The following is a 112449-nucleotide window of genomic DNA, read 5'->3' as shown; positions in this document are numbered from 1 at the left end:
GAGTCCGGGGAGGCCGCACCCGACACCGTGCCGTCGGGCGAGGTCCCCACGCCCTCGAGCATCGCGGAGGATCTGCTCGCGAGCATCGATCCGACCACCGCGGTGGCCGTCGGCTCCGACGTCGAGGTCGCCGGCCGCGACGCGTACGAGCTCGTCCTCACTCCGCGCGAGGGCTCGACGCTCGTCGGCTCGGTCACCGTCTCGATCGACGGAGAGACCGGCCTCCCGCTCGGAGTCGCCGTGACCGCGCGCGGCGGCACCGCACCCGCGTTCAGCGTCGCCTACTCCAGCATCGACTTCGACGCCCCGGATGCCGCCATGTTCGCCTTCACCGCGCCCGAGGGAGCCGAGGTCGTCGAGAAGGCGGCCCCGGAGCACGACTCCGCGATCGAGCCCGGCGCGGAGTCGTCCGATGCAGAGTCCTTCGAGGCAGAGTCCTCCTCTGCGCAGTCGTCCGATGTCGTGACCACCGGCACCGGCTGGGCCACGGTCGTCGAGCTGCCCGCGGGCGACTCCGAGGCACTCGCCTCCCTCGACGCCGTCACCACCCGCGTCGACGGCGGTCGCGCCCTCGAATCCGCGCTGGTGTCGGTGCTCCTCACCGACGACGGCCGCGTCCTCGCCGGCTCCGTGCCGGTCGACGTCCTGGTCGACGCGGCCGGTCGGTGACCGCGACCGCCCTCGCGGTCGAGACGCGCGGCCTCACCAAGCGCTTCGGGCGCCAGGAGGCCGTCTCGGGGCTCGACCTCGCCGTCCCGCGCGGGGCGGTCTTCGGGTTCCTCGGACCCAACGGTTCGGGCAAGACGACGACCATCCGGATGCTGCTCGCCCTCGCCGCGCCCACGGAGGGCAGCATCACGGTGCTCGGTGAGAGCATGCCCCGCCGCTCGGCCGAGGTCCTCCCGCGCGTGGGCGCCCTGGTCGAGGGCCCGGGCTTCTACCCGTTCCTCTCGGGGGCCGCGAACCTCCGCCGGTTCGACGCCGCCGAGGCCGGCACGTCCTCCCGCACCCGGCGGCTCCGCGTCGAGGAGGCGCTCGCCCGGGTCGGCCTCAGCGCCGCCGCTCGCAAGAAGGTCGGCTCCTACTCGCTCGGGATGAAGCAGCGACTGGGCATCGCCGTCGCCCTGCTCTCGCCGCGCGACCTGATCGTCCTCGACGAGCCGACGAACGGACTCGATCCCCAGGGCACCCGCGAGGTCCGCTCGCTCGTGCGGAGTCTCAACGCCGACGGCACGACCGTCCTCGTCTCCAGCCACCTCCTGGCCGAGATCGAGCAGCTCTGCACCCACGCCGCCGTCATGCGCACGGGACGCCTGGTCGCGCAGGGCGGTCTGGACGAGCTCCGCGGCGACGCGGCCACCCTCGAGCTCGTCACCCCCGATCCGGAGCGCGCCCAGCGCAGCCTCGTCGAGCAGGGGCTCGCCCCCCGCGTCGCCCCCGCCGACCACCCGAGCGATCCGCCGCTCGTCGTCGCCGCGATGCCTCCCGCGGTCGCCGCGGAGTCGGTCGTCGCCGGACTGGTCCGAGCCGAGGTCCGCGTGCGCGGGTTCGCCGTGCGCCGGCCGTCGCTCGAGGAGCGCTTCGTCGAGCTGACGGGGGAGGGCTTCGATGTCGAGCGCTGAGACGATCGCCGCGGAGGCGTCCCGCACCCGCGGGGGAGTGGGAGCCCTCCTGCTCTCGGAGCTCGCGCTGCTCTTCCGCCGTCGCCGCACCTGGGCGCTGCTGGCCGCACTGGCCGCGATCCCCGTCCTGCTGGCCGTCGCCGTCCGCCTCTCCGGCGAGGGCGGCGGTCCGTCCTTCGTGGGCGCGATCGGCGGCAACGGCCTCTTCACCGGCTTCGCCGCGATCACGGTGGCGGTGCCGCTGTTCCTCCCCTTGACCATCGGAGTGGTCGCCGGAGACGCGATCGCGGGCGAGGCGTCGCTCGGCACCCTCCGCTACCTGCTCGTCACTCCCGTCGGCCGGCTGCGGCTCCTCGCCGTGAAGTTCGCGGCCGCGCTCGCGTTCTGCCTCGCCGCGGCCCTCACGGTGATGGTGGTGGGCATCCTCATCGGCTTCGCGCTCTTCCCGGTCGGACCGGTCACCCTGCTGTCGGGCAGCACCGTGCCGCTGGTCGATGCGATCGGCCGCGCCCTGGCGATCGCGGTCTACGTGGCACTCTCGCTCGTCGGGCTCGCCGCGATCGGACTCTTCATCTCGACGCTGACCGACGTCCCCGTCGGAGCGATGGCCGCGACCGTGGTCGTATCGATCGCGGCGCAGATCGTCGGATCGCTCTCGCAGCTCGACGCGCTGCACCCGTTCCTGTTCACGGATCGCTGGTTCGACTTCGCGGATCTGCTGCGCGACCCCGTCGCGTGGAGCTCCTTCGGCGAGAACGCGCTGCTGCAGCTCGCCTACGTCGCGGTGTTCGGCGCGCTGGCCGCCGGCCGGTTCACGACGCGCGACATCCTGTCCTGACACCGCCCGCCCGATCGGGCTCCGGATCGACGAGAGGCCGCCTCCCGCGAGCGGGGAGGCGGCCTCTCGGACGTCCTGGCGTGACCGCCGTCGGAGCAGGTCAGCCCTGGGCGGCGAGCCCGAAGCTGACGGTGCCGCTCTCGTCGACCTGCGCGTCGAGCACCTTGTCGCCGAGGGCGACGGAGGCGGCGACGTCGAGGAACACGCGCGCCCCGTCCTGCTCGACGACGGCATCGGTCGTCTCGGGTGCCGGCGCGACGGCGACGGCGAAGTTCTGGGCGTCGAGGTCGGTCCCGCTGATGCGCAGGCCACCCTCGACGGGGGTCTCGGTCTGTCCCGTGATGGTCTTGACGACAGTGCTGGCGTTGTCGGTGAGCGTGAGCATCGGTCGTTCCTTTCCGTCCGTGGTCGATGAGACGGCCACGCTTCCGAGATCCGCAGCCGGTCTCAAGTCGCGCGGGCGGACGTGGAGGGAATGCACACCTCCCGAGTCGGCGGGCGCGCCACCTGCGACACTGTCCGGATGCACCCCGCCGACGCCTGCCCGTGCGGAAGCCGCCGCCACTACGCCGACTGCTGCCGCCCCGCCCATCTCGGCGAGACCCCGTCGCCCACCGCCGAGCGGTTGATGCGCAGCCGCTACAGCGCCAACGTGCTCGGGAGCGCCCCGTACCTGCTCGCCAGCTGGCACCCCTCGACGCGGCCGCCGCGCGTCGACCTCGATGACGACGTCCGCTGGCGGCGCCTCCAGATCGTCGACACGGCCCGCGGAGGGGAGGACGACGTCGACGGACTCGTCGAGTTCCGCGCCTCGTACCGATCATCGGAGGGCGTCGGCCTCGTGCACGAGCGCAGCCGCTTCGTCCGGGAGGACGGCCGCTGGTTCTACGTCGACGGTGATCTGCTCGGCGACGAGTCCTGACGTTCCGGTTCTCGGCATCCGTCCCGTGGCGCCCGCCTCCGTCCTACGCTGAAGGCATGGCCCAGGACTTCCGGCGCGCGGACGACGCGTCTCGCTACGAGCTGCATCAGGACGGCGCGCTGGTCGGCGTCCTCGACTACCGCGAGAACGACGAGGCGGTCTCGCTCGTGCGCTCCTTCACTTCTCCGCCGTTCCGCGGCCGCGGCCTCGCCGGCGAGCTGGTGGCGTTCGCGGTCGACGACATCGAGACCTCGAGCGCTCGGCGCATCGTGCCGCTCTGCTGGTACGTCGGCCAGTGGTTCGAGGAGCACCCCGAGAAGTCGCACCTCCTCACCCGCTGACGGAGCCGGAACCCGCTGCCCGCACCCGCGTCACTCCTGCCCGCGCCCGCGTCACTCCCGGACGAGCGGTTCGACCCCGACCAGGTCCGGCCCGAGTCCGATGTCCACGAGCCGGATCCGCCCCACGTACGCGTCACCGGGCGGCAGGAGCAGCCCGGCCTTGATCGCCCCGAACGTGACGGTCACATCCGCGTGCAGCACGGTCGGATCGGCGACGCTGCCGTCGTCGGGCCCGATGCCGCTGGGCAGGTCGACCGCGACGACCACCGGACGCTCCTCGCGGTCGGCCAGAGCGTCGATCACCGTCTCGACGATCGAGCGCGGCCGTCCTGAGAGGGCCGGATGCCGCGTGCCGATCCCGAGGATCCCGTCGACCACGACGTCCGCGCGCGCGATCGCGGCGAGCAGCGCCCGCACGTCGTCCGCCGGGACACGGTCGCAGCCCTCGTCGAGCGCCACGGCCAGCCCCCGCTGATGCCAGCGGTCAGCGGTCAGCACGAGCAGGACGTCGACACCGGAGGAGGCGACCTCGGCCGCCGCGTACAGGGCGTCGCCGCCGTTGTTCCCCGGCCCGACCAGCACCAGCACGGTCCCCGGTCCGCGTCGGTCGCGCCGCCCGGCCAGGAGTGCGCGGATCTCGCGGGCGAGACCGTCCGCCGCCCTCTGCATGAGCGGTTCGCGCCGCGCCAGGTGCGGCGCTTCCGCGGCCCGCACCTGCGCGGAGGAGTAGCCCTCGACCATGCCTCCACTGTGCGCTCCGCCACGCTCCACGGCAACCCCGGAGGCGGCGTGCGGAACCAGCGCCGCCCGTCGGGCGCTCTCGTCGACTCCTCCTCCGTCATGCCGTGCCTGTCGCCTCGACCAGCGGAGCCGGCCGGCGTCGCGGCGGGTCCGGAAGGAGGTCGCCCGGTCGTGTGGTGATGCGGCGCCCGGTGGGGGTGGTCCAGTCGGCGGTGCCGTCGGGGTGGAGGACGTAGGTCCAGCGGTCGCCGTGGCGGACGTGGTGGTGGGCGGTGCAGAGGGAGGCGAGGTTCTCGAGGCTCGTCTCCCCGCCGTGACGCCATTCGACGGAGTGATCCGCTTCGGCGCGGGATGCAGGGCGGGTGCAGCCGGGGAAGCGGCACGTCCGGTCGCGCAGCTGGAGCGCGAGCCGCATCCGCGGTGGCGGAAGACGGTGTGTGCGGCCCACCGAGAGGACCGTGCCGGTGTCGGGGTCGGTGAGGACGCGGGTGATCGTCGTGGCGGCTCCGGCGAGTTCGCGGGCGACGTGGGCGGGGATGAGTCCGTAGCCGTCGAGGTCGGCGGGGGCGTCGTCGTGGCCGGTTGCGGTGCTCGCGGTGAGGGTCAACCGGACTTCGGCCCGTACGCCGGGCACGAACGTCGCAGGGGCGGCCGCACTGTCGGACGCCTCGCCGTCGCCGGGCGGGGTCGTCCCGAACACATCGCCGTCGCAGAGCAGATCCGCGAGCGCATCGGCGCGCAACTGCGCGAGCGTGCGCTGCTCGCCGCAGGCCTCGGTCGCTGCGCTCACCTCGTCCGCCGGGCCGATCCTCCCGTCGTCGTCCCTTCCGTCGCCGTCTGCGCTGTCGCGCAGGCAGCGCGCGATGCGGTCCAGCCGCGCGTACGCCCCGACGGCGACCGGGGCGGGCAGCAGTGCGCACAGCAGCGCCATGCCGTCCGCGTCCGGGACCAGCCAGACCGCGCGATCCTCCCGAGCCCGCGCATGCCGATCGGCGAGCGGCTCGACGTGCAGCTCATCGCGCAGTCGCGCCACCCGGCGCCGCAGCTGCGTGGGCGTCAGTACGAGCGCCAGCTCGCACGCCCGCTCGTCGAACACCGCCCGCGACTCCGGCGGCAGGCTGCCGGCGGTCGCGCAGATGATCCGGCCCGCCTCCCACCGCAGCCTCGCCCCAGCGAGCGCCTCCCGCGTGCGCGGGAGATCCTCGATCAGCAGCCGCGCGTCCTCCAGATCGCGGGACACCACCCGCTCCGACACCCCGCACCCCACCGCGAGCTCCGCCCGGACCGAGCGCTCCACCAGATCCGCCGACCCGCCCCGCGGCAGACCCCGCGCGAACGCCTCCGGACACGACACCGCCGCTCGGTACGCCGCATGCAGCTCGACCGCCGCCGCCAGCAGCACCGGCGACGCCGACCGCGCCAACTCACCCGCCCGATCCCCGCGCTCCCGCACGACCTCGAGCACCTCCACCACTTCTGATCCCGTCATACGAGCACAGAACCAGCGACTACTGACATCCCCTCACGTTCGCCCGATGCGACGAGCGCTTCACGCCAGCGGATGCGCCAAGCGCCGGTTCCGCTCCAACGCCGGCGCCCGGGACCCCCTCAGGACTCCTGCACGGCCCTGTCCGACTCCTCCACGATCGAGCGCATCGCCGCCTCCGCCGCCGCTCCGTCCCCCTCCGCCACCGCCACCGCGACCGCCCGGTGCAGCCGCAGCGCCTCGCTGTCGGCCTCCCGCGGCATCAGCGCGTTCCGCGTGCGCCCCGCCAGCACCTCCGCGACCAGGTCGGCGAGCTGCGCGAGCATCGGATTGCCCGATGCCGACAGCAGGGTGCGGTGGAACGTCGTGTCGGCCGCCAGGTACGCGCCCTGGTCGGCCGATCCCGCGTGCGTCGACATCACGCGCACGGCGTCCGTCAGCGCCTCGCGCTGCTCCGCCGTCGCGTTCGCCACGGCCAGCCGAGCGGCCAGCGGCTCGACGCCCAGGCGCAGCTCGCTGAGCTGGTGGAGCTGCCGCTGGCGGTCCGGCCCGTCCAGGCTCCACGCGACGACGCGCGGATCGAGGGCGTTCCACGACTCCGGCGGCTGCACCCGGGTCCCCGCCCGGCGGCGCGAGGTGACCAGGCCGAGCGACTCGAGGACCCGCACCGCCTCGCGCATCACCGAACGGGACACCCCGCGTCGCTCGGCCCGCTCGTCGGCGCTGAACGCGGTCCCCGGGGCGAGCTCCCCGCGCACGATCTGCGAGCCGAGCTCGTCGAGCACCGAGTGGTGCAGGGAGGGCGGCGGCGTCGCAGTCATGCGCCCATCCTCCCAAGCTGACTCTCGACTCCGCGCCATTCATCGGACATACTCGTCGAGAACACCGGTTATGTCGGACATATCCCGCCCTTGCGGGACGTCCGCCAGCCGTCGGACCGATCAAGGATGCTCATGACACCGACCCTCCCCTCCCTCCTCCGCGCCGCGGGGGAGGAGGTCGCCACCACCGCCCCGCAGGGGCAGCTGATCCTCGCCGCGATCCTCGGCATCGCCGTGATCGTCGTCCTGATCACCTGGCTGAAGCTGCACCCCTTCGTCTCGCTGCTCATCGGCGCGCTGACCACGGGCCTCGTCGCCGCGATGGCGCCCGCGGACGCCGTCGCCAGCTTCGCGCTCGGCTTCGGCAACACGATGGGAGGCGTCGGCATCCTGATCGGACTCGGCGCCATGTACGGCAAGCTCCTCGCCGACTCCGGCGGAGCCGACCGCATCGTCGACACCCTCATCGCCCGCTCGAGCACCCGCGCGCTGCCCTGGATGATGGGCTTCGTCGGAGCGCTGATCGGCCTGCCCATGTTCTTCGAGGTCGGCCTCGTCCTCCTCATCCCCGTCGTGATCCTGGTCGCGCGCCGGAGCGGACTGCCGCTCATGACGATCGCGATCCCCACCCTCGCGGGTCTCTCGGTCATGCACGGCCTGGTGCCGCCGCACCCCGGTCCGCTGGTCGCGATCGACGCGCTCGGCGCGAACCTCGGAGTCACGCTCGCGTTCGGCGTGCTCGTCGCGATCCCGACCGTGGTCGTCGCCGGTCCGCTCTTCGGCCGCCTGGCCGCGAAGTGGGCGCCCGTCGAGACTCCGCCGCTCTTCGGCGAGGGCGCCGGCGACGCCCGCGAGCACCGCCCCGGCTTCGTCGCCGCGGTCGCGAGCATCCTGCTCCCCGTCGTGCTCATGCTCGGCAAGGCCGTCGCCGACATCGCCGCTCCCGAGTCCGACGCGGCGTGGAAGGCGGTCCTCGACTTCCTGGGCACCCCGACCATCGCCCTCGGCATCGCCCTGCTCGTCGGTCTCGTGCTGCTGGGCCGCGGCGGCCGGATGAACCGCTCCGAGCTCCAGGACTCGCTCTCCAGCTCCCTCCCGCCCATCGCGGGCATCCTCCTGATCGTCGGCGCGGGCGGCGGATTCAAGCAGGTCCTCGTCGACACCGGCATCGGCAGCGTCGTGGCCCAGCTGGCGGAGGGCAGCGGAGCGTCCGCGCTCCTCCTCGCCTGGCTCGTCGCGGTGGTGATCCGCATCGCCACCGGCTCCGCGACCGTCGCGACGGTGACGGCCGCAGGAATCCTCCAGCCGCTGACCGAGACGATGGACGGACCGATGGTCGCCCTCATGGTGCTCGCGATCGGGGCAGGCTCGGTGTTCCTCTCGCATGTGAACGACGCCGGGTTCTGGCTCGTCAAGGAGTACCTCGGGCTCAGCATCGGCCAGACACTGAAGACGTGGACGGTGATGGAGTGCCTGGTCTCGGTGACCGGGCTCGCCGGCGTCCTCGTGATCGGCCTGTTCGTAGGAGGACTCTGATGCAGCACCCGACCACCGCCCCCGTCCGCGCGATTGTCGTCATGGGCGTCTCCGGCAGCGGGAAGTCGACCGTCGCCGCCCTGCTCGCCGGCTTCCTGCACTGGAGCTTCCTCGAGGGCGACGATCTGCACCCGCGCGCGAACGTCGAGAAGATGGCGGCGGGCATCCCGCTCGACGACTCCGACCGCGCTCCCTGGCTCGCCGAGATCGCCCGGGTGGTCGACGAGCGGATCACGAGCGGCCGCCCCGTCGTCGTGACCTGCTCGGCACTGCGTCGCGCCTACCGCGACATCCTGCGGCGCGACGACCTGGTCTTCGTGCACCTCGCCGGGTCGAAGGAGGTCGTCGCCGGGCGCCTCGCCTCCCGGCTCGACCACTTCATGCCGACGACGCTGCTGGACTCGCAGTTCGGTCTGCTGGAGCCGCTGGGCGACGACGAGCGGCACATCACGGTCGACGTCGGGAACGCTCCGGAGGAGGAGATCGCCGAGATCGTGGAGCGCCTCGGTCTGAGCTGACGCCGCTCCCGGCACGCCCGTCGAGCTCGGCCCGGCCGCGGAACGAGGGCGGACTTGCACGGGGGCCTGCAACACGGAACTGTCGTCCAAGGGGTTGAAGAGATCACGGGAGATCCATGGACGACGAGAACCTGCTCGCGGCGCTGCACCGAGGACGTCCGGCCACGATCATCGAGGCGGCCGAGCTCACCCAGCTCGCTCCCGATCTCGTGCGCTCGAGCGTCCATCGGCTGCGCGAGCGCGGCCTGCTCGGGGGGCAGGACGATCTCCTCGCGTACGTCCCTCCCGCGGAGTGGGCGGCCGCGAGCATCGCTCGGCACACCGACGCCGTCCGCCGCGCCACGGAGGAGTCGGTCGAGGGCATCGAGCGCGTCATGGCCGGTCTGCCGGGGCTGATGGGCGCCTGGTCGGTCGGCGAGGCGTCGGCCGATCTCGTGCCCACCCTGCTCCGGCACGGCCGGCACGCGTCCGAGGACCTCTGGTTCGACCTCGTCCGTCGCGACTCCGGCACGCTGATCGCCGTCCTGCCCGACGTCGAGCGCTTCCTCGATCCGCCCACCGAGCGCGCGATCCGCTTCGGGCAGGCCCTGGCGGCGAAGGACCGCGTCAGGGTCATCATGCCGGCCTCCTGCGTGAGCGACCCGCGCGTCCTCGCCCGCATCGAGGCCTACGAGAAGGCAGGAGTCGAGTACCGACTGCTCGAGAACCCGCCGAGCTGGTTCTGGGTCGACGGCGAGCACCTGGCGGTGCCGTTCGAGTGGGGCGAGACGCGGCCGACCAGCGTCGTGGGTGTGCGGCACGCCGCCCTCGCGGGTCTGGTCAGCGCGTACTTCGAGGAGCTGTGGCGGCAGGCCGTCCCGGTCGCGGCCGTCGAGGAGTCGTGGACCTCGCTGCTGCGCCTCATGCGGACCGGGATCACCCTCGAGACCGCGTCCCACCGGCTGGGCATCAATCCCCGCACCGGGCGTCGCCGCGTCGCCGCGGCCATGGAGCACCACGGAGTCTCGACCCTGTTCGCGCTCGGGACGGCGTGGACCGCGGACAGCGGTGCCGCGCCCGCGAGCGAGTAGCCGTCACTGCCGGCCACCCGCGGAGCACTGCGCGAGTGACCGGCCTTCGCCGACCGGGGTGCCCCCAGTGTCGTGATCGTTGTCCGCCGCCCGCAAGAACCTCTAGAGGACACGTCCGGAAGAGGACACGACCGCTCCGCGGCTCAGCGGCGATCCCGTCGCAGCGCGAGGAGGAGCGCTGCGGCGCCGAGGCCGAGGCAGAGCAGTGTGAGCACCGCGGTTCCCGGAGGCACGAGGTCGACCCCGTCCGTGCAGAGGATCGCGGTCGGCAGGGAGCGCTGCTCCGCCAGTCCGCCGTGGCCGCCCACCGCGCACTCCTCGTCCGGATCCCAGACCATGCCCGCCGCGACGTTCGAGACCGTGCCGACGACGAGGAGGAGGATGCCGAGCACGATCCACGCGGACCGGTTCCCGGGTCCGCCGGCCGCCCCGTGACGCGTCCTCGCGTCGGCGGGCCGGTCCTCGTCGCCGCCGCAGAGGAGAGGTGTCCCGTTCACGCGCGGATCACCGGCTCAGTGCGCACCGTCGTTCCCCATCGCGTGCACGACGGCGCCGTGGCAGCCCGCCCGTGTCCAGTCGTAGGGCCCGTCGGCGTCGTCGCCGTAGAGCGCGATCCACGCGGCACCGCCCGCCTCGGGCAGCCCGGAGCCGTGGCTCTCGGGCGATCGCTCCCACGGGAGCTGGAAGGTGTAGTCGTGTCCCGACTCCGTCATGCACTCCGCGACGAGGAACTGCATGTCGACCCAGGAGCGCATGTTCTCGAGCTCGTCGCCCGTGAGCGCCGCGGGGTACTCGATGACCGCGGCCGAGTCCGCATCGCCGTACAGGCGCACGCCCCACTGGTCGTAGCGTGCTCCGTCGGGCGCGGCGGTCGGAGTCGGCTGCTCCGCGGGCTCGCGCGGCTCGCGGGGGAGCGACTCGTCGGACCGGACGTCGCCGGGAACGGCCGCGAGTGCCTCGTACTGCCGCACCGACGCGCTCGCCCCGACGATCAGCGCGGTCCCGATCCCGACGGTCAGGAGCACCCCGGCCACGGTGAGAGCGACGGCCGCACGGAACCGGGTCCCGCCCTGCTGCCGGCTCACGCCGCCACCGCCCCTTCGGGGCGATGACGCTCGATCGACCAGCAGAGGACGGCGGCGAGAAGGATCAGCCCCTGCGCGTTGCCGAGCAGGAGCAGGCCGAGATCGAGCGCGGGGACGGTGGACACGAGCACCGGCACCGTCGCGCTGACGTACCAGAGCGCGTCGACAGCGACCGTGGGCAGCACGCTGACGCCCACCGCGCCCAGGAGCGCCCCCGCGATCCTCGTCCTCCTGCCCGCGAGCAGGAGGAGCCCGACCGCCGCGATCAGCGTCGCGACGGGAACGGGCAGCAGGGTCGGGAGCGGCACCGTGCTCTCGGTCGTCACCCGGATGCTCGCCCACCCGCCGACGAGGACGGACGCGAGCACGAGCAGCAGTGCGACCGCCTGCAGTCCCGCCGAGAGCGAGCCGACGCGCGCGTCGAACAGGGCCTCCGCACTGCCCTCGCGGAGCCGCGCGCGCCGCCAGAGCAGATCGGCGCCCGCTCCCCGCAGGACCCGGGAACGGATCGCACGAGCGGTCCGCGCGGGGCTCTCCCCGCGCTCCTGCGCCCACAGGGCGTGCTCGTGCAGATCGGAGGCGATCTCGTCGGCCCGATCCGACGCGGCCAGGATGTCGAGTCCGCGGGTGTAGAAGCGGCACCACCGCAGAGCCGAGAGCGTCGACCGGCGGACGGCCGCGGAACGGCGGGTCACGCCGTCCCTCCCGCGAGGAGGTGCGACGACGACGCGGCTCGGGACGCCGCCGCGGCGTGCGCGACTGCCCGCCCCTCGCCGGTCACCTCATAGCAGCGCCGGGGCGGCCGCCCCTGCGCGGTCGCCTCGGCCTTGTCCTCCCACGACGACGTCACCAGGCCGCGCTCCTGCATCCGCCCGAGGGCCTTGTACAGCGTGCCGTGGGCGGTCAGCGCCCCACCGTCCCGCTCGGCGATCGAGGCCGCGAGAGCGAAGCCGTGCACGGGCTCGGCGGCGGCGAGGAGCGCCTCGAGGAGGTCGAGCTCGAGGGGGAGGAGCGTCCCCGGTCTGCGTCTGGGCATGCTCCGAAGAATAGGAAGATAGGGGTCGAGCGTCAAGACGCGCGGCTACGCTCGCTGCATGGGGGCACGGGCGATCGACGTCGAGACGGTCATCGACGCCGATCCAGGGGTGCGCAACAGCGTGTTCGGCGTGCTCTTCGGCTACTCCGGGAGCTTCCGGTGCGAGTGGGTCCCCGCGACCGACGCGCCCGAACGGCTGAAGCCCGTGCGGACGGAGGCGCGCACGTGAGCACTCCCCGGTCGGGCCGAGCCCAGGCGTCCCTGCAGGAGCACCCGTGGGCGCTGGCGCTCGTCAGCGGCCTCTTCGTCGCGGGGATCGTCCTGCTCGCCTCCGACGTCGGCTGGGACCTCACCGCCGACATCGGCGGCAGCCGTCGGCACGCTCCGCTGTGGTTCGTGCTCCTGCTCGGCGTGCCGTTGTTCGGCGCCGGAGTCGTCCTGGGCGTCGTCCAGCAGATCCGGCTGCTGATCCGCCCGCCGGCCCCGCCGCCGTCCGCACCGGATCCCGACGGCCCGGGATGGCTGAGCCGGGGGAGCGGCGAGGACGACCCGCGTGCGTAGGGCGGCCCGCGCCACTCCGGCCGCCGTGGCCGTGGCGCGCCTGCTCGTGTCGGTGGTCGTGCTCGCGGTGCTCGGCTACGCCTACGGCTTGAGAGTGGCGGCGGGCGAGGCGAGTCCCGTCGACTACTTCGGCTACTTCACGAACCAGACCAGCCTGATCCTGAGCGTCGTGCTGCTCGTCTCGGGGGCTGCGGCGCTGGTCGGGCGCACGCCCTCGGAGTCGTCGAGCCTCGTCCGGGGGATCGCCACCGCCTACCTCGTCGTCGTCGGAGTCGTCTACAACACGCTCGTGCCGGGCACGGGATCCGCGCCGCCGTGGGTCAGCGCGCTGCTGCACGTCGTCCTGCCCGTGCTCGCCGTCCTCGACTGGGCCCTCGTCGCCGATAGGCGGCCTCTGCCGTGGCGCAGGCTCCCGCTGGTCCTGCCCTACCCGCTGGTCTGGCTGGTCGTGGTGCTCGTCCGCGGCCGGACGGACGGCTGGGTCCCCTACGGCTTCCTGCTGCCAGCGAACGGTCTGCCGTCCCTGATCGCGCACGTCCTCGGTCTGATCGCCGCGGTGCTCGCGGCGGGCGCGCTCATCTGGGTCCTCAGTCGGCGCTCCGGCCGCCGAGCAGGTCCTCGATCCGCGTGACCGGCAGGTCGAACGCCTCCGCGACCGCCGCGTTCACGACCCGCCCGCCGTGGGTGCTGAGTCCCCGCGCGAGGGCGGGGTCTCTCCGCAGCGCCGCCTCCCAGCCCTGGTCCGCGAGCGCGACGACGTAGGGCAGCGTCGCGTTGGTCAGCGCCCGCGTCGAGGTCTCGGGCACCGCGCCGGGCATGTTGGCGACGCAGTAGTAGACGCTGTCGTGCACGGCGAACACCGGGTCGTCGTGGGTGGTCGGCCGCGAGCCCTCGAAGCAGCCGCCCTGGTCGATGGCGATGTCCACGAGCACCGAGCCCGCCTTCATCGTCGCCACCATCTCGTCGGTGACGAGCTTCGGCGCCCGAGCGCCGGGGATCAGCACCGATCCGACCACCAGGTCGGCGTCGGCGACCTGCGCCGCGATCTCGTACGTCGACGACGCCCGCGTCTGGATCGCTCCGCCGAACCGGTTCTCGAGCTCGCGCAGCCGGGGGAGCGAGAGGTCGACGATCGTCACGTCCGCCCCCATCCCGAGTGCGTTCGCCGCCGCGTGCTCGCCGGCGACTCCTCCGCCGATCACGACGACCTTCGCCTTCGGCGTGCCGGGAACGCCGCCCAGCAGGGTGCCGCGCCCGCCCGCCGCACTCATCAGGTGGTACGCGCCGACGGTGATCGACAGGCGTCCCGCGACCTCGCTCATCGGCGAGAGCAGCGGCAGCTGACGGTTCGGCAGCTGCACCGTCTCGTAGGCGATCGCCGTGGTCCCGGAGGCGAGCAGCGCGTCGGTGCACGGGCGGGACGCGGCGAGGTGGAGGTAGGTGAAGAGCACCTGGCCCGCGCGCATCCGCGGGTACTCCGCCTCGATCGGCTCCTTCACCTTCAGGACGAGGTCGGCCTCGCCCCAGACCTCGTCGGCGTCCGCGGCGAGCCGTGCTCCGGCCGCGGCGAAGTCCTCGTCCAAGAGGCGGGAGCCCAGGCCCGCGCCCGACTGCACGAGCACGTCGTGCCCGCGCCGGACGAGCTCGTGGACGCCGGCGGGCGTCGCGGCGACGCGGCTCTCGTTGTTCTTGATCTCGCTGGGGATCCCGATGCGCATGGCGGCTCCTCGATTCGCGGGCGCCCGAGGTGCAGCGCCCGACGCTGGGCGGTGGACGCCGATCCTGCGCCGACGTCGCTCCTATCGTGCGAAGATCGTGTTTCCGACGGGTGACGTTCCGCAGGATCGTCGAAGAATGCGCGCAGTTCCGCACGATCGGCGGTCCGAGAAGGGCAGGCGGCGATGAGACCGAAGGATCTGCACGACCTCGGCGACCTCGATCCGGTCGATCGCGCACTGGTGCGCCTCCTGCGAGCGGATGCGCGGACGCCGAACAGCCGCCTCGCCGAGCAGGCGGGCATCGCGCCGTCCACCTGCGTCTCGCGCGTGCGCTCGCTCGTCGAGCGCGGCATCATCACGGGCTTCACAGCCGAGCTCGACCCGGCCGCCCTCGGACTCACGCTGCAGGCTCTGATCAGCGTGAGCATCCGGGTCGGTCAGCGACAGGCGATCACCCGGTTCGCCGACGAGATCCGGGCGCTGCCCGAGGTCGTGCAGCTCTTCTTCCTCGGCGGCTCCGAGGACTTCATCATCCACGTCGCCGTCCGCGACTCGAACGACGTGCGCGACTTCGTGGTCTCGAACCTGTCGGCTCACCCCGCGGTCGCGTCGACCCGCACCAGCATCGTGTTCGACCACCACCGCAAGGGCCCGGCGGTCCCGGAGTAGGTCAGTGCGCTCCGGGGTTCATCTCGCCGTTGCTGCGATCGGTCAGCCCGGGGATCCGCTTCGCGAGCCCGGGGATGCTCTCCTCCGACAGCTCGATACGGGTGTCGCGCAGGCGCTGGCGCAGCAGCGCCTCCGGGTCCTCGTCGGGCCGCAGCTGCAGATCGCCGGCGACCTGCAGCAGGATCCCCCGCAGCTTCTCGTCGAGCACCGCGTCGTCGCTGCCGTGCTGGATCGGGTGGTCCTGGGATGCGTTCGTCATGGCTCCATGCTTCCACCCCCGTCGGGCGTCGGCGACTCCTTGCGGCGGGGCGTCCGGGGGAGGATGGAGTCGTGCCCTTCACCCGCGCCCAGCTCGCGTCCTTCCGCGACCGCACGGTCGAGGATCTGCTGGGCCCCGACGTCCGCCTGCTCTTCGTCGGCATCAACCCCGGCCTCTGGACGGCGGCGACGGGCGCGCACTTCGCGCACCCCGGCAACCGCTTCTACCCGGCCCTGCTCGCGGCGGGGATCCTCGAGCGGCCGATGCGCGTGTCGGAGGGGATGAGCGACGAGGACCGCCGCCTGCTGATCGATCGCGGGATCGGCATCACGAACCTCGCAGCGCGGGCCACCTCGCGCGCCGACGAGCTGAGCGGCGAGGAGCTGCGCGCCGGGGCGCGACGGCTGGTCGCCACCGTCGAGCGGGTGCGTCCCTCCGCCGTCGCGATGGTCGGCATCACCGCGTACCGCGCGGCGTTCGGTCGGCGCTCGGCGAAGCAGGGGCGTCAGGAGGAGGGGATCGCGGGCGTCCCGCTGTGGGTCCTGCCCAATCCGAGCGGTCTGAACGCGCACGACACCACGGAGTCCCTCGGCCGCGCCTATCGCGAGCCCGCCGTCGCGGCCGGGATCGTCCCGGATCCGCCGCAGGAATAGCCCACGACCTCGGGAGGTTGCAGAAGTCCATGAGTATGCATGAAGTGAAGTTCGGCGTCGACACGTTCGGCGACGTCACCCGCGGCGCCGACGGCGCCCTGCTCCCGCACGGCCAGGTCCTGCGCGACGTCGTCGAGGAGGGCGTGCTCGCCGACGCGGTCGGCATCGACTTCTTCGGAGTGGGCGAGCACCACCGCGCCGACTTCGCGGTGAGCGCTCCCGACGTGGTCCTGGCCGCGATCGCGGGCCGGACCGAGCGCATCCACCTCGGATCCGCCGTCACCGTCCTCTCCTCCGACGACCCCGTCCGCGTCTTCCAGCGCTTCGCGACCCTCGACGGAGTCTCGAACGGGCGCGCGGAGGTCATCCTCGGCCGCGGCTCCTTCACCGAGTCCTTCCCCCTCTTCGGCCTCGACCTCTCGCAGTACGAGCTCCTCTTCGAGGAGAAGCTGGAGCTCTTCCACGCCCTCCTCGAGGGCGGACCGGTGACCTGGGAGGGCCGCACCCGCGCCGCGCTCACCGAGCAGAGCGTGTTCCCCTCCGTCGAGAACGGGCGCCTGCGCACCTGGATCGGCGTCGGCGGCAGCCCGGAGTCGGTCGTCCGCGCCGCCCGGTTCGGCTTCCCGCTGGTGCTGGCGATCATCGGCGGCTCGCCGGCCCGCTTCCGCCCCTACGTCGACCTCTTCGGCCGTGCCCTCGACCAGCTCGAGCAGCCGCGCCTCCCGGTCGCCGTGCACTCGCCCGGCTTCGTCGCCGACACCGACGAGGAGGCGCGCGAGCTCTACTTCCCGCATTACAAGGGCATGGCCGACGCCATCGGCCGCGAGCGCGGCTGGTCCCCGCTCACTCCCGAGCGCTTCGCGGAGGAGGCCGGCCCCGACGGCGCGCTGCACGTCGGCTCGCCCGAGACCGTGGCCCGCAAGATCGCCAGCACCGTCGGCGCCCTGGGCATCGACCGCTTCGACCTCAAGTACAGCGCCGGCACCCTGCCGCACGCGGCGATCATGCACAACCTCGAGCTGTACGGCACCCGCGTGATCCCGCTGGTGCGCGAGATGCTCGCCGAGGGCTGAGCCGGTCGGGAGCGCCTGCAGGGGCGCTCTCGACCCCCGGCCGCTTCCGAGCGCACGCCCTGCGCGCTCCCATCGGCCGCCCGGCCGCCGCCGATATGCTCGAGGGCTCGCACCGCTCCTCGACCCCTCCGGAAGACCATGCCCGACAGCCACGCCGCCCGCACGCCCTACGAGGTCCTCGGCGTCCCCGCCACCGCGTCCGACGACGAGCTGCGGAAGGCCTACCGCCGACTGCTCCGCGAGACCCACCCCGACACCGGAGGCGACGCCGCCTCGTTCCACGCGGTCCAGCTCGCCTGGGAGCGGATCGGCAGCGCCTCCGCCCGCACCGACTACGACCGCGGCGCTCCGGCCCCGGGCGCGCAGTCCCCGCAGTCGCCCTACACCGGGTCGCCCCGGCCGCAGACCGCCTCCGCCGTCCGCGCCCGCTCGTACGGCCACCCGGGCGGAGCCGCCCGCGAGTACTACCTGCGCCTCGTGCGGGAGTGGCTCGGCCGCGGCGTCGACATCGACGACCCGTTCGATCCGGCGATCGTCCGCTCCGCGCCGCGCGAAGTGCGGCGCTGGCTCGCGAAGGCGCAGGCCGAGGAGGCCACCGCCTCGCTCGTCGCCTCGCTGGGCATCGCCTACACGATCTGGAACGACGTGGCCGTCGGCGACGGCGGGCTCAAGATCGACCACGTCGTCCTCGGCCCGTCCGGGCTGCTCGCCCTGACCTCGGCCGACTGGGGCGACCAGGTGCGCCTGCGCAAGGGCGAGGTCGAGGGCGCCGGAGTCGCCGACGACGAGAAGCCGATCGCGTCGCTCTCGAAGGCGGCGAGGCGCCTGGGCCGCGAGCTCGGCGTGCGGTTCTCGGCAAGCGTCGTCGTCGTGCCCGACGACGGCCTCGAGCAGCCCTACGAGCAGGTCGAGCGCGGCCGGCACCAGGGCGCGGTACTGATCCGGCGCTCGCTCCTCCCGCAGCTGCTGCGCTCGGGCACCGACGACCGCCTCGGCGGCTACGGCGAGTCCTTCGAGGTCCGCACCCGCGTGCAGAACCGCGTCCGCTTCGTCTGACCGCTCCCGCTAGCCGCCGCGCGTCGCCCGTGCAAGGGGTTAGCAGCCGCCCCGGCCGCCGCGCACCATGGGACCGTGCCCCGGGGCACGCGACGTCGAGCGGAACGAGGAGCGACCATGGTGCGATTCGGATACACCCTGATGACCGAGCAGAGCGGACCCAAGCAACTGGTCGGCTACGCCGTCGACGCCGAGAGGCACGGCTTCGAGTTCGCCGTCTCGAGCGACCACTACTCGCCCTGGCTGACCGAGCAGGGGCACGCCTCCTACGCCTGGACCCTCCTGGGCGCGGTCGCGCAGGCGACGTCCACGATCGACCTCACCACCTACGTCACGGCTCCCACGATCCGGTACCACCCGGCCGTCGTCGCCCAGAAGGCCGCGACTCTCGCGATCCTCTCGGACGACCGCTTCACCCTCGGTCTGGGATCGGGGGAGAACCTGAACGAGCACGTCGTCGGCGAGGGCTGGCCGGCCGTCTCGGTCCGCCAGGACATGCTCGAGGAGGCGGTGCACATCATCCGCGCGCTGCACACCGGCGAGCTGGTGACGTGGGAGGGCGAGTACTTCCGCGTCGACTCCGCGCGCATCTGGGACCTGCCGGACAAGCCCGTCGAGATCGGCCTCGCCGTCTCGGGCGAGAAGTCGATCGAGCGCTTCGCGCCGCTCGGCGACCACCTGATCACCACCGAGCCCGACGCCGAGCTGATCTCGCAGTGGACGGCCGTCCGCGGTGCCGACGCCGCGCCGTCGCGCACGATCGGGCAGATCCCGATCTGCTGGGCCCCGGACAAGGAGCAGGGCATCGCGCTCGCGCACGAGCAGTTCCGCTGGTTCGCCGGCGGCTGGGCCGTGAACGCCGACCTGCCGACCCCGGCCGGCTTCTCCGGAGCGTCGAAGTTCGTGCGCCCCGAGGACGTGGCCGAGCAGATCGCCTGCGGACCCGACCTCGACGAGCTCGCCGAGAGCTTCGTGCCCTACATCGAGGCCGGGTTCACGGACATCGCGCTGGTCCAGGTCGGCGACGAGCTGCAGCAGCGCTTCCTCGACGAGGCGGCCGACGGCCTCCTCGAGCGCCTGCGCGCCCTCGCGCCGTGAGCGATCCCGTGATGCTCAGAAGCCGCGCAGCCGCTCGATCTCGCGGCGGTCGCGCTTGGTCGGCCGTCCGGCTCCCCGGTCGCGCTCGATGATCGCGGGCGCCGATTCGCGCGGCGGGGGCGGCGGAGTGAGATCCTCCGCGCACTCCGCCGCGATCGGCGCGCCGACCCGCTTCACGATCAGCCCGCGCACGACGAGGCGACGGTCGAATCCGGCGATGCGGGCGCGGACCTCGTCGCCGACCTTCACGGTCTGCGCTGCCTTCGCCCGCTCGCCGTTGACGCGGATGTGGCCCGCGCGGGCCGCCGAGGTCGCGGCCGACCGCGTCTTGTACACGCGGACCGCCCACAGCCAGGCGTCCACGCGCACGGCGCCGGTGACCGGGATCTGCATCCGTCCAGTCTACGAACCCGGGAGCCGGGTGGTCCCTCCGGGCCGCTCGGCGGACCCGCACACCCCGCGGTCCCCAGGACCGCCCGACAAAGGAGGTCTCCTCATGAGCACCGACCACGGCAACACCGGCTCGAACCCCAACGGCAGCACCTACACCGGACAGGAGGACGCTTCTGTCGCCGAGGCGACCGCCACGAGCACGGCCGCCGGCACCCCGGGCGATGTCGGCATGAGCGCGACGAGCGCGCGCTCCTCCGACGGTGGCACCGGCGTCCCGACCCGCGGCGCGCCCCCGCACAGCGGACTGCCGTCGGAGCTGCGCGACACCGCGTTCGAGCACGCGGGCGCCGAGTACGCGCTCGTCCCGTCCGGCCACGAGGAGTGGCAGGTCCGCCACCCCGACGGCCGCGCCGTCGGGAAGCTCGCCGTGATCTCGCACGCGGGCGAGGAGGCGGAGGCCGTCTTCGTCTCGAGCCGCCTCGGCTCCGAGGACGCCGTCGCCGAGGGCACCGACTGGCGCGGACTGGTGTCGGCCGTCATCAACGACGAGGCCGCCGACCAGCGCGAGGGCGTCGACCTCGACCCCGCCGCCGTCCGCGTGCGGGGCGGGCTGATCAGCCGCGAGGCGACGGACGTGACCGACCTCTCCTAGGACGAGGCGCTTCCGGGCGCCGCGTCAGCGCGCGAGCAGCGCCGCGTTGATCCGAGCCGAGAGCTCGGCGTCGACGCGGCGCTCGCTCCCGTCCACGGCGCGAATCGGAGCGGCGTTCCGCGCGCTCGAGACCAGCCAGGCGGCGTCCGCGGCGTCCAGGTCCTCGCGGCGGAGGGCCCGGAAGGCGGTCCGCAGACCGAGTCCGTCCGCCAGCGCGAACAGGTCGGCCTGCGTCGTCCCGGGCAGGAGCCCCAGGCTCGGCGGCGGGGTGAGCAGCGTGCCGCCCGTGAGCAGCACGAGGTTCGAGGTCGGGCCCTCCAGCAGGAACCCGTCGCTCGAGACGAAGAGCGCGTCGTCCGCCCCGCGCCGCACCGCCTCGCGCGACGCCGCGCGGTTGACCGCGTATGAGAGCGTCTTCGCCCCCGCGAGCAGCCAGGGCGAGGTCTCCCGCACGTCCGAGCGCAGCCCCCGGTCCAGCAGCACGATCCGCACTCCGTCCCGCCGCGCGGGGCCGAAGTCCGGACTCGTCTGGACGAACACCACGCCCGTCGGCCGTCCGTCGCCCTCGAGCCCGCGCGTCAGGATCGTCTTCACCATCGCCTCCGGCACCCGCGGATGCGAGGCGACCGCCGTGTCGATCGCGTGCCGCCATGCGGCGCCGTCGGGCTCCGGCAGCTCCAGCATCCGGGCCGAGGCCGCGAAGCGGTCGAGGTGTGCGTCGAGCGCCTGCAGCCGCCCGTCGACGAGATTGATCGTCTCGAAGACGCCGTCGCCCCGGGTGAAGCCGAGATCGGTGACGTCGATCCCGCCGACGCCGGTCGGATCGACGACCGCCGCCGCGGCGAGGCCGTGGCCCGGTGACGCCTCGGAGGGGCGGTCGAGCAGGACGAGGGTGTCAGCGGGCATGGGCGGTGCGGTCCTTCCGGAGGGAGCGGCGAGCGGAGGAGCGGAGCAGCGCGATCGTCAGCAGCGCGCCCAGGAGCGATCCGAGTCCGTTCGAGACGAGGTCGCGGACGTCCGAGACGCGCGACGGCAGCCAGAGCAGCTGGATCGTCTCGACGAGCATCGAGACGCCGAGCCCGATCAGGGCGGCGAGCAGACGGCGGCGCGGAGGCAGCTGCGCGGCCAGCAGCGCCCCGAGCGGCACGAGCATGAGCACGTTCGCGGTGAACTCGGCGACGTCGTAGTCGAACCACGAGGTCAGCGGAGTCGAGCCGAGGAAGGCGATGATCGAGCGGACGAGCGTCGACGGCTCCCCGGCCGGGTACGGTGCAGGAGTCAGCGTGATCAGCGCGATGACCGCGAGCCAGAGCACCGTCGCGAGACCGAGGACTCCTGAGCGGCGCATCGTCCGATTCTGCCAGCCGCGGGGAGTCGCACCGTCCGGTCGTCCCGGCGCGGTGTGTCAGGCTGGAGGGCATGACGGGCAGCGACAGCGGCGGCGACGCCGCGCTTCCGCGCCACCCCTTCGACGCGTCGCTCGGCGACGGCTGGGTCGAGGTCGGGGACGGGCGCCGGTTCTGGGGCCGTTTCGGCGCGGCCGGTCTGCTCCTCCGCGACCCCGACGGCCGGGTGCTGCTGCAGCACCGCGTCGCCTGGAGCCACTTCGGCGGCACCTGGGGACTCCCCGGAGGGGCCCGCCACCCCGAGGAGACGGCCTTCGAGGCCGCCCTGCGCGAGTCGGTGGAGGAGGCGGGCGTCCCGCCCGAGCTCGTCGTCCCCGATGCCGCCAGTGTCGTCACCGTCGGACCCTGGAGCTACACCACCGTCCTCGCGCACGCGCTCGAGCACTTCGAGCCGCGCATCGCCGACGCCGAGAGCACCGAGCTGCGGTGGGTCGCCCCCGACGACGTCGAGGCGCTGCCGCTGCATCCCGGCTTCGGCGCCTCCTGGAGCGGGCTGCGCGCGCTCGACGCGGCGCTGCCCGTGCTGGTCGTCGACGCCGCGAACGTCGTCGGCTCCCGGCCCGACGGCTGGTGGCGCGACCGCGCGGGAGCCGCGGAGCGGCTCCTCGACGGCCTGGCCGCTCTGGCGGTCGCGGGTCTGCCCGGCGCGGTGCTCGGAGTCGCCGCCGATCGCGTCTGGCCGCGGATCGCCGTGGTACTCGAGGGCGCGGCCCGCGACGCCGACACCACGGCCGCCCTCGCCGCCGTCCCGCCACGGCGCCTCCGGATCGAGTCGGCGGACGGCTCGGGCGACGACGCGATCGTCGCCCTGGTGCGCGCTCTCGACGCACCCGCCGCCGTGGTCACCGCCGACCGCGAGCTGATCGCCCGCGTGAGCGCCCTCGGAGCCGCCGCCCTCGGCCCCCGCACCCTGCTCGACCTCCTCGCACCCCGCGATCCGCGCGGGGAATAGCCGGGCGGCCGCCCGGGTTGGAGAGGGCATGGCTACGACCACGATGACCCTCGACTCCCACGACCAGACCGTCTCCGACGGCATCGTCCTCATCGACTTCTGGGCGGCCTGGTGCGGCCCGTGCCGCCAGTTCGCCCCGGTCTTCGAGGCGTCGAGCGACAAGAACGCCGACATCACTTTCGCGAAGGTCGACACGGAGGACCAGCAGCAGCTCGCCGCGAGCTACGGCATCTCCTCCATCCCGACCCTCGTCGTCTACCGCGACGGCATCCCGCTGATGGCGCAGCCCGGCGCGCTGCCCGCCCCGGCGCTCGACAACCTCATCGAGCAGGTGCGCGGTCTCGACATGGTCGAGGTGCGCCGCCAGTACGACGAGGCGAAGGCCGCTCAGGAGGCCGCCGGCCCCGAGCAGTTCGCCGACGGCGCCCAGATCTGACGCTCGAACGACGGAACCCCCGAGACCACGTGGTCTCGGGGGTTCCGTCGTTCCGGGACGCGTCCGGATCAGCCCGTGTTCTGCAGGCCCGCGGCCACGCCGTTGACCGCGAGCAGCAGCAGGCGCTGGTTCTGCTCCGTCCCCGAGCCGCCCGGATCCGTGCGCAGCGCGCGGAGCGCCCGCAGCTGCAGCAGCGAGAGCGCGTTGACGTACGGAGTGCGCAGCCGCACCGCCCGGCCCAGCACGCGGTGTCCGGTGAGCAGGCTCTCCTCGCCCGTGATCGAGAGCACCCAGCGCCGGGTCGTCTCCATCTCGTCGAGGACGAGGCCCGCCAGGTCGTCGCGCGAGTCGAGCGCCAGGTAGCGGCGCGCGATGCCCTCGTCGGTCTTCGCCAGAGACATCTCGACGTTGTCGATCATCGTCGTGAACAGGGGCCACGAGGCGTACGCCGAGCGGAGCAGCTCGAGGTCGCCCACCGCCTCCAGTGCACTGCCGAGCCCGAACCAGCCGGTCAGGTTGACGCGCGCCTGCGTCCACGCGAACACCCACGGAATAGCGCGCAGGTCCTCGAGCGACTCGACCGAGAGGCCGCGGCGCGCGGGACGCGAGCCGAGCGCGAGCAGGCCCACCTCCTCCTGCGGGGTGACCCGGGCGAACCAGGGCGCGAAGCCGTCGGCCTTCACCAGCTCGAAGAAGCGCTTGCGCGACTCGCGGTCCATCGTCTCGGCGACCTCGCGGAAGCGGTCGGCCGCCGCGGCGTTGCGCTCGCCGACCGAGGGGGAGGAGGCGAGGAGGGTCGCACCGGCGACCTGCTCGATGTGCCGGGTCGCGATGTCCGGGTTGCCGTAGCGCGCGAAGATGACCTCGCCCTGCTCCGTCAGCTTGAAGCGGCCGTCGACCGATCCCGGCGGCTGCGCGAGCACCGCGCGGTTGGCGGGTCCGCCGCCGCGTCCCAGTGCGCCTCCGCGGCCGTGGAACAGCGTGAGGACGATGCCCTCGTCGGCCGCCCACTTCGCGATGCGCGCCTGGGCGTCGTAGAGCGCCAGCGTCGCCGAGACGGGTCCGACGTCCTTCGACGAGTCGGAGTAGCCCAGCATCACCTCGAGGCGGTTCCCGGTCTCGTCGAGCCGCTTGCGCACCTGGGGCAGCCGGATCATCTCGGCGAGGATGTCGGTCGACGCGTCGAGGTCGGCGAAGGTCTCGAAGAGCGGGATCGCGTCGATGACCGGCGGGTGCCCCTCCGTCGCCGCGTCCGCGAGCTCGAACACGGTCCGCAGGTCGTCCGAGGACTGGGTGAACGAGACGATGTAGCGGCGCGCGGCGGCGACTCCGAAGCGCTCCTGCACGGTCGCGATCGCGCGGAACACCGAGAGCACCTCCTCGCTGCGCTCGTCGAGTGCACCGCCGGCCCGGATCGCCGCGATCGTCTCGCGGTGCACCTTCGAGTGCTGGCGCACCTCGATCTCGGCCAGGTGGAAGCCGAACGTCTCGACCTGCCAGATCATGTTCTGCAGGTCGCCGTAGGCCGAGCGGGCGTCGCCGGCGGCGAGGAGCGACTCCTGCAGCGTCCGCAGGTCGCCCATCAGCTCGGCGGCGGAGGAGTACGCGAGTGCGCCGCCGGAGCGCGTCGCCGCCAGGCGCTCGGCCGCGAACAGCAGCACGCGGCGGTGCGTCTCGTTGGGGGAGCGGTCGGCGATGTCCTCGGCGAGCTCCGGCGCACGGTTCGTGCACGCGTCCCAGAGCGTCAGCACCTCGTGCGACGGCGGAGTGGTCGACGCGTCGAGCGTGAGGGCGCGGCCCACGCGACGCGCGACCCGCTCGAGCCCCATCAGCACGTGCTCGGAGGCGATCCCGACGGCCTCGAGGGTCGTCGCGGCGGTCACGAACGGGTTGCCGTCGCGGTCGCCGCCGATCCAGGTGCCCAGCCGCACGAAGGCGGGGGCGATCGGCGCGCGGGTGCCCGACGCCTCGCCCTGGAGGGCGTCGTCCAGACGGCGGTAGACGCGGGGGAGGACCGAGAACAGCGACTCGTCGAAGACGCTCATCGCGGTGCGCACCTCGTCGAGCGGCGACGGCTTCGACTCGCGCAGCGGCGCGGTGCGCCAGAGCGTGTCGACGTCGGCGAGCAGGCGCCGGCGGTTCTCGAGCAGCACCACGCCGCCCGTGCGCGGGTCGTCGCGCTGCTCGAGCAGCGCGCTGATGCGCCGGATGGTCGAGGCGACGGCCCGGCGGCGGGCCTCGGTGGGGTGCGCGGTGAGCACGGGGCGGAACTCGAGGCGCGAGAGGCGCTCGAACGCCTCCTCCTCGCCGAGCTCGGCGGTGAGCGTCGCCACCGACGCGGTGATCGAGTCCTCGGGCGACTGCGCGCCGGCATCGGCCTCGCGCCTGCGCAGCACGCGCACGCGGTGGAACTCCTCCGCCACGTTGACGAGGTGGAAGTAGCAGGTGAAGGCGCGCGCCACCTCCTCGGCGCGCTCGGCCGAGAGCGACGCGACGAACTCCTCCGCATCGGCGAGGTCCTCGGGTCGTCCGCCGTCGTACGCGCTGATCGTCAGCGCGCGCAGGCGCTCGACGTCGGTGTAGAGCGTCGGGTCCCCGGATTCGCGGAGGACCTGACCGAGGAGCTCGCCCAGGAGGTGGACGTCCGCACGGATGCGGTCGTCCAGGGGCGGCGCGACGGTGCCGTCGGCGGAGGTGGGGGCGGGTGCTGCGGTCGCGGCTGGCGCGTCGGAGATCGGAGGCACCTGACAGACATTAGCGGCGCCTCGTATCCGGGAGATGACGCCCGGGTCTCGTTTCGCAATGGAATGATCGGAGGTGTGACCGTGACACCCGCACCCTCCGCTCCCGCCGTCCAGACAGAGCAGGCCGCTCCTCACGTCGTCGTGCTCTTCGGGGCGGTCGGCGATCTCGCGCGGCGCAAGCTCATCCCCGGCATGGCGCATCTGGCGCTGTCCTCGCTCGCGCCCGACGTGCGCATCGTCGGGACCTCGCTCGAGGAGCACGACGACGAGTCGTTCCGCGCCTTCGCGAAGCTCGCGTACGACGAGTTCGGCAGCCGCTCGCTCACCCGCGCGCAGTGGGACGAGTTCGCGTCGAAGCTCTGCTACGTGCCGCAGTCGGCGGGCCCAGCCGCCCTGGCCGAGGCCGTGAAGTCGGCCGAGAAGGAGCTGGGCCCGGACGTCAGCCGCCTCCACTACCTCAGCGTGCCGCCCAAGGCCGCGCTGTCGGTCGTGCGGATGCTCGCCGAGGCGGGCCTCGTCGAGCGCTCCCGCATCATCATGGAGAAGCCCTTCGGCGTCGACCTCGAGAGCGCCGTCGTCCTCAACGCCGAGCTGCACGAGACGTTCGACGAGGAGCAGATCTTCCGGATCGACCACTTCCTCGGCAAGGAGCCGGCGCAGAACATCCTCGCCTTCCGCTTCGCCAACGGCCTCTTCGAGCCGATCTGGAACCGCAACTTCATCGACCACGTCCAGATCGACATCCCCGAGAAGCTGACGCTCGACCGTCGCGCCGAGTTCTACGAGTCCACCGGCGCCTACAAGGACATGGTGGTCACGCACCTGTTCCAGGTCCTCGCGTTCATGGCGATGGAGCCGCCGACCGCACTCGAGCCGCAGGCGATCAGCGAGGAGAAGAACAAGGTCTTCCGCTCGATGCGGCCGCTGAACCCCGAGAACGTGGTGCGCGGGCAGTACATCGGCTACCGCGAGGAGCCCGGCGTCGCCCCCGACTCCGAGACCGACACCTTCGTCGCGCTCAAGTGCGAGATCGACAACTGGCGCTGGGCGGGCGTGCCGTTCTACCTCCGCACGGGCAAGCGCATGGCGGAGGGGCAGCGCATCATCTCGATCGCCTTCCGGGAGCCTCCGAAGAGCATGTTCCCGCAGGGCTCCGGAGTCGGCGCCCACGGCCCCGACCACCTCACCTTCGATCTCGCCGACGCCTCCAAGGTCTCGCTGTCCTTCTACGGCAAGCGGCCCGGCCCGGGCATGCGCCTGGACAAGCTCAGCATGCAGTTCGCGCTGCAGGAGACCGATCGCGCCGGCGACGCCCTCGAGGCGTACGAGCGGCTGATCCTCGACGCGATGCGCGGCGACCACACGCTCTTCACCACCGCCGAGGGCATCGAGCGCCTCTGGGAGGTCTCGGCGCCGCTCCTGCAGGATCCGCCGCCCGTGCGCCTCTACGCCCCCGGCTCCTGGGGCCCGAACGCGATCCACCAGCTGATCGCGCCGCACGCCTGGCGGCTCCCGTTCGAGCGGGTCTGGCGCGACAAGCGCTGACCCGGCGCGCGGGGCCCGCCCGTAGGCTGGGCGCATGGCGCGCGCGGGGGAGGACCGGATCTGGACGGTCCCGAACGTCCTGAGCATGGTGCGCCTGGCGCTCGTCCCCGTGTTCCTCGTCCTCGTGATCGAGGGGGAGGACGCTCTGGCGCTGCTCACCCTGGTGGTCTCCAGCCTCACCGACTACCTCGACGGCTGGATCGCGCGCCGCTTCGACCAGATGACGCGCCTCGGGCGCATCCTCGATCCGGCCGCCGACCGGCTCTACATCTTCGCCACGGTGCTCGGCCTCGCGTTCCGCGAACTCGTGCCGTGGTGGCTGGTCGCCGTGCTGGTCGCGCGGGATCTCATGCTCGTCGTCCTGGCCGTGATCCTGGCGAATACCGGCTACGGGCCGCTCCCGGTGCACCACCTCGGCAAGTTCGCGACGTTCTGCCTCTTCTACGCCCTGCCGCTGATCATGCTCGGACAGGCGTTCCCGGCTCTCGCGCCGGCCTCGCTGCCCATCGCCTGGGCCTTCGCGCTCTGGGGCGCCTTCCTCTACTGGTGGGCCGGCATCGTCTACGCGGTGCAGACGGCCGGTCTCGTCCGGGGGGTCCGCTCGCAGAACTCCGGGTCCGGCGGGCCCACGGATTCCGATACGCTGATCGGATAGGAGGTACGTCTTGGCCGAGCCCGTGCGTGGAGCATCATCCACCGAACCGCTGAAGTCCGAGCCCGTCGAGCCCTCGACGGACACGACGCTCACGTTCACCGACGACATCGGTGCGCAGCTCGCTGCGCTCGACAACCGCGCCTCCCGCGACGAGGCCGAGGCGGTCGGCGCGCTGCCGTCCGGATCCGCCCTGCTGGTCGTGCGCCGCGGTCCGAACACCGGAGCGCGATTCCTCCTCGACACCGACTCGACGACGGTCGGCCGGCACCCCGACGCCGGGATCTTCCTCGACGACGTCACCGTCTCGCGCCGCCACGCGGAGTTCGTGCGCCGCGGCACGGGCTTCGAGGTCCGCGACCTCGGCTCGCTCAACGGCACCTACTTCGACGGCGTGCGCATCGAGTCCGCACTCCTGACCGACGGCTCCGAGGTGCAGGTCGGCAAGTTCCGGCTCACCTTCTACGCGTCCCGCGCCGACCTCGTCGCCGCACCGGACGCGTAGACCGTGGGGCGCTCCACCGCCCGGGCCCTCCCGTCCGGTCCGGCCGCTCTGCTGAGCATCGGACAGGTCCTGTCCCGCCTCACGACGGAGTTCCCCGACGTGACCCCGTCCAAGCTCCGCTTCCTCGAGGAGCAGGGGCTCGTGTCACCCGCTCGCACCGACTCCGGGTACCGCAAGTTCTCCGGAGCGGACGTCGAGCGGCTCCGCATGATCCTCGCGCTGCAGCGCGATCACTACCTACCGTTGAAGGTCATCCGCGGCTACCTCGACGACGTCGACGCAGGCCGCGAGCCCGTGCTCCCGAGCGGCGTGGGCGGGGCGCCCGCCTCCCTGCTCGCCCCGGCGTCCCGGCTCACCCGCGAGCAGCTCGCGCAGGAGTCCGGAGCGAGCGGCGCGCTCCTCCAGGAGGCGATCGGCGCGGGACTCGTCCGCGGTGGCGAGTTCTACGGCGAGGAGGCGGTGACGACCCTCAAGGCGCTCGTCGAGCTCTCGCGATCGGGCATCGAGCCGCGCCACCTCCGCCCGCTGCGGGTCGCGGTGGAGCGCGAGATGTCGCTCATCGAGAGCGTCGTCGCGTCGAGCGCCCGCCGGGGCGACGTGTCCGGATCCGCGAGCGCGACCGAGAACGCCATCGGGCTCGCGGCGCAGCTCGGAACGATCCGGAGCGCCATGGTCCGCAGCGCCCTCACGCGGATCGCCCGCTCGTGATCCCGCGGCCGCGACGACACGCCGCGGCCGTCGAGCCGATGTCGTTTACTCGGCACCCCCGGGTGAGTACCGTAGGGAGCGCGTTCGGACGATCCGGCGTTCGGATCCGGAAGGCCACGGGATGAGAGAAGTCCGCCGCGACGTCAGCGGCCAGCGCGACCTCGTCCTGTTCACCGACGGACTCCCCGATCTCGACGCCAGCGCGGGCTACCGCGGTGCGGTCGCCGCCCGTGCGGCCGGGATCACCTACCGCCAGCTCGACTACTGGGCCCGCACCGAGCTCGTCGAGCCCACCGTGCGCGGCGCCTCGGGGTCCGGCACGCAGCGTCTCTACGGCTTCCGCGACATCCTCGTGCTCAAGCTCGTCAAGCGACTGCTCGACACCGGCATCTCCCTCCAGCAGATCCGCACCGCGGTCACGCAGCTGCGCGAGTCCGGAGTGGACGACCTCGCCCAGACGACGCTCATGAGCGACGGGGCGAGCGTCTACCTCTGCACCTCCAACGACGAGGTCATCGACCTCCTCAGCCGCGGTCAGGGCGTCTTCGGCATCGCCGTCGGCAAGGTCCTCCGCGAGGTCGAGTCGAGCCTGGTCGACCTCGGCAGCCAGTCCGTCGACCCCCTGGACGAGCTCGCCCAGCGCCGCGCCTCCCGCAAGGTCGGCTGACCGCCGCTCCGGTCACCTGCAGGCTCCCGCCTGCCCCTGCTGATCCGAGGTTCCGCGGCCTCTGCTGATCGAGTAGCCCGCGCAGCGGGCGTATCGAGATCCACCACCGCCAGGAACCGCTGTCCCCGCGCCGACCACCCCGCCCGACGACGACGACGGCGCCGCAGCCGGAGCTGCGACGCCGTGGTCGAGAGGAGGTCGCGCCTACTTCCCCGCCGGCACCTGCTCGCCGATGCGGCCGGTGCGGATGACCCGGTCGAGCAGCAGGTCGAAGTTGTGCGCCATCTCCTGCGCGCTCTCGCCCGGCCAGACGTGGACGGGCTTCGCCGCGCCCTGCGCCTGCTGCAGCGAGGTGCGCTCCGGGAGCTGGGGGCTGAGCACCAGCGGGCCGAACATGTCCCGCAGCTCCTTGATCCGGAACTGGTGCTCGAGCGACTGGACGCGCGCGCGGTTCACGATGATGCCGAGGGGCTGCAGGCGCGGGCTCAGGCCGCGTCGGATCTCCTCGATCGCGCGCAGGGCGCGGTCGGCGGCCGCGACGGAGAAGAGCCCGGGCTCGGTGACGACGGCGACGCGGTCGCTCGCCGCCCACGCGGTGCGGGTCAGCGCGTTCAGCGACGGGGCGCAGTCGATCAGCACGAGGTCGTAGTCGGCCTCGACGCTCGCGAGCGCCTCCTCGAGCTTCCAGATGTCGCGGATGCTCGGATGCGGTCCGTCGAAGTTGATCGCCGACGGGCTGCCGATGAGCACGTCGATCGTGCCGTGGTGCTCCTTCGTCCAGCCGGAGGGGGCGATCGCCGAGCGGACGATCTTCTCCTTCGGCGACGTGAGCACGTCGGCGATGTTGAGGTGGCCGGCGACGTTGATGTCCATGCCGGTGGAGACGTCGGACTGGGGGTCGAGGTCGACGACGAGCGTTCGCAGACCCTTCGAGAACGCTGCGGACGCGAGGCCGAGGGTCACCGTGGTCTTGCCGACGCCGCCCTTGAGGGAGCTCACGCTGAGTACATGCATGGCTGGTTACTTTACTTTCACTAGGGTGGGAGAACCTAACCGTTCCCTGCGCGCCACCCGGCCCGGGATGCGGATACGGGGGCGCGACGTCGCACTCCCGGCTCCCCGTCGCCCGCGGAGGACCGACCCGAAGGACTGCCGTGTTCTCGAAGATCCTTGTGGCCAATCGCGGAGAGATCGCGATCCGGGCGTTCCGTGCCGCGTACGAGCTCGGGGCGCGCACCGTCGCCGTGTTCCCGTACGAGGACCGGAACTCGATGCACCGGCTGAAGGCCGACGAGGCCTACCAGATCGGCGAGAAGGGGCATCCGGTCCGCGCCTACCTCGATGTGGCCGAGATCATCCGGGTCGCCCTCGAGTGCGGAGCCGACGCGATCTACCCCGGCTACGGGTTCCTCTCCGAGAACCCCGAGCTCGCTCGAGCGGCGGCTGACGCCGGCATCGCGTTCATCGGTCCTCCGGCCCGGGTCCTCGAGATGGCGGGCAACAAGGTCACGGCGAAGGAGCACGCGCGGGCCGCCGGCGTGCCGGTGCTGCGCTCCACCCCGGCGTCGCGCGATCTCGACGAGCTGCTCGCGGGCGCCGAGGAGATCGGCTTCCCGATCTTCGCGAAGGCGGTCGCTGGGGGAGGAGGTCGCGGCATGCGGCGCGTCGACGCTCCGGAGGACCTCCGCGCGGCCCTCGAGGCCGCCATGCGGGAGGCCGACAGTGCGTTCGGCGATCCGACGATGTTCCTCGAGCAGGCGGTCGTCCGGCCCCGGCACATCGAGGTGCAGATCCTCGCCGACGCCGACGGAGAGACGGTCCACCTGTTCGAGCGCGACTGCTCCGTGCAGCGACGGCACCAGAAGGTCGTCGAGATCGCGCCCGCGCCGAACCTCGACGAGACGACCCGGCAGGCGATGCACCGCGACGCCATCGCCTTCGCCCGGTCGATCGGGTACGTCAACGCGGGCACGGTCGAGTTCCTCCTGGACACGGCGGGGGAGCGGGCGGGCGAGCACGTGTTCATCGAGATGAACCCGCGCATCCAGGTCGAGCACACGGTGACGGAGGAGGTCACCGACGTCGACCTCGTCGCCTCGCAGATGCGGATCGCCGCCGGGGCGACCCTCGCCGAGCTGGGGCTGACCCAGAGCGAGCTGCGACTGCACGGGGCGGCGCTGCAGTGTCGCATCACCACCGAGGACCCGGCGGCCGGCTTCCGTCCGGACACCGGCAAGATCACCACGTACCGCTCGCCGGGCGGCGGTGGGATCCGCCTCGACGGCGGCACGATCAACCCGGGTGCTCAGATCAGCCCGCACTTCGACTCGATGCTCGCCAAGCTCACCTGCCGCGGCCGCGACTTCCCGGCGGCGGTGGCCCGCGCCAAGCGCGCTCTCGCCGAGTTCCGGATCCGCGGCGTCTCGACGAACATCCCGTTCCTGCAGGCCGTGCTGGACGATGCGTCGTTCGCCGCGGGAGACCTCAGCACGTCCTTCATCGACGAGAGGCCGGGGCTGCTCGCCGGACGCGAGTCCCGCGACCGAGGGACGAAGCTGCTGACCTGGCTCGCCGAGGTCACGGTGAACCAGCCGCACGGCGCCCGACCGCCGGGACTGCCGCCCGTCGACAAGCTGCCGGCCGTCGACCTCGCGGCTCCTGCTCCCGCCGGGTCCAGGCAGCGCCTGCTGGAGCTCGGTCCGAAGGGCTTCGCCGACGCCCTGCGCGCGCAGACCGCCCTCGCGGTGACGGACACGACCTTCCGCGACGCGCACCAGTCCCTCCTGGCGACGCGGGTCCGCTCGCGCGACCTCGTGGCGGTCGCCCCCTCCGTCGCCCGGCTCACCCCGCAGCTGCTCTCGGTCGAGGCCTGGGGCGGCGCCACCTACGACGTCGCGCTCCGCTTCCTCGGCGAGGACCCGTGGGAGCGGCTCGCGGCCCTGCGCTCGGCCCTGCCGAACGTCGCGATCCAGATGTTGCTCCGCGGCCGCAACACCGTCGGCTACACGCCCTACCCGACGGAGGTGACCGACGCGTTCGTCCGCGAGGCCGCCGCCACCGGCGTCGACGTCTTCCGCATCTTCGACGCGCTCAACGACGTGTCGCAGATGCGGCCCGCCATCGACGCCGTGCTCGCGACGGGCACCACGGTCGCCGAGGTGGCCGTCTGCTACACCGGCGACCTGCTCGATCCGGCTGAGGACCTCTACACCCTCGACTACTACCTCCGGCTCGCCGAGCAGATCGTCGACGCGGGGGCCCACGTGCTCGCGATCAAGGACATGGCGGGGCTGCTGCGCCCGTACGCCGCCGCCCGCCTCGTCGAGGCGCTGCGCGGGAGGTTCGACCTGCCGGTGCACGTGCACACCCACGACACTCCCGGCGGTCAGCTCGCCACCCTGCTCGCCGCGGCGGAGGCGGGTGCCGACGCCGTCGACGCCGCGTCCGCGCCGATGGCGGGCACCACGAGCCAGCCCTCGCTCTCGGCCCTGGTCGCCGCCCTCGCGCACACGCCCCGCGACACCGGGCTCGACCTCGACGCCGTCTCGGATCTCGAGCCCTACTGGGAGGCGGTCCGCCGCCTCTACCGCCCGTTCGAGTCCGGCCTGCCCGGACCGACCGGGCGGGTGTACCGCCACGAGATCCCCGGCGGCCAGCTCTCGAACCTGCGCCAGCAGGCGATCGCGCTCGGCCTCGCCGACCGCTTCGAGGTCGTCGAGGACCTCTACGCCGCCGCGAACGGGATCCTCGGACGGGTCCCCAAGGTCACGCCGTCCTCCAAGGTCGTCGGCGACCTCGCCCTCCACCTCGCCGCGGTCGACGCCGACCCCGCCGACTTCGCAGAGAACCCGCAGGCCTACGACATCCCCGACTCCGTCGTCGGCTTCATGGCGGGCGAGCTCGGCGAGCTGCCCGGAGGCTGGCCCGAGCCGTTCCGCACCCGGGTGCTCGAGGGGCGCGACGTGCGCATCGGAGTGGCCGACCTCTCGCCCGAGGACCGCGCGGTGCTGCTCGGTGAGGACGCGGACGCTCGGCGCGCCACCCTGAACCGGCTGCTGTTCCCCGGCCCCGCCCAGCAGTTCCTCGACGTGCGCGAGTCGTACGGCGACGTCTCGGCCCTCGACACGGCCGACTACCTCTACGGCCTGCGGCAGGGCGAGGAGCACGTGGTCGAGATCGCGCGCGGTGTCCGCCTCTACGTCGGGCTCGAGGCGATCGGCGACGTGGACGACAAGGGCATGCGGACGGTGATGACCACCCTGAACGGGCAGCTGCGGCCGGTGTTCGTCCGCGACACGACCGTCGCGGTCGACACGACGAGTGCCGAGAAGGCGGACCGGACCGTCCCCGGTCAGGTCGCCGCGCCGTTCGCGGGGGTCGTGACGCTCAAGGTCGCCGTGGGCGACGTCGTGGCGGCGGGAGCCGCGATCGCGACGATCGAGGCGATGAAGATGGAGGCGGCCATCACGACTCCGGTCGCGGGCACCGTCCGACGGCTCGCCGTCCCGGTCACGCAGCAGGTCGACGCGGGCGATCTGCTGGTCGTCGTCGAGGCGTCCTAGGGCCTGGTGAACGCGAGATCGCCGTCGCGAGCACGCGAGATCGTGTTCAGCAGGCCCTAGCAGTCGGAGCCCGGGGGCTCCAAGGCCCGGCGCCCCCGAACGGGCCGCCGGTACACTGACCGCAAGCGGAAGGAGGCTCGTTCGCATGGATGAGCGCAACGACGAACAGCCCGACACCGGCCCCGTGCCCCGCACCGCGCTCGACGCGGTGAGGGACTCGACGCAGTACGTGCCCCGCGAGAGCGACACTGCTCCGACCCGGATCCCCGACGGCGTGCGGGTCGATCCGCCGCTGCGGCGGCGGTCCACCGCGCCGGCGCCCGTCGAGGACGACTCCGTCGATGTCGGCACGCTCGGCATCCCCTCGGCCCGTCCGTCCCGCTCCTCGCACGTCGCGCCTCCGGAGCCGGACCCCGCCTCGGGCGTCGGACCCGTGTCCGCCGGGTCCGCCTCGCGCGACGAGGTCTCCGTGCTGCCCGAGGAGCCGGGCGAGCGTCCGCGCGGCCGGGGAGAGACTCCCGCCACGGACTCCGCCGAGTCCTCCGCGGCCGAGCAGACCCGCAGCGCCACGCGGCGCGACCGTCTCCGGGCGGAGTCCGAGGCGTCGTCCGGTTCGGGATCCTCCTCCGGTTCCGCCTCCGGCCCCGAATCATCGTCGATGCTGACGGCCGACCGCCTCCTCGAGGTGAACCGCCGCACGCGCCCCGCGCCGACCTCCGGCTGGAACCGCTTCGTCTACGCCGTGACGTTCCACACCGTGAACCTCGGCGACTCCGCGAAGGAGCAGGCCTGGAAGGCGATGGGGGAGCGGATCAGCCGCCAGTTCGAGGGCGGCACCCGCTTCGTGCCGGTGATGACCCGCAAGGGCGGCGTCGGCAAGACGACCGTCACGACCCTTCTCGGCATGGCGCTGGCCGACGCCCGCGAGGACCGCATCATCGCGGTCGACGCCAATCCCGACCGGGGCACTCTCGCCGAGCGCGTGCCCAAGCAGACCCGCGCGACCGTCCGCGACGTCGTCAACCGCGCGTCCGGAGTCACCGGCTTCACCGACTTCTCGACGATGGTGTCGCGCGACGAGACCCGACTGGACGTCCTCGCCTCCGACACCGACCCGATGCTGTCCGAGGCGTTCGACGAGGACGACTACAACGTGGTCGCGGACCTCGTGGAGCGGTTCTACTCGATCATGCTCACCGACTGCGGAACCGGCATAGTCCACTCCGTGATGCGTCCGACGCTGCAGCGGGCCGACACGGTCGTCATCGTGTCGGGCGGGAGCATCGACGAGGCGCGCCTCGCCTCCGAGACCCTCACCTGGCTCGATGCGAACGGCCACGGCGCTCTCGTGAAGAACGCCGTCGTCGCCCTGAACACCGCCACGCAGGGGACGAGCCTCGTGAAGCTCGAGGAGATCGAGTCGCACTTCCGCTCGCGGGTGCGCGACATCGTCCGCATCCCGTACGACCCGGTGCTGGCCGCCGGCTCGGTCGTGAAGTGGGAGCACCTGCGTCCGGCCACGAAGGACGCGGCGCGACTGCTGGCCGCGCTCGTCGTCGAGGGCATGCCGGTCCGGCGTGCCTGAGGCGGCGGTCGACGCCGCCGAGCAGTTCGATCTGATCGTCATCGGGGCCGGATCCGGCAACTCGATCGTCGGTCCCGAGTACGACGACTCCCGCGTGGCGCTCCTCGACGACGGGGAGTGGTTCGGCGGCACCTGCCTCAACGCGGGCTGCATCCCGACCAAGATGTTCGTGCACGTGGCCGACGTGGTCACCGACGTCGACCAGGGAGCGCCCATCGGTGTGCGAGGAGCCGTCGCGCGACCCGAGTGGGCGGCCGTCCGCGATCGCGTCTTCGGCCGGACCGACACGATCAGCCGGGCCGGACTCGAGTACCGGGACGAGCGATCCCCGAACGTCACCGTGCTGCGCGAGAGCTTCGGCTTCGAGTCGCTCGGCGACGGTTCCCGTCCGCACGTGCTGGTGAGCGCGAGCGGCACCCGGATCAGCGCGCCCCGCGTCGTCATCGCTGCCGGCTCCCGGCCCCGCCCTCTGCTGGCGGCGTACGCGCCCGATGCGCGCATCCATGACTCGTCCTCGATCATGCGCCTCGACGAGCTCCCCGAGCGGATGGTGATCCTGGGAGGCGGAGCCGTCGCAGTCGAGTTCGCCCACGTCTTCTCCGCCTTCGGCACCGCGGTCACCGTCGCCGTCCGGAGCGACCGCCTTCTCCGCTCGCTCGACGAGGACATCGCGCGGCGGTTCACCACGATCGCCCGCGAGCGCTGGGACGTCCGCACCGGCGTCACCGCCGAGCAGGTCGACGCGGGCGACGGCGGGCTCGTCGTCACGTTCAGCGACGGGTCGAGCGTCGAGACGGACGTCCTGCTCGTCGCCCTCGGGCGCGACCCCAACAGCGACACCCTCGCCGCCGCCTCCGTCGGGATCGATCTGCATCCGGACGGACGGGTCGCGGTCGACCTCGAGCAGCGGGTCCTCTCGGCCGGTGCGGCCGTCCCCGGTCTCTACGCGCTCGGAGACGTCTCGTCGGAGTGGCAGCTCAAGCACGTCGCGAACCACGAGGCGCGGATCGTCGCCCACAACCTCCTGCACCCGGACGACCCTCAGCGGAACACGCTCTCGCCCGTGCCCGGAGCGATCTTCGCTCACCCCCAGATCGCCCACTTCGGCATGACGCTGGCCGACGCGGAGGACGCCGGCGTCGCCGCGATCTCGGTCAGCCAGGAGTACGGCTCCACCGCCTTCGGCTGGGCACTCGAGGACGACTCCAGCGTCTGCATCCTGGTCGTCGGGCTCGATGGAGCCCTGCTCGGCGCGCACCTGATGGGCCCGCAGGCGAGTATCCTCATTCAGCCGCTCGTCCAGGCCGCCAGCGTCGGACGCGGCATCCACGGACTCGCCCGCAGCCAGTACTGGCCGCACCCGGCGGCGAGCGAAGTCGTCGAGAACGCCCTCCTGAAAGCGGAGGAGGCCCTGAGGGAGCGCACCACATGACCGAACGCCAGATCCGGATCTTCGGCGATCCCGTCCTGAAGACCCCGTCGGCACCGATCGAGGCGATCGACGACGGGATCCGCGGACTGGTCGAGGACCTCGTCGACAGCGTCCGTCCGCCGGGACGCGCCGGCGTCGCCGCCCCTCAGATCGGCGTGAACCTCCGCGCCTTCAGCTACAACGTCGACGGCGTCATCGGGTACATCCTGAACCCCGAGATCGTCGAGCTGACCGGCGAGCCGCAACCGGTCGACGAGGGCTGCCTCTCGGTGCCCAACCTCTGGTACCCGGCGATCCGCTACCCGCACGCCAAGGTCCGCGGAACCGACCTCGACGGCAACGAGGTCGTCCTCGAGGGCGACGGCCTGATGGCGCAGGCCCTGCAGCACGAGTGCGACCACCTCGACGGCCGCCTCTACCTCGACCGCCTCTCCAAGGAGCACCGCCGCGCCGCGATGAAGGACGTCCGCGAGTCCCCCTGGTTCTGAGTCGATTCGGACGCCCGTCCTTGCCGGGCGTCCCGCGGTCGGCTCGCGCGGAGGGGCGCGTTCCGCAGAGCGTCCTGCGTTCGCCGACGGGAAAGCGCTGACACGCGCTTTCCCGGATACGGCTCGACCTTCGGTGGAGCCCGCGGTGGCCGGTCGGATCGGGCTTCTGCTGCTGATCGAGTAGCCCGCGGAGCGGGCGTATCGAGATCCACGTCACTGTGGTCGGTCTCTGACGAGCACAACCTCGGCCAGAAGTGCAGCTCAGCCGCCATCGTCGCTGACCGCCACTCACACCTGCGGCTCTGCATCCGACCGCTCGTCGGACGCAGAACCGGTGCCGCCCGAGCACCGGGCGGCACCGCCGTTCAGCGGAGGCTGATGCCCTCCGTGGCCGGGGCGGCGGAGTAGAGCGCGGAGATCGTGTCGGCGTAGTCCGAGAGGATCACGGCGCGCTTGATGCTCATCTTCGGCGTCAGGTGGCCGCTCGCCTCGGTGAACTCGGTCGGCAGGATCACGAACTTGCGGATCGACTCCGCGCGCGAGACGGACCCGTTGGCGTGGTCGACGGCGCGCTGGATCTCGGCGAGGACCGCCGGGTTGACGGCCGCGTCGTCGAGGGAGAGCGTCGGATCCTGCCCGTTGTTGCCGAGCCACGTCGGCAGCATCTCGCTGTCGAGCGTGACGAGCGCAGCGATGAACGGCCGCTGGTCCCCGACCACCACGACCTGGCTGACCAGCGGATTCGCGCGGATCGGGTCCTCGAGCGCCGCCGGCGCGACGTTCTTGCCGCCGGCCGTGACGATGATCTCCTTCTTGCGGCCGGTGACGCGCAGGTACCCGTCCTCGTCGAGCGAGCCGAGGTCGCCCGTGCGGAACCACTCGCCGTCGAACGACTCCGCCGTCGCCTGCTCGTTGTTCCAGTACCCGCCGAAGACGCAGATGCCCCGCACCTGGATCTCGCCGTCCGCCGCGATCCGGATGGACGCCCCCGGCATGGCCGGTCCGACGGTGCCGATCTTGAACAGCTCGGTGCGGTTCACACTCGCGGGCGCGGTCGTCTCGGTCAGGCCGTAGCCCTCGAGGATCTTGATCCCGAGGCTGTGGAAGAAGTGCCCGAGCCGGTCGCCGAGCGGTGCCGAGCCCGACACCGCGTACTTCACGTTGCCGCCCATCGCCGCCCGCAGCTTCGAGTAGACCAGGCGGTCGAACAGCAGGTACTGCAGCTTGAGCGCCAGCGGCACCGACCCGGCCTCGACGGCGATCGAGTGCGCGACGGCGACGTCGGCGGCCCGGCGGAAGATCTTCCCCTTCCCTCCGGCCTCGGCCTTCTGCTCCGCCGAGTTGTAGACCTTCTCGAACACGCGGGGGACCGCGAGCAGGAAGGTCGGCTTGAACGAGGCGAGGGAGGGGAGGAGCTGCTTGGTGTCGGCCTGGTGGCCGACCTTCACTCCGCCGTGCACGCAGAGGACCGAGATGAAGCGGGCGAACACGTGCGCAGTGGTGATGAAGAGGAGCGTCGAAGCGCCCGGCTGGTGGATCAGCTCCGTGAGCGCGACGGCGGAGTTGCGGCTGAGCTCGACGAAGTTCGAGTGCCGGATGATGCAGCCCTTGGGCCGCCCGGTCGATCCCGAGGTGTAGATGATCGTGGCGATGTCGGAGCCGGTGGCGAGCGAGCGGCGGCGCTCGATCTCGGCGTCCGGCACGTCGACTCCGCGCGCGGCGAGCTTGTCGAGGTCGCCGAGCCCGATCTGCCAGGCGATGCGGACGTCCGGGACGTCGGCGCGGATCTCGTCGAGCCGCGCGAAGTGATCCGCCGTCTCGACGATCACGGCGTGGGCACCGGAGTCGGTCAGGTTCCACTGCACCTGGGCGGGCGAGGAGGTCTCGTAGACCGGGACGAGGATCGCGCCGGCGAACCAGACGGCGAAGTCGATCAGCGTCCACTCGTAGCGCGTCTTGCAGATCAGCCCGATCTTCTCGCCGGGCTCGATGCCCGCGGCGACGAGGCCCTTCGCGAGAGCCGTCACCTGGTCGAGGAACTCCTGCGCGGTGACGTCGCGCCAGCCTCCGCCCTCGGGCAGGGCGAACAGCACGCGGTCGGGGGTCTCGCGGACCCGGTCGAGCAGCAGATCGGCGGCGTTCGCCTGAGGATCGGCGGCCACCACGGCGGGTGAATCGAACTGTTCCACGGCAACTCCTTCGGCACCTGAACGAACGTCGAGCCCACTCTATCGGCGGGATCGAAGCTGTGGATCCGTTCAGGGTAACGATCCGGCCGGTGGTCGCGATGCGGGCTCCTCCGGTGCCCGGCCCGCCTGAGCCTGCGCGCTGTCCGCGGTCACTACACTCGATCCAGTCGCCGGAGAAGGCGGCTCCACCGGCGCGGATGCGCCGACGGCGGAGGAAAGGCGGTTCGCGTGCACGCGATCGGGATCGACATCGGCGGCACGAAGATCGCAGGGGCGCTGGTCGACGAGTTCGGCGCGATCCTCCGCGAGGACCGCCAGCCGACTCCCGCCGGGCACCCCGAGCTGATCGTCGACGTCGTCGTCGAGATGGTCCAGCGCCTGCGCGAAGGCCTCGCGCCCGGCGATGTCGCCGCGGTCGGAGTGGCCGCCGCCGGCTTCATCGACGCCTCCCAGTCGATCGTCTACTACGCCCCCAACATCAACTGGCGCAACGAGCCCTTCCGCGAGAAGCTCTCGGCGCGGATCGATCTGCCGATCATCATCGAGAACGACGCGAACGCCGCGGGCTGGGCCGAGTTCCGCTACGGCTCCGGCCGCCTGGTCAGCGACATGGTCATGCTCACCATCGGCACGGGCGTCGGCGGAGCGATCGTCATCAACGACCGCCTGCTGCGCGGCGGCTTCGGCGCGGCCGCGGAGGTCGGGCACATGCGCGTCGTCCCCGGCGGGCTGCCGTGCGGCTGCGGCGCCCGCGGCTGCATCGAGCAGTACGGCTCCGGTCGCGCCCTGCAGCGCTTCGCGGGCGAGCTGGCCGACGCCGGCGGCATCGGACAGGGCATCGCGGACGCCCGCAGCCGGAACGGCGGCGAGCTCAACGGCCACATCATCTCCGACCTCATCGTCGCGGGCGACCTCGGCGCCCTCGCGGCGCTCCGCCAGCTCGGCCACTGGCTGGGCGAGGCCGCGGCCAGCCTGAGCGCGGTCCTCGACCCTCAGCTCTTCGTGATCGGCGGGGGAGTGGCGCAGGCCGGTGACCTGCTGCTCGACCCGATCCGTCAGGCGTACCTCGACAACCTGCCGGCGCGCGGCTACCACCCCGAGCCCGAGTTCCGCATCGCGGAGCTCGTCAACGACGCCGGGGTGGTCGGCGCGGCGGACCTCGCCCGCCTCCACGCGAACTCGCTCTGACCCCGCTCCACCCGCCCCACCCCCGACCCTGCACTCGCTGAGGAGCCGCACGATGTTCTACTGGTTCATGAAGCACATCGTGGCGGGACCGCTCCTGAAGACGATCTTCCGTCCGTGGGTCGTGAACGCCGACCGGGTGCCCCAGACCGGCGGAGTGATCCTCGCGAGCAACCACCTCTCGTTCATCGACTCGGTGTTCCTGCCGCTCGTGATCGACCGCAACATGGTCTTCCTCGCCAAGAGCGACTACTTCACCGGCAAGGGCCTGAAGGGCTGGGCGACGCGCCTGTTCTTCACCGCCACGGGGATGCTGCCCATCGACCGCTCCGGCGGGAAGGCCTCCGAGGCGTCCCTCAACACCGGGCTCCGCGTCCTCGCGCGCGGGGAGGCGCTCGGCATCTATCCCGAGGGCACCCGCAGCCCCGACGGCCGGATGTACCGCGGACGCACCGGCGTCGCGCGGATGGTCCTCGAGGCGCGCGTGCCCGTCGTGCCCGTCGCGATGGTCGACACGGCGCGGATCATGCCGATCGGCAGCCGGCTGCCCAAGCTCGGCCGGATCGGCATCGTCTTCGGCGAGCCGCTCGACTTCAGCCGCTTCGAGGGCATGGAGGGCGACCGCTTCATCCTCCGCTCGATCACCGACGAGATCATGTACGAGCTCCTCGCCCTGAGCGGCCAGGAGTACCTCGACGTCTACGCGACGTCGGTCAAGGAGAAGCGCGCCGCGCTCGTCCGCTGACCGCCGGCTGTGCGCGGAGGCCTCCTCCTCGGAGGCGTCCCGCGAGGCGATAAGCTCGTCAACCGCTGCCGTCCGACCGGGCGGTACCCGCTCGCGCGCCTCCCGGCGCCCGTCAGAACCAGGAACCCCCGTGGTCATCGATCCGAACGAACCGTACGTCCTCGCCGCCCCCTCCGTGGTCGCCGGCCTGGACTATTGGCGCGAGCTCGAGATCAAGCAGCAGCCGCAGTGGCCCGACGCCGAGGCGGTCCGTGCCGCGTCCGCCGAGATCGCCGCGCTGCCTCCGCTCGTCTTCGCGGGCGAGGTCGACCAGCTCCGCGAACGCCTCGGCGCCGCGGCGCGCGGCGAGGCGTTCCTGCTCCAGGGCGGCGACTGCGCCGAGACCTTCGCCGGTGCCACGGCCGACCAGATCCGCAACCGGGTCAAGACGGTGCTGCAGATGGCCGTCGTCCTGACCTACGGTGCGAGCATGCCGGTCATCAAGATGGGCCGCATGGCCGGGCAGTTCGCGAAGCCCCGCTCGAGCGATCTCGAGACCCGCGGCGACGTCACGCTGCCCGCCTACCGCGGCGACATCGTGAACGGCTACGACTTCACTCCGGAGTCGCGCACCGCTGACCCGCGCAGGATCGTGCAGGGGTACCACACGGCCGCGTCGACCCTGAACCTCATCCGGGCCTTCACGCAGGGCGGCTTCGCCGATCTGCGGCTCGTGCACTACTGGAACAAGGGCTTCACCGAGAACCCGCAGAACCAGCGCTACGAGCAGCTCGCCCGCGAGATCGACCGCGCCGTGAAGTTCATGGTCGCGTGCGGAGCCGACTTCGAGGGCATGAAGCGCACGGAGTTCTACACGGGCCACGAGGGCCTGCTGATGGACTACGAGCGCCCGATGACGCGGATCGACTCGCGTACTGGGACCCCTTACAACACGTCCAGCCACTTCATCTGGATCGGCGAGCGCACCCGCGAGCTCGACGGCGCCCACGTCGACTTCCTGTCGCGCGTGCGCAACCCGATCGGCGTGAAGCTCGGCCCCTCGACGAGCCCCGAGACGATGCTCGAGCTGATCGACAAGCTCGACCCGGATCGCGAGCCCGGTCGCCTCACCTTCATCACGCGGATGGGAGCGGGCAAGATCCGGGACGCCCTGCCCCCGCTGCTGGAGGCGGTCAAGTCGAGCGACGCCCTGCCGCTCTGGGTCACCGACCCGATGCACGGCAACGGCTTGACGACGCCCACCGGCTACAAGACCCGTCGCTTCGACGACGTGGTCGACGAGGTCAAGGGCTTCTTCGAGGCGCACCGCGCCGCGGGCACCCACCCGGGCGGCATCCATGTGGAGCTCACCGGCGACGACGTCACCGAGTGCCTCGGCGGCTCGGAGCAGATCGACGAGGCCACCCTCGCGACCCGCTACGAGTCGGTCTGCGATCCCCGCCTCAACCACATGCAGTCCCTCGAGCTCGCCTTCCTCGTGGCGGAGGAACTCCGCGGCTCCGCCGTCTGAGCGCCACCTCGGCGAGGCGGTCCTCCTCCTTTTGGCGGCCGTGGATCTCGATACGCCCTCTCCGAGGGCTACTCGATCAGCGGAAGCTCGCTGGTCGAGTAGCCGCGCAGCGGCGTACCGAAACCCACACTGTTGAAGGTCGTGGATTTCGATACGCCCTCTGCGAGGGCTACTCGATCAACGAGCGTCTGCCACGGAGAGGCGTATCGAGACCCGCCCTTCTGAAGGTCGTGGATCTCGATACGCCTTCTGCGAGGGCTACTCGATCAACGAGAGCGTCTGCCGCGGAGCGGCGTATCGAGACCCGCGCTTCTGAAGGTCGTGGATCTCGATACGCCCTCTCCGAGGGCTACTCGATCACCGGGGGTCCGAGTCCGATGGACTCTCAGGCATCCGAATCGTCCCCTCCTCGAGGCGAACGGGTGGATCGCGTACCAGCGATCCGCGCTAGGCGGTCGCGACCCGCTCTACAGGACCCGACCGTCCCGGGAAGCCGACCGCGGCGATCGGGGGCGGGGACCCCGATCGCGAACGGCTACGTCGTGATGGTGATCGACAGCTGGATGGAGGTGCCGCGCTGCACGGCCTCGCCGGCGGGGTCCGACTGCGCGGTGACCCTCGTGATCTCGTTCGGGGCGGCGTCGATGAGCGCGCCGAGGGTCGAGAGGGAGTAGCTCCACGTCAGGTCGACGGCGTCGAGTGCGGCCTTGGCCTCGTCGCGGGTCAGACCGACGACGTTCGGCACGGCGACCGGCTCCGGGCCCTTGGAGACGACGACCGAGATCGTGCCGCCGGTGGTGGCCGGAGCCTCCGGGTTCGCCTGGATGAGGACGACGCCGGCGGGCACGGTGTCGCTCCAGTCCTCCCCGTTGCGGTCGAGGGCGAGGCCGGCGTCCTTCGCCGCCGCGGTCGCCTCCTCGACGGTCATCCCGACGACGTTCGGGATCGACCCGAGGCTGACGGTCAGGGCGATCGTCGACTGCTCGGCGAGGACGGGCGGGAGCGGCGAGCCGTCGGGGAGGGCGGCCGAGATGACCCGTCCCTCGTCGACGTCCCCGTCGAACACGCGGGTCGTGTCGCCCAGGGCGAACGGGGCTGCGGTGATCGCCGCGGTCGCCTCCTCCTCCGTGAGACCGGTGAGAACCGGGACCTCGAGCTGCCGGGGGCCGCTGGAGACGACGAGCGTCACGACTGAGTCCTTGTGGATCGCCTGGTCCGGCGCCGGGTTCGAGCTCATCACCGTGCCCGGAGGAACGGTCAGGTCGGGCGCCTGCTCCTGCTCCGCCCGCAGTCCGCTGGACTCGAGCAGTTCGACGGCGTCGTCCTGCGGGAGGCCGACCACGCTCGGGATGGTGCGCAGCGCGCCGGGGCCCTCGCCGAACCAGTAGGCGGTGCCGCCGCCGAGGAGGGCGAGGAGGATCACGGCGACGACCAGGAGCACGCCTCGTCGGCGCCGGACCTTCCGCTTCGCGGCGAGCCGGGCGACGGCGGTCTCGTCGTCGTCCTCGACGACCTCGGCCTCGCTCCCGGGTCCGTCGAGGACCGTCGTCTGGCCCGGAGTCGCCGCATCGAAGAGCGCGGTCGTCGCGGGCGGCGGGGCCGACTCGGGCAGAGGGGTGACGGCCTGGGTGTCGGCGACCCGGCGGTCCGTGGGCGTGATGCCCATCAGCCGCTCGGCCTCGAGCAGCTGCGCGAGCATCACCCCGGCGTCGCGCGGACGCATGTCCGGATCGCGCTCCGTCGCCCAGAGCACGAGCTCGTCGAGCGACGTCGGGACGGAGGCGACCTTCGCACTCGGGTAGGGCACCGAGTCGTTGGCGTGCTGGTAGGCGATCTGCATCGGCTGCTCGCCGGTGAACGGCTGCTCGCCGGTGAGCATCTCGTAGATCATGATGCCGATGGCGTAGATGTCGCTGCGGGTGTCGGCCGTGCCGCGGGTGACGAGCTCGGGGGAGAGGTAGGCGATCGTGCCGAGCAGCGCCTGCCCCGACGCGGTGTTCGCCGACGCGGCCCTGGCGAGCCCGAAGTCGCCGATCTTGATCCGGCCGTCGTCGGCCAGCAGCACGTTCTCGGGCTTGAGGTCGCGGTGCAGGATGCCCGCACGGTGCGCCGCGGCGAGGCCCGACAGCACCGAGTGCATGATGTCGACGACCTGCTGGGCGGTGAGGCGCCCCCGCTCCTTGAGCAGATCCCGCAGGGTGATTCCCGGCAGGTACTCCATGACGAGGTACGCCATGTCCGAGTCCTGCCCCTGGTCGAAGACGCTCACGACGTTGGGGTGCGCCAGTCGAGCGGCCGAGCGGGCCTCCTGCACGAAGCGGTTCTTGAAGGTCGCGTCGTCGGAGAGGTGGCCGTGCATCACCTTGATCGCCACGCGACGCTCGAGGCGCTGATCGGTCGCGAGGTAGACCGTGGCCATGCCTCCGCGGGCGATCCTCGAGCGCACCTCGTAGCGGCCGTCGACGAGACGGCCGAGGAGGGGGTCGAGCTGGCTGGTGGTCACGCGACGAGTCTAGGCAAGACCGTTCGGCGAACCCGTGTGCAACGCGGGAGCGGCGCCCCGCGCGACCCGGACGGGAGTGCTCGGAGGCGCGCGGCGTGGCACTCTTGAGGGGTGACCGACTCGTCCGCCCCCGCCCCGTCCTCGACCGCCTCCGAGATCGAGTGGCTGACCGTTCCCGACCTCGTCGAGCGCACCGGCCTCGGCGTCAGCCGCATCCGCCGGATGCTCGAGGAGCGCCACCTGCTCGCCACGCGCCGCGACGGCAAGCTCGTCGTGCCGTCCGTGTTCCTCCGCGACGGGGAGCCGATGTCCGAGATCCGCGGAACGGCGATCCTGCTGTCCGACTCCGGGTTCTCCGACGACGAGGCCGTCGAGTGGCTGCTCGCCGACGAGGAGAGCCTGGGCACGAGCCCGGTCCTCGCCCTGCAGGCTGGCCGCAAGGCTGAGGTGCGCCGCGTGGCCCAGGCCCTGGCCTGATCCGCTCGGCGGCGCCGTGAGCGCCTCCCGGCTCAGGCGGTCCGGACGCTGACCCGGGCCGCGAGGTCCCGCAGCTCGTCGAGTCCCTCCTCGCGCAGAGGCGATCCGGGCAGCACCGCCAGCGCCGTTTCGACGTCGCGGCCGATCCGCTCCTCGAGCCGGTCCAGGGCTCCGCTCTCGGCGACGATCGTCTGCGCGCGGGCGATGTCCTCGGCGCCGGCGTCGCTGCGACCCACGACGGCGTCGAGAGCGTCGCGCGCCGAGGCGGAGGAGCCCGCGCGGGCGAGGCCGAGCAGCATCGTCCGCTTCCCCTCGCGCAGGTCGTCGCCCGCGGGCTTGCCGGTGAGGGCCGGGTCCCCGAAGACGCCGAGGACGTCGTCGCGCAGCTGGAACGCGATGCCCAGCGGGAGACCGAAACGCCGGAGGGCGTCGATCTGGGCGTCGTCGCCTCCACCGAGGGAGCCGCCGATCGCGAGCGGCGCCTCGATGCTGTACTTCGCGCTCTTGTAGACGACGACGCGCTCGGCCCGCGCGAGGTGCTCCTGCTCGTCGTGACCGGCCCACGCGCTCTCCTCGAGGATGTCGAGGTACTGGCCCAGCGTGACCTCGGTGCGCATCAGATTGAACTCGGTCCTCGCGCGCCCGGCGCTGGTGCGGTCCTCCAGGGCCCATTCCGCGTCGGCGAAGATCTCGTCCGACCACACCAGGAGCAGGTCTCCGAGCAGGATCGCGGAGGAGCGGCCGAACTCGTCGCCCGAGCCGGCCCAGCCGCCGGCCGAGTGCATCCCGGTGAAGCGGCGGTGCGCCGAGGGGGCGCCCCGGCGGGTGTCGGAGTTGTCGATCACGTCGTCGTGGACCAGGGCCGCGGCGTGGAACAGCTCGAGTCCGGCGCCCACGCTCGCGACGGGGTCGGAACCGCTCGGATGGGCCTCGCTGGGGACCGCCGAGACGGCCGTCCAGCCGGCCTCGCAGAAGCGCGCTCGGAACCGCTTCCCGCCGCTGAGAAAGTCCCGCGAAAGGTCGCCGAGGGCGGAGACGTCCTCTCCGATCGAGCGCAGAATTGGCGTGCGCCCGGCGAGGAATCCATCGATTCGGAGCTGGACGCGATCGACCAGACGAGTGCTGTTGTTCACCTGACCAGCCTATGCATCGACGCCGCCTAGCGCCTGTGCCGGGCTCGGTCTACACTGAAGCGCCACCCGCCCCGTCGACCACACCGTGTCGCCAACCTGGTGTCGCTCCCGAGAGGATCGGCGCCGCACCCTCGAAGGGGTCAAGATGCCGCTTTCCGAGCACGAGCAACGGCTCCTCGACGAGATGGAGCGCAACCTCTATCAGAACGATGCCGATTTCGTGGCGGCGGTCAGCAAGGGGCGCGGCGGCACCAACTACCGGGCACTCGTGCTCGGCATCCTCCTCTCGCTCCTCGGACTCGCGATCCTCGTGACCGGCGTCATCGTCCAGGTCCCGCTCGTCGGCGTCGGCGGCTTCGCCGTCATGCTCGCCGGAGTCGTCGTGGCCATGCGCCCGGCCGCCGGGGGAGTCGAGGAGCCCGGACTGCCCGGCGCGGCCCGTCCCGCGAAGCCCCGGTCCACCGGAGCGCGTCCGAACTCCACCTTCATGGATCGTCTGAACGATCGATGGGACAACCGCGGCGACGGTCGCGGCTGACACCCCACTCCGCACCACCCACAGGGTCGATCCTCACGGATCGGCCCTTTTTTCATGCCCGGACCCTCCCTCTGAGCGCTCAGTCCCTCCACTGCGCTCCACCCGTGCTCCGCCGCGCGATCCCGCGGATGACCGGGGAGAAACCGGTGCGTCGCCGCGCGCCGCGGGTTGTGGGTGGGGGGAAGTGGAGTACTGTGGAGGACACACCATCCGGGCCGGAAGAAGTGGGGGGACGTCCGTGTTCCTCGGCACCTATTCCCCCAAGCTCGACGAGAAGGGCCGCGTGATCCTCCCCGCCAAGTTCCGCGACGAGCTCTCCTCCGGAGTCGTCGTCACGCGCGGTCAGGAGCGGTGCCTCTACGTCTTCAGCCAGAGCGAGTTCGAGACGATGCACGAGAAGATCCGCCAGGCGCCGGTCACCAGCAAGCAGGCCCGCGACTTCCTCCGCGTGTTCCTCTCGGGCGCGAGCGCCGAGACGCCCGACAAGCAGAACCGCGTCACGCTGCCGGCGCCGCTGCGCGCCTACGCGGGCCTGGACCGCGACCTCACCGTCATCGGCGCGGGCAACCGTGCCGAGATCTGGGCGCAGGACGCCTGGGACGCGTACCTGACCGAGCAGGAGTCCGTCTTCTCCGACACCCAGGAGGAGGTGATCCCCGGACTGTTCTAGCTCCTGCCGCGCGACTCCCAGCCACTCGGCGCCCGGACGCACCTTCCCCGGTGTCCGGTCGTGAGATGGATGGGGATCGGGCAGCAGGAACAGGACGGCGGGACCGCCATGGCAGACGACACCGAGAAGAAGCAGGTGCGCCCGACCGAGGAGCGCCACCTGCCCGTGCTCCTCGAGCGCTGCGTCGAGCTCCTCGCTCCGGCGATCGAGCGCGACGGCGCCGTGCTGGTGGATGCGACCCTGGGCATGGGTGGGCACTCGCTCGCCCTGCTCGAGCGCTTCCCCGGCCTGCACCTCGTCGGTCTCGACCGCGACCCCGAGGCGCTGGCGCTGGCGGGGGAGCGGCTCTCCGCGCACTCCTCGCGGATCGACCTCGTGCACGCCGTCTACGACGAGCTGCCCGAGGTGCTCGACGAGCTGGGGATCGACGAGATCGACGGGGCGCTCTTCGACCTCGGCGTCTCCTCGCTGCAGCTCGACGAGACGGAGCGGGGCTTCTCCTACTCCAAGGACGCGCCGCTGGACATGCGGATGGACGCCACGGCGCCGCTCACGGCGGAGACGATCCTGGCCGAGTACGACGAGAGCGCGCTCCGCCGCATCTTCCACGAGTACGGCGAGGAGCGCCTCGCGCAGCGCTACGCCAAGCGCATCGTCGAGGCGCGGAGGGAGGCGCCGATCGTGCGCTCCGGCCGACTGGTCGAGATCATCCAGGCCGCGACGCCGGTCGCGATCCAGCGCAACGGCCACCCCGCCAAGCGCGTCTTCCAGGCGCTGCGCATCGAGGTCAACCAGGAGCTGTCGGTCCTCGAGCGCGCGATCCCCGCCGCACTCGACCGCGTCGCCGTCGGCGGCCGGATCGTCGTGGAGGCCTACCAGTCGCTCGAGGACCGCATCGTCAAGCGCGCACTCCAGGCCGCATCGTCCTCGACGGCCCCCGCGGGGCTGCCGATGGAGCTGCCCGAGCACCGACCCGAGTTCCGACTCGTCCTCCGCGGCGCCGAACTGGCGTCCGACGAGGAGAAGGCCCGAAACCCCCGAGCAACACCCGTGCGTCTGCGCGCGGCCGAGAGGATCAGGAGGACCGCGTGAGCGCCACCGCCGTCATCGACCCCGCCGTCATCGAGCACACCCGCCCGGCCCGTCCGGGTGAACCGTCCGAGAGGCCCCGCATCGAGGCGGTCCCGGCCGCAGCGAGCGCACCGCGCCCCAAGCTCGTCTACGGGATCGTCGCCGTGGCGGGCCTGTTCGCGATCATCGTGGTGCAGCTCCTCGTCAGCGTGGGCCTGTCGCAGGGCGCGTACCAGATCGCGGCGCTGCAGACCGAGCAGAAGACGCTCACCCGCAGCAACGCCGAGAAGCAGGACGCGGTCGACACGCTGAGCTCGCCGCAGAACCTCGCGACCGCCGCGCAGGGTCTCGGCATGGTCGCGAACACCGCTCCCGTCTACCTCCGCCTGTCGGACGGCGCCGTGCTGGGCGACCCCGCCTCCGCCTCCGCCAGCGAGGTCGGCACCGCGGGCGCCGCCGCGCTCGTGCCGAACGCCCTGATCCTCCCCGCCGGCGCGGAGGCCGCTCCAGCCGCCGCGAGCGCGTCGTCCGCCGCCGGAGCGGCCTCGGCCGTACCGTTGCAGGGCGAGCTGCCCGCCCCGATCACGCACTGACCGGCCAGGCCTCCCGGCCGCTCCGACCAGCACACGACGAACGGCTCCACCCCGCCCGGACGCAGAAGGACACCGCCGCAGTGAGACAGAACCGCTCCAGCCGACGCCGCACCGCCGTCACGTTCCTCGTGATCGCCGCGGTCGTGGGCCTGTTCATCGGCAAGCTCGTCGACATCCAGATCGTCCGCGCGAACGAGCTGACCGACGCGGCCGCCGAGAGCCAGTCGAGCAGCAGCGTCACCTACGGCACCCGCGGTGCGATCGTCGATCGTGCGGGGGCCGTCCTCGCGGATACGACGACCCGCTACCGGCTGACCACGTCACCGCGCAACGTCGCCGAGTTCCCCCGCGAGATGCCGGACGGTCGGGAGGTCGTGGTCAGCATCGAGCAGGCCGCCGCCGAGATCGGTGCGATCACCGGCCAGAGCGTGGAGCAGGTGACGGGCCTCGTCGACGCCGAGCTGGCCGAGAACGCGAAGGCAAACTACCTCGTGCTGGCCGAGGGCCTGGACCTCGAGGCCTACCAGAAGCTGGTCGCGCTCGACATCCCGTGGCTCTACTTCGAGACGCAGCAGGGGCGGACCTACCCCAACGGCGCGGTGGCCGGCAACCTGATCGGCTACGTCGGCGCCGACGGTGCGGCTCAGGAGGGCGTGGAGTACACCGAGAACTCGTGCCTCGCCGGCAAGAACGGCTCCGAGAGCTTCGAGCGCAGCGCCGACTACGTCCGGATCCCGGGCAGCACCGTCGCCGAGACGCCCGCCGTCGACGGCGGGCAGGTGCAGCTGACCATCGACTCCGATCTGCAGTACTACGCGCAGCAGGTGCTGTCGCAGCGGGTCGCCGAGGTCGGCGGCAGCTACGGGATCGTCGTCGTGCAGGAGGTCGAGACCGGCAAGCTGCTCACCGTCGCCGAGACCCCGACCGTCGACCCCAACGACGTCACGGCCAGCGCCGCGGCCGATCGCGGATCCCGCGCGTTCCAGAGCCCGTTCGAGCCCGGATCGACGTTCAAGCCCATGACGGCCGCGATGCTGATCGACCAGGGGCTCGCGACGCCGACGACCCACGTGGTGACGCCCGACACCTTCGAGAAGAACGGCGTCTCGTTCAGCGACGACTTCGCGCACACGCCGACGAACTACACGCTGACCGGGATCCTCAAGGACTCGTCGAACGTGGGCATCGCGACGATCGGCTCGAAGCTGTCGGCTAAGCAGCGCTACGACTACATGCTGAAGTTCGGGCTCGACGCTCCGACCGCGGTCGGGTTCCCCGGCGAGTCCGGCGGCCTGCTCAGCGACTACCAGGACTGGGACGGCCAGACCAACTACACGACCATGTTCGGCCAGGGCGTCTCCGCCACGGCGATCCAGGTCGCGGGCATCTACCAGACCCTCGGGAACGACGGAGTGCGCCTCCCGGCGCAGCTGGTGGCCGGCTGCACCACGGCCGACGGGACCGTCGTCGACGTCCCGGACGCGACGGGCACGCAGGTCGTCTCGGCCGGAGCCGCGCACGACGTCGTCGACATGCTGCAGACCCACTACACCGACGGCTGGCTCGCCGACTACATCCACGTCGACGGCTACAACATCGCGACGAAGACCGGAACGGCTCAGCAGCCGGACGGCGACGGCGGCTACTCCTCGAGCTACACGGTCTCCCTCGCGGGGCTCGCTCCCGCAGAGGACCCGAAGTACGTCGTGACGGTCACCATCGCCGATCCGGTTAAGATGAACACGTCCCAGGCGACCGCCCCGGTCTTCCAGCAGGTCATGACCCAGGTGCTGAAGACCAACCGGGTGGAGCCGTCGACGGTCCCCGCCGTGAGCTACCCCACGACGTGGTGATCGCACCACCACGAGAGAAAGAGCGGGCATTGCACGTCACTCGCCCGCAGTCCTCCCTCCGACCCGAGCATCCGGTCCCGAGGTCGCTCTCGCAGCTGGTGTCCGAGTTCTCGCTCCGCGCCGTTCCGGGCACGGAGGGCGTCGAGGTGAGCGGAGTGACGCTCGACTCGCGTCAGGTCGAGTCCGGCGACCTCTACGTCGGCGTCGCCGGCCGGAGTGTGCACGGCGCCGCGTTCGCCTCCGACGCCGCCGCCTCGGGCGCCGTGGCCGTGCTGACCGACCAGGAGGGCGCGGCCCTCGCCGCGGCGAGCGGACTGCCCGTCCTCGTCACCCCCGATCCGCGCGCCGCCCTCGGCGACGTCGCCTCCTGGATCCACCGCACCCGCGAGGACGTGCCCACCCTGTTCGGCGTCACCGGCACGAACGGCAAGACGAGCGTCGTCTACCTTCTCGACGCCCTCCTGCGCCGTCTCGGAGTCGTGTCCGGTCTCAGCTCGACGGCCGAGCGCCGCATCGGCGACGTTGCCGTGCCGAGCTCCCTGACCACCCCCGAGGCCAGTGAGCTGCACGCGCTCCTGGCACGGATGCGCGAGTCGGCCGTCCGCGCCGTGTCGATCGAGGTGTCCGCCCAGGCGCTGACCCGGCACCGCATCGACGGCGTCGTCTTCGACGTCGTCGGCTTCACGAACCTGAGCCACGACCACCTCGATGACTACTCCGACATGGCCCACTACTTCGAGGCCAAGGCGGATCTCTTCCAACCCGACCGTGCACGTCGCGGCGTGGTGACCGTCGACAGCACCTGGGGCCGGGAGCTGGCCGAGCGCTCGCGCATCCCCGTCGCGACCCTCGCGAGCTCCCCGGCGGTCGGAGTCGCCCCCGACGTCCCCGCGGACTGGACGATGACCGTCGTCGCGGGGACGACCGAGCAGACGACCTTCCGGCTCGACGGGCCCGAGCACCGCTCGGTCGAGGTGACCGTGCCGCTCATCGGCTGGTACATGGCTGCCAACGCCGCCCTCGCGATCGTGATGCTGGTCGAGTCCGGCTTCGACCTCGGAGCCATCGCCCACGCCCTCGAGGAGGGCGTCCTCGACGTCTACATCCCGGGTCGCGCCGAGCGGGTCTCGGGCGAGCGCGGTCCGCGCGTCTACGTCGACTACGGCCACACTCCCGATGCGTTCCAGAACGCTCTCGAGGCGTTGCGGGCACTGACGCCTGGTCGCCTGATCATGGTGTTCGGGGCCGACGGCGACCGCGATCCGACCAAGCGCGCCGACATGGGCGCGATCGCCGCCAGGCTGTCGGACGTCGTCGTCGTCACCGACTTCCACCCCCGCTGGGAGGACCCCGCCGCGATCCGCGACGTCCTCCTCCGTGCGGCGAGGGAGGCGTCACCCGACCGGGAGATCCACGAGATCCCCGACCCGCGCGCCGCCGTGCGCGCCGCCGTCGCGCTCGCGCGCGAGGGGGATTCGATCCTCTACGCCGGACCCGGCCACGAGGACTACCAGGAGGTTGCAGGAGTGCACATGCCGTATTCGGCCAGGGACGACGTCCGTCTGGCTCTGCGTGAGGCGGGCTGGCTCTAGATGATCGCCATGACCCTCACCGAGGTCGCCGAGGCCGTCGCCGGACGCCTGCACCTCGCCGGCCCCTCCTCGACGGCGTCGACGCTCGTCGACGGAGCCACCGAGACCGACTCCCGCGAGATCCGCCCCGGCGGGATCTTCGTCGCCAAGCGCGGGGAGCACACCGACGGGCACCTCTTCGCGCCGGCCGCCGTGCAGAACGGCGCCGCCCTCCTGATCGTGGAGCGCCCGCTCGATCTCGACGTGCCGCAGGTGCTCGTCGACGACTCCGTGCAGGCGCTCGGCGCCCTCGCGACGGAGGTCGTCCGGCGCGTCCGTGCGCTCGGCGGGCTGACCGTCGTCGGCGTGACCGGGTCCAACGGCAAGACGACGACGAAGAACCTCCTCCGCACGATCCTCCACCGCGTCGGCGAGACCGTCGCCCCGCGCGGCTCGTTCAACAACGAGGTCGGTGCGCCGATCACGATGCTGCAGGTGTCGGAGTCGACGCGGTTCCTGGTCGCCGAGATGGGCGCCAGCGCCGTCGGCGAGATCCGGCGCCTGGTCCGCATGGCGAAGCCGGACGTCGGGGTGGTCCTCGCGGTGGGCCTCGCGCACGCCGGCGAGTTCGGCGGCATCGAGCGCACCCTCGAGGCGAAGACCGAGATGGTCGCCGATCTCACCGCCGACGACGTCGCGGTCCTCAACTCCGACGACGGGCGTGTGGCCACGATGGCCGATCGCACGGCCGCCCGCGTGCTCTGGTTCGGCCGCGGCGAGCGGGCCGACGTGCGCGCCGTCGACGTCGAGCCCTCCGCGGAGGGCACCCGGTTCACGATCGTCGTGCGCGAGGGCGAGGGCCGCGAGGCCGGCCGCGCCGAGCTGCTGCTGCGCGTGCTGGGCGAGCACCACGTCATGAACGCCCTCGCCGCGACGGCCGCCGCGCTCTCGGTCGGCGTCCCGCTGCCGGCGATCGTCGAGGCGCTCTCGACCGTCACGCTCGCCGAGCGCTGGCGGATGCAGGTGCTCGGCGGGTCGGACGTCGTGGTGGTCAACGACGCCTACAACGCGAGCCCGGACTCGACCGCGGCAGCGCTGCGCACGCTGGCGCAGATCGCGAAGCCCGGGGGCCGCACGGTCGCGGTCCTCGGCGAGATGAGCGAGCTGGGGGAGTGGGCCGACGAGGAGCACGACCGCATCGGCCTGCACGCCGTCCGCCTGAACCTCTCGCAGATCGTCGTCGTGGGCGCCGGAGCGAGGCGCATCCACATCGCGGCGGAGCGCGAGGGGTCGTGGAGCGGCGAGTCCGTCTTCGTCGACAGCGCGGACGACGCGTACGCGTTCCTCGAGGACTACCTGCAGAGCGGCGACACCGTCCTGGTGAAGTCCTCGAACTCGGCCGGGCTGCGATTCCTCGGCGACCGACTGGGAGAGCGACACCGATGAGAGCACTCCTTCTGGCCGGCGCCTTCTCGGGCGCGTTCACCCTTCTCCTGACTCCCCTGTTCATCCGGCTCTTCCACCGGCTGCAGTGGGGCCAGTTCATCCGCGAGGACGGACCGAAGTCGCACCACGTGAAGCACGGCACCGCCACGATGGGCGGGATCGTCATCATCATCGCGACCGTGGCGGGGTACTTCCTCGGCATGCTGTTCGGGAACCGCGCCGTGGCGCCCTCGGCGCTGCTCGTGCTGTTCATGATGGTCGGCCTCGGCCTCGTCGGCTTCCTCGACGACTTCCTCAAGACCCGCAACCAGCGGAGCCTGGGTCTCGGCGGCTGGGCGAAGATCGCGGGCCAGGTGATCGTCGCCGCGGGCTTCGCGGTGATCGCGATCATGGTGCGCGACCAGAACGGGCTGACTCCCGCGTCGACGTCGATCTCGTTCATCCGGGACCTGCCGTTCGACTTCGCCTCGCTCGGCTGGATCGGCATCGGTCTGTTCGTGCTGTGGATCTGCGTCATCGTCACGAGCACGTCGAACGGCGTGAACGTCGCCGACGGTCTCGACGGACTTGCGACGGGATCCTCGATCCTCGCCATCGGCTCCTACGTCATCATCGGCTTCTGGCAGTCCAACCAGTGGTGCTTCGACGCGCAGCTCAATCCCGAGGTCGCCGACAAGTGCTACACGGTGAGCGATCCGTTCGACCTCGCGATCATCGCCGCGGCCATCTCGGGGGCGCTCGTCGGGTTCCTCTGGTGGAACACCTCGCCGGCGCAGATCTTCATGGGTGACACCGGCTCGCTGGGCCTCGGCGGCGCCCTCGCCGCGCTGGCGATCCTGACCCGCACCGAGCTGCTCGTCATCCTCATCGGCGGGCTCTTCGTCATCGTCACCGGATCGGTGATCGTGCAGCGGATCTACTTCAAGCTGACCCGGGGCAAGCGCATCTTCCTGATGAGCCCGCTCCACCACCACTTCGAGCTCAAAGGATGGGCCGAGATCACCGTCGTGGTCCGCTTCTGGATCATCGCCGGCATCCTCGTGGCCGCCGGCGTCGGGCTCTTCTACCTCGAATGGCTCTCCCTGGCATGACCGACTCCGCACCCGCCGACCGCCTCGACTCCCTCCGCAGCTGGCACTCCGACTGGCGCGGGCTCCGCGTCGCGGTCCTGGGGCTCGGAGTCACGGGCTTCTCCGTCGCCGACACCCTGACCGAGCTCGGGGCGGAGGTCCTGGTCCTCGCCGACCGCGCGGACGAGGAGCGCGAGCGACTGCTCGAGGTGATCGGCGCCCGCCTCCACCGCGCCGAGAGCCTCGACACCGTGCCCGACGAGCTCGTCGCGTTCGACCCGGAGCTCGTGATCGTCTCGCCCGGCTTCCGGCCGACGCATCCGATCCTCGAGTGGACCGCCTCGAGAGGCACCGCGGTGTGGGGCGACGTCGAGCTCGCCTGGCGCGTGCGCGACAAGGTCGTGCGCGCTGACGGCACCCCGGCCGACTGGGTGCTCGTCACCGGTACGAACGGCAAGACCACCACGGTCCAGCTGACCGCGACGATGCTCGTCGCCGGCGGGCTCCGGGCCGCGCCCTGCGGGAACATTGGCGTCCCGGTCCTCGACGCGGTGCGCGATCCGCAGGGCTTCGACGTGCTCGTCGTCGAGCTCTCGAGCTACCAGCTGCACTACCTCGACGCGATCGAGCCGATCGCGTCCACCTGCCTCAACATCGCCGAGGACCACCTCGACTGGCACGGCTCGTTCGAGGCGTACCGCGACGCGAAGGCCAAGGTCTACGCGAACACGCGGGTGGCCTGCGTGTACAACCGCGCCGACTCCGCCACCGAGCAGATGGTGCTCGACGCCGAGGTGATCGAGGGCGCTCGGGCGATCGGCTTCGGACTCGGCGTGCCCGGGCCCAGCGACTTCGGCATCGTCGACGGCATCCTCTGCGACCGCGCGTTCCTGGAGGACCGGCACAGCAGCGCCATCGAGATCGCGACGGTCGACGAACTGGCCGCCCGCCACCTCGCCGCTCCGCACATCGTGCAGAACGTCCTCGCCGCCGCCGCCCTGTCGCGGGCCTGCGGCATCGAGCCGGGCGCGATCCGCCGCGCCCTGGCGGTCTTCGAGCTCGACGCGCACCGCATCCAGGTCGTCGCCGAGCGCTCCGGAGTGACGTGGATCGACGACTCGAAGGCCACCAACCCGCACGCCGCCGACGCGTCGCTCCGCGCCTACCCGTCGGTCGTCTGGCTGGTCGGCGGCCTGCTCAAAGGCGTCGACGTCGACGCCCTCGTCGCCGCCCATGTCGATCGACTCCGGGGCGCCGTGGTGATCGGAGTCGACCGCGTCGCGGTCCTCGAGGCATTCCGGCGACACGCGCCCGAACTCCCCGTCACCGAGGTGGTCCCGGATGACACTGGGGCGGTGATGCAGACGGCCGTCGAGGCCGCCGCGGTGCTCGCCCTGGAGGGCGACGTCGTCCTGCTCGCACCCGCCGCAGCATCCATGGACCAGTTCCGCGATTACGCGGCGCGGGGCCGCTCGTTCGCTGCGGCCGTCGAGACGTATCTGGGAGGAGGGGCCGATGACCGCTCCGACGACGGGCCGCTCCCGCACTGACGCCGGCAGGGGTCCGCAGGGCGCGAAGCCCGAGAGCGGCCGGTCCGCGAAGGAGCGTGGAGGGGTGCGCACCGCGCGCGTCGTCCTCGCGAAGGTCTTCGCCTCGGAGTCGCCGAACTTCTACCTCCTGTTCGGCACCACGCTGTTCCTGGTGCTGTTCGGGCTGACCATGGTCCTCTCCTCCTCCTCGGTGACCTCGTTCCGGTCGAGCGCCGACTCGTTCGGAGGGTTCCTCCGCCAGGGCGTGTTCGCGCTGGCCGGGATCCCGTTGATGCTCCTCGTCTCGCGCGTCCCGCTCACCCTGCTCAAGCGGTCGACGCCGTGGCTGCTCGGCGCGGGCTGCGTCCTGCAGCTGCTCGTCCTCGTCTCCCCGCTCGGAGTGGGTACAGGCGGCAACAAGAACTGGCTGAAGCTGGGCGCCTTCACGCTGCAGCCCTCCGAGATCCTCAAGCTCGGCCTCGCCCTCTGGCTCGGTCTGCTGCTCGCTCGGCGCTTCCGAGCGGTGACGGAGTGGAAGAGCGCGCTCGTCCCGGTCCTGCTCGTCGCCGGATCCGCGATCATGCTGGTGCTCGCGGGAGGGGACCTCGGAACCGTCGTGATCATGGCGGGCATCGTGCTCGCCGCGCTGTTCTACGCCGGGATGCCGATGCGGGTGCTCACACCGATCGTGCTCATCGGCGCGGCCGGAGCCGTCCTCTTCGCGATCTCGACCGAGAACCGCCGCACCCGCATCTTCTCCTTCCTCGGCGACTGCTCGGGGCCCGGGCAGTACGAGACGTCCTGCTGGCAGCCCCTGCACGGCACCTGGGCGATGGCCTCCGGCGGCGTCTTCGGCGTCGGGCTCGGGAACTCGAAGGCGAAGTGGTCGTGGCTCCCCGCGGCCGACAACGACTACATCTTCGCGATCATCGGCGAGGAGCTCGGCCTGATCGGCGCGATCGTCGTGCTGGCGCTGTTCGTGGTGCTGTCCGTCGCCTTCTTCCGCATCATCCACGCCGCGACCGACCCCTTCGTGCGCGTCACGACGGCGGCCGTCATGGTCTGGCTCATCGGCCAGGCCTTCGTGAACATCGGTGTGGTGCTCGGGGTCCTGCCGGTCCTGGGCGTACCGCTCCCGCTCATCTCCTCCGGAGGCACCGCCCTGCTCAGCTCACTGCTCGCCATCGGGGTCGTGCTCTCGTTCTCCCGCAACCAGACGACCGGACTGCCGCACCTCGGTGCGCCCCGCCGCTCGCGGAAGGCCGCTGCGAAGTGACCCGCTACCTGCTCGCCGGCGGAGGCACCGCCGGCCACGTGAATCCGCTGCTCGCGACCGCCGACGAGATCCGCGCACGCGACGCGGACGCCGAGGTCCTGGTGCTCGGCACCGCGGAGGGACTCGAGGCCCGCCTCGTCCCGCTCCGCGGCTACGAGCTGTCGGTGATCCCCCGGCTGCCCTTCCCGCGGCGGCCGGACGCCGCGGTCCTGCGCTTCCCCGGCGCGCTCAAGGCCGCGATCAACGGCGTCGTGCGCACGATCCGCGACCGACGGATCGACGTCGTGGTCGGCTACGGCGGCTACGCGGCGGCTCCCGCCTACCTCGCCGCCCGCCGCGCCCGCGTGCCGTACGTCGTGCACGAGGCGAACGCCCGCCCGGGCCTCGCGAACCGGCTCGGCGCCCGCGGCACCCGCTTCGTCGGTGTCGCGTTCGAGGGCACTCCGCTGCCGCACGCGACCGTGGTCGGCATGCCGCTGCGCCGCGAGATCGCGGACCTCGACCGCTCCGCCGGGCGCGACGAGGCGATCGCGGCGTTCGGGCTGGACGCCGGGCGCCCCACTCTGCTCGTGACGGGCGGCTCGCTCGGCGCCCGGCGGATCAACGCCACGGTGCACGCGTCGGCCGCGGTGATCCTCGCCACCGGCGTCCAGATCCTGCACATCACCGGCGACCGCGCCGAGATCTCCGATCCGGGTCTCCCCGGCTACCACCTCCTCCCGTACTGCGACCGGATGGACCTCGCCCTCTCGGCCGCCGACGTGGCCGTCTCTCGAGCAGGAGCGGCGACCGTCAGCGAGCTGAGCGCGCTCGGCCTGCCCGCGGTCTACGTCCCCTACCCCGTCGGCAACGGCGAGCAGCGCTTCAACGCCCGGGGCGTCGTCGAGGCCGGGGGAGCGCTCCTGGTCGAGGACGCCGCCTTCCTCCCCGGCTGGGTGCAGGGCGGGCTCGTCCCGCTGCTGCAGGACCCCGCCCGGCTCGAGGCCATGGGCCGCCGTGCCGCCACGGTCGGCGTCCGCGACGGCTCGGAGCGGCTCGTCGACCTCGTCGACTCGGCCCTCGCGGCACGCCGATGACACCCCTCCGCGCGGCTCCCCGAACGCTTCCGCAGCACCGTCTACACTGATCCGGCGCCACGCCCCGGCCCCCTCGCCGCAGCGACTCCCGGCCGCCGAAGACCCGAAAGCGAGACCTCCGTGATCAAGCCCGACCTCGGCATCACCGTCCCCGACGAACTCGGATCGGTGCACTTCATCGGCATCGGCGGATCGGGCATGAGCGGTATCGCGCGCCTCTTCCACCACGCCGGGCACCGGGTCACCGGATCGGACGTGCGCGAGTCGCACCCGATCGAGCAGCTGCGCGAGCTCGGCATCCCGGTCGCCATCGGTCACGACGCACAGAACCTGGGCGACGCGGAGGCCGTCGTCGTCACCTCCGCCCTCTGGCCGGACAACCCGGAGTACGTGCTCGCGAAGGAGCGGGGCCTGCCCGTCCTGCACCGCTCGCAGGCGCTCGCCTGGCTCGTCCGCGGGCACCGCCTCGTCGCGGTGGCCGGCGCGCACGGCAAGACCACCTCGACCGGCATGATCGTGACCGGTCTGCTGGGTCTCGACGCAGATCCGAGCTTCGTGAACGGCGGCATCATCGAGAGCCTGGGCACCTCCTCGGCGGCGGGGTCGAGCGACCTCTTCGTCGTCGAGGCGGACGAGTCGGACGGCAGCTTCCTGCTCTACGACACCGCGGTGACGCTGATCACCAACGTCGATCCCGACCACCTCGACCACTACGGCTCGCTGCAGGCGTTCGAGGACGCGTTCGTCACCTTCGCGTCGAACGCGGGCGAACTCGTCGTCATCTCCTCCGACGACCCCGGCGCGGTGAAGGTCTCCGAGAAGCTCGAGGGCAAGCGGGTCCTCACCTTCGGCGAGGCGGAGGGCGCCGATGTGCGGGTCGTCGACCTGGAGCTCGTGGGCCCGGTGGGCTTCACCGTCGAGTTCGAGGGCCGCCGCTACTCCGCCCGCCTGCGCATCCCGGGCCGCCACAACGCCGTCAACGCGGCCGGCGCGTTCGCCGTGCTGGTGGGCCTCGGCTTCGATCCCGCCGCCTCGCTCGAGGCGGTGTCGGCCTTCGGAGGGACCGAGCGCCGGTTCGAGCTGCACGGGGCGGTCCGCGGCGTCAGCGTCTACGACGACTACGCCCACCACCCCACCGAGGTCGCGGCCGCACTGTCGGCCGCACGGACCGTCGTGGGGGAGGGGCGCATCATCGCGGTGCACCAGCCGCACCTGTACAGCAGGACCCGACTCTTCGCGAAGGAGTTCGCCGAGACGCTCGAGCGCTACGCCGACGAGACGATCGTGCTGGACGTCTACGGCGCTCGCGAGGACCCGGAGCCCGGCGTCACCGGCGCGCTCGTCAGCGGCAAGTTCGCCGACCCGTCGCACGTGTCCTTCCTCGCCGACTGGCAGGAGGCCGCGGAGCAGACCGCACGCCTCGCGCGCGAGGGCGACTTCGTCATCACGCTGGGCTGCGGCGACGTCTACCGGATCATCCCGCAGCTGCTCGAGTCGCTCGGAGCGAGCGAGGACGCCGCGGTCGGTCGATGACCGGATCGGATCGACCGGGGCGACGGGCGTGAAGCGGCCCGAGGGGCGCCGCCCGGCGCCGCCCGTGCACCCGGAGCCGCGCGAGCGGGAGTCCGTGCCGGAGTCCAGCGGAGAGCCGACCGAGCCGATCCGCATCGTCCCGGCTACTCGCTCCGCCTCGTCGACGCCGGCTGAGGAACGAGCGACGGAACGAGCGTCACCCGGTTCCGGCGCGTCCTCCGCTCCCGCCTCTGCGCGGCGCACGGCCTCCCGGGCTGCGGCCTCCGCGCGCTCGGCCGTCGCCGGGCTCCGGATGCCCGGCGCCGAGCAGCGCGCCGTCGCGCGAGCCGCACGCACCCGGCGCCGGTTCGAGCGCGGCGAGGTGCGCCGCTTCACCCGGCGCGCCCGCCGCCGCCGCCTGACCGCGCTGGTCGTCGCCGGATCCCTGGTGCTCCTCGCGATCGTCGTCGCGGTCGCGGCGTACTCCCCGCTGATGGCGGTCAGGACCATCGAGATCACCGGCACCGCGCGCATCGACGCGGTCGCGCTCGAGGACTCGCTGTCGGATCAGATCGGGGTCCCACTGACCCTCGTCGACCGCGACGCCGTCGGCGACGTGATCGGCGGCTACCCGCTCATCCAGAGCTACTCCCTGCAGACCCGCCCGCCGAGCACACTGGTCGTGTCCGTCGTCGAGCGGACTCCGGTCGGCGTCCTGCAGAACGGGGACCGCTTCGACCTCGTCGATTCGGCGGGCGTCGTCATCGAGACCTCCGACACGGCCCCGGCCGGTTACCCGACCCTCACCACGCCGTCGGGCGGAGCGACGGGGACGGCGTTCCACTCACTGGCCCGGGTGCTGCTCACGCTCCCGGCGTCCCTCGACGGGCGGGTCGCCGCGGTGACCGCCACCACGGGCGACGACGTCACGCTCACCCTGAGCGATGGAGCGGTCGTGATGTGGGGCGGGCCCGACCGCTCGGCGCAGAAGGCGATCGTCCTCGAGAAGCTCATGGCGGCCACGGACCCGGCGGAGGTGTCGTCGTACGACGTGTCCTCGCCCGCCGCTGCCGTCGTCGGCCGACGCTGAGCCCCGGCTCGGACGGATCCGCTCGGCTCTTTGCCGAATGCGGGCGTGTCTGTCGCGAGCGGGAGCGGACTCCGCCTACCGTCGATCCCACACCCCAAATGCATACTCAGCATAACTTTAAGCCTCAACTACAGGTTTAAGGTTCAGCCCGGAGGCCGGACACGTGACTTCACACCAGAACTACCTCGCCGTGATCAAGGTCGTCGGCATCGGCGGCGGCGGCGTCAACGCCGTCAACCGCATGATCGAGCTCGGCCTTCGCGGCGTCGAGTTCATCGCCATCAACACCGATGCACAGGCGCTCCTCCTCAGCGACGCCGACGTCAAGCTCGACGTCGGACGCGAGCTCACCCGTGGACTCGGCGCGGGCGCCGACCCCGAGGTCGGCCGCCGCGCCGCCGAGGACCACGCCGAGGAGATCGAGGAGGTGCTCGCGGGCGCCGACATGGTCTTCGTGACCGCCGGAGAGGGCGGCGGCACCGGCACCGGCGGCGCGCCCGTCGTCGCGCGCATCGCCAAGTCGATCGGCGCCCTGACGATCGGCGTCGTGACCAAGCCCTTCGGCTTCGAGGGACGTCGTCGCCAGACCCAGGCCGAGGCGGGTGTCGCGACGCTCAAGAACGAGGTCGACACCCTCATCGTCGTCCCGAACGACCGCCTGCTCGAGATCAGCGACCGCGGCATCTCGATGCTCGAGGCGTTCGCCACCGCCGACCAGGTCCTCCTCGCCGGTGTGCAGGGCATCACCGACCTCATCACCACTCCGGGCCTGATCAACCTCGACTTCGCCGACGTCAAGTCGGTCATGCAGGGCGCCGGATCCGCGCTCATGGGCATCGGATCCTCGCGCGGGGCGGACCGCGCGATCAAGGCCGCCGAACTCGCGGTCGCGTCCCCGCTGCTCGAGGCGAGCATCGACGGCGCGCACGGCGTGCTGCTCTCGATCCAGGGCGGATCGAACCTCGGCATCTTCGAGATCAACGACGCCGCCCGACTGGTCCAGGAGGCGGTGCACGCCGAGGCGAACATCATCTTCGGTGCCGTCATCGACGACACCCTCGGCGACGAGGTGCGCGTCACGGTCATCGCGGCCGGCTTCGACGGCGGAGAGCCGGGCGGGCAGGCTCCCGCGGCCCTCGCTCAGCCCCGCACGCAGCAGAGCGCGGCGTCGGAGTCGTCCGAGCCGGTCCCCGTGGCCGCGGCCGCCCCCGCCGCCGGATCGATCTGGTCGAGCGCGCCCGTCGCGGCTCCGGCGCCGGTCGCCGACCCGTCGTTCGACGACGACGACAGCGACCTCGACATCCCCGACTTCCTCAAGTAGTCGGCTGTGACCGATCCCGAGCTGGCCGCGCGCTGGTCCTCGGTCTCCGAGCGGGTCGCCGATGCGGCCCGCTCGGCCGGTCGCGATCCCGGTGACATCACCACCATCGTCGTGACCAAGTTCCATCCCGTCGCGCTGATCCGCGATCTGCTCGAGCTGGGGGTCGTCGACTTCGGCGAGAACCGGCACCAGGAGGCGCAGGAGAAGGCGGCCGAGCTCGCCGGCACCCCCGCGCGCTGGCACTTCATCGGGCAGCTGCAGAGCAAGAAGGCCCGGCAGGCGCGCCGGTACGCGTCGGCGGTCCACTCCGTCGACCGCCTCGCCCTGGTTCCGCTCCTGGACGCGGGCGAGGACGCTCTCGACGTCTTCCTGCAGATCAACCTCACCGACGATCCGGACCGCGGAGGCGCGGCACCCGACGACGTCGAGCACCTCGCCGAGGCCCTCGCGAGCGCCGCGCACCTGCGCTTCCGGGGCGTCATGGCGGTCGCTCCGCTCGGCGAGGACCCCCGACCCGCGTTCGCGCGACTCCGCGTGCTCTCGGAGCGCGTGCGCGCCATCGATCCGTCGGCCTCCGCCGTCTCGGCCGGCATGTCGCACGACTTCGCCGAGGCGATCGCGGAGGGCGCGACACACCTGCGAATCGGGTCGGCAATCACCGGCAATCGACCCGCCCGCCCTTAACCTCGACCTGACCCACTAGTGGGAGCAGACACGACACGGAGGACACAGATGGCCAACCCGCTGAAGAAGACGATGGTCTACCTCGGACTCGCCGATGAAGAGGTCGAGTACGAGCGCGCCGACACCGTCGAGGCGGCTCCGACCACGGCCCACCGCGCCCCGGTCTCGCCCGTCCAGCCCGTCCCGCCGGTCGAGCAGACCGCTCCGCAGCAGCCCCGCGCGACGGTCACCCCGCTCCGCAAGCCCACCCCCCAGACTCCGAAGGCGACGGCCCACGCCGAGATGAACGAGATCCTCACCGTCCACCCCAAGCAGTACCGTGACGCGCAGGTCATCGCGGAGAACTTCCGCGACGGCATCCCCGTGATCATCAACCTCTCGCAGATGAGCGATGCGGACGCCCGCCGTCTCATCGACTTCGCGAGCGGCCTCTCGCAGGGCCTCTACGGCCGGATCGAGCGCGTGACGAGCAAGGTCTTCCTGCTCTCGCCGTCGCACATCACGGTCGCCGGCGACTCGGCCTCCGCCGAGAGCGACGCCGACGCGTCGTTCTTCGCGAAGTCCTGACCCCGGGGAGCCCTGGCCAGCGGTGACCTCCGTCGTCTCGCTCCTCGGGAGCGTCCTCTACTTCGTCCTGCTCCTGTACTTCTTCGCCATGTGGGCGAGGTTCGTGCTCGACCTGGTGCGGGTCATCCGCCGGGACTGGCGTCCGCGCGGCGCCGGTCTCGTCGCCGCCGAGACCGTCTACACGGTCACGGACCCGCCCATCTCCTTCTTCCGGCGGCTCATCAAGCCCGTGTCGATCGGTCCGATCGCCCTCGACTTCGGCTGGAGCCTCACCATGCTCTGCGTGATCGTGGGCATGTACATCGCGACCTGGCTCCGCGCCGCCTGATCCGACTCCGGCCGCTCCCGGTGATCCCTCAGCCGAGGGACGCACGGGGCGGTGCCGGGATCACTTCCGCTCCCTGTATCGTGGGGGCGTCCTGACGTTCTCCGCGGTGCTCGCACTGCGCCGCGTTCACGAAGTTGCTAGCTTTAGTCGAACGTCGATAAACGTGTACCTACTTGAAATCGAAGGTGGAAAGCCATGGCGCTCACTCCCGAAGATGTTGTCAATAAGCGGTTCCAGCCGACGAAGTTCCGCGAGGGCTACGACCAGGACGAGGTCGACGACTTCCTCGACGAGGTCGTCGTGGAGCTCCGCCGCCTGAACCAGGAGAACGAGGAGCTGCGCCAGAGCCTCGCCTCCGGCGGCTCCGACGCACCGCGCGACGCCGCGCCGGTGACGTCCCCCGCTCCCGTCGTCGACGAGACCCCGGCTCCCGAGCCGGAGCCCGAGCCCGAGCCCACTCCGGCGCCCGCGCCCGTCGCCGCTCCCAGCGCGTCGCAGTCGGCCCCGGTCGACGAGGCCGAGTCCTCCAGCGGACTTCTGCAGCTCGCCCGCCGTCTCCACGAGGAGCACGTCCGCGAGGGCGCCGAGAAGCGCGATGCTCTCGTCGCCGAGGGCCGGGCGACCGCCGCCCGTCTCGTCGCCGAGGCCGAGGCGAAGCAGCGCCAGCAGCTTGCGAAGCTCGACGAGGAGCGCGCGACGGTCGAGCACCGCATCGACGAGCTGCGCACCTTCGAGCGCGAGTACCGCCAGAAGCTGAAGAGCTATATCGAGGGTCAGCTCCGCGAGCTCGACGTCCAGCCGGTTCCGGCGGAGTCGTCCTCGTTCCCCGGCTTTGGGGCGTAGCACCACCGCAGCGAACGTCAGGCCGAGGGTGCTCGTCACCCTCGGCCTCGTTGCGCTCGCGGTGTTCGCGATCGACCAGATCGCGAAGCACCTGGTCACGACGACCCTCACGCTCGGCGAGGACGTCCACGTCCTGGGCGACGTCCTGATCCTCCACTACGTGAAGAACCCGGGGGCGGCGTTCTCGCTCGCGAGCGGCTCGACCTGGATCTTCTCGATCATCGCCGCGTGCGTGGTCGTCGCGGTGATCTGGTTCGCCCGGCGCATCCGCTCGGCCGCCTGGGCGCTGTTCTTCGGGCTGCTGCTCGGCGGCACGCTCGGCAACCTGTTCGACCGTCTCTTCCGCGAGCCGTCCTTCGGCCTCGGACACGTCGTCGACTTCCTCTACACGCCGTGGCTGCTCCCGGCGATCTACAACATCGCCGACATCGCCATCTGCTCGGCGATGGCGATCTTCGTGATCCTGAGTCTGCGGGGCGTGAACCTCGACGGCACGCGCACGACGAAGGCGAGTGAGGCCGCCGCGGCCGAGGAGTCGTCCGACGCCGCGCGATCGGCCGACGACGCCGACGCGCCGCACGGCGAGCCGAGGCCCGGCGCCTGATGGTGCAGTCCCGCTCCTTGCCCGTCCCCGACGGGCTCGACGGCCTGCGCACCGACGCCGCCGTCGCCAAACTCCTGGGCTTCTCGCGCACCTTCGCCGCCGACGTCGCGGAGGCCGGGGGAGTGACGGCCGACGGCCGCGTCCTCGACAAGAGCGACCGGGTCGTCGCCGGCTCCTGGCTGACGGTGGAGTGGTCCCCGCGCGAGGAGCCGCGGATCGTCCCGATCGCGGTCCCCGACCTCGGCATCGTGCACGACGACGACGACATCGTCGTCATCGACAAGCCGGTCGGAGTCGCGGCGCATCCCGCGGTCGGCTGGGAGGGCCCCACGGTCCTCGGCGCTCTCGCGGCAGCCGGCTTCACGGTGTCCACGTCGGGAGCGGCCGAGCGTGCGGGCATCGTCCACCGCCTCGACGCCGGCACCAGCGGCCTCATGGTCGTCGCGAAGTCGGAGCGGGCCTACACCCACCTGAAGCGCGCGTTCCACGACCGCACGGTCGAGAAGGTCTACCACGCGGTGGTCCAGGGTCACCCGGATCCGCTCGCCGGCACGATCGACGCTCCGCTCGGACGGCACCCCTCCTCGGACTGGAAGTTCGCGGTGCGGGCCGACGGCAAGCCGTCCGTGACCCACTACGAGACCATCGAGGCCTTCCCGTTCGCCTCGCTGCTCGAGATCCACCTCGAGACCGGCCGCACCCACCAGATCCGGGTGCACATGGCCGCCCAGCGCCATCCGTGCGTCGGCGACGCGATGTACGGCGCCGATCCCACTCTGTCGGCCCGGCTCGGACTCACCCGACAGTGGCTCGACGCGGTGCGCCTGGGCTTCACCCACCCGGGCTCGGGGGAGTGGGTCGAGTTCCAGGCGTCCTATCCCGACGACCTCGCGCACGCGCTCTCAGTGCTGCGCGGGGAGTGATCCGCGGCGAGCGATCCGTCGCTCCCCGCCGTCCGGCCGTGCTCGCGCGGTTAGACTTTCCTACCGCGGTCACGACCCTCCCCGGGTCCCCGGTCCCCTCGCTCGCAGTCCGTCGGAGGCGCATCCTTGCCGAGTAACGATTCCTTCGTCCACCTCCACGTGCACAGCGAGTACTCGATGCTCGACGGTGCCGCGCGGGTGAAGCCGCTCATCGACGCGGCGGTCGAGGAGGGCATGCCCGCGATCGCCGTGACCGACCACGGCAACGTGTTCGGCGCCTTCGACTTCTGGCGCACGGCGACGGCAGCGGGTATCAAGCCGATCATCGGCACCGAGGCGTACCTCACCCCCGGCACGCACCGCTCGGACAAGACGCGGATCCGCTGGGGCGACGGCGGCGGCGACGACGTGTCCGGCTCCGGCGCCTACACCCACATGACGCTGCTGAGTTCGACGACGACGGGGATGCACAACCTCTTCCGGCTGTCCTCGCGGGCGTCGATCGAGGGCTACTACTTCAAGCCCCGCATGGACCGCGAGATCCTCTCGCAGTACTCAGAGGGCCTCATCGGCACGACCGGCTGCCCGAGCGGCGAGGTGCAGACGCGCCTGCGGCTGGGGCAGTACAAGGAGGCCCGGCAGGCGGCGGCGGACTACCGCGACATCTTCGGCAAGGAGAACTTCTTCGCCGAGATCATGGACCACGGCCTCGACATCGAGCGCCGGGTCATCGGCGACGTGATCCGGCTCGCCAAGGACCTCGACCTGCCGCTCGTCGCCACGAACGACCTCCACTACACGCACGCGCACGACGCGACCTCGCACGCGGCGCTGCTCTGCGTGCAGTCGGGCACCACCCTCGACGACCCCAAGCGCTTCAAGTTCGACGCCGACGAGTTCTACCTCAAGTCGCCCCGCGAGATGCGGCAGGTCTTCCGCGACCACCCGGAGGCGTGCGACAACACCCTCCTCATCGCGGAGCGCTGCGATGTGCAGTTCGACACGAGCGCGAACTACATGCCGCGCTTCCCGGTGCCGGAGGGGGAGACCGAGGACACCTGGTTCGTCAAGGAGGTCGAGGCGGGACTGCGCGAGCGCTACCCCGACGGCATCTCCGACGAGGTCCGCGCCCGGGCCGATTACGAGACGCAGGTCATCCTGCAGATGGGCTTCCCCGGCTACTTCCTCGTCGTCGCCGACTTCATCAACTGGTCCAAGCGCAACGGGATCCGCGTGGGTCCCGGCCGAGGATCCGGCGCCGGCTCGATGGCCGCGTACGCGATGAAGATCACCGACCTCGATCCGCTGCGTCACGGCCTGATCTTCGAGCGGTTCCTGAACCCCGATCGCGTCTCCATGCCCGACTTCGACGTCGACTTCGACGACCGTCGCCGCGGCGAGGTCATCCGGTACGTGACCGACAAGTACGGCGACGAGCGCGTCGCGCAGATCGTCACCTACGGCACCATCAAGGCGAAGCAGGCGCTCAAGGACGCCTCGCGCGTGCTGGGCTTCCCGTTCGGCATGGGGGAGAAGCTGACCAAGGCGATGCCCCCCGCGATCATGGGCAAGGACATCCCCCTCAGTGGCATCAACGACCCCGCGCACGCCCGCTACAAGGAAGCGGTCGACGTCCGGAACGTGATCGCCGAGGACCCCCAGGCCAAGCTCGTCTTCGACACCGCGCTCGGACTCGAGAACCTGAAGCGGCAGTGGGGCGTGCACGCCGCGGGCGTCATCATGTCGAGCGATCCGCTGCTCGACATCATCCCGATCATGAAGCGGGAGCAGGACGGCCAGATCGTCACGCAGTTCGACTACCCCGCGTGCGAGTCCCTCGGCCTGATCAAGATGGACTTCCTGGGGCTGCGCAACCTCACGATCATCGACGACGCGCTCGACAACATCCGGGCCAACCGCGGGCAGGACCTCGTGCTCGAGGACCTCGAGCTCGACGACCCCGCGGCCTACGAGCTCCTCGCCCGCGGCGACACCCTCGGCGTGTTCCAGCTCGACGGCGGCCCCATGCGCGGGCTCCTGCGGCTGATGAAGCCCGACAACTTCGAGGACATCTCGGCCGTGCTGGCGCTCTACCGTCCTGGTCCGATGGGCGCCGACTCCCACACGAACTACGCGCTGCGCAAGAACGGCGTCCAGCCGATCACTCCGATCCACCCCAAGCTCGAGGAACCGCTCGCGGAGGTGCTCGGCGGCACCTACGGACTGATCGTGTACCAGGAGCAGGTCATGTCGATCGCGCAGAAGCTCGCGGGCTTCACGCTCGCGCAGGCCGACCTGCTGCGGCGCGCGATGGGCAAGAAGAAGAAGTCCGAGCTGGACAAGCAGTTCGAGGGCTTCTCGGGCGGCATGACCGCCAACGGGTACTCCATGGAGGCCGTCAAGACGCTCTGGGACATCCTGCTGCCGTTCTCGGACTACGCCTTCAACAAGGCGCACTCGGCCGCCTACGGCGTCGTCTCGTACTGGACGGCCTACCTCAAGGCGCACTACCCCGCGGAGTACATGGCGGCGCTGCTGACGAGCGTCGGCGACTCCAAGGACAAGATGGCGGCGTACCTCAACGAGTGCCGCCGGATGGGCATCAAGGTGCTGCCGCCGGACGTCAACGAGTCCATCGGCTTCTTCACCGCGGTCGGGACCGACATCCGCTTCGGCCTGGGCGCCGTCCGCAACGTCGGCACGAACGTCGTCGAGGGCATCCGCGCGGCACGGGAGGAGAAGGGGCGCTTCGAGACGTTCCACGACTTCCTCCGCAAGGTGCCGATGCAGGCGACCAACAAGCGCACCATCGAGTCGCTGATCAAGGCCGGCGCGTTCGACTCGCTCGGATCCACACGCCGTGCGCTCGTCGAGATCCACGAGGACGCCGTCGAGGCGGCCGTCGGCGAGAAGCGGAACGAGGCCAACGGACAGGTCGGCTTCGACTTCGACAGCCTCTGGGACGAACCGCAGGCGGCGGTCCAGGTGCCCGAGCGGCCCGAGTGGGCCAAGCGCGACAAGCTCGCCTTCGAGCGGGACATGCTCGGCCTCTACGTGTCGGACCACCCGCTCGCGGGCCTCGAGACGGAACTCGCCAAGCACTACAGCACGACCATCGCCGATCTCCTCGTGTCGGAGACCATCGGCGACGGCGAGACGGTCGTCGTCGCCGGGCTCGTCACGAGCGTCCAGCACCGCATGGCGAAGACCTCGGGCAACCAGTACGGGATGATCCAGGTCGAGGACTTCGGCGGCGAGATCACCTGCATGTTCATGGGCAAGGCGTACCAGGAGTTCGCTCCCGCGCTCACCAACGACTCCATCGTGGTCGTCCGCGGCCGCGTCAGCATGCGCGACGACGGCATGAACCTGCACGCCTTCAGCCTCTTCGCCCCCGAGATGAACCAGGACGGCGACTCCGGGCCGCTGACCGTCTCCCTGCCCGAGTCCCGCGCGACGACCGACACCGTCTCGCAGCTCAGCGACGTGCTCATCCGCCACTCCGGCTCGACCGAGGTGCGGCTGAAGCTCATCAAGGGCGACACGGCCCGCGTCTTCGAAGTGCCGTTCCCTGTCCGGATCACCCCCGACCTGTTCGGAGAGCTGAAGTCCCTGCTGGGGCCCAACTGCCTGTACTGAGTCGGATTCCGAGCCGGTCCCTGCCCGGCCCGGCGCGGTCCGCTGTGCTTATTGCGAGCCGGTCCCTGCCCGGCCCGGCGCGGTCGGCTTCGCGACGGGGTGCGTCGCGTGGAGCGGGGTGCGTTCGGCTACGGCGATCCGCTGGCACGCGGATCACCGGTTCGCCTCGGGGGTGCTGCGAGGTGGGGAGGCGCGCCTGCGGCGGCGCGGCTCTGTGCGCCTCCCGACGAATGGCGCCGGCTCCCCCTTTGCTGGTCGAGTAGCCGCGGAGCGGCGTATCGAGACCCTTGCACCCGCGCAGCGGATCCCAGGAGACCCCGTCCTGCTCGTCGGCACCGACGCGACTTCGCTCCGCTGCCCGTAGATGATCTGCCCGCGATGTCCCGGAGCGACCGGCGACAGCCCGCGAGCAGAGCCGCCCAGCGGCGCCGCAGCGCCGGAGGGCGGCGGGGGCGGCCGATAGACTGGGGCGGCCATGATCCAGACTCTCGACCTCCGCGGCCGTCGTCCCTCCGCCGCCGAGCTGCTCGCCCTCGTGCCGCGCAACCCGGGTACCTCCGCCGACGTCGGACCGATCGTCGCCGAGCTCATCGCCGACGTCCGAGCCCGCGGTGCGGAGGCGCTCCTCGACCAGTCCGAGCGACTCGACGGAGTCCGTCAGCCGCACCTGCGGGTGCCGGCCGAGCACATCGCCGCCGCCGTCCGCGACCTCGATCCGGCCATCCGCTCGGCCCTCGACGAGGCGATCTCCCGGGTGCGCAGCGCGAGCGCCGCGCAGATCCCGCCCGAGCGCACCACCGTGCTCGACGACGGCGCGACCGTGGTCCAGCGCTGGACGCCGGTCGCCCGCGCGGGCCTCTACGTCCCCGGCGGCAAGGCCGTGTACCCCTCGAGCGTCGTGATGAACGTCGTCCCGGCTCAGGCCGCAGGCGTCGAGTCCATCGCGATCGTCTCCCCGCCGCAGAAGGCGTTCGGCGGCGCCGTTCACCCGACGATCCTGGCGGCAGCGGGTCTCCTCGGCGTCGACGAGGTCTACGCCGCAGGCGGCGCGGGCGCCGTTGCCGCCCTGGCCTACGGTGTCGAGTCGATCGGCCTCGAGCCCGTCGGCATGATCACCGGCCCCGGCAACATCTGGGTCACGACCGCGAAGCGCCAGGTGCTCGGCCAGGTCGGGATCGACTCCGAGGCCGGCCCGACGGAGATCCTCGTCATCGCCGACTCCACCGGCGATCCCCGTCTGATCGCGGCCGACCTGGTCAGCCAGGCCGAGCACGACGAGGCGGCCTCGGCCGTGCTGGTCACGGACGACGCCGAGCTGGCCCGCGCGGTCGGCGCGGAGGTCGAGCGTCAGGCCGCGACGACCCACCACTCCGCGCGCGTGGCGATCGCGCTCGACGGTCCCCAGTCGGCACTCGTCATCGTGGACGACCTCGAGACCGCCTGCGCCTTCAGCGACGCCTACGGCCCCGAGCACCTCGAGCTGCACACGAGCGACCCCGAGGCGACCGCCGCGCTCATCCACGACGCGGGCGCGATCTTCCTCGGCCCCACGGCGCCGGTCAGCCTCGGCGACTACCTGGCCGGCTCCAACCACGTGCTGCCCACGATGGGCCAGGCGCGGTTCTCCTCCGGTCTGGGCGCCTACACGTTCCTGCGCCCGCAGCAGCTCATCAGCTACGACCGCGGCGCCCTCGCTCGCGTCGCCCCGCACATCCGCGCGCTCAGCGACGCCGAGGCGCTCCCCGCGCACGGCGACGCCGTCGACGCGCGCTTCGCCTGACCCGAGAGGCACTCCGCGATGTTCTGCCCGTTCTGCCGGCACCCCGACTCCCGGGTGATCGACTCGCGCACCAGCGACGACGGCCTCTCGATCCGACGCCGGCGCCAGTGCCCCTCGTGCGGTCGCCGCTTCTCGACCACCGAGACCGCCAGCCTCGTCGTGATCAAGCGCAGCGGAGTGGTCGAGCCGTTCAGCCGCGAGAAGATCGTCAGCGGCGTGCGGAAGGCCTGCCAGGGCCGCCCCGTCACCGATTCCGATCTCGCGGTGCTCGCCCAGCGGGTGGAGGAGAGCATCCGCTCCACCGGCGCCTCGCAGATCGACGCGAACGACATCGGCCTCGCGATCCTCGCACCGCTGCGCGAGCTCGACGAGGTCGCGTACCTGCGCTTCGCGAGCGTGTACCAGGCCTTCGACTCGCTCGACGACTTCGACTCGGCCATCACCCTCCTGCGCGCCGAGCGCAGCGGGCCTGCGCGTGACGTCGAGGAGCTCTGATGGCCGCCGTCTACCCGCTCCTGTTCCGCACGGTCCTGCGGCGCATCGATCCGGAGCGCGCGCATCACCTCGCCTTCCCGGTCATCCGCGGCCTCGCCCTCGTCGCGCCCCTCGCGCGCCGCTTCACGATGCCGAAGCACGACACCTCGGTCGAGACCCTCGGGCTGCGCTTCGCGACGCCGTTCGGAGTCGCCGCCGGCTTCGACAAGAACGCCACGGCCGTCCTGGGGCTGGGCGCGCTGGGCTTCGGGCACGTGGAGGTGGGCACGATCACGGCCCGCCCCCAGCCCGGCAACGACAGACCGCGCCTCTTCCGCCTCGTCGCGGACCGCGCCGTCATCAACCGGATGGGCTTCAACAACCTCGGGGCGCGGGCGGCCGCGGGTCGACTGGCCCGACTCCGCGGGGTCCGCGGGCGTCCGGTCATCGGCGTCAACATCGGCAAGAGCCGCGCGGTCGACGTCGACGACGCGATCGAGGACTACCTGATCAGCGCCCGGATGCTGGCGCCACTCGCCGACTACCTGGTCGTCAACGTGAGTTCTCCGAACACCCCCGGCCTGCGCGGGCTGCAGGAGATCGACAAGCTGGAGCCGCTGCTCGCCGCAGTGAAGGACGCGGCCGACACGACTCCGCTGCTCGTGAAGATCGCCCCCGACCTCTCCGACGACGAGGTCGTGCGCGTCGCCGAGCTCGCCGTGCGCCTCGGGCTCGACGGCGTCATCGCCACGAACACGACCCTCTCCCGCGAGGGCCTCGAGACGGCCGCCTCCGTCGTCGACGCCGCCGGTGCCGGAGGGCTCTCGGGAGCCCCGCTCGCCGCCCGCTCGCTCGCCGTCCTCCGCGTGATCCGCGCCGTCGTCCCCGCGGAGTTCTGCGTCGTCTCGGTCGGAGGCGTCGAGACCGCCGCCGACGTGCAGGAGCGTCTCGCCGCCGGCGCCACCCTCGTCCAGGGCTACACCGCGTTCATCTACGAGGGCCCCCTGTGGGCTGCGAAGGTGAATCGCGCGCTGCGCTGATCCCGAGCCGGTCCCTGCCCGCGGTGCTGATCCCGAGCCGGTCCCTGCCCGGCTCGGCGCAGTCGGCCTTCCGAGGCGGTCGCGTCCTGCAGAGCGTCTTGCGCTCGGCTAGGGCGATTCGCTGACACGCGAATCACCCGTTCGCCTCCGCAAGATCTCCTCGCCGAAGACCGAACAGAGGTTATCGGTCGGACGCGTCTCGTGCTCCGCAGAGCTCTGCTCTCGGACCTCGACCGTGAGCTCGACTTCCCGACGTCGACGGATGTCGGAGGTGCTGCGAGGAGAGCAGAGGGCAGCCGCCCGACGACTCCATCATGTCGCCGTTGGAGACGGTGGAGATCAGGAAATCGACGGCATCCCGGTTGGAGGGAGCGACGACCGCTACGAAGCTCGTCGCTCCGTCGTCACTGCCCGTCCCGCGGCCGAGTCACCTCACCACTCGGGCGCGAGAAGACGAACGGTCGATCCGCGTGCCAGCGGATCGACCTAGTCGGAGGCGAGACGCTCCTCGGAACGCGACCCCCTGCTCAGCCGACTGCGGCGAGGCCGCAGGCCGAGCAAGCGAGCACCAGTTTTCCGAGCGAGCGCTACGCGCTCACTCGGGGAACGCCCCGCGCTTCACCTGGGGCTTGGGGAGGCGCATGACGCGGAGCTGGAGGGCGCGCATCGCGGCGTACCAGCGGATGCCCTTCTCGACCTTGTCGGCTCCGTAGCGCTCCCCGAGCTTCTTCCGCATGCGCATGCCGAGCAGCACGCAGTCGAGCACGGCGACGAGGAAGAACGCCCAGAGGACGATGAGCGTGACGTACTGGAGCTCTGGCTGCGGGAAGAAGCTCAGCAGCAGGACGACGACCATCACGGGGATGAGGAACTCGCCTAGGCTGAAGCGCGCGTCGACCCAGTCGCGCACGAACTTGCGCTGCGGGCCCTTGTCGCGCAGCGGCAGGTAGCGCTGGTCACCGGCGGCGAGGCCGATCCGGGCCTGCTCGCGCGCCACGGCGGCCTTCTCGCGGGCGTCGCGCGCGGCCTGCTTGCGATCGGTCGTCACGAGCGGACGCTGGTTGGCGAGCTCGCGCTCGCGCCGGGTCGGCGTCGGCCGCCCCTTGCCGGTCGACGGGGCCGAGTCGGCGTCGTCGGGCGTGTCGGTTGCGATCGGGTGCTTGGCCACGGTGAACGTCCTTGGAATCGAGGGTCTCTTAAGATTACCTGCATGGCCCACGACGCTCCGACTCCGACGTCCACTCTCCCAGCAGCCGAGGAGGCGGTCCTGGCCGCCGTCCGCGACGACCTGCCGCGCTCGCTCGCGGAGCTCGGGCGCCTCGTGCGCATCCCCTCCGTCTCGTGGGACGGCTTCGACGCCACGCGGGTGGCCGCGAGCGCCGAGGCGATCGCCGAGCTCGCCCGCGAGACCGGGGCCTTCGAGGACGTGTCGATCCGCCGGTCGACGATCGGCGACTCGGGAGTCCTCGGGCAGCCGGCCGTCCTCGCCACCCGTGCCGCGCGCAACGGCGCTCCCACGGTCCTCCTCTACGCGCACCACGACGTCCAGCCGCAGGGCGCCGAGACCTCGTGGGAGACCCCTCCGTTCGAGCCGACCGTGCGCGGCGACCGCCTCTACGGCCGGGGCGCGGCCGACGACAAGGCCGGAGTGGTGTCCCACCTCGCCGCCGTCCGCGCGCTGCGCGAGGTGGCGGGTGACGACCACGACCTCGGCCTCGTGCTCTTCATCGAGGGCGAGGAGGAGTTCGGCTCGCGGTCGTTCCCGACCTTCCTCCGCGAGCACCACGACGCCCTGCGCGCCGACGTCATCGTCGTCGCCGACAGCGACAACTGGGACGTGGACACTCCGTCGCTGACCGTGGGTCTGCGCGGCAACGTCACCTTCACGCTCACCGTCCGGACCCTCGACCACGCCTCCCACTCCGGGATGCTCGGCGGAGCGGTCCCGGATGCGATGCTCGCGACGGTGCGCCTGCTCTCCACCCTGTGGAACGAGGACGGCTCGGTCGCCGTCGACGGTCTGCGCGAGCACGACGGCGCCGTCCCCGAGATCACCGAGGGCGACCTCCGCCGCGACGCCGGCCTGCTCGACGGCGTCTCGCCGATCGGCTCCGGCCCCTTCCTCTCGCGGATCTGGTCCAAGCCGTCGATCACGGTCACGGGGATCGACGCCCCGAGCGTCGTGGACGCCTCCAACACCCTGAGCCCCTCCGTGCGGGTCAAGATCAGCGCGCGCATCGCCCCCGGCCAGGAGGCGCCCGAGGGCTTCGCCGCGCTCGAGCGCCACCTGCGCGATCAGGCTCCGTTCGGCGCCCACCTCGAGATCGACGACGTCGACACGGGGGAGGCCTTCCTCGTCGACACCTCGGGCTGGGCCGTGGGCCTCGTCAAGCAGGCGATGGCGGACGCCTGGGGCCGCGACGCGCTGGAGACGAGCGCGGGAGGCAGCATCCCCTTCATCGCCGACCTCGTCCGGGAGTTCCCGGCCGCCCAGATCCTGGTGACCGGCGTGGAGGACCCCGACTCGCGCGCGCACAGCCCCAACGAGTCCCTCCACCTCGGCGTCTTCAAGCGGGCCGCGCAGACGGAGGCGCTCTTCCTGCTGCGCGCGGCGGCCCACCGCGGCTGACGCGGCCGCACGGATCCGGAATACCCGGCTCCGCGGAGCAGTTGCCACCGTAGAATCGTGTGGCATCACCGACGGCAGCACGCCGTCCCCCCGACGCCACGCCGTCATCACCGCACCGACCCCCTCGAGGAGTGACATGTCCGACACGACATCGACCGTCGACCAGAAGACCGCGCACGGCGTCTCGATGACCCCCGTCGCCGCCGCGAAGGTCAAGAGCCTCCTCGAGCAGGAGGGCCGCGACGACCTGCGCCTGCGCGTCGCCGTCCAGCCCGGTGGCTGCTCGGGTCTCATCTACCAGCTCTACTTCGACGAGCGCACCCTCGACGGCGATGCGGCGGTCGAGTTCGAGGGCGTCGGCCTCGTCGTCGACAAGATGAGCGTCCCGTACCTCGACGGCGCCTCGATCGACTTCGAGGACACCATCCAGAAGCAGGGCTTCACCATCGACAACCCCAACGCGGGCGGCAGCTGCGCCTGCGGCGACAGCTTCCACTGATCGGCGGCGGCGACACGCCGCTCCAGCACCTCCCGGACGGCGTCCAACGGCTCGCAGAAGCGGGCGGTCGGGCGCCGTCTGTCGTTCTTCGCACCCTCGGCCGCGGAGGTCAAGAGCGGACGGCGGTGCACTCCGGTCCCGACGGGGAAGGTAGGCTGGAGCCGGTCTAATACAGTTTCGTGTGAACTGGTCCCCAGTCTTCCGAAAGGTCACCGGTGCGCTTCAATCGCCGTCTCCGCAGATGGGTCGCTGCCCCCGTTGCAGGAGCCCTCGCCCTCGTTCTCGCGGGCTGCACGCAGGAGCAGCTCCAGGGCTGGCTCCCCACCGAACCCGGCACGACGAACCACGTCGACCGGGTCATCGGGCTCTGGGTCACCTCCTGGATCGTCCTCCTCGCCGTCGGCGTCGTCACGTGGGGGCTCACGATCTGGGCCGTCGTCGTGTACCGGCGCCGGAAGGGCCAGACGGGCCTCCCGGTGCAGCTGCGCTACAACATGCCGATCGAGATCTTCTACACGATCGTGCCGCTGATCCTGGTGATCGGCTTCTTCGCCTTCACCGCCCGCGATCAGGCGGCGATCGAGGAGCCCTACGAGAACCCCGACGAGACCATCCAGGTCTACGGCAAGCAGTGGGCGTGGGACTTCAACTACGTCGACGAGGACGTGTACTCCGCCGGCATCCAGGGCCAGTACGAGTCCTCCGACGGCGACGCCAACGGCTCGCTCGTCGAGTCCGAGGTGCCCACCCTCTACCTGCCCGTCGGCGAGAAGATCAAGATCCAGCTCGACGCCCGCGATGTCATCCACTCCTTCTGGGTCGTCGACTTCCTCTACAAGAAGGACATGATCCCCGGCAAGACGAACTACATGTACGTCACGCCGCTCAAGGAGGGCACGTACGCCGGCAAGTGCGCCGAGCTCTGCGGCGAGTACCACTCCGCGATGCTCTTCAACGTCGAGGTCGTCGACCGAGACACGTACGACGACTACATCCAGTCGCTGCGCGACGCGGGCCAGACCGGCCAGCTCGGCGCGGAGTACGACCGCAACAGCAACCTTCCCGGAACCGGTGCGCCGGTCCGCACCGAGAACGAGGAGTAGGGGAGCATGAGCACCGCCACCGCACCCGCCCCGTCGTCCCGCACCTTCGGCACCCCGCCCGTCGAGCGCAAGGCGAACGTCCTCGTTCGCTGGATGACGTCCACCGACCACAAGGTCATCGGGTACATGTACCTGATCACGTCGTTCATCTACTTCTGCATCGCAGGAGTGATGGCACTGGTGATCCGTGCCCAGCTCTTCCAGCCGGGCCTGGCCGTCGTCGAGACGCGCGAGCAGTACAACCAGCTGTTCACCATGCACGGCACGATCATGCTGCTGATGTTCGCGACGCCGCTGTTCGCCGGCTTCGCCAACGTCCTGATGCCGCTGCAGATCGGTGCCCCCGACGTCGCCTTCCCGCGACTGAACGCCTTCGCCTACTGGCTCTACAGCTTCGGCTCGCTCATCGCGGTCGCCGGCTTCGTCACCCCGCAGGGCGCCGCCTCGTTCGGATGGTTCGCCTACGCGCCGTTGTCGAGCACGACGTTCTCGCCAGGGTTGGGCGGCAATCTCTGGGTCTTCGGCCTGGGCCTGTCCGGCTTCGGCACGATCCTCGGCGCGGTGAACTTCATCACCACGATCATCACCATGCGCGCTCCGGGCATGACGATGTTCCGCATGCCGATCTTCACCTGGAACATCCTCGTGACGTCGATCCTCGTGCTGCTGGCCTTCCCGGTCCTCGCCGCGGCGATGTTCGCCCTCGGTGCCGACCGCGTCTTCGACGCCCACATCTACGACGCGGCCAACGGCGGCGTCCTGCTCTGGCAGCACCTGTTCTGGTTCTTCGGCCACCCCGAGGTCTACATCATCGCGCTGCCGTTCTTCGGCATCGTGTCCGAGGTCTTCCCGGTCTTCAGCCGCAAGCCGATCTTCGGCTACAAGACGCTGATCTACGCGACGATCGCCATCGCGGCGCTGTCCGTGACGGTCTGGGCGCACCACATGTACGTCACCGGCTCGGTGCTCCTGCCGTTCTTCTCGCTGATGACGATGCTCATCGCGGTCCCGACCGGCGTGAAGATCTTCAACTGGATCGGCACCATGTGGCGCGGGTCGGTCACGTTCGAGACCCCGATGATCTGGGCGATCGGCTTCCTGATCACCTTCACCTTCGGTGGCCTCACCGGCGTGATCCTGGCGTCCCCGCCGCTCGACTTCCACGTGTCCGACTCGTACTTCGTGGTCGCGCACTTCCACTACGTCGTGTTCGGCACCGTCGTGTTCGCGATGTTCTCGGGCTTCTACTTCTGGTGGCCCAAGTGGACCGGCAAGATGCTGAACGAGACCCTGGGCAAGTGGCACTTCTGGCTGCTGTTCATCGGCTTCCACACCACGTTCCTCATCCAGCACTGGCTCGGCGTCGTGGGCATGCCCCGCCGCTACGCGAGCTACCTCCCCGAGGACGGCTTCACCTGGATGAATCAGCTGTCGACGATCGGAGCGATGATCCTCGCGGTCTCGCTGATCCCGTTCTTCCTCAACGTGTACATCACGGCCCGCAAGGCGCCGAAGGTCACCGTGAACGACCCGTGGGGCTTCTCGCGCTCGCTCGAGTGGGCCACCTCGTGCCCGCCGCCCCGCCACAACTTCACGTCCATCCCGCGCATCCGCAGCGAGGCTCCGGCCTTCGACCTGAACCACCCCGAGGCCGGCATCCCCGTCGGAATCGGTCCGGCGAAGGACGCTCCGGACGCCCCCACGTACGACAAGTCCGAAGGCACGGTGAAGTAGGGCCATGCGCGCCAACGTCAATCTGTTCTGGCTCCTGTCCGGCTTCTTCCTCCTCGCGGCCGTCGCGTACACCGTCTGGTCGCTCATCGACACCGAGCAGGTGGAGTGGGTCGGGACCGTCGGCATCACCCTCTCAGCCGTGCTGGGTGCGTTCATCGCGTTCTACGTCGGTCGCGTGCACAAGGCGCAGGGTGCCGAACTGCCCGAGGACCGCCTCGACGCCGACATCGACGACGGGGACCCGGAGCTCGGCTTCTTCAGCCCCTGGAGCTGGTGGCCGCTGATCCTCGGCGGTGCCGCGGCTCTGGCGTTCCTCGGCCTCGCCGTCGGCATCTGGATCACCTACATCGCGGCCGGCATCTTCCTGATCGCGATCACGGGCTGGGTCTACGAGTACTACCGCGGATACTTCGCCCGCTAGGCAGAGGGCATCGGCTGAGGGCCGGGCGCACGGGAGCGACAGGTCCCGGCACCCGGCCCTTTCGCTGTGCTTGGCAGGGCCCGCTGCGCGGTCGAGCGGCGACCGAGGTGCACGGAATGCTCGGCGCCACGTTACGCGTCATGTCAGCGAGCAGTTCGCCGTCGACGGAGGAACGGTCAGGGTCCGACCGTGTGGTCGCCGCGGCGCCGTGGGCCCTCAACTGTGGGGCCGTGAGTGAGCCCGACGGCCGCCTCCAGGGCCTCCTGGACCTGTCAGCGCCACCTGGTGTGCTCGGAAGGCAGGAACGCGGACGGCGGTGGCCACGACGGTGGGCGGTGGCACGGCGGAGACGTGGACGAGCGGTCACCGGGTGAGCGCCCTCTCGCGCGCCCTGTCGACGTCGGATCCTCATTCCATGCCCCGGATCGACGAGAGCCGACGGCCAGAACTTGTTCGACGCCGACGGGAGCATCGAGCACGCCACACCGTGTCGGCCGCGTGGGAATCATGTTCGGCGGAGGCAAATGGACCCTTCAGAAGGGTTGGTGGGCCGTCCCTCCGGTGTTCATCCACTCGTGAGCAAGGACGCTGACTCCAGGCTTCCCTGGTCATCAGTGACTCGCTGGCCGCCGGTGCGGATGCCCCCGGGCATCGACCACCCCCATCGTGCCGCGTGACGCCGCCGTAGCCGAGATCCGGAGGCTCACGGCGACCGGGGACCGCAATCTACTGATGGTCGGCCGCGCGACGACCTGGAACCCGCTGCTGCGCGAGGGCCTCGTCGACGAGCTGATCGTGCTCGTCAGGAGCCGGACTCGCCCGAGACGGCTCCTCTGTCTGCTTCGGGCCGCCCAGTCCGGGCTTCGGCTCGTCGACGCCAGGCCGCTCTCCGACTCCCGGCTCGAGCGCCTCCGCTCACGGCGTCGGCACCGATGGATCGCAGCATCGACAACCACCACCTGGCGCCCTCACCGGGCCGTCATACGACCGGCCGAGTACCACCGCCACGGCGACTCCGTCCCGACGATCACCTGCCCGGCTCTGAGAGCCGATCCGACTGCAGTGATGACGACGAACCACAGGCGCAGGTGTCATCGCGACTCGCGGCGGAGGGCGACGGGGGAGAAGCGCGGAGTTCGCCCGGGAACGACGAAGGGCCCGGACGACGGATCGTCCGGGCCCTTCGGGGGAGGGAGGTCAGTGCTCGCTGTGCGAGCTCTCGAGCTCCTTCTGGGTGACGGGGGTGATGCGGTCCTCGAAGAACCAGCGGGAGAGACCGGCACGCACGCGCTGCGGGGCGGTGATGCGTCCACGCGAGTTCGGGCGGATCATCAGCGGCTCGTACTCGTCCTGGCTGACCAGCTTCCAGCGCTCGTACTCGTCGAGCTGCTGGTGCACCTCGATGAACTCGCCGCCCGGGAGGCGGACGATGCGGCCGGACTCGAAGCCGTGCAGGGCGATCTCGCGGTCCTTCTTCTGCAGGGCGAGGCAGATGCGCTTCGTGATGAAGTACGCGACGAAGGGGCCGACGATCAGGCAGAACTGCAGGGCGTGGATGACGCCCTCCATCGTGAGGTGGAAGTGCGTGGCGATGATGTCCGAGGACGCAGCAGCCCAGAGGACCGCGTAGAACGTGACTCCGGCGGCACCGATCGCCGTGCGGGTCGCGGCGTTGCGCGGGCGGTCGAGCAGGTGGTGCTCGCGCTTGTCACCGGTGATCCACGCCTCGAGGAAGGGGTAGAGCATGACCGCGACGATGAACAGACCCAGGCCGACGAGCGGGATGAGGATGTTGAACGACAGCGTGCCGAGGCCCGGGATGGCCCACTCGAGTCCCGGCGGGACGAGGCGCAGCGCACCGTCCGCGAAGCCGATGTACCAGTCGGGCTGGGTGCCGGCGGACACGGGCGAGGGGTCGTAGGGGCCGTAGTTCCAGATCGGGTTGATCGTGAACAGCGACGCGATGAGGACGACGACACCGAAGACGATGAAGAAGAATCCACCGGCCTTCGCGGCGTAGACCGGGAGCACCGGGTAGCCGACGACGTTCTGCTCGGTCTTGCCCGCACCGGGGAACTGGGTGTGCTTGTGGACGACCACGAACACGAGGTGCAGGGCGATGAACGCGAGCACAAGGGCCGGCAGCAGCAGGATGTGCAGGGTGTACAGGCGGCCGACGATGTCGGTGCCCGGGAACTCGCCGCCGAAGAGCAGGAACGAGATCCAGGTGCCGACGACCGGGATGCCCTTGACCATGCCGTCGATGATGCGGAGGCCGTTGCCCGACAGCAGGTCGTCGGGGAGGGAGTAGCCGGTGAAGCCCTCGGCCATCGCGAGGATGAAGAGGACGAAGCCGATGACCCAGTTGAGCTCGCGCGGCTTGCGGAACGCGCCGGTGAAGAAGATGCGCAGCATGTGGAGGCCGATCGAGGCCACGAACAGCAGCGCCGCCCAGTGGTGGATCTGGCGCATCAGCAGGCCGCCGCGGATGTCGAACGAGATGTCGAGCGACGAGGCCATCGCCGCGGACATCTCGATGCCCTTCATCGGGAGGTAGCTGCCCTCGTAGTGCGTCTCGACCATGGACGCCTGGAAGAAGAACGTGAGGAACGTGCCCGACAGCAGGATGATGACGAAGCTGTAGAGCGCGACCTCGCCGAGGAGGAAGGACCAGTGGTCGGGGAAGATCTTGCGGCCGAACTCCTTGACGACGGCCGAGATGCTCGTCCGCTCGTCGATGTAGTTCGACGCTGCTCCGACGTAGCCCTTCTGCAGCTTGCCGCTGCCGAGGATGACGCCGTCGTCGTTGCCCTGGGGCGACGACGAGGGTCGTGACGGTGTGGTGGTGGACATGTGAGTCATCGCTCCCAGAAGGACGGTCCGACGGGCTCCGTGAAGTCGCTCTGCGCGACCAGATAGCCCTCGTCGTCGACGGTGATGGGCAGCTGCGGAAGCGGGCGCTTCGCCGGGCCGAAGATGACGGCAGCCTCGTGCTTGATGTCGAACTGCGACTGGTGGCACGGGCACAGCAGGTGGTGGGTCTGCTGCTCGTACAGCGCCACAGGGCAGCCGACGTGCGTGCAGATCTTCGAATAGGCGACGATTCCGTCGTAGTTCCAGGTCTCTCGACCCTCGCTGACGACGAGGTCCTCGGGCTTCAGGCGCATCAGGAGGACGGAGGCCTTGGCCTTCTCCTCGAGCTTGCCCTCGACCTGCTCGAGGCCTTCGGGGATGACGTGGAAGGCGGAGCCCAGGGTGACGTCCGATGCGAGGATCGGGGCACCGGAGGGGTCCAGCGTGAGCCGGGTCCCCTCCTTCCACATGGTGGTCTTGAGGAGGGCGACCGGGTTCTGGTCCTGCGGACCGAGGCCGCGGAACAGGATGACCGCCGGCAGCGGGAAGACGACCAGCGAGGCGATCAGGCTGTTCCGGATGACGGAGCGGCGGCCGAAGCCGGACTCCTTGTCGGACTGGTCGAAGATCTCGAGGGCGCGGGCCCGGGTGTCCTCCGACGAGCGGACCGGGTGGCGGATGTCGATGCCCTCGTGGTCGGACATCAGCTGCTTGCCCCAGTGGACAGCGGCGATGCCGATCGCGAGCAGGGCGAGGGACATGCCCAGGCCGATGAACAGCGTGTTCAGGCGGACGGACTCGATCTCCTCCGTGATGGGGAAGGCCATGTACGCGGCGACCGCGAACAGGGATCCCGCGAAGGAGAGGTAGAAGAGCGTGTACACCGTGCGCTCGGCACGCTTCTCGACCTTGGGGTCGAGATCGGTCATCCGGGGGCGGTGCGGCGGGAGTCCCGGGTCCTGGACCCGGCCCCGTGTGACGACCGCGGTGCCGGCCGGAGCCGAACCGTGCCCGGTGGCCGACGAGGTGGCGAGGTCCGTGCCACCCTCATCGTGCTCTGCCATGGTTCTCCTTTTCACGCCTATCGGCTCCGGTCGGAGCCGTGGGGGTTGTCACGCCCGTCAGGGCGCGGATGTTCACTAGTTCGATCGGGCGGTGATCCACACCGTGAGCGCGACGATGGCGCCGAGGCCGAAGATCCAGAGGAAGAGGCCCTCCGCGACCGGCCCGAGGGAGCCGAGCGCGAATCCGCCCGGGGACGGGTTGGCCTCGATGTACTTGAGGTACGAGATGATGTCCCGCTTGTCCTCGGGCGAGATGTTCAGGTCGTTGAAGACCGGCATGTTCTGCGGGCCGGTGACCATCGCCTCGTAGATGTGCGCCTCGGTCACGCCGCCCAGCGGGGGAGCGAACTTGCCCTCGGTCAGCGCGCCGCCGGCTCCGGCGACGTTGTGGCACATCGCGCAGTTGATGCGGAAGAGCTCGGCACCGCTGGCGGTGTCGCCGCCGCCGTCGAGGACCTCTCCGGTCGGGATGGCGGGGCCGGGCGCGAGGGAGGCGACGTAGGCGGCCAGTTCGGCGACCTGCTCGTCGGTGAACTGCACCGGCTTCTCGAGCGCCTGCGGGCCGTGCATCTGCATCGGCATGCGGCCCGTGCCGACCTGGAAGTCGACCGAGGCGGCGCCGACGCCGATCAGCGACGGCGCGTTGTCGGTGCCCGCGGCGTCGAGGCCGTGGCAGGTCGCGCAGTTCGCGGCGAAGAGCTTCGAGCCCTCGTCGATCGTCTGCTGGCTGTTGGCGGACGTCTCGGCGGAGGCCGAGGTGGCGACGCCGACGGCCGCGTAGGTGCCGCCGGTGAGACCGAGGCCGATGGCGATCAGGGCCAGCGTGGCCAGGGGGTGTCGGCGACCCTTCTTGGCGCGGCTCTTCGTCTTCGGGGAGGCCATCGAGGCAACCTTCCTGCGGGGATCGGGGGTGGAGGAGTTCATCGAGGAGGCACCCATCACTTGAGGAAGTAGATGACCACGAAGAGGCCGACCCAGACGACGTCGACGAAGTGCCAGTAGTACGAGACGACGATGGCGCTCGTCGCCTCCTTGTGACCGAAGTTCTTGACCGCGAACGCGCGGCCGATGACGAGGAGGAAGGCGATGAGCCCGCCGGTGACGTGCAGGGCGTGGAAGCCGGTCGTGATGTAGAACGCGGAGCCGTAGGCGTTGCTCGACAGGCTCACACCCTCGGAGACGAGGGTCGCGTACTCGAAGACCTGGCCGCAGACGAAGATCGCGCCGAGCGCGTAGGTGAGGAAGAACCACTCGACCATGCCCCACTTGAACGGGCTGAGCCCGGTGGAGCGCGCCTGGAGCCGCTCGGCCGCGAACACGCCGAACTGGCACGTGAACGACGAGGCGACGAGGATCACCGTGTTGACGCTCGCGAACGGCACGTTGAGGATGCTCGTCTCGGCCTCCCACAGCTCCGGGGAGGTGCTGCGGAGGGTGAAGTAGATCGCGAACAGGCCCGCGAAGAACATGACCTCGCTGCCCAGCCAGACGATCGTTCCGACCGCGACCGGGTTGGGTCGGTTCACTACGGGCGCGGTGGCCGTGGGGGTAAGAGTGCTGCTCGTCACACAGACCATTATGGACGATGCCCGGAGGGGCATTCGCACTTCCCGTATGCCGTTCGTACCCGGATAATCTGAGTGCCATGTCGGAAACCCTGTCCTGGCCGCGGATTCTCAGCGCTCTCCTCGAATCCTCCGATCTCAGCGTCTCGGAGGCGACCTGGGCGATGGAGCAGGTGATGCGGGGCGAGGCCACTCCGGCGCAGCTGGCGGGGCTCCTGGTGGCGCTGAGGGCGAAGGGCGAGACGGTCGACGAGATCGTCGGCTTCCGCGACGCGATCCTCGAGCACGCGGTCCCGCTGGACGTGGATCCGATGGCGCTGGACATCGTCGGCACGGGCGGCGACCGCTTCGGCACCGTCAACATCTCCTCGACCGCGTCGATCATCGCGGCGGCCGCCGGCACTCCGGTGATCAAGCACGGGAACCGGGCGGCCTCGTCGTCCTCCGGCTCCTCCGACGTGCTCGGCGCCCTCGGCGTCGACCTGAGCCTGTCGGCCGAGCGCGTGGCCGAGGCGTTCCGGCGCACCGGCATCGCGTTCGTCTTCGCGGCGATGTTCCACCCCGGCTTCCGGCACGCGGGTCCGGTGCGGGCCGAGCTCGGGATCCCGACGGTCTTCAACTTCCTCGGGCCGCTGTGCAATCCGGCGCGCCCCGAGGCGTCGGCCGTGGGCGTTGCCCACCTCGACCGCGTGCCGCTGTTCGTCGGCGTGTTCCAGACCCGCGGGGCGACCGCGCTGGTGTTCCGCGGCGACGACGGGCTCGACGAGCTGACGACCACGGGGCACAGCCACATCTGGGAGGTGTCGCGCGGGCTCGTCGTCGAGCACGACCTCGATCCCCGCGATCTGGGCCTGCGCCGCGCGAGCATCGACCAGCTCCGCGGGAAGGACGCCGCGTACAACGCCCAGGTGGTCCGGTCGGTGCTCGCGGGCGACGGCGGGCCCGTGCGCGACATCGTGCTGCTGAACGCGGCGGCCGGTCTCATCGCGTTCGATCTCGCGCGCGACCCGTCCCTCATCCAGACCGCGATCCTCGACCGCTTCCGGAGCGCCATGGAGCGGGCGGCCGACGCGGTCGACTCCGGTGCCGCCACGGCCAAGCTCGACGCCTGGGTCGCGGAGACGCGACGGCAGGACTGACGCTGCGCCGCGACCGACGCGAGGGCGCGGACCGGCCCTGCCCGGACACGGCGCCAGGGCGTAACGTGGGAGCGCTGTCCGCGACGGAGCGGACCGCGATCCACCCCGAGCCGGATCGCCCCGGTCCGCGAGTGGTGGTCGGACCCTGGAGGAGACCTCGATGAAGAAGCTCATCAACGACCCCAAGAACGTCGTCGCCGAGTCCGTGGCCGGTTTCGGCCTCGCCCACGCCGATCTCGTCCGGGTCCAGGCGGACCCGCTGTTCGTCGTGCGCGTCGGTGCGCCGCGAGCGGGGAAGGTCGGCATCGTCAGCGGCGGGGGCAGCGGCCACGAGCCGCTGCACGCCGGATTCGTCGGGCACGGGATGCTCGACGCCGCGGTGCCCGGCGCCGTCTTCACCTCGCCCACTCCCGATCCGATCGTCGCGGCGACGCAGGCGGTCGACGGCGGTGCGGGCGTGCTGCACCTCGTGAAGAACTACACCGGCGACGTGCTGAACTTCGAGACCGCCGCCGATCTCGCGGCGGCGGAGGGCGTCGAGGTCCGCTCGGTCGTCATCGACGACGACGTGGCGGTCAAGGACTCGCTCTACACGGCCGGGCGCCGCGGGGTGGCGGGCACCGTCCTCGTCGAGAAGATCGCGGGCGCGGCAGCCGAGCGCGGCGACTCCCTCGACGAGGTCGCGGCGATCGCCGAGGCCGTGAACGCGAACGTGCGGTCGATGGGCGTCGCGCTCTCGCCGTGCATCGTGCCGCATGCGGGAGAGCCGAGCTTCGAGCTCGGCGAGGACGAGATCGAGATCGGGATCGGCATCCACGGCGAGCCGGGCCGCGAGAAGATCGCGCTCGAGCCGGCGGACCGGATCGTGGACCGCATCCTCGGCCCGATCCTCGAGGACCTGCCCTTCTCCTCCGGCGACAGCGTGCTGCTGTTCGTGAACGGCATGGGCGGCACGCCGCAGATCGAGCTCTACATCGCGTACCGCCGTGCCGCGGAGGTGCTCGCGGAGAAGGGCATCGAGGTGACCCGCAGCCTCGTCGGCAACTACGTCACCTCGCTCGAGATGCAGGGGTTCTCGCTGAGCGTGCTGAAGCTGGATGCGGCGATGACCGAGCTCTGGGACGCTCCGGTCGAGACGGCGGCGCTGCGCTGGGGACGCTGATCGACGAGGACGGCGCTCGGGCCGCACACGACACGACGGCCGCGGGAGCGGTCGCAGGAGAGGGAACGATGCAGGACGGACGGACGGCGCTGGACGCCGAGTGGGCACTCGCGTGGGTGCGCGCGGCGGCGGAGTCGATCGCGCAGCACCGCGTGGAGCTGATCACGCTCGACCGGGCGATCGGCGACGGCGATCACGGCGAGAACATGGACCGCGGATTCCAGGCGGTGGTCGCGAAGCTCGACGCCGTCGGCGGCGGGGCGACCCCCGCCGAGGTGCTCAAGCTGGTCGCGACGACGCTGATCTCGACGGTGGGCGGCGCGTCCGGTCCGCTGTTCGGCACGGCGTTCCTCAAGGCCTCGGGAGCGGTCGCCGGTCTCGAGCAGCTGGACGGGCCTGCGCTGGTGGCGCTGCTGACCGCCGCGCGCGACGGGATCGTGCTCCGGGGCAAGGCGGAGGCGGGGGACAAGACGATGGTCGACGCGTGGATCCCGGCCGTCGAGGCGGCGGGGGCCGCCGTCTCGGCGGGTGCCGCGCCGGGCGCGGTGCTGAGCGCGGCGGCGGACGCGGCGCAGGCCGGAGCGGAGTCGACCGATCCGCTCGTCGCCCGCAAGGGCCGGGCCAGCTACCTGGGGGAGCGGGCCATCGGGCACCGCGATCCGGGGAGCGTGTCGACAGTTCTGCTGCTGCGCGCGGCGGCCGAGGCGGCGGCATGAGCGTCGGGCTCGTCCTCGTCTCGCACAGTGCACGGCTCGCGGAGGGACTGGCGGAGCTCGCCGCGCAGATGGCGCCCTCCGTCGCGCTCATCGCCGCGGGTGGCACGGACGACGGCGGGATCGGCACCAGCTTCGACCGGATCACGGCGGCTCTCGCCGAGGCGGACTCGGGCGAGGGCGCCGTGGTCCTCTGCGACCTCGGATCCGCGATCATGACGGCCGAGACGGCGCTGGAGTTCCTGGACGACGACGCGAGGGACCGCGCGCGCCTGGTCGACGCTCCGCTCGTCGAGGGCGCGGTGGCGGCGGCGGTGGCGGCCGAGACGGGGGCCTCGCTCGACGACGTCGTGCTGGCCGCGGAGTCGGCTCGGGGAGGCGCGGGGTCCGCCCCCCAGGAGCAGCTCGCGGCGGCGCAGGTCCGGCGCAGCGTCGTGCTGATCAACCCGAACGGGCTGCACGCGCGGCCGGCCGCCGAGTTCGTCACGCTGGCGAGCGCGTTCGATGCGCGGATCGACGCGAACGGCAAGGACGCGACCAGCCTGCTCGGCGTGATGTCGCTGGGCTTGAACCGGGGGGACGAGGTCGTGATCTCGGCGACGGGCTCCCAGGCCGACGAGGCCGTGCGACGACTCGGCGACCTCGTCGAGTCGGGCTTCGGCGAGGTCTGACGCACCGGCGCTCCGTCAGGTCGCGGCTCCTAGGCTGTGGCCATGGCCCTGCGCGGAACCCGACCCCCGATCGTCCTCCTCCGCCGCCTCACGGCGGTGCCGCGGGCGGTCCGCCGCGCGGACGCCCGCGCAGCGCGGCGGTTGAACGCTCGACGCGCCTCCCCGGCTCTCGACGGCGCGCTCGTCGGACTCTCCCGTGCGGCTGATCACGGCGTGCTGTGGTTCGCTCTCGGTGCGGTGCTGCTGGCCGCCGGGCGCCCGCGGGAGGCGGCGCGCGGCGTGCTCTCGCTGAGCGCGGCGAGTGCGGTGGCGAACCTGATCGGCAAGCGCCTCTTCGGCGGCGTCCGCCCGCTGGTCGTCGACGTACCCGTGGGGCGCAGGCTCGCCCGCGTGCCCACGTCCCCGTCGTTCCCCTCCGGTCATGCGGCGAGCGCCGCCGCCTTCGCCGCGGGCGTGGCTCTCGAGAACCCGAAGGTCGGCGCGGCGGTCGCTCCGCTGGCCGCCGCGGTGGCCTTCTCGCGACTGCACGTGGGCGTGCACTGGTTGTCGGACGTGCTGGGCGGTGCCGCGCTCGGCGCGGTGGTCGCGACGCTGGGGCGGGTGCTGGTGCCGGCCACTCCGCGGCACGTCCCGGTCTCGGAGCGCGCGACGCTGCCGCCGGTCGACACCCGCCCCCTCGGCGACGGCGCGTCACTGCTCGTGGTGCTGAACCCGGGTGCGGGTCGCGACTCCCACCGGCCCGATCCGGAGCCGATGATCCTCGAGCGCTTCCCGAAGGCCCGGGTCCACCGCCTGGAGGACGGGGAGGAGCTCGCCGACGTCGTGCGCGCGGCGCGGGCGGGTGATGCGCCCCCGGAGGTCCTCGGCGTCTACGGCGGCGACGGGACGATGTCGGTCGGCGCCGCGCTCGCGAGGGCCGAGGGGATGACGCTGCTGGTGCTGCCCGGCGGCACCATGAACCACTTCGCCAAGGCGCTGGGGCTGCTGACGATCGAGGACGCCCTCGACGCGGCCGCGCACGGCGAGAGACGGGACGTGGACGTGGCGGAGGTCGTCGCGGGCGACTCCGAGCCGGTGACGGTGCTGAACACGGTCTCGGTCGGCGTCTACCCGGAGTTCGTCGCCGCGCGCGAGAAGCACGAGAAGGTTCTCGGCAAGCCCGTCTCGGCGGTGCTCGCCGCTCTGCGGGTGGTGCGCGGCACCGACCCGTTCGAGTTGCGGCGCGAGGGGCGGAGCGAGCTCGTGTGGTCCTACTTCGTCGGCGTCAATCAGGAGCACCCGCGGACGGCGACCCCCCTCGCGCGTCGACGCCTCGACGACGGGCAGCTGGACGTGCGCATCCTGCACTCGGGTCGTCGGCCGCGCACCCGCGGCGCGATCTCGCTCGTGCTCGGCCGCACCGCGACTCCGATCGTCGGGCGGGTGCCCGGCTGGCGCGCTCCTGTCGTCGAGTCGTACTCGACCGACCGGCTGACGATCTCGGTGCGTCGACCGGGCGGGGAGGACCCGGGCTGGGCGCACGACGGCGAGACCGAGGTCTTCGACGGCCGGCGCGACGGCTACGAGGAGGCGTCGGTGCGGATCGTGCGGCTGGCGCTCCGGGTCTACGCGACCGCCGACTGAGACGCGGCCGGGAGCGACTCCTGGGGCCGGTGCGGCTTCTGCCGGGCCGGCGCGCCGGCGGCCGGCTACGACGACGGCGAGCCGCTCGAGAGCCCCGCCTCGAGCGCGTCGAGGATCGGCAGCTGACCGGCGACGATCCCGCTCCGCGCCTCGGCCGTGCTCATCCAGCGGGCCGTCTCGATCTCGGGGTACTCGCGGACGACGCCCGAGCCGCGCGGCCACTCGAGCTCGAAGGTGTTGCTCATGACGAAGCGCACGTCGTCGCCCCCTCCGCCCGCGAACACCGTGACGATCTTGCCGGAGGACTGCCGGAACCCGCCGAGGAGCAGGTAGTCGAGGTCGGGAGCGGGGACGCCGATCTCCTCCTCGAACTCGCGTCTCGCCGCGTCCAGCGGCGCCTCCTCCTCCGTGTACAGGCCCTTCGGGATCGACCACGCGCGCGGACGCCTCGTCCACAGCGGTCCGCCCATCCGTCCGAGGAACACCTCGAGACCCTCCGGGCCATTGCGGTGCAGGAGGAGGCCCGCGCTCGTCGGGGCGGTCATCGCGGGCACCTGGTCATCCCGCCATCCTGCCCCTCCCGCGTGGAAGGATCGAGAGGATCGACCGCGACGCACGGAGTGGACCATGGACAGCACCGAGATCCTGCGCGGACTGCAGGACGCCGTCGGCGAGGCGCTCGTCGGCGCCGGACCGGACTTCGAGGCGGTGCACACCGACAAGTCGGGCTTCGCCACGGGGGAGCGCGCGCTCGCCCTGGTGCTCGCGCGCTCCGTCGAGGACGTCCAGGCCGTTCTGCGCCTCGCGACCGCGCACCGCGTGCCGGTCGTCCCGCGGGGAGCCGGCACCGGGCTGGCCGCCGGCGCCGTCGCCACGAGCGGCGCGATCGTGCTCTCGACCGCGCGCATGGACCGGATCCTCGAGATCTCGCTCGAGGACGAGCTGGCCGTCGTGGAGCCGGGAGTGATCAACCAGGCGCTCTCGGACGCCGTCGCCGCCGACGGGCTGATCTTCTCGCCCGATCCCGCGAGCAAGGCGATCTCGAGCATCGGCGGCAACATCGCCACCAACGCCGGCGGCCTGCTCTGCGCGAAGTACGGGGTGACGCGGGAGGCCGTGCTGGGCCTGGCGGTGGTGCTGCCGGACGGGCGGCTGGTGCGCACCGGGCGGCGCAGCGTCAAGGGCGTGACCGGCTACGACCTCACCGCGCTGCTGACCGGGTCGGAGGGGACGCTGGGCGTGATCGTCGAGGCGACGGTGAAGCTGCGTCCCCTCCCGCAGGGGCCCGTCGTGACGATCGGGGCGTACTTCCCGAGCGTGGTCGCCGCCGCAGCGGCCGCCGCGGCCGTGACCGCGGCGCGGCTCCGACCGGCGGTCATGGAGCTGATGGACGAGGCGGCGCTCGCTGCGATCGGCCGCTACACGGGCACGGTGCTCGATCGCGGTGCGGCCTACCTCCTCGTGCAGACCGACGACGGGGGAGCCCGCGACGAGGCTCGGCGGATCCTCGGGATCGTCGTGCGCGCGGGCGGCGACGCGGAGTCCACGGAGGACCGGGCCGCCGGGGAGGCGCTGCTCGCGGTGCGCCGAGCGTTCCACCCCGCGCTGGAGGCCGAGGGTGAGGTCCTGATCGAGGACGTCTGCGTGCCCCGCTCGGCGCTGCCCGCGATGTTCGCGGCGATCAGGGGCATCGAGGAGCGGACCGGACTGACGATCCCCACGGTCGCCCACGCGGGCGACGGCAACCTGCATCCGAACTTCGTGCTGCCCGCGGGTGCGCACGAGGTCGGAGACGAGGTCTGGGAGGCGGCCGCCGAGCTCTTCCGCACGGCGGTGTCGCTCGGAGGCACCCTGACCGGGGAGCACGGCGTGGGGCTCCTCAAGCGGCGCTGGCTCGAGGAGGAGCTGGGTGAGGACTCGACGGCCCTGCAGCGGGGGATCAAGGCGGTGTTCGACCCGCTGGGGATCATGAACCCGGGGAAGGTCTTCTGACGCGTCAGGCGGGCAGGAGCTCCGAGACGAGCAGCGCGGCGGTCAGCGCCGTCGTCGCGGCGGACATAAGCCAGTAGAGGATCGTCTCGCGCCACGAGCCGGCCGAGCCGAGGACCGGCAGCGCGGCGTACCCGCCGGAGGTCCAAAGGCGTCGCAGCACCGGGATGCGGCGGACCGCCCGGGGCGCCCGGATCCGCAGCGGCCAGAGCCAGTTGATCCCCTCGGTGGTCAGCGCGTCGCCGGCGATGTGCACGAAGTAGCCCAGGGTGGCCGCCACGCGCAGCCACGCCCAGCTGCCGTCGGCGAGGCCGATCAGGAGCCCGGTGACCACCGCTGCGACGGCCCAGGCGAGCGGCCAGGACCGGGCGGTCCTGGTGGCCTTCGCCGCGAAGGCGAGCGCAGGGAGCGTCAGCAGCGCCGCGAGGGACACGGTGCCCAGCGGAGGGAGCGGGAAGCGCACCGCCGTCAGGACCGGCACGAGGTACCAGACCACGGCGACGGCGAGCAGCGAGTGCATGCCGTGGCGGTGGCCGCCGCTGATGCGCCCGGCGGTGGCCGTCAGGATCGACGCTCCCGGTGCGGAGCGGGAGATGGTCGCGCGGGCGTGGTCGGCATCGGGGGCCAGCGCCCATCCCGCGGCGACCCCGAGACCGACGAGACGGATGTCGAGCGGCAGATCCGCGACTCCGAGCGGGCCGGCGATCGCCGGCACGGAGGTGGCCACCGACCAGGCGAGAGCGCCGGAGACGGCGTGGGAGCGGCCCATCACGGCGGGTGGCACCTCGTGGTCGGATCGGAGCGGGACGGCGATGCCCGGGAGTGGCACGAGAAAACCCCCGGTACCGCGCTGCTGCACGGGCCGGGGGTGAGGGTGGGCGATACCGGACTCGAACCGATGACCTCTTCCGTGTGAAGGAAGCGCGCTACCAACTGCGCCAATCGCCCAGGAGGCCGTCTTGTGGACGACCCGAGAGACGATGTTAGCGGATCCCGAAGCGCGCGGAGCACCACGGCGGTGCGCCACGCCCGGGTGAACGGGGCGTGTCGGGGCGGTTTCCGGCGGAAAGACGGGCAAGTCGTCGACACGGCCCGGATCCGCGTCCGCTCGATTTGGTTTCTCCCGCGGCCGTCCTATAAAGTCTTCTAGGTCGAGCCGGGCAGCGAAAGCGCCGGGGAGGCGAAGACGGGAAACGTCCGGCAAGACGTGGCTCCGAAGTAGTACAACTGAATACGACCTACATGCGGATGTGGCGCAGCGGTAGCGCATCACCTTGCCAAGGTGAGGGTCGCGAGTTCGAATCTCGTCATCCGCTCGAATATCGGCCTCCGGGCCGATGTTTCTGAGAGGGCCTCCGGGTCTTCTCCACCCGGTCGGCTCGCCTCGCGGGCCGCCGACACCGAACCCAATACACGGTGGATTGGCCGAGAGGCGAGGCAGCGGCCTGCAAAGCCGTATACACGGGTTCGAATCCCGTATCCACCTCGATCGTTCCGACGAACGAGGCGCTCCTCGCGGAGCAACGGGCGATTGGCGCAGCGGTAGCGCGCTTCCCTGACACGGAAGAGGTCACTGGTTCGATCCCAGTATCGCCCACCACCTGGAACCCCGGCCCTCGGCCGGGGTTCCGTCGTTAACGGCGGCCCCCGCCTGCGGCCCCCGCCTGCGGCCCCGCCTGCGGCCCCCGCCTGCGGCCCCGCCTGCGGCCCCGCCTGCGGCTCGCCTCGAGGTTCTGCGCTGGCGGCCGCGCGGGCTACCCTCGGGACGTGCCCGCTCCGATCCGCCTCGACGAGAGCACGGTGCTCCGCCTCGTCGCCCGAGAGGACGGACCGGCGCTCTCGGCGGCCTACCGCCGCAACCGCCGCCACCTCGCTCCGTGGGAGCCGTTGCGCTCGACCCGGTTCTTCGAGGCGGGCGGGCAGACGGACGCCATCGCCGACTCGCTGTTCGCCCACCGCTCCGGCAGCGTGCTGCCGCTCGTCCTCGTCCAGGGCGAGGAGATCGTCGGACGGATCACCCTGTCGAACATCCTCCGCGGCGCCTTCGAGAGCGCCGAGATGGGCTACTGGCTCGACGCCCGCCTCGAGGGGCGCGGTGTGATGACCCGCGCGGTCGGCGAGGCGATGGGGATCGCCGGCGGTGAGCTGGGCCTGCACCGCGTCCAGGCGGGGACCCTCCTCCACAACGTCGGCTCGCAGACGGTGCTCGAGCGCAACGGCTTCGAGCGCATCGGCATCGCCCGCCGCTACCTCCGGATCGCGGGCGAGTGGCAGGACCACGTGCTGTTCCAGCGACTGCTCGAGCACGCGCCGAACGCACCGCTGACGCCGCCGGAGGGGCCGCAGCCGCCTCCGAGTCGTCTCGTCTAGGGTGGGCGACGGCCGCGCCGGTGATCCGTCGGCGCTCGCACCGAGAGGGACGGCTGGAGCATGACCCGCACCATCGGCGGACGCGAGTTCGACTTCGAGCGGCAGGTCGCCGTGATGGCGGTCGTGAACCGCACCCCCGACTCCTTCTACGACAAGGGCTCGACCTTCGCGCTGGATCGAGCGGTCGCCGCCTCGGTGCGGGCGGCCGAGCAGGGCGCCGACTGGGTCGACATCGGGGGAGTGCCGTTCGGCCGGGGCCCGGCCGTCTCGCTGCAGGAGGAGATCGACCGGGTGGTGCCCGTCGTCGCCGGCATCCACGAGCGGAGCGACGTGGTCGTCTCGGTCGACACGACGCGGGCCGAGGTGGCCCGGCTGAGCATCGCCGAGGGCGCCTCCGTCGTCAACGACACCAGCGGGCTGCACGACCCGGACATGCTCGCCGTCGTCGCGTCGTCCGAGGCGCAGCTCGTGATCACGCACAGCCTGGGCGCACCGCGGAGCGAGCCCGTGCGGCCCGAGTACGACGACGTCGTGGCCTCGGTGATCGCCCACCTGCGCGAGAGGCGGGACCGGGCGGTCGCGGGCGGCGTCCCGGACGAGCGCATCATCCTCGACCCCGGTCACGACCTCAACAAGAACACCTTGCACACCCTGGAGCTCACCCGTCGCCTGGGCGAGATCGCGGCGCTGGGACTCCCGGTACTCGCAGCGGTGTCGAACAAGGACTTCATCGGCGAGACGCTCGACCGCGCGCAGGGCGAGCGGCTCGAGGGATCCCTCGCAGCGGCGGTGATCTGCATCCTCAACGGTGCGCGCATCGTGCGCATGCACGACGTGCGACAGGCCGTCGACGCGGTCCGATTGACCGAGGCCGTTCTCGGCTGGCGGGCACCCGCCCACCTCCGTCACAACATCGAGGAGGAGCCCGTCGCATGAGCGCCGCGATCGACCGCCTGCACCCGTCCCCGCTCGCGGCGCTCGACGACGACGCGCTCCTCGCGCTCTACTCGGCCGAGACCTCCGAGCCGTGGCTGCGGGTGAATTTCGTCTCGAGCATCGACGGAGCGGTCACCCGGGAGGGCGTCTCGGGCGCGCTGGGCGGGGACGCGGACGAGCGGGTCTTCGACCTCCTCCGTCGTCTCGCCGACGTGGTGCTGGTCGCGGCGGGCACGGTCCGCACCGAGGGCTACGGGCCGATGGTGCTGGGGGAGGAGTCGGCCGCGGCGCGCTCCGCCGAGGGGCGCCCCGCGCATCCGGTGTTCGCGATCGTCTCGGGCTCGCTGGACCTGGACCCGGCCTCGCGGATCTTCACCGAGGCCCCGGTGCGCCCGGTCGTGGTCACCACCGGAGCGTCTCCCGCCCGTCGGCGCGAGGAGCTCGCCGAGGTGGCGGACGTGCTGGTCTGCGGCGAGGAGGATCTGGACGCGGTGCGGATGCGCGACGCCCTCGCCGATCGCGGGCTCGCCAGGATCCACTGCGAGGGCGGACCGGGGTTCCTGGGCACCCTCCTCGCGCACGACGTGGTCGACGAGCTCGACCTCACCGTCAGCCCGACGCTCGAGGCCGGCGAAGCCGGCCGGATCGCCCGGGGCGAGGCGGAGGCGAGGGTGCAGCGCCTCGCGCACGTCCTCGCCTCCGGTGACACCCTGCTGCTGCGCTACCTGCGCGCACGCTGAGGTCGGGGCGCCGGCCGGACGCCCCGACGGAGCCTCAGTCGGCGAGGACGAACTGCGGAGAGACCGCGCGCGGCACCAGACGCTCGAGCTGCGTGACGTGCGAGGGGTTCAGCTCCTCGAGCGAGTTCACGCCCAGCAGGCGCATGGTGCGCGTGATCTGCTCGGACAGGATCTCGATCATCCGGTTCACGCCCGCCTCGCCGCCGGCCATCAGGCCGTACAGGTAGGCGCGGCCGACCAAGGTGAAGCGCGCGCCGAGGGCGATCGAGGCCACGATGTCGGCGCCGGACATGATGCCGGTGTCGAGGTGGATCTCCATGCCGGACGTGCTGCCCGTGCCGACCTCGCGCACCACGTCCGGGAGGAGGTGGAAGGGGATCGGAGCGCGATCGAGCTGGCGGCCGCCGTGGTTCGAGAGGACGACGCCGTCGACGCCGAGCTCGGCCACGCGACGTGCGTCGTCGACCGTCTGGACGCCCTTGACGACGATCTTCCCGGGCCACTGGTCGCGGATCCAGGCGAGGTCCTCGAAGCCGACGGTGGGATCGAACATGGTGTCGAGCAGCTCGCCGACGGTGCCGGACCAGCGGTCGAGCGACGCGAACGACAGCGGCTCGGTCGTGAGGAAGTCGACCCACCACCACGGGCGCGGCATCGCGTTCACCACGGTGCCCAGCGTCAGCTGCGGCGGGATCGAGAAGCCGTTGCGCTTGTCGCGGAGGCGCGCACCCGCGACGGGGACGTCGACCGTCACCAGGAGCGTGTCGAAGCCTGACGCGGCCGCGCGCTCCACGAGCGCCATCGAGCGGTCGCGGTCCTTCCACATGTACAGCTGGAACCAGTTGCGGCCGTCGGGGTTCGCGGCCTTCACGTCCTCGATGGCGGTGGTGCCCATGGTGGAGAGCGAGAAGGGGATGCCCCACTTGGCCGCGTTGCGCGCGCCGGCGATCTCGCCCTCGGTCTGCATCATCCGGGTGAAGCCGGTCGGCGCGATGCCGAAGGGGAGCGAGACGGGAGCGCCGAGGACGTCCCAGCCGGTTCTGACCTCCGAGACGTCGCGCAGGATCGCCGGATTGAACTGGATGTCCTCGAACGCCTGGCGCGCACGGCCCAGCGAGATCTCGGCCTCGGCGGCTCCCTCCGTGTAGTCGAACGCCGCCTTGGGCGTCCGGCGCTTCGCGATGCGCTGGAGGTCGTGGATCGTCAGCGCCTTGTCGAGCCGGGCCTTCTTGAGGTCGAGCTCGGGCTTCTTGAACTGCATGAGGGGCGCGAGGTCGCGCACCTTCGGGATTCGTCGGTCGACCATGGTCAGTCCTTCTCCGCTCCGGTGGGTGTCAGGTGGGTCTCGGCGTAGTAGCCGGAGATGTGGGCCTCGACGAGCGCGCGGGCGCGGTCGGGGTCGGCGGCCGCGATCGCGGCGACCAGGGCGCGGTGCTCCGAGCGGAGTCGATCCCTGGTCCGCGGCCAGTCGGGCAGGGTGCGCGCGGCGGTGATCACGTAGCTCTCGACCGCGTCGCGCAGGCCCGCGGTCATCGCCGCGATCACCGCGTTCCCGGACGCCTCGGCGAGCGAGAGGTGGAACTGCGCGTCGAGGGCGAGGAACGCGTCGTGGTCGAGCACCTCGGCGTCCATCGCATCGAGGAGCTCGCGGCTCTCGCCCAGAGCCGGACGGTGGGTCCGGGCCAGGTCGTCGACGACGGCGGTCTCGAGCACGAGCCGGGTGCGGACGACGTCCTCCACCGCGAAACCGCTCGCGGCGACCTGGAGGCGCAGCAGTGCGCTCATCCCTCCGGTTGGCCGCGCCACGATCACGGCGCCCGCCGCCGGCCCGGAGCCGGAGCGGGTGCGCACCAGCCCCATCACCTCGAGGACGCGGACGGCCTCGCGGACCGAGGACCGGCCGACTCCGAGCTCGAGCGCGAGGGCGCGCTCACCCGGGAGGCGGTCACCGGGCGCGAGCGCTCCGGTGAGCAGGAGGCCCTCGACGTGGGCGAGGACGGCCTCCCACGCGCGTTCGACGGTGTCGCTCATCCCGCTCCTCCTCGTGTGGTCTGACCACACCGTAGCATGTGGTCGGACCACAGGGCTCGCACAGTGCCTAGGCTGTCGGGATGACCGGTCCGGACCTCACGCGGCAGTACTTGCTCGAGGGGGCCGTGGTCCCGGCGGTCGCCCGACGGCTCGGCGGTGGCGGTCCGGAGCTCGCGTGGCGCAACCAGGCGGGCGGGCTGACCTTCCGCGTGCCGACCGGGTACCTCAAGTGGAATCCCGCGGGCACCGGCATCGACCTGCGGCGCGAATCGGCGCGGCTGCGCTGGCTGGAGGGCCGTCATCCGGCGCCCCGGGTGCTGGACGAGGGGGACGAGGACGGCGGCCAGTGGCTGCTCACGGCACCGGTCGCGGGGCGCAGCGCCGTCGATCCGCTCTGGCTGGCGCGGCCCGAGACGGCGGTGCGCGCGATCGCGCGGGGTCTGCGCGCGCTGCACGCCGTCCCCGTGGACGACCTGCCGGAGGAGCTCCGGCACGACTCCTGGTTCCACCGCGGGGCGGCGCCGGAGCCCGAACAGCCCGTGCTCGTGCACGGCGACGCCTGCGCCCCGAATACGATGATCGACGACGACGGCTCCTGGAGCGGCACGGTGGACGTCGGCGACCTCGGAGTGGGCGACCGCTGGGCCGACCTCGCCGTCGCGGCGATAAGCCTCGACTGGAACTACGGAGACGGATTCACCGGCCTCCTGCTCGAGGAGTACGGCATCGCGCCGGACGAGGAGCGCGCCGCCGCCTACCGCGCGCTCTGGGCCGCGGAGTCCTGAGACCCGCGGCTCACTTCGCGGAGTCGTCCTTCTTCTCGTCCTGCGCCGACTCCTTGTTCTCGGACGCGAGGCGCAGCCACCGGCCGTCGCGCAGGTCCTGCTCGTGCACGGCCGCCTTCTTCTCACTGGCGGCGGTGTCGCGCGGCGGGAGCTGGATGGTCTCCTCCGCCTCGATGCCCGCCTGCAGCTCGCGACCGCGCTCGAGCTCCGCGTCGAACTCCGCTCCGAAGAGCAGCGCGATGTTGGTGATCCAGATCCAGAGGAGGAAGACGATCACCGCGCCGAGCGAGCCGTAGGTCTTGTCGTAGTTCGAGAAGTTGGCGACGTAGAAGCCGAAGCCGATCGAGGCGACGAGCCAGATCAGCAGAGCGAGGACCGAGCCCGCTCCGATCCAGCGGAACTTCGGCTGACGGATGTTCGGCGCCCAGTAGTAGAGGATCGCGACGATCACGATCGCGATGACGAGCAGCACGGGCCACTTCGCGATGTTCCAGACCAGCAGAGCGGAGGAGCCGAGGCCGACCACGTCGCCCACGGCCTCGGCCACGGGGCCGCTGAGCACGAGGATCAGCGCGGCGACGACGATCAGCACGACCGTGGCGAGCGTCACGCCGAGCATCGTCGGGCGCAGCTTCCAGAACGGACGTCCCTCGTCGATCTCGTAGACGCGGTTCATGGCGCGGCCGAACGCGCCGACGTAGCCGGATGCCGACCAGAGGGCGCCGACGATACCGGTGACGAACGCGACTCCCGCGGCCGGAGAGCTCGTCAGCGACTGGATGGGCTCGCGCAGGACGTCGACGACCTGCGCGGAGGCGAGGTTCCCGACCAGCTCGAGCACGGTGTCGGTGGTGGCCTGCGCCTGGCCGAAGAGGCCGAGGACCGAGACGATCGCCAGCAGCGCCGGGAACAGTGCGAGGACGGCGTAGTACGTGAGTGCTGCGGCGAGGTCGGTGCACTGGTCGGCGCCGAACTCGCGCATCGTCTTCTTCAGCACGTAGCCCCACGACCGCTTCGTCAGGTCGCTCAGCTCGTCGGGCTTGCGCCTGTCGTCGGGTGCGGGCGCGCTCTTCTCGCGGGTCGTGCTCTTCTCGGCCATGCGGCCACGCTACGGCGCTCGGCGATCCGGCGGTGGCCCTTGACGGCGGTGCCCCGCGCTGTCAGGAGGCGCTCAGCCGACCGGGGGTCGCGGGGCCCGCCGCTGCCTCGCGGCGGCGATCGTTCCGAAGACGAGGAACGACGTCGTCGACGCGAGGACGACGAGCAGGGGAGCGTCCCACCCGCCGCTCGTGTCGTGCGCGATGCCGAGGACGGTGGGCGCCGTCGCGGCGACCGCGTAGCCGATGCCCTGGACGGTCGCCGAGAGCCGGGAGGCGTGGGCGTCGGACTGCGAGAGCCGGACCACGAGGACGAACACCACCGTGAATCCGCCGCCCTGCGCGATGCCGCCCAGAGCGCACCACAGCGCCCAGAGGTCGGGCGCGAGCAGCAGGCCGGCGGGGACCGTGCACCAGAGCGAGCCGACGAGCGCGATGCTGCCCAGCGGCGCGAGCCGGCGGACGAGCAGCGGGACGCCGAGCGCACCCACGACGGCGGCGACCTGGAAGACGGAGGAGCTCGCTCCGGCGGTCTCGACCGAGAAGCCGTTGCGATCGACGAGGAGGCTCGGCAGCCACGCGGTCACGCCGTAGTAGGAGAACGCCTGGCTCGAGAAGCAGACCGCGAGCGCGAGCACCGTGGCGCTGCGGAAGACGCGCGGGGGAGCGGCGGCGAGGCCGGCGGGCGGCACCGGCCGGGGGACGGGCCGGAAGGCGCCGGAGGGGCCCGCGACGGCGAGCCAGCCCAGCAGCGCGAGTGCCGACAGGAGGAGCCAGGCCAGCAGGGCCCCGCGCCAGCCGAGCGCGTTCGCCAGGGGTGCCGTGCCGAGGGAGGTGACCGTCGAGCCGATGTTGAGCGCCGCCGTGTAGACGCCCGTGGTGAGGTCGACCCGCCGGGCAGGGACGTCGCGCCGGATGACGACCGGGACGACGACGTTGCCGATCGTGATGAAGACGCCGATGAGGATCGTCCCCGCGACGACCGCGACGGTGTCGCCGGCCGAGCGGACGACGGTACCCAGGGCGACTCCGAGGACCGTCGCCGTCACGGCGGCGTCCGGTCCGGCGCGCCGGATCACCAGGAGCGCGAGCGGAGTCGCCAGAGAGAAGCAGAGCACGGGGATGCTCGTGAGGATCCCGGCCTGACCGGAGGACAGGGCCAGATCGTCGCGGACGGCGTCGATCACCGGGGCGACCGCCACGATCGGGCCGCGGAGGACCAGGGCGACGAGCGAGACGGCGACGACGAAGAGCCAGGGGGCGCTCCGGCGCGGCGTCATCGGTGCATCGAGGAGGAAGCGGGGCGGCGCACCCGGCTCAGCTGCCGAGCTCGGCGAGGAACCCGGCGACGTTGACGAGGAACATGAGGCCACCGACGGCGATGCCCACGATGCCCGTGATCAGACCGGCGGTCGCCATGCCCCGTCCGATCCCGGTCGCCGTCGCCGCGGCCCGGCCACGGACCGCGAAGACGATGGCGAGGATCGAGGGGACGAACAGGACGTTGAACACGAGGCTGAGGATCCCCATCACGAGGCTCGCGACGGCCATCGGGTTGCGGCCGGAGGCGGCGGTGGAGTCGTACGGGTTCGCGGCGTACGGGTTCGCTCCGTACGGGGCGGCCGAGTACGGGTCCGCTCCGTACGGTGCGGACGGGACCGCCGGGTCCGTGCCGTAAGGCGCTGCCGGAGGGGTGCCGTACGCCGTTCCGGGCGAACCGGCCTGGGGCGCGCTCGGCGTGCCGTACAGCGGGGCCTGCGGAGCGGACGGGCGCGACCGGTCGGTCCAGGCCGAGCCGTCCCAGTAGAGCTCCGAGCCGATGTCGGCGGGGTGCGGGTACCATCCGGGCGCGGGAGTGCGGGGGGAGTCGTCGGACATGGGGCGATTCTAGGGCGCGCTGATCGCCTCGACGATCAGTCCTTCGGCTGCTCGATGCCCAGCGCGTTGCCGTCGGGGTCGAGGATCCAGGCCGCCCAGACGCTGCCGCGATCGGCGACGCCGTCGACGGTGCGCAGCTCGTCGCTGTCGTAGTCCTCCGGCGTCACCCCGCGCGCCGCGAGGGCCTCGAGCTCGGCGCGGAGATCCTCGACGCGCCAGGCCGCCTTCGTCTGCTCGTCCTTCGAGCCCGTCGTGCTGGCGGTGACCGTCAGGCGCGTCCCTCCCGTCGAGTAGGCGATGGCGGAGTCGGACTCCTCCAGCACCTCCAGGCCGAGGGCGTCGGCGTAGAACGCGCGCGAGGCGGCGAGGTCCTGGGAGAGGAGGACGGGGCCGATGGGTGAGTCGGAGAGCATGGCTGCGCCTTTCGTCGAGAAGCCGCACGGCGGCGGTGGGAGGAGTCCAGCCCACGCCGGATCCGGATCATCGACAAGAGGGTTGCCAGCGGCGCTGTACCGAACGCGCACCGGGGGGAGCGCTCCCCGGTGGTCCGCGCGCAGACTGTCCCGGGCGCGAGGAGGCGTGATGGACGGGCTCGATCGACGGGACGCGGCGGCACTCGCCGATCTCGTCTCGATGCTGGAAGGGCTCGTCGCGGCGGACGCCCTCGACGATCGGCAGCGGGACGCGCTCGCCCGCGGACTCGCCGCGCAGGAGTCCGACGTGCTCGGTCGGGAGCTCGACGCGCTGGCGACACGACTCCGCGCCTCGGACTGACGATCAGTCGCGGATCACGGCCCGCTCGAGGGTCGCCGCCAGGAGGACGAGCGCTCGGCCCGGAGTGGTCCCGCTCCCGGGCACGAGCATCCGCAGCCGCAGTCCGTCGACGAGCGCGAGGATCAGCTCCACGTGCTGCTCGAGCGGACCGCGCCGCAGCACGCCCTCCTCGGCGAGCAGATCGATCCAGCGCACGGTGCTCGCGCGGCTGCTCGCGTCGAGGGCGGCGACCAGAGCGCGGCCCTGCTCCGTCGAGCCCGGACCGGCGGACGCCGCGTGGAGCGCGAACCAGCCGCCCAGGGCGGGAGGGGCGTCCTCGGCCGGAAGGAACTGCCCGACGCACTCCAGCAGTCTCTCGAGCGGATCGACGCGCCGGTCGTCGATCCGCAGATCGCCGAGACCGGGGTCGAAGAGCTCCGCGACCACCGCGTCGTAGAGAGCACGCTGCGTGGGGAAGTGGTGGCGCAACGTGCTGGCCCCGATGCCCGCGCGCGCCGCGACGGCACGGACGCTCAGCGCCGCGACTCCGTGCTCGGCTGCGAGCGCCCGGGCCGCCCGGAGGATCTCCTCGCGTCGGTTCATCGGATCCTCCTCCTGATCGGTCTGTCCGCGTCCCACCCCGACACTGGCACGGTGTACCGGTACAGCGTGCCGGGCCGGTCTCGCACACCGTACCAGCGCGGAGTCGAGCCCGAGGAGCGGAGCCCGCCCGTCCGCGGGCCTGTACGGGAAACGAAGCCGCCGGGCGTTCTCCGGCTCTCTCCGCCGAGGGTTTTGCCAAGGTGGAGGGGACCCAGACGGACGCACGCGACCTGCGTCCGGGATCGGATGCATGGACACGGACCGCAGCGCGCTGCCGCTCTCCGTCGACGACGCCCTCGCGGTGGTGGCGGTCCTCGCCGTCCTCGAGGGCGCCCTCGTCTCGGACGCCCTCCCCGAGGGGGTCGAGGCCGTCCTCGTGCGCCACCTCGTGCAGAACGACCTGCTGCTCGACGGGGCCGACCGCGGCGAGCTCGTCGACGCCCTCCGCGGTCTGGACGAGCGCGTCCGGGCCGTGCTCGGCTGACGTGCGTCCGTCGCTGCCGCAGCCGGCTCCGGAACGTCCCGGCGCACACGGGCGACTAAAGTCGAGGGGTTGGCGAAGCCCTGAGGAGTGTCCGCGCGTGTCGAACGAACCGTCGAATCCGTCCGAGAACGAGTCCGTCGCGGTGGTGACCGAGGCCGGGACGGGCTTCACGCACTTCTCCGACCGGGCCGTCGTCGCGATCCGGGTCAACGGCGAGCTGAAGGACCTGGCCGCCGACGTCGTGCCGGGCGACCGCATCGAGCCGGTCCTGATCTCCTCGCCGGACGGGCTGAACATCCTCCGCCACTCCGCGGCGCACGTGCTCGCCCAGGCGGTGCAGCAGATCAACCCGGACGCGAAGCTGGGCATCGGCCCGCCCGTCACCGACGGCTTCTACTACGACTTCGACGTCGAGGAGCCCTTCACGCCCGAGGCGATGAAGGCGCTCGAGAAGGCGATGGACCGCATCGTCCGCCAGGGGCAGCGCTTCGTGCGCCGTGTGGTGACCGAGGACGAGGCCCGCGCCGAGCTGTCCGGCGAGCCCTACAAGCTGGAGCTCATCGGAATCAAGGGCGGCGGTGGTGACGAGGAGTCCGTCGAGGTCGGCGGCGCCGAGCTGACGATCTACGACAACGTCGACCCGCGCTCGGGCGAGACGGTCTGGAAGGACCTCTGCCGCGGTCCGCACCTGCCCAACACCCGCATGATCGGCAACGGCTACGCGCTCACCCGCAACGCCGCGGCCTACTGGCGCGGCTCCGAGAAGAACCCCCAGCTGCAGCGCGTCTACGGCACGGCCTGGCCGACGAAGGACGAGCTGCGCGCGCACCAGGCCCGCCTCGAGGAGGCCGCGCGCCGCGATCACCGCAAGCTCGGGCACGAGCTCGACCTGTTCTCGTTCCCGGACGAGATCGGCTCCGGTCTCGCGGTGTTCCACCCCAAGGGCGGCATCATCCGCTACGAGATCGAGCAGTACATGCGGGAGCAGCTGCTCGCGCACGACTACGAGCTCGTCTACACGCCGCACATCACCAAGGGCGACCTCTTCACCACCAGCGGGCACCTGCAGTGGTACTCCGAGGGCATGTTCCCCCCGATGCACCTCGACGAGCTGCAGGACGAGGACGGCAACGTCACCCGCCAGGGCCAGGACTACTACCTCAAGCCCATGAACTGCCCGTTCCACAACCTGATCTTCCGCTCGCGCGGCCGCAGCTACCGCGAGCTGCCCCTGCGCCTGGCCGAGTTCGGCACCGTCTACCGCTACGAGAAGAGCGGGACCCTGCAGGGCCTCACCCGCGTGCGCGGGCTCACCCAGGACGACGCGCACATCTACGTGACGCAGGAGGACGTGGCGGCGGAGCTCACCCGCAACCTCGAGTTCGTGCTCCAGGTCCTCCGCGACTACGGCCTCAACGACTTCTACCTCGAACTCTCCACCAACGAGGAGGGCAACCCGAAGTTCGTCGGCGCCCCCGAGCAGTGGGAGGCGGCCATCGAGTCGCTCCGCGCGGTCGCGGTGGAGTCGGGTCTCGAGCTGGTCCCGGATCCGGGCGGAGCCGCGTTCTACGGTCCGAAGATCTCGGTGCAGGCGCGCGACGCGATCGGCCGTACCTGGCAGATGTCGACGATCCAGCTCGACTTCAACCAGCCCGAGCGCTTCGAGCTGGAGTACACCGCGTCCGACGGCACCAAGAAGCGCCCCGTGATGATCCACCGCGCGCTGTTCGGCTCGATCGAGCGCTTCTTCGCGATCCTCACCGAGCACTACGCCGGGGCGTTCCCCGTCTGGCTCTCGCCCGTGCAGGTCGTCGGCATCCCGATCGCGGACGAGTACCTGCCCTACCTCGAGGAGGTCGTGGGCGAGCTCAAGCGTGCCGGCGTCCGCGCCGAGATCGACTACTCCAGCGACCGGATGCAGAAGAAGATCCGCAACGCCACGCTGCAGAAGGTGCCGTTCCAGATCATCGTCGGCGAGAAGGACCGCGACGCCGGCGCGGTCAGCTTCCGCTTCCGCGACGGCACCCAGGAGAACGGCATCCCCGTCGCCGACGCCGTGGCGCGCATCCGCGAGGCGATCGCGTCGAAGGCGCAGGTGTGAGCGTGGACGAGCTCGTCCCCGAGGGAGCGGAGGGGTCGGCGCACCTCGCGGGCGTCCCCGACGAGTTCCAGCGCCTGTGGACCCCGCACCGCATGGTCTACATCCAGAAGGGGCAGCCCGGAGCCGACGACTGCCCGTTCTGCGTCGCGCCCACGCTGAGCGACGAGGAGGCGCTGATCGTCGCCCGCGGCGAGCACGCGTACGTGCTGCTCAACCTCTTCCCGTACAACTCCGGCCACCTCCTCGTCTGCCCGTACCGCCACATCCCGCTGTACGACGAGGCCACCCCGGAAGAAGTGGCCGAGATCGGCGCCCTCACGCAGACCGCGATGCGCGTGATCCGCGAGGTGTCGAACAACGACGGCTTCAACCTCGGGATGAACCAGGGCGCGGTCGCCGGAGCCGGGATCGCCGCGCATCTGCACCAGCACGTGGTTCCGCGCTGGGCGACCGACGCGAACTTCTTCCCGATCATCGCCCGGACGAAGGCGCTGCCGCAGCTCCTGGGCGACGTCCGCGCGAGCATCGCCGCCGCCTGGCCCGCCGAGTAGGCGGGGTCCGCGCAGGCGGACCTCGGTAGACTGGACGGCGCTGTCGGCGGCACGTGCGGCAGCGCCTCCGACGCGAGACGCCGCCCGGCCGTCGGCCCCAGACAGAGCCCAGCCGTCGGCGGGCGACAGAGCCCAGCCGTCGGCTGGAGACACAGCAGAGAAACAGGACCCGCGATCATGACCGACACCACCACTCCCTCCTCCTCCGCCGCGTCCGAGCAGTTCGGCTCCAGCCGCGTCAAGCGCGGTCTCGCCGAGATGCTCAAGGGCGGCGTGATCATGGACGTCGTCACGGCCGAGCAGGCCCGCATCGCCGAGGACGCCGGCGCCGTCGCCGTCATGGCGCTCGAGCGCGTCCCGGCCGACATCCGCTCGCAGGGCGGAGTCGCGCGGATGAGCGACCCCGACCTGATCGACGCGATCGTCTCCTCCGTCTCGATCCCCGTCATGGCGAAGGCCCGTATCGGCCACTTCGTCGAGGCGCAGGTGCTCTCGGAGCTCGGCGTCGACTACATCGACGAGTCCGAGGTCCTCTCGCCGGCCGACTACGTGAACCACATCGACAAGTGGAAGTTCACCGTCCCCTTCGTCTGCGGAGCGACCAACCTGGGCGAGGCGCTGCGCCGCATCACCGAGGGCGCGGCGATGATCCGCTCCAAGGGGGAGGCCGGCACCGGCGACGTCTCCGAGGCCACCAAGCACATCCGCACCATCTCGGCCGAGGTGAACCGCCTCAAGGCGATGACCAAGGACGAGCTGTACGTCGCGGCCAAGGAGCTGCAGGCGCCCTACGACCTCGTCGCCGAGATCGCGCAGACCGGCAAGCTCCCGGTCGTGCTGTTCACGGCCGGTGGCGTGGCCACTCCGGCCGACGCGGCGCTCATGATGCAGCTCGGCGCCGACGGCGTCTTCGTCGGTTCCGGCATCTTCAAGTCGGGCGACCCGGCCAAGCGCGCCGCGGCGATCGTCAAGGCGACCACCTTCTACGACGACGCGAAGGTCATCGCGGAGGCGTCCCGCGGACTCGGCGAGGCGATGGTCGGCATCAACGTGTCCGACGTCCCCGCGCCGCACCGCCTCTCCGAGCGTGGCTGGTAGCACCGGGCCCCGCGTCGCGGGGGAGGGCGAGACCCGCGAGTCCCTCGAGGGGCTCCGGGTCGGCGTCCTGGCGCTCCAGGGCGACTTCCGCGAGCACGCGGCCGTGCTGCGCGAGCTCGGCGCGGAGGTGGTGCTCGTGCGCCGCCCGGCCGAGCTCGCCTCGGTCGCCGGCCTCATCATCCCCGGCGGCGAGTCGACGGTCATGGACAAGCTCTCGCGGCTCTTCGGACTCGCGGAGCCGATCGGCGAGGCGATCGCGGCGGGCCTGCCCGCCTACGGCACCTGCGCCGGCCTAATCATGCTCGCCGACCGCGTGCTCGACCGGATCGAGGGCCAGCACAGCTTCGGCGGCCTCGACGTGACCGTGCGCCGCAACGCCTTCGGCAACCAGCTCGACTCCTTCGAGACCGACCTCGACGTGCCGGTGATCGGCGACCCTCCCGTGCATGCGGTCTTCATCCGCGCGCCCATCGTGGAGGAGCTGGGGGAGCGGGCGACCGCCCTCGCCGCGATCGCGGACGGCCGGGTCGTCGCGGTCGAGCAGGGCAACCTGATGGGCACGTCGTTCCACCCGGAGATCACGGGCGACTACCGCTTCCACGAGCTGTTCCTGCGGAAGGTCGCGGCGACGCGCTTCGGAGCCTGACCGTCGCGCGGGGGTGGACCGCGTCGGTGGTGCGCGGCAGGGTAGGGCCATGCCCGAACTCCCCGAAGTGCAGGCGCTCGCGCGCGATCTCGACGGGCGGCTCGGCGGTCACGTCCTCGAGCGGCTCGACGTGTTCGCGATCTCGGCGCTCAAGACCGTCGCGATCCCTCCGTCCTCCCTTGCCGGGCAGCCGGTGCACGGAGTCGAGCGGCACGGCAAGTTCCTCGACTTCGCGGTGGGTGACGCGCACGTGCTCCTGCATCTGGCCCGCGCGGGCTGGGTGCGCTGGCGCCCCGAGCGGCCGACGGCTCCCGTGAAGCCCGGCCGCGGACCGCTCGCCGCCCGCTTCGTCCTCGAGGACGGCTCCGGGATCGACGTGACCGAGGCCGGCACGAGGAAGAGCCTCGCCCTCTCGATCGTCGCCGACCCGCGCGACGTCGACCGCGCGGCCCGGCTCGGACCCGATCCGCTGGACCCCGCCTTCACCCGCGAGATCCTCGGTGCGATCCTGGCGACCGCCGGTCGTGCCCAGCTGAAGGGCGTGCTGCGCGACCAGTCGCGGATCGCCGGCATCGGCAACGCCTACTCCGACGAGATCCTGCACGTCGCCCGCATGTCGCCGTTCAAGCCCGCTACCCTCACCGCCGAGGAGCTCGACCGCCTCTACTCGGCGCTGCGCTACACCCTCGAGGAGGCGCTCGGCCGTGCCGAGGGGCTGCACGCCGCCGACCTCAAGAAGGAGAAGAAGCTCGGCATGCGCGTGCACGGCCGGACCGGCGAGGCCTGCCCCGTCTGCGACGACACGATCCGCCAGGTGATCTTCGCCGACTCCACCCTCCAGTACTGCCCCACCTGCCAGACCAACGGGAAGCCCCTCGCGGACCGTGTTCTCTCGCGGTTGCTGAAGTAGCCGGCGCAGCCGGCTGCTTCAGCAACCGCGTCCGAGCCGGTCCTTGCCCGGCTCGGCGCGGTCGGCTTCGCGGCGTGGTCGCGCGGATGGAGCGTCCGGCGTCCGCCTAGGGCGATTCGCTGGCACGCGAATCGCCGATTCGGCTCGCGGGTGGTCGCCGATCCGGCCCCTGCCAGTCGGGACACTGCCTCCTGTTGGTCGAGCAGGCACGCAGCGCCGTATCGAGCGGAGGGGGCGCCTTCGGTGCCGGCGCGGGGCGGGGAAATGGCGGATCTTCTGAAAGACGTGGGTCTCGATACGCCCCTTCGGGGCTACTCGACCAGCAAGGAGGTCGGGATCGCTTCCAAGGATGCCCACCCTCACCGATCGTGCGGGAGCCGACGCCGCGTCCGTCCGTCCGGCATCCCACCGCCGCTGCTTCAGGGCCACACCCCCCACTGCTGGTCGAGTAGGCGCGCAGCGCCGTATCGAGACCCACCTTCCCGATCCTGCGGCAGCGTCCTGGCCCCGACGCCCGCATCGGACTCTGTCCTTCGAGCGGCAGCCCGGTCACCGCGCGAGGCGAACCGCCGATCCGCGTGCGAGCGGATCGGCGTAGCCGGACGTAGGTCGCTCCACCTGCGCGACCACTCCGGGAAGCCGACTGCGCGGAGCTGGGCAGGGACCGGCTCCGAATGGGCGCCGTCGACTGCGCGGAGCCGGTCGGGGACCGGCTCCGAGTGGGCGCCGTGATTGCGTGGAGCCGCGCGGGGTCGGCTCCCTCAAAGGCGCAGGCGAACCGGCGATCCGCGTGTCAGCGGATCGGCGTAGCCGGACGCAGGACGCTCCACCTGCGGGACCGCCTCGGGAAGCCGACTGCGCGGAGCCGGGCAGGGACCGGCTCCGAATCAGCACCGCCGGCTCCGGATTAGACTGATCCAGCTATCAGCGGCGCCTGCGGGGGTCGCATTACGACGATTTTCCGAGGGAGCACCGTGTCCGGGCATTCCAAGTGGGCCACGACCAAGCACCAGAAGGCGATCAAGGACTCGCGTCGCGCGAAGTCGTTCGCCAAGCTGATCAAGAACATCGAGGTCGCCGCCAAGATCGGCGGAGCCGACCTCTCCGGCAACCCGACGCTCGTCGACGCCGTGCAGAAGGCGAAGAAGACGTCGGTCCCGAACGACAACATCGACCGCGCGATCAAGCGCGGCGCCGGCCTCACCGGCGAGGTCATCGACTACACGACGAT

The 112449-nt window shown here is 71.7% G+C and carries 111 protein-coding genes and 4 tRNA genes (2 of these 115 running past the window's edge); 82 read left to right on the top strand and 33 right to left on the bottom strand.

Going from position 1 to position 112449, the window contains the following annotated elements; genetic code table 11:
* The 3 genes in view from C1I63_RS15575 to C1I63_RS15565 are tightly spaced (each overlapping or abutting the next) and all read left to right on the top strand, a layout consistent with a single transcriptional unit that may run on beyond the window.
* Window positions 1-669, top strand: the 3' portion of a protein-coding gene (locus C1I63_RS15575; RefSeq protein ID WP_107575351.1) for a LolA family protein. It extends 444 nt beyond the left edge of the window; the window shows 669 of its 1113 coding nt (coding positions 445-1113); its start codon lies off the left edge, out of view; the stop codon is at window positions 667-669.
* Complete coding sequence (locus C1I63_RS15570; RefSeq protein ID WP_211315631.1) at window positions 666-1622, top strand: ABC transporter ATP-binding protein; 957 nt, start codon at window positions 666-668, stop codon at window positions 1620-1622. The genes C1I63_RS15575 and C1I63_RS15570 overlap by 4 nt, the downstream gene beginning before the upstream one ends.
* Window positions 1609-2460, top strand: coding sequence for an ABC transporter permease (locus tag C1I63_RS15565; protein ID WP_107575349.1), 852 nt, complete (start codon window positions 1609-1611; stop codon window positions 2458-2460). The genes C1I63_RS15570 and C1I63_RS15565 overlap by 14 nt, the downstream gene beginning before the upstream one ends.
* Window positions 2461-2560: 100 nt before the next feature.
* On the opposite strand, the gene C1I63_RS15560 is transcribed toward C1I63_RS15565, so the two are convergent.
* Window positions 2561-2845, bottom strand: coding sequence for a hypothetical protein (locus C1I63_RS15560; RefSeq protein ID WP_055794838.1), 285 nt, complete (start codon window positions 2843-2845; stop codon window positions 2561-2563).
* Between the two features lie 138 nt (window positions 2846-2983).
* Between C1I63_RS15560 and C1I63_RS15555 the strand changes: the two genes are divergently transcribed.
* On the top strand, window positions 2984-3382 hold the full coding sequence (locus C1I63_RS15555; RefSeq protein WP_055795020.1) for a YchJ family protein: 399 nt from the start codon (window positions 2984-2986) through the stop codon (window positions 3380-3382).
* Window positions 3379-3723 (top strand): GNAT family N-acetyltransferase, encoded by a 345-nt coding sequence (locus C1I63_RS15550; RefSeq protein ID WP_280523135.1) that lies wholly within the window; start codon window positions 3379-3381, stop codon window positions 3721-3723. The genes C1I63_RS15555 and C1I63_RS15550 overlap by 4 nt, the downstream gene beginning before the upstream one ends.
* A gap of 51 nt (window positions 3724-3774) precedes the next feature.
* Here C1I63_RS15550 and C1I63_RS15545 read toward each other — a convergent pair whose 3' ends face one another.
* From C1I63_RS15545 to C1I63_RS15535, 3 genes are all read right to left on the bottom strand, one after another.
* Entirely contained in the window at window positions 3775-4464 is a 690-nt protein-coding gene (locus tag C1I63_RS15545) for an NAD(P)H-hydrate epimerase (RefSeq protein WP_107575348.1), read from the bottom strand.
* Between the two features lie 97 nt (window positions 4465-4561).
* Window positions 4562-5953, bottom strand: a complete 1392-nt coding sequence (locus C1I63_RS15540) for an HNH endonuclease signature motif containing protein (protein ID WP_107575347.1) — start codon at window positions 5951-5953, stop codon at window positions 4562-4564.
* 119 nt (window positions 5954-6072) lie between these two features.
* Window positions 6073-6771, bottom strand: coding sequence for a FadR/GntR family transcriptional regulator (locus tag C1I63_RS15535; RefSeq protein ID WP_107575346.1), 699 nt, complete (start codon window positions 6769-6771; stop codon window positions 6073-6075).
* Between the two features lie 132 nt (window positions 6772-6903).
* On the opposite strand from C1I63_RS15535, the gene C1I63_RS15530 reads away from it, so the two are divergent.
* From C1I63_RS15530 to C1I63_RS15520, 3 genes are all read left to right on the top strand, one after another.
* The gene (locus tag C1I63_RS15530; protein ID WP_107575345.1) at window positions 6904-8307 is read left to right on the top strand and encodes a GntP family permease; all 1404 of its coding nucleotides are present in this window, start codon (window positions 6904-6906) and stop codon (window positions 8305-8307) included.
* Window positions 8307-8825: a gluconokinase gene (locus C1I63_RS15525; protein WP_055794850.1), complete on the top strand. Its 519-nt coding sequence runs from the start codon at window positions 8307-8309 to the stop codon at window positions 8823-8825. Before C1I63_RS15530 ends, C1I63_RS15525 begins: the two co-directional genes overlap by 1 nt.
* A 116-nt stretch (window positions 8826-8941) precedes the next feature.
* Window positions 8942-9895: a hypothetical protein gene (locus C1I63_RS15520; protein WP_107575344.1), complete on the top strand. Its 954-nt coding sequence runs from the start codon at window positions 8942-8944 to the stop codon at window positions 9893-9895.
* Between the two features lie 143 nt (window positions 9896-10038).
* On the opposite strand, the gene C1I63_RS15515 is transcribed toward C1I63_RS15520, so the two are convergent.
* From C1I63_RS15515 to C1I63_RS15500, 4 genes are read right to left on the bottom strand one after another with little or no spacing between them, the layout of a single operon-like run.
* Window positions 10039-10392: a hypothetical protein gene (locus C1I63_RS15515; RefSeq protein WP_107575343.1), complete on the bottom strand. Its 354-nt coding sequence runs from the start codon at window positions 10390-10392 to the stop codon at window positions 10039-10041.
* Window positions 10393-10407: 15 nt separating this feature from the next.
* Window positions 10408-10980 (bottom strand): hypothetical protein, encoded by a 573-nt coding sequence (locus tag C1I63_RS15510; protein ID WP_107575342.1) that lies wholly within the window; start codon window positions 10978-10980, stop codon window positions 10408-10410.
* Entirely contained in the window at window positions 10977-11675 is a 699-nt protein-coding gene (locus C1I63_RS15505) for a hypothetical protein (protein ID WP_107575341.1), read from the bottom strand. The genes C1I63_RS15510 and C1I63_RS15505 overlap by 4 nt, the downstream gene beginning before the upstream one ends.
* The gene (locus C1I63_RS15500) at window positions 11672-12016 is read right to left on the bottom strand and encodes a PadR family transcriptional regulator (RefSeq protein ID WP_107575340.1); all 345 of its coding nucleotides are present in this window, start codon (window positions 12014-12016) and stop codon (window positions 11672-11674) included. The genes C1I63_RS15505 and C1I63_RS15500 overlap by 4 nt, the downstream gene beginning before the upstream one ends.
* 58 nt (window positions 12017-12074) lie before the next feature.
* On the opposite strand from C1I63_RS15500, the gene C1I63_RS19995 reads away from it, so the two are divergent.
* The 3 genes from C1I63_RS19995 to C1I63_RS15485 are packed head-to-tail and all read left to right on the top strand — an operon-like array spanning window position 12075 to window position 13208.
* Window positions 12075-12245, top strand: a complete 171-nt coding sequence (locus tag C1I63_RS19995; RefSeq protein ID WP_211315630.1) for a hypothetical protein — start codon at window positions 12075-12077, stop codon at window positions 12243-12245.
* The gene (locus C1I63_RS15490; RefSeq protein WP_107575339.1) at window positions 12242-12577 is read left to right on the top strand and encodes a hypothetical protein; all 336 of its coding nucleotides are present in this window, start codon (window positions 12242-12244) and stop codon (window positions 12575-12577) included. Before C1I63_RS19995 ends, C1I63_RS15490 begins: the two co-directional genes overlap by 4 nt.
* Complete coding sequence (locus tag C1I63_RS15485; RefSeq protein WP_107575338.1) at window positions 12570-13208, top strand: Pr6Pr family membrane protein; 639 nt, start codon at window positions 12570-12572, stop codon at window positions 13206-13208. Before C1I63_RS15490 ends, C1I63_RS15485 begins: the two co-directional genes overlap by 8 nt.
* On the opposite strand, the gene ald is transcribed toward C1I63_RS15485, so the two are convergent.
* Window positions 13165-14295: an alanine dehydrogenase gene (ald, locus tag C1I63_RS15480; RefSeq protein ID WP_107575337.1), complete on the bottom strand. Its 1131-nt coding sequence runs from the start codon at window positions 14293-14295 to the stop codon at window positions 13165-13167. The two genes, C1I63_RS15485 and ald, sit on opposite strands and share 44 nt — an antisense overlap.
* A gap of 183 nt (window positions 14296-14478) precedes the next feature.
* Between ald and C1I63_RS15475 the strand changes: the two genes are divergently transcribed.
* Window positions 14479-14964 (top strand): Lrp/AsnC family transcriptional regulator, encoded by a 486-nt coding sequence (locus C1I63_RS15475; RefSeq protein WP_056867545.1) that lies wholly within the window; start codon window positions 14479-14481, stop codon window positions 14962-14964.
* 1 nt (window position 14965) lies between these two features.
* Here the strand turns inward: C1I63_RS15475 and C1I63_RS15470 are convergent, their stop codons facing one another.
* A complete protein-coding gene (locus tag C1I63_RS15470; protein ID WP_055794872.1) occupies window positions 14966-15223 on the bottom strand; it encodes a hypothetical protein in 258 nt (85 codons plus the stop codon).
* Between the two features lie 71 nt (window positions 15224-15294).
* On the opposite strand from C1I63_RS15470, the gene mug reads away from it, so the two are divergent.
* The 4 genes from mug (at window position 15295) to C1I63_RS15450 (ending at window position 19103) form a co-directional block, all read left to right on the top strand.
* The gene (gene mug / locus C1I63_RS15465; protein WP_055794875.1) at window positions 15295-15876 is read left to right on the top strand and encodes a G/U mismatch-specific DNA glycosylase; all 582 of its coding nucleotides are present in this window, start codon (window positions 15295-15297) and stop codon (window positions 15874-15876) included.
* A gap of 35 nt (window positions 15877-15911) precedes the next feature.
* Window positions 15912-16949 carry an LLM class flavin-dependent oxidoreductase gene (locus C1I63_RS15460; RefSeq protein WP_107575336.1) on the top strand — a complete coding sequence of 346 codons (1038 nt, stop codon included), beginning with the start codon at window positions 15912-15914 and terminating at the stop codon, window positions 16947-16949.
* Window positions 16950-17087: 138 nt separating this feature from the next.
* The gene (locus tag C1I63_RS15455) at window positions 17088-18005 is read left to right on the top strand and encodes a J domain-containing protein (RefSeq protein WP_107575335.1); all 918 of its coding nucleotides are present in this window, start codon (window positions 17088-17090) and stop codon (window positions 18003-18005) included.
* Between the two features lie 117 nt (window positions 18006-18122).
* Window positions 18123-19103 (top strand): TIGR03557 family F420-dependent LLM class oxidoreductase, encoded by a 981-nt coding sequence (locus tag C1I63_RS15450; protein WP_107575334.1) that lies wholly within the window; start codon window positions 18123-18125, stop codon window positions 19101-19103.
* Window positions 19104-19118: 15 nt separating this feature from the next.
* Here C1I63_RS15450 and C1I63_RS15445 read toward each other — a convergent pair whose 3' ends face one another.
* Window positions 19119-19496 carry an RNA-binding S4 domain-containing protein gene (locus tag C1I63_RS15445; protein WP_107575333.1) on the bottom strand — a complete coding sequence of 126 codons (378 nt, stop codon included), beginning with the start codon at window positions 19494-19496 and terminating at the stop codon, window positions 19119-19121.
* A 103-nt stretch (window positions 19497-19599) separates the two neighbouring features.
* On the opposite strand from C1I63_RS15445, the gene C1I63_RS15440 reads away from it, so the two are divergent.
* On the top strand, window positions 19600-20148 hold the full coding sequence (locus tag C1I63_RS15440; protein ID WP_107575332.1) for a hypothetical protein: 549 nt from the start codon (window positions 19600-19602) through the stop codon (window positions 20146-20148).
* Between the two features lie 24 nt (window positions 20149-20172).
* Here the strand turns inward: C1I63_RS15440 and C1I63_RS15435 are convergent, their stop codons facing one another.
* Window positions 20173-21054 carry an aminotransferase class IV gene (locus tag C1I63_RS15435; protein WP_107575331.1) on the bottom strand — a complete coding sequence of 294 codons (882 nt, stop codon included), beginning with the start codon at window positions 21052-21054 and terminating at the stop codon, window positions 20173-20175.
* Window positions 21044-21496, bottom strand: a complete 453-nt coding sequence (locus tag C1I63_RS15430; RefSeq protein WP_107575330.1) for a VanZ family protein — start codon at window positions 21494-21496, stop codon at window positions 21044-21046. Before C1I63_RS15430 ends, C1I63_RS15435 begins: the two co-directional genes overlap by 11 nt.
* Window positions 21497-21567: 71 nt before the next feature.
* On the opposite strand from C1I63_RS15430, the gene C1I63_RS15425 reads away from it, so the two are divergent.
* Window positions 21568-22506: an NUDIX domain-containing protein gene (locus C1I63_RS15425; protein WP_107575329.1), complete on the top strand. Its 939-nt coding sequence runs from the start codon at window positions 21568-21570 to the stop codon at window positions 22504-22506.
* A gap of 28 nt (window positions 22507-22534) precedes the next feature.
* Complete coding sequence (trxA, locus tag C1I63_RS15420) at window positions 22535-22942, top strand: thioredoxin (RefSeq protein WP_055794900.1); 408 nt, start codon at window positions 22535-22537, stop codon at window positions 22940-22942.
* Window positions 22943-23010: 68 nt separating this feature from the next.
* On the opposite strand, the gene C1I63_RS15415 is transcribed toward trxA, so the two are convergent.
* Window positions 23011-25608 carry a phosphoenolpyruvate carboxylase gene (locus C1I63_RS15415; RefSeq protein WP_244907224.1) on the bottom strand — a complete coding sequence of 866 codons (2598 nt, stop codon included), beginning with the start codon at window positions 25606-25608 and terminating at the stop codon, window positions 23011-23013.
* Window positions 25609-25767: 159 nt separating this feature from the next.
* On the opposite strand from C1I63_RS15415, the gene zwf reads away from it, so the two are divergent.
* From zwf to C1I63_RS15390, 5 genes are all read left to right on the top strand, one after another.
* Window positions 25768-27231 carry a glucose-6-phosphate dehydrogenase gene (gene zwf, locus C1I63_RS15410; protein ID WP_170116271.1) on the top strand — a complete coding sequence of 488 codons (1464 nt, stop codon included), beginning with the start codon at window positions 25768-25770 and terminating at the stop codon, window positions 27229-27231.
* A 34-nt stretch (window positions 27232-27265) separates the two neighbouring features.
* A complete protein-coding gene (locus C1I63_RS15405) occupies window positions 27266-27886 on the top strand; it encodes a CDP-alcohol phosphatidyltransferase family protein (protein WP_107575328.1) in 621 nt (206 codons plus the stop codon).
* A gap of 49 nt (window positions 27887-27935) precedes the next feature.
* Window positions 27936-28388, top strand: coding sequence for an FHA domain-containing protein (locus tag C1I63_RS15400; protein ID WP_230673060.1), 453 nt, complete (start codon window positions 27936-27938; stop codon window positions 28386-28388).
* 3 nt (window positions 28389-28391) lie between these two features.
* Entirely contained in the window at window positions 28392-29096 is a 705-nt protein-coding gene (ftsR, locus tag C1I63_RS15395; RefSeq protein WP_055794906.1) for a transcriptional regulator FtsR, read from the top strand.
* 121 nt (window positions 29097-29217) lie between these two features.
* Window positions 29218-29763 (top strand): MerR family transcriptional regulator, encoded by a 546-nt coding sequence (locus C1I63_RS15390; RefSeq protein ID WP_055794909.1) that lies wholly within the window; start codon window positions 29218-29220, stop codon window positions 29761-29763.
* A gap of 204 nt (window positions 29764-29967) precedes the next feature.
* On the opposite strand, the gene C1I63_RS15385 is transcribed toward C1I63_RS15390, so the two are convergent.
* Window positions 29968-30777, bottom strand: coding sequence for a ParA family protein (locus C1I63_RS15385; RefSeq protein ID WP_055794914.1), 810 nt, complete (start codon window positions 30775-30777; stop codon window positions 29968-29970).
* 140 nt (window positions 30778-30917) lie between these two features.
* On the opposite strand from C1I63_RS15385, the gene C1I63_RS15380 reads away from it, so the two are divergent.
* From C1I63_RS15380 to def, 4 genes are all read left to right on the top strand, one after another.
* Window positions 30918-34325, top strand: coding sequence for a pyruvate carboxylase (locus C1I63_RS15380; RefSeq protein ID WP_107575327.1), 3408 nt, complete (start codon window positions 30918-30920; stop codon window positions 34323-34325).
* A 145-nt stretch (window positions 34326-34470) separates the two neighbouring features.
* Window positions 34471-35910: a MinD/ParA family ATP-binding protein gene (locus C1I63_RS19990; protein ID WP_211315629.1), complete on the top strand. Its 1440-nt coding sequence runs from the start codon at window positions 34471-34473 to the stop codon at window positions 35908-35910.
* Window positions 35903-37342, top strand: coding sequence for a mycothione reductase (locus tag C1I63_RS15370; protein ID WP_107575326.1), 1440 nt, complete (start codon window positions 35903-35905; stop codon window positions 37340-37342). Before C1I63_RS19990 ends, C1I63_RS15370 begins: the two co-directional genes overlap by 8 nt.
* Window positions 37339-37830, top strand: coding sequence for a peptide deformylase (gene def, locus C1I63_RS15365; RefSeq protein WP_056867283.1), 492 nt, complete (start codon window positions 37339-37341; stop codon window positions 37828-37830). The genes C1I63_RS15370 and def overlap by 4 nt, the downstream gene beginning before the upstream one ends.
* A gap of 365 nt (window positions 37831-38195) precedes the next feature.
* Here def and C1I63_RS15360 read toward each other — a convergent pair whose 3' ends face one another.
* A complete protein-coding gene (locus C1I63_RS15360; RefSeq protein WP_107575325.1) occupies window positions 38196-40019 on the bottom strand; it encodes an AMP-dependent synthetase/ligase in 1824 nt (607 codons plus the stop codon).
* Window positions 40020-40247: 228 nt separating this feature from the next.
* On the opposite strand from C1I63_RS15360, the gene C1I63_RS15355 reads away from it, so the two are divergent.
* From C1I63_RS15355 to C1I63_RS15345, 3 genes are all read left to right on the top strand, one after another.
* On the top strand, window positions 40248-41207 hold the full coding sequence (locus tag C1I63_RS15355) for an ROK family glucokinase (protein ID WP_055794927.1): 960 nt from the start codon (window positions 40248-40250) through the stop codon (window positions 41205-41207).
* Window positions 41208-41259: 52 nt separating this feature from the next.
* The gene (locus tag C1I63_RS15350; RefSeq protein WP_055794930.1) at window positions 41260-41949 is read left to right on the top strand and encodes a lysophospholipid acyltransferase family protein; all 690 of its coding nucleotides are present in this window, start codon (window positions 41260-41262) and stop codon (window positions 41947-41949) included.
* 175 nt (window positions 41950-42124) lie between these two features.
* Window positions 42125-43459, top strand: coding sequence for a class II 3-deoxy-7-phosphoheptulonate synthase (locus C1I63_RS15345; protein ID WP_107575899.1), 1335 nt, complete (start codon window positions 42125-42127; stop codon window positions 43457-43459).
* A 535-nt stretch (window positions 43460-43994) separates the two neighbouring features.
* On the opposite strand, the gene pknB is transcribed toward C1I63_RS15345, so the two are convergent.
* Window positions 43995-45962 carry a Stk1 family PASTA domain-containing Ser/Thr kinase gene (gene pknB, locus C1I63_RS15340; protein ID WP_107575324.1) on the bottom strand — a complete coding sequence of 656 codons (1968 nt, stop codon included), beginning with the start codon at window positions 45960-45962 and terminating at the stop codon, window positions 43995-43997.
* Between the two features lie 111 nt (window positions 45963-46073).
* Here pknB and C1I63_RS15335 point away from each other — a divergent pair, with 111 nt between their 5' ends.
* A complete protein-coding gene (locus C1I63_RS15335; protein ID WP_230670389.1) occupies window positions 46074-46439 on the top strand; it encodes an Rv2175c family DNA-binding protein in 366 nt (121 codons plus the stop codon).
* A gap of 32 nt (window positions 46440-46471) precedes the next feature.
* Here C1I63_RS15335 and C1I63_RS15330 read toward each other — a convergent pair whose 3' ends face one another.
* Complete coding sequence (locus C1I63_RS15330) at window positions 46472-47572, bottom strand: polyprenyl synthetase family protein (RefSeq protein WP_107575323.1); 1101 nt, start codon at window positions 47570-47572, stop codon at window positions 46472-46474.
* Window positions 47573-47717: 145 nt separating this feature from the next.
* On the opposite strand from C1I63_RS15330, the gene C1I63_RS15325 reads away from it, so the two are divergent.
* The 24 genes from C1I63_RS15325 (at window position 47718) to C1I63_RS15210 (ending at window position 75070) form a co-directional block, all read left to right on the top strand.
* Entirely contained in the window at window positions 47718-48110 is a 393-nt protein-coding gene (locus tag C1I63_RS15325; RefSeq protein WP_055794940.1) for a DUF3040 domain-containing protein, read from the top strand.
* A gap of 238 nt (window positions 48111-48348) precedes the next feature.
* Window positions 48349-48780: a division/cell wall cluster transcriptional repressor MraZ gene (mraZ, locus tag C1I63_RS15320; RefSeq protein ID WP_055794943.1), complete on the top strand. Its 432-nt coding sequence runs from the start codon at window positions 48349-48351 to the stop codon at window positions 48778-48780.
* A gap of 108 nt (window positions 48781-48888) precedes the next feature.
* A complete protein-coding gene (gene rsmH, locus C1I63_RS15315) occupies window positions 48889-49872 on the top strand; it encodes a 16S rRNA (cytosine(1402)-N(4))-methyltransferase RsmH (protein ID WP_107575322.1) in 984 nt (327 codons plus the stop codon).
* Entirely contained in the window at window positions 49869-50444 is a 576-nt protein-coding gene (ftsL, locus tag C1I63_RS15310) for a cell division protein FtsL (protein WP_055794949.1), read from the top strand. Before rsmH ends, ftsL begins: the two co-directional genes overlap by 4 nt.
* An 80-nt stretch (window positions 50445-50524) precedes the next feature.
* Complete coding sequence (locus C1I63_RS15305; RefSeq protein ID WP_244907102.1) at window positions 50525-52297, top strand: peptidoglycan D,D-transpeptidase FtsI family protein; 1773 nt, start codon at window positions 50525-50527, stop codon at window positions 52295-52297.
* A 29-nt stretch (window positions 52298-52326) separates the two neighbouring features.
* Window positions 52327-53889, top strand: a complete 1563-nt coding sequence (locus C1I63_RS15300; RefSeq protein ID WP_055794952.1) for a Mur ligase family protein — start codon at window positions 52327-52329, stop codon at window positions 53887-53889.
* Window positions 53890-55314 (top strand): UDP-N-acetylmuramoyl-tripeptide--D-alanyl-D-alanine ligase, encoded by a 1425-nt coding sequence (locus C1I63_RS15295; protein ID WP_107575321.1) that lies wholly within the window; start codon window positions 53890-53892, stop codon window positions 55312-55314.
* Window positions 55311-56405, top strand: a complete 1095-nt coding sequence (mraY, locus tag C1I63_RS15290; protein ID WP_055794958.1) for a phospho-N-acetylmuramoyl-pentapeptide-transferase — start codon at window positions 55311-55313, stop codon at window positions 56403-56405. The genes C1I63_RS15295 and mraY overlap by 4 nt, the downstream gene beginning before the upstream one ends.
* Window positions 56402-57934: a UDP-N-acetylmuramoyl-L-alanine--D-glutamate ligase gene (gene murD, locus C1I63_RS15285; RefSeq protein ID WP_107575320.1), complete on the top strand. Its 1533-nt coding sequence runs from the start codon at window positions 56402-56404 to the stop codon at window positions 57932-57934. Before mraY ends, murD begins: the two co-directional genes overlap by 4 nt.
* A complete protein-coding gene (gene ftsW, locus C1I63_RS15280; RefSeq protein ID WP_055794965.1) occupies window positions 57900-59189 on the top strand; it encodes a putative lipid II flippase FtsW in 1290 nt (429 codons plus the stop codon). Before murD ends, ftsW begins: the two co-directional genes overlap by 35 nt.
* Entirely contained in the window at window positions 59186-60265 is a 1080-nt protein-coding gene (locus C1I63_RS15275; protein ID WP_107575319.1) for a UDP-N-acetylglucosamine--N-acetylmuramyl-(pentapeptide) pyrophosphoryl-undecaprenol N-acetylglucosamine transferase, read from the top strand. The genes ftsW and C1I63_RS15275 overlap by 4 nt, the downstream gene beginning before the upstream one ends.
* A 120-nt stretch (window positions 60266-60385) precedes the next feature.
* Window positions 60386-61798: a UDP-N-acetylmuramate--L-alanine ligase gene (murC, locus tag C1I63_RS15270; RefSeq protein WP_055794971.1), complete on the top strand. Its 1413-nt coding sequence runs from the start codon at window positions 60386-60388 to the stop codon at window positions 61796-61798.
* Window positions 61799-62090: 292 nt separating this feature from the next.
* On the top strand, window positions 62091-62867 hold the full coding sequence (locus C1I63_RS15265; RefSeq protein ID WP_146168473.1) for a cell division protein FtsQ/DivIB: 777 nt from the start codon (window positions 62091-62093) through the stop codon (window positions 62865-62867).
* A 163-nt stretch (window positions 62868-63030) separates the two neighbouring features.
* Window positions 63031-64188, top strand: coding sequence for a cell division protein FtsZ (ftsZ, locus tag C1I63_RS15260; RefSeq protein WP_055794975.1), 1158 nt, complete (start codon window positions 63031-63033; stop codon window positions 64186-64188).
* A gap of 6 nt (window positions 64189-64194) precedes the next feature.
* On the top strand, window positions 64195-64872 hold the full coding sequence (locus C1I63_RS15255; protein WP_107575317.1) for a YggS family pyridoxal phosphate-dependent enzyme: 678 nt from the start codon (window positions 64195-64197) through the stop codon (window positions 64870-64872).
* Between the two features lie 48 nt (window positions 64873-64920).
* On the top strand, window positions 64921-65439 hold the full coding sequence (locus C1I63_RS15250; protein WP_055794981.1) for a cell division protein SepF: 519 nt from the start codon (window positions 64921-64923) through the stop codon (window positions 65437-65439).
* Window positions 65440-65461: 22 nt separating this feature from the next.
* Complete coding sequence (locus tag C1I63_RS15245) at window positions 65462-65767, top strand: YggT family protein (protein WP_055794987.1); 306 nt, start codon at window positions 65462-65464, stop codon at window positions 65765-65767.
* 195 nt (window positions 65768-65962) lie between these two features.
* Window positions 65963-66610 (top strand): DivIVA domain-containing protein, encoded by a 648-nt coding sequence (locus C1I63_RS15240; RefSeq protein WP_107575316.1) that lies wholly within the window; start codon window positions 65963-65965, stop codon window positions 66608-66610.
* A 28-nt stretch (window positions 66611-66638) separates the two neighbouring features.
* On the top strand, window positions 66639-67214 hold the full coding sequence (gene lspA, locus C1I63_RS15235; protein ID WP_107575315.1) for a signal peptidase II: 576 nt from the start codon (window positions 66639-66641) through the stop codon (window positions 67212-67214).
* Between the two features lie 2 nt (window positions 67215-67216).
* Window positions 67217-68137 carry an RluA family pseudouridine synthase gene (locus tag C1I63_RS15230; protein WP_107575896.1) on the top strand — a complete coding sequence of 307 codons (921 nt, stop codon included), beginning with the start codon at window positions 67217-67219 and terminating at the stop codon, window positions 68135-68137.
* Window positions 68138-68314: 177 nt separating this feature from the next.
* Window positions 68315-71776, top strand: coding sequence for a DNA polymerase III subunit alpha (gene dnaE, locus C1I63_RS15225; protein WP_244907223.1), 3462 nt, complete (start codon window positions 68315-68317; stop codon window positions 71774-71776).
* Window positions 71777-72251: 475 nt separating this feature from the next.
* Window positions 72252-73556 (top strand): histidinol dehydrogenase, encoded by a 1305-nt coding sequence (gene hisD / locus C1I63_RS15220; protein ID WP_107575313.1) that lies wholly within the window; start codon window positions 72252-72254, stop codon window positions 73554-73556.
* Between the two features lie 18 nt (window positions 73557-73574).
* Window positions 73575-74051, top strand: coding sequence for a transcriptional regulator NrdR (gene nrdR, locus C1I63_RS15215; protein WP_055791651.1), 477 nt, complete (start codon window positions 73575-73577; stop codon window positions 74049-74051).
* Entirely contained in the window at window positions 74051-75070 is a 1020-nt protein-coding gene (locus C1I63_RS15210) for a quinone-dependent dihydroorotate dehydrogenase (protein ID WP_107575312.1), read from the top strand. The genes nrdR and C1I63_RS15210 overlap by 1 nt, the downstream gene beginning before the upstream one ends.
* 595 nt (window positions 75071-75665) lie before the next feature.
* Here C1I63_RS15210 and C1I63_RS15205 read toward each other — a convergent pair.
* On the bottom strand, window positions 75666-76238 hold the full coding sequence (locus tag C1I63_RS15205; RefSeq protein WP_082481389.1) for a DUF3043 domain-containing protein: 573 nt from the start codon (window positions 76236-76238) through the stop codon (window positions 75666-75668).
* Window positions 76239-76280: 42 nt separating this feature from the next.
* On the opposite strand from C1I63_RS15205, the gene C1I63_RS15200 reads away from it, so the two are divergent.
* The 5 genes from C1I63_RS15200 (at window position 76281) to C1I63_RS15180 (ending at window position 81456) form a co-directional block, all read left to right on the top strand.
* Window positions 76281-77699 (top strand): dipeptidase, encoded by a 1419-nt coding sequence (locus C1I63_RS15200; RefSeq protein ID WP_107575311.1) that lies wholly within the window; start codon window positions 76281-76283, stop codon window positions 77697-77699.
* Between the two features lie 136 nt (window positions 77700-77835).
* Window positions 77836-78198 carry an iron-sulfur cluster insertion protein ErpA gene (erpA, locus tag C1I63_RS15195; RefSeq protein WP_055791660.1) on the top strand — a complete coding sequence of 121 codons (363 nt, stop codon included), beginning with the start codon at window positions 77836-77838 and terminating at the stop codon, window positions 78196-78198.
* Between the two features lie 215 nt (window positions 78199-78413).
* Window positions 78414-79301, top strand: a complete 888-nt coding sequence (gene ctaC / locus C1I63_RS15190) for an aa3-type cytochrome oxidase subunit II (protein WP_055791662.1) — start codon at window positions 78414-78416, stop codon at window positions 79299-79301.
* Window positions 79302-79307: 6 nt separating this feature from the next.
* A complete protein-coding gene (ctaD, locus tag C1I63_RS15185; protein WP_055791665.1) occupies window positions 79308-81035 on the top strand; it encodes an aa3-type cytochrome oxidase subunit I in 1728 nt (575 codons plus the stop codon).
* A gap of 4 nt (window positions 81036-81039) precedes the next feature.
* A complete protein-coding gene (locus C1I63_RS15180) occupies window positions 81040-81456 on the top strand; it encodes a cytochrome c oxidase subunit 4 (protein WP_055791667.1) in 417 nt (138 codons plus the stop codon).
* 1197 nt (window positions 81457-82653) lie between these two features.
* On the opposite strand, the gene qcrB is transcribed toward C1I63_RS15180, so the two are convergent.
* From qcrB to ctaE, 4 genes are all read right to left on the bottom strand, one after another.
* Window positions 82654-84309 carry a cytochrome bc1 complex cytochrome b subunit gene (qcrB, locus tag C1I63_RS15175; RefSeq protein WP_055791671.1) on the bottom strand — a complete coding sequence of 552 codons (1656 nt, stop codon included), beginning with the start codon at window positions 84307-84309 and terminating at the stop codon, window positions 82654-82656.
* A 5-nt stretch (window positions 84310-84314) separates the two neighbouring features.
* Window positions 84315-85373: a cytochrome bc1 complex Rieske iron-sulfur subunit gene (qcrA, locus tag C1I63_RS15170; RefSeq protein WP_055791673.1), complete on the bottom strand. Its 1059-nt coding sequence runs from the start codon at window positions 85371-85373 to the stop codon at window positions 84315-84317.
* A gap of 75 nt (window positions 85374-85448) precedes the next feature.
* On the bottom strand, window positions 85449-86255 hold the full coding sequence (gene qcrC, locus C1I63_RS15165) for a cytochrome bc1 complex diheme cytochrome c subunit (RefSeq protein ID WP_077221845.1): 807 nt from the start codon (window positions 86253-86255) through the stop codon (window positions 85449-85451).
* Between the two features lie 56 nt (window positions 86256-86311).
* Window positions 86312-86950, bottom strand: a complete 639-nt coding sequence (gene ctaE / locus C1I63_RS15160; RefSeq protein WP_055791679.1) for an aa3-type cytochrome oxidase subunit III — start codon at window positions 86948-86950, stop codon at window positions 86312-86314.
* Between the two features lie 68 nt (window positions 86951-87018).
* Between ctaE and trpD the strand changes: the two genes are divergently transcribed.
* From trpD to C1I63_RS15135, 5 genes are all read left to right on the top strand, one after another.
* Complete coding sequence (gene trpD / locus C1I63_RS15155; protein ID WP_107575310.1) at window positions 87019-88077, top strand: anthranilate phosphoribosyltransferase; 1059 nt, start codon at window positions 87019-87021, stop codon at window positions 88075-88077.
* 160 nt (window positions 88078-88237) lie between these two features.
* Complete coding sequence (dhaK, locus tag C1I63_RS15150; RefSeq protein WP_055791684.1) at window positions 88238-89239, top strand: dihydroxyacetone kinase subunit DhaK; 1002 nt, start codon at window positions 88238-88240, stop codon at window positions 89237-89239.
* Between the two features lie 68 nt (window positions 89240-89307).
* A complete protein-coding gene (gene dhaL, locus C1I63_RS15145; protein ID WP_107575309.1) occupies window positions 89308-89955 on the top strand; it encodes a dihydroxyacetone kinase subunit DhaL in 648 nt (215 codons plus the stop codon).
* Window positions 89952-90623, top strand: a complete 672-nt coding sequence (gene dhaM, locus C1I63_RS15140; RefSeq protein WP_055791690.1) for a dihydroxyacetone kinase phosphoryl donor subunit DhaM — start codon at window positions 89952-89954, stop codon at window positions 90621-90623. The genes dhaL and dhaM overlap by 4 nt, the downstream gene beginning before the upstream one ends.
* Before the next feature lie 42 nt (window positions 90624-90665).
* Window positions 90666-92246, top strand: coding sequence for a bifunctional phosphatase PAP2/diacylglycerol kinase family protein (locus C1I63_RS15135; RefSeq protein ID WP_107575308.1), 1581 nt, complete (start codon window positions 90666-90668; stop codon window positions 92244-92246).
* Window positions 92247-92311: 65 nt separating this feature from the next.
* On the opposite strand, the gene C1I63_RS15130 is transcribed toward C1I63_RS15135, so the two are convergent.
* On the bottom strand, window positions 92312-92791 hold the full coding sequence (locus tag C1I63_RS15130) for an NUDIX hydrolase (protein ID WP_107575895.1): 480 nt from the start codon (window positions 92789-92791) through the stop codon (window positions 92312-92314).
* A gap of 82 nt (window positions 92792-92873) precedes the next feature.
* Between C1I63_RS15130 and C1I63_RS15125 the strand changes: the two genes are divergently transcribed.
* On the top strand, window positions 92874-94238 hold the full coding sequence (locus C1I63_RS15125; RefSeq protein ID WP_107575307.1) for an FAD-binding oxidoreductase: 1365 nt from the start codon (window positions 92874-92876) through the stop codon (window positions 94236-94238).
* A gap of 4 nt (window positions 94239-94242) precedes the next feature.
* Here C1I63_RS15125 and C1I63_RS15120 read toward each other — a convergent pair whose 3' ends face one another.
* Together C1I63_RS15120 and C1I63_RS15115 are read right to left on the bottom strand one after the other, a co-directional pair.
* Window positions 94243-95004 carry a metal-dependent hydrolase gene (locus C1I63_RS15120; protein WP_107575306.1) on the bottom strand — a complete coding sequence of 254 codons (762 nt, stop codon included), beginning with the start codon at window positions 95002-95004 and terminating at the stop codon, window positions 94243-94245.
* Between the two features lie 106 nt (window positions 95005-95110).
* Window positions 95111-95183: transfer RNA gene (locus C1I63_RS15115), tRNA-Val, on the bottom strand.
* A gap of 296 nt (window positions 95184-95479) precedes the next feature.
* Between C1I63_RS15115 and C1I63_RS15110 the strand changes: the two genes are divergently transcribed.
* The 6 genes from C1I63_RS15110 (at window position 95480) to C1I63_RS15085 (ending at window position 98281) form a co-directional block, all read left to right on the top strand.
* Window positions 95480-95551, top strand: a tRNA-Gly gene (locus C1I63_RS15110).
* 99 nt (window positions 95552-95650) lie between these two features.
* Window positions 95651-95721: transfer RNA gene (locus C1I63_RS15105), tRNA-Cys, on the top strand.
* 39 nt (window positions 95722-95760) lie between these two features.
* Window positions 95761-95835, top strand: a tRNA-Val gene (locus C1I63_RS15100).
* Window positions 95836-96002: 167 nt separating this feature from the next.
* Complete coding sequence (locus tag C1I63_RS15095) at window positions 96003-96605, top strand: GNAT family N-acetyltransferase (RefSeq protein WP_235577243.1); 603 nt, start codon at window positions 96003-96005, stop codon at window positions 96603-96605.
* 60 nt (window positions 96606-96665) lie between these two features.
* Window positions 96666-97541 (top strand): dihydropteroate synthase, encoded by an 876-nt coding sequence (gene folP / locus C1I63_RS15090; RefSeq protein WP_055791698.1) that lies wholly within the window; start codon window positions 96666-96668, stop codon window positions 97539-97541.
* On the top strand, window positions 97538-98281 hold the full coding sequence (locus C1I63_RS15085) for a pyrimidine reductase family protein (protein WP_107575305.1): 744 nt from the start codon (window positions 97538-97540) through the stop codon (window positions 98279-98281). The genes folP and C1I63_RS15085 overlap by 4 nt, the downstream gene beginning before the upstream one ends.
* A 34-nt stretch (window positions 98282-98315) precedes the next feature.
* Here C1I63_RS15085 and C1I63_RS15080 read toward each other — a convergent pair whose 3' ends face one another.
* Both C1I63_RS15080 and C1I63_RS15075 read right to left on the bottom strand, forming a co-directional pair.
* On the bottom strand, window positions 98316-99587 hold the full coding sequence (locus C1I63_RS15080; protein WP_107575304.1) for an alpha-hydroxy acid oxidase: 1272 nt from the start codon (window positions 99585-99587) through the stop codon (window positions 98316-98318).
* A gap of 2 nt (window positions 99588-99589) precedes the next feature.
* Complete coding sequence (locus tag C1I63_RS15075) at window positions 99590-100312, bottom strand: FadR/GntR family transcriptional regulator (protein WP_107575303.1); 723 nt, start codon at window positions 100310-100312, stop codon at window positions 99590-99592.
* 80 nt (window positions 100313-100392) lie between these two features.
* Here C1I63_RS15075 and C1I63_RS15070 point away from each other — a divergent pair, with 80 nt between their 5' ends.
* Window positions 100393-101097 carry an aminoglycoside 3'-phosphotransferase gene (locus C1I63_RS15070; RefSeq protein ID WP_107575302.1) on the top strand — a complete coding sequence of 235 codons (705 nt, stop codon included), beginning with the start codon at window positions 100393-100395 and terminating at the stop codon, window positions 101095-101097.
* A 10-nt stretch (window positions 101098-101107) separates the two neighbouring features.
* Here C1I63_RS15070 and C1I63_RS15065 read toward each other — a convergent pair whose 3' ends face one another.
* From C1I63_RS15065 to C1I63_RS15050, 4 genes are all read right to left on the bottom strand, one after another.
* Complete coding sequence (locus C1I63_RS15065; RefSeq protein WP_107575301.1) at window positions 101108-102196, bottom strand: YihY/virulence factor BrkB family protein; 1089 nt, start codon at window positions 102194-102196, stop codon at window positions 101108-101110.
* A 72-nt stretch (window positions 102197-102268) separates the two neighbouring features.
* Window positions 102269-103474 (bottom strand): MFS transporter, encoded by a 1206-nt coding sequence (locus C1I63_RS15060; protein ID WP_107575300.1) that lies wholly within the window; start codon window positions 103472-103474, stop codon window positions 102269-102271.
* 37 nt (window positions 103475-103511) lie between these two features.
* Window positions 103512-104072, bottom strand: coding sequence for a DUF4190 domain-containing protein (locus C1I63_RS15055; protein ID WP_107575299.1), 561 nt, complete (start codon window positions 104070-104072; stop codon window positions 103512-103514).
* Window positions 104073-104107: 35 nt separating this feature from the next.
* Window positions 104108-104485 (bottom strand): VOC family protein, encoded by a 378-nt coding sequence (locus C1I63_RS15050; RefSeq protein ID WP_107575298.1) that lies wholly within the window; start codon window positions 104483-104485, stop codon window positions 104108-104110.
* Window positions 104486-104654: 169 nt separating this feature from the next.
* Here C1I63_RS15050 and C1I63_RS15045 point away from each other — a divergent pair, with 169 nt between their 5' ends.
* Window positions 104655-104846, top strand: a complete 192-nt coding sequence (locus C1I63_RS15045) for a hypothetical protein (RefSeq protein WP_107575297.1) — start codon at window positions 104655-104657, stop codon at window positions 104844-104846.
* Between the two features lie 3 nt (window positions 104847-104849).
* Here C1I63_RS15045 and C1I63_RS15040 read toward each other — a convergent pair whose 3' ends face one another.
* The gene (locus C1I63_RS15040) at window positions 104850-105428 is read right to left on the bottom strand and encodes a TetR/AcrR family transcriptional regulator (protein WP_170116397.1); all 579 of its coding nucleotides are present in this window, start codon (window positions 105426-105428) and stop codon (window positions 104850-104852) included.
* Window positions 105429-105678: 250 nt separating this feature from the next.
* Between C1I63_RS15040 and C1I63_RS15035 the strand changes: the two genes are divergently transcribed.
* The 7 genes from C1I63_RS15035 to C1I63_RS15005 all read left to right on the top strand — a co-directional run.
* Window positions 105679-105912, top strand: a complete 234-nt coding sequence (locus tag C1I63_RS15035) for a hypothetical protein (protein WP_055791728.1) — start codon at window positions 105679-105681, stop codon at window positions 105910-105912.
* Between the two features lie 142 nt (window positions 105913-106054).
* Window positions 106055-108013 (top strand): threonine--tRNA ligase, encoded by a 1959-nt coding sequence (gene thrS / locus C1I63_RS15030; RefSeq protein ID WP_107575894.1) that lies wholly within the window; start codon window positions 106055-106057, stop codon window positions 108011-108013.
* Window positions 108014-108015: 2 nt separating this feature from the next.
* Window positions 108016-108564 carry an HIT family protein gene (locus tag C1I63_RS15025; protein WP_230670441.1) on the top strand — a complete coding sequence of 183 codons (549 nt, stop codon included), beginning with the start codon at window positions 108016-108018 and terminating at the stop codon, window positions 108562-108564.
* A 177-nt stretch (window positions 108565-108741) separates the two neighbouring features.
* Window positions 108742-109662: a pyridoxal 5'-phosphate synthase lyase subunit PdxS gene (gene pdxS, locus C1I63_RS15020; protein WP_055791734.1), complete on the top strand. Its 921-nt coding sequence runs from the start codon at window positions 108742-108744 to the stop codon at window positions 109660-109662.
* 67 nt (window positions 109663-109729) lie between these two features.
* Window positions 109730-110308: a pyridoxal 5'-phosphate synthase glutaminase subunit PdxT gene (gene pdxT, locus C1I63_RS15015; RefSeq protein ID WP_243591485.1), complete on the top strand. Its 579-nt coding sequence runs from the start codon at window positions 109730-109732 to the stop codon at window positions 110306-110308.
* Window positions 110309-110357: 49 nt separating this feature from the next.
* Window positions 110358-111218 carry an Fpg/Nei family DNA glycosylase gene (locus tag C1I63_RS15010; RefSeq protein WP_107575294.1) on the top strand — a complete coding sequence of 287 codons (861 nt, stop codon included), beginning with the start codon at window positions 110358-110360 and terminating at the stop codon, window positions 111216-111218.
* A gap of 974 nt (window positions 111219-112192) precedes the next feature.
* Window positions 112193-112449 carry the beginning of a YebC/PmpR family DNA-binding transcriptional regulator gene (locus tag C1I63_RS15005; RefSeq protein ID WP_107575293.1) on the top strand. The gene runs 505 nt beyond the window's last position, so the window shows 257 of its 762 coding nt (coding positions 1-257); the start codon lies at window positions 112193-112195; the stop codon falls past the right edge of the window.

The sequence above is a fragment of the Rathayibacter caricis DSM 15933 genome (genome assembly GCF_003044275.1).
Lineage (GTDB): Bacteria > Actinomycetota > Actinomycetes > Actinomycetales > Microbacteriaceae > Rathayibacter > Rathayibacter caricis.
Note: the sequence above shows the minus strand (reverse complement) of the source record. Positions and strands in the feature narration are given on the sequence as shown.

Excerpts from the sequence above, each read along its gene's own strand:
- C1I63_RS15565 (WP_107575349.1), top strand. The coding sequence starts at position 1,609 with ATGTCGAGCGCTGAGACGATCGCCGCGGAGGCGTCCCGCACCCGCGGG.
- C1I63_RS15560 (WP_055794838.1), bottom strand. The coding sequence starts at position 2,845 with ATGCTCACGCTCACCGACAACGCCAGCACTGTCGTCAAGACCATCACG.
- C1I63_RS15555 (WP_055795020.1), top strand. The coding sequence starts at position 2,984 with ATGCACCCCGCCGACGCCTGCCCGTGCGGAAGCCGCCGCCACTACGCC.
- C1I63_RS15545 (WP_107575348.1), bottom strand. The coding sequence starts at position 4,464 with ATGGTCGAGGGCTACTCCTCCGCGCAGGTGCGGGCCGCGGAAGCGCCG.
- C1I63_RS15540 (WP_107575347.1), bottom strand. The coding sequence starts at position 5,953 with ATGACGGGATCAGAAGTGGTGGAGGTGCTCGAGGTCGTGCGGGAGCGC.
- C1I63_RS15535 (WP_107575346.1), bottom strand. The coding sequence starts at position 6,771 with ATGACTGCGACGCCGCCGCCCTCCCTGCACCACTCGGTGCTCGACGAG.
- C1I63_RS15530 (WP_107575345.1), top strand. The coding sequence starts at position 6,904 with ATGACACCGACCCTCCCCTCCCTCCTCCGCGCCGCGGGGGAGGAGGTC.
- C1I63_RS15525 (WP_055794850.1), top strand. The coding sequence starts at position 8,307 with ATGCAGCACCCGACCACCGCCCCCGTCCGCGCGATTGTCGTCATGGGC.
- C1I63_RS15520 (WP_107575344.1), top strand. The coding sequence starts at position 8,942 with ATGGACGACGAGAACCTGCTCGCGGCGCTGCACCGAGGACGTCCGGCC.
- C1I63_RS15500 (WP_107575340.1), bottom strand. The coding sequence starts at position 12,016 with ATGCCCAGACGCAGACCGGGGACGCTCCTCCCCCTCGAGCTCGACCTC.
- C1I63_RS19995 (WP_211315630.1), top strand. The coding sequence starts at position 12,075 with ATGGGGGCACGGGCGATCGACGTCGAGACGGTCATCGACGCCGATCCA.
- ald (WP_107575337.1), bottom strand. The coding sequence starts at position 14,295 with ATGCGCATCGGGATCCCCAGCGAGATCAAGAACAACGAGAGCCGCGTC.
- C1I63_RS15475 (WP_056867545.1), top strand. The coding sequence starts at position 14,479 with ATGAGACCGAAGGATCTGCACGACCTCGGCGACCTCGATCCGGTCGAT.
- C1I63_RS15470 (WP_055794872.1), bottom strand. The coding sequence starts at position 15,223 with ATGACGAACGCATCCCAGGACCACCCGATCCAGCACGGCAGCGACGAC.
- C1I63_RS15460 (WP_107575336.1), top strand. The coding sequence starts at position 15,912 with ATGCATGAAGTGAAGTTCGGCGTCGACACGTTCGGCGACGTCACCCGC.
- C1I63_RS15455 (WP_107575335.1), top strand. The coding sequence starts at position 17,088 with ATGCCCGACAGCCACGCCGCCCGCACGCCCTACGAGGTCCTCGGCGTC.
- C1I63_RS15450 (WP_107575334.1), top strand. The coding sequence starts at position 18,123 with ATGGTGCGATTCGGATACACCCTGATGACCGAGCAGAGCGGACCCAAG.
- C1I63_RS15445 (WP_107575333.1), bottom strand. The coding sequence starts at position 19,496 with ATGCAGATCCCGGTCACCGGCGCCGTGCGCGTGGACGCCTGGCTGTGG.
- C1I63_RS15440 (WP_107575332.1), top strand. The coding sequence starts at position 19,600 with ATGAGCACCGACCACGGCAACACCGGCTCGAACCCCAACGGCAGCACC.
- C1I63_RS15435 (WP_107575331.1), bottom strand. The coding sequence starts at position 21,054 with ATGCCCGCTGACACCCTCGTCCTGCTCGACCGCCCCTCCGAGGCGTCA.
- C1I63_RS15430 (WP_107575330.1), bottom strand. The coding sequence starts at position 21,496 with ATGCGCCGCTCAGGAGTCCTCGGTCTCGCGACGGTGCTCTGGCTCGCG.
- C1I63_RS15425 (WP_107575329.1), top strand. The coding sequence starts at position 21,568 with ATGACGGGCAGCGACAGCGGCGGCGACGCCGCGCTTCCGCGCCACCCC.
- trxA (WP_055794900.1), top strand. The coding sequence starts at position 22,535 with ATGGCTACGACCACGATGACCCTCGACTCCCACGACCAGACCGTCTCC.
- C1I63_RS15405 (WP_107575328.1), top strand. The coding sequence starts at position 27,266 with ATGGCGCGCGCGGGGGAGGACCGGATCTGGACGGTCCCGAACGTCCTG.
- C1I63_RS15390 (WP_055794909.1), top strand. The coding sequence starts at position 29,218 with ATGAGAGAAGTCCGCCGCGACGTCAGCGGCCAGCGCGACCTCGTCCTG.
- C1I63_RS15385 (WP_055794914.1), bottom strand. The coding sequence starts at position 30,777 with ATGCATGTACTCAGCGTGAGCTCCCTCAAGGGCGGCGTCGGCAAGACC.
- C1I63_RS19990 (WP_211315629.1), top strand. The coding sequence starts at position 34,471 with ATGGATGAGCGCAACGACGAACAGCCCGACACCGGCCCCGTGCCCCGC.
- def (WP_056867283.1), top strand. The coding sequence starts at position 37,339 with ATGACCGAACGCCAGATCCGGATCTTCGGCGATCCCGTCCTGAAGACC.
- C1I63_RS15350 (WP_055794930.1), top strand. The coding sequence starts at position 41,260 with ATGTTCTACTGGTTCATGAAGCACATCGTGGCGGGACCGCTCCTGAAG.
- C1I63_RS15325 (WP_055794940.1), top strand. The coding sequence starts at position 47,718 with ATGCCGCTTTCCGAGCACGAGCAACGGCTCCTCGACGAGATGGAGCGC.
- rsmH (WP_107575322.1), top strand. The coding sequence starts at position 48,889 with ATGGCAGACGACACCGAGAAGAAGCAGGTGCGCCCGACCGAGGAGCGC.
- C1I63_RS15295 (WP_107575321.1), top strand. The coding sequence starts at position 53,890 with ATGATCGCCATGACCCTCACCGAGGTCGCCGAGGCCGTCGCCGGACGC.
- mraY (WP_055794958.1), top strand. The coding sequence starts at position 55,311 with ATGAGAGCACTCCTTCTGGCCGGCGCCTTCTCGGGCGCGTTCACCCTT.
- murD (WP_107575320.1), top strand. The coding sequence starts at position 56,402 with ATGACCGACTCCGCACCCGCCGACCGCCTCGACTCCCTCCGCAGCTGG.
- ftsW (WP_055794965.1), top strand. The coding sequence starts at position 57,900 with ATGACCGCTCCGACGACGGGCCGCTCCCGCACTGACGCCGGCAGGGGT.
- C1I63_RS15265 (WP_146168473.1), top strand. The coding sequence starts at position 62,091 with ATGCCCGGCGCCGAGCAGCGCGCCGTCGCGCGAGCCGCACGCACCCGG.
- C1I63_RS15250 (WP_055794981.1), top strand. The coding sequence starts at position 64,921 with ATGGCCAACCCGCTGAAGAAGACGATGGTCTACCTCGGACTCGCCGAT.
- C1I63_RS15240 (WP_107575316.1), top strand. The coding sequence starts at position 65,963 with ATGGCGCTCACTCCCGAAGATGTTGTCAATAAGCGGTTCCAGCCGACG.
- dnaE (WP_244907223.1), top strand. The coding sequence starts at position 68,315 with ATGCTCGACGGTGCCGCGCGGGTGAAGCCGCTCATCGACGCGGCGGTC.
- hisD (WP_107575313.1), top strand. The coding sequence starts at position 72,252 with ATGATCCAGACTCTCGACCTCCGCGGCCGTCGTCCCTCCGCCGCCGAG.
- nrdR (WP_055791651.1), top strand. The coding sequence starts at position 73,575 with ATGTTCTGCCCGTTCTGCCGGCACCCCGACTCCCGGGTGATCGACTCG.
- C1I63_RS15210 (WP_107575312.1), top strand. The coding sequence starts at position 74,051 with ATGGCCGCCGTCTACCCGCTCCTGTTCCGCACGGTCCTGCGGCGCATC.
- C1I63_RS15200 (WP_107575311.1), top strand. The coding sequence starts at position 76,281 with ATGGCCCACGACGCTCCGACTCCGACGTCCACTCTCCCAGCAGCCGAG.
- erpA (WP_055791660.1), top strand. The coding sequence starts at position 77,836 with ATGTCCGACACGACATCGACCGTCGACCAGAAGACCGCGCACGGCGTC.
- ctaD (WP_055791665.1), top strand. The coding sequence starts at position 79,308 with ATGAGCACCGCCACCGCACCCGCCCCGTCGTCCCGCACCTTCGGCACC.
- C1I63_RS15180 (WP_055791667.1), top strand. The coding sequence starts at position 81,040 with ATGCGCGCCAACGTCAATCTGTTCTGGCTCCTGTCCGGCTTCTTCCTC.
- qcrB (WP_055791671.1), bottom strand. The coding sequence starts at position 84,309 with ATGTCCACCACCACACCGTCACGACCCTCGTCGTCGCCCCAGGGCAAC.
- qcrA (WP_055791673.1), bottom strand. The coding sequence starts at position 85,373 with ATGGCAGAGCACGATGAGGGTGGCACGGACCTCGCCACCTCGTCGGCC.
- qcrC (WP_077221845.1), bottom strand. The coding sequence starts at position 86,255 with ATGGCCTCCCCGAAGACGAAGAGCCGCGCCAAGAAGGGTCGCCGACAC.
- ctaE (WP_055791679.1), bottom strand. The coding sequence starts at position 86,950 with ATGGTCTGTGTGACGAGCAGCACTCTTACCCCCACGGCCACCGCGCCC.
- trpD (WP_107575310.1), top strand. The coding sequence starts at position 87,019 with ATGTCGGAAACCCTGTCCTGGCCGCGGATTCTCAGCGCTCTCCTCGAA.
- dhaK (WP_055791684.1), top strand. The coding sequence starts at position 88,238 with ATGAAGAAGCTCATCAACGACCCCAAGAACGTCGTCGCCGAGTCCGTG.
- dhaL (WP_107575309.1), top strand. The coding sequence starts at position 89,308 with ATGCAGGACGGACGGACGGCGCTGGACGCCGAGTGGGCACTCGCGTGG.
- dhaM (WP_055791690.1), top strand. The coding sequence starts at position 89,952 with ATGAGCGTCGGGCTCGTCCTCGTCTCGCACAGTGCACGGCTCGCGGAG.
- C1I63_RS15135 (WP_107575308.1), top strand. The coding sequence starts at position 90,666 with ATGGCCCTGCGCGGAACCCGACCCCCGATCGTCCTCCTCCGCCGCCTC.
- C1I63_RS15130 (WP_107575895.1), bottom strand. The coding sequence starts at position 92,791 with ATGACCGCCCCGACGAGCGCGGGCCTCCTCCTGCACCGCAATGGCCCG.
- C1I63_RS15125 (WP_107575307.1), top strand. The coding sequence starts at position 92,874 with ATGGACAGCACCGAGATCCTGCGCGGACTGCAGGACGCCGTCGGCGAG.
- C1I63_RS15120 (WP_107575306.1), bottom strand. The coding sequence starts at position 95,004 with ATGGGCCGCTCCCACGCCGTCTCCGGCGCTCTCGCCTGGTCGGTGGCC.
- folP (WP_055791698.1), top strand. The coding sequence starts at position 96,666 with ATGACCCGCACCATCGGCGGACGCGAGTTCGACTTCGAGCGGCAGGTC.
- C1I63_RS15085 (WP_107575305.1), top strand. The coding sequence starts at position 97,538 with ATGAGCGCCGCGATCGACCGCCTGCACCCGTCCCCGCTCGCGGCGCTC.
- C1I63_RS15080 (WP_107575304.1), bottom strand. The coding sequence starts at position 99,587 with ATGGTCGACCGACGAATCCCGAAGGTGCGCGACCTCGCGCCCCTCATG.
- C1I63_RS15075 (WP_107575303.1), bottom strand. The coding sequence starts at position 100,312 with ATGAGCGACACCGTCGAACGCGCGTGGGAGGCCGTCCTCGCCCACGTC.
- C1I63_RS15070 (WP_107575302.1), top strand. The coding sequence starts at position 100,393 with ATGACCGGTCCGGACCTCACGCGGCAGTACTTGCTCGAGGGGGCCGTG.
- C1I63_RS15065 (WP_107575301.1), bottom strand. The coding sequence starts at position 102,196 with ATGGCCGAGAAGAGCACGACCCGCGAGAAGAGCGCGCCCGCACCCGAC.
- C1I63_RS15060 (WP_107575300.1), bottom strand. The coding sequence starts at position 103,474 with ATGACGCCGCGCCGGAGCGCCCCCTGGCTCTTCGTCGTCGCCGTCTCG.
- C1I63_RS15055 (WP_107575299.1), bottom strand. The coding sequence starts at position 104,072 with ATGTCCGACGACTCCCCCCGCACTCCCGCGCCCGGATGGTACCCGCAC.
- C1I63_RS15050 (WP_107575298.1), bottom strand. The coding sequence starts at position 104,485 with ATGCTCTCCGACTCACCCATCGGCCCCGTCCTCCTCTCCCAGGACCTC.
- C1I63_RS15045 (WP_107575297.1), top strand. The coding sequence starts at position 104,655 with ATGGACGGGCTCGATCGACGGGACGCGGCGGCACTCGCCGATCTCGTC.
- C1I63_RS15040 (WP_170116397.1), bottom strand. The coding sequence starts at position 105,428 with ATGAACCGACGCGAGGAGATCCTCCGGGCGGCCCGGGCGCTCGCAGCC.
- C1I63_RS15035 (WP_055791728.1), top strand. The coding sequence starts at position 105,679 with ATGGACACGGACCGCAGCGCGCTGCCGCTCTCCGTCGACGACGCCCTC.
- pdxS (WP_055791734.1), top strand. The coding sequence starts at position 108,742 with ATGACCGACACCACCACTCCCTCCTCCTCCGCCGCGTCCGAGCAGTTC.
- C1I63_RS15010 (WP_107575294.1), top strand. The coding sequence starts at position 110,358 with ATGCCCGAACTCCCCGAAGTGCAGGCGCTCGCGCGCGATCTCGACGGG.